The sequence below is a fragment of the Pseudomonas sp. FW305-70 genome (assembly GCF_058783925.1).
This window is the reverse complement of sequence record NZ_JBYSYZ010000003.1, coordinates 56403-170927: the sequence shown is the minus strand read 5'-3', so window position 1 is coordinate 170927 and position 114525 is coordinate 56403. Positions and strand designations below refer to the sequence as shown.

The 114525-nt window shown below is 61.4% G+C and carries 109 protein-coding genes and 1 pseudogene (2 of these 110 running past the window's edge); 50 read left to right on the top strand and 60 right to left on the bottom strand.

The window, feature by feature from the left end; translation table 11 throughout:
* On the top strand, positions 1-23 hold the 3' portion of the coding sequence (locus AC3WN7_RS03710) for an Lrp/AsnC family transcriptional regulator (protein WP_007994028.1). Its footprint begins 433 nt before the window's first position; 23 of the gene's 456 nt are visible here — the last part of the coding sequence; its start codon lies beyond the left edge, outside the window; it ends in the stop codon at positions 21-23.
* Between the two features lie 120 nt (positions 24-143).
* Here AC3WN7_RS03710 and AC3WN7_RS03705 read toward each other — a convergent pair whose 3' ends face one another.
* The 3 genes from AC3WN7_RS03705 to AC3WN7_RS03695 all read right to left on the bottom strand — a co-directional run bounded on the left by AC3WN7_RS03705 (position 144) and on the right by AC3WN7_RS03695 (position 2151).
* The gene (locus AC3WN7_RS03705; RefSeq protein ID WP_007975805.1) at positions 144-749 is read right to left on the bottom strand and encodes a 3'-5' exonuclease; all 606 of its coding nucleotides are present in this window, start codon (positions 747-749) and stop codon (positions 144-146) included.
* Between the two features lie 22 nt (positions 750-771).
* Positions 772-1251, bottom strand: a complete 480-nt coding sequence (locus AC3WN7_RS03700; protein WP_007975807.1) for an NYN domain-containing protein — start codon at positions 1249-1251, stop codon at positions 772-774.
* A 123-nt stretch (positions 1252-1374) separates the two neighbouring features.
* On the bottom strand, positions 1375-2151 hold the full coding sequence (locus tag AC3WN7_RS03695; protein ID WP_102673645.1) for a DUF2076 domain-containing protein: 777 nt from the start codon (positions 2149-2151) through the stop codon (positions 1375-1377).
* Between the two features lie 177 nt (positions 2152-2328).
* Here AC3WN7_RS03695 and AC3WN7_RS03690 point away from each other — a divergent pair, with 177 nt between their 5' ends.
* Positions 2329-3003 carry a YciC family protein gene (locus tag AC3WN7_RS03690; RefSeq protein ID WP_102673646.1) on the top strand — a complete coding sequence of 225 codons (675 nt, stop codon included), beginning with the start codon at positions 2329-2331 and terminating at the stop codon, positions 3001-3003.
* A gap of 66 nt (positions 3004-3069) precedes the next feature.
* Positions 3070-4149 (top strand): endonuclease/exonuclease/phosphatase family protein, encoded by a 1080-nt coding sequence (locus AC3WN7_RS03685; RefSeq protein WP_102673647.1) that lies wholly within the window; start codon positions 3070-3072, stop codon positions 4147-4149.
* Positions 4150-4285: 136 nt separating this feature from the next.
* Here AC3WN7_RS03685 and AC3WN7_RS03680 read toward each other — a convergent pair whose 3' ends face one another.
* The 5 genes from AC3WN7_RS03680 to AC3WN7_RS03660 form a co-directional block, all read right to left on the bottom strand.
* A complete protein-coding gene (locus AC3WN7_RS03680) occupies positions 4286-5119 on the bottom strand; it encodes an ABC transporter ATP-binding protein (RefSeq protein ID WP_007975815.1) in 834 nt (277 codons plus the stop codon).
* Complete coding sequence (locus AC3WN7_RS03675; RefSeq protein WP_102673648.1) at positions 5107-5910, bottom strand: ABC transporter permease; 804 nt, start codon at positions 5908-5910, stop codon at positions 5107-5109. Before AC3WN7_RS03675 ends, AC3WN7_RS03680 begins: the two co-directional genes overlap by 13 nt.
* Before the next feature lie 8 nt (positions 5911-5918).
* Positions 5919-6905 (bottom strand): ABC transporter substrate-binding protein, encoded by a 987-nt coding sequence (locus AC3WN7_RS03670; RefSeq protein WP_095965698.1) that lies wholly within the window; start codon positions 6903-6905, stop codon positions 5919-5921.
* A gap of 375 nt (positions 6906-7280) precedes the next feature.
* Complete coding sequence (locus AC3WN7_RS03665) at positions 7281-8651, bottom strand: aspartate aminotransferase family protein (protein WP_007975821.1); 1371 nt, start codon at positions 8649-8651, stop codon at positions 7281-7283.
* A 21-nt stretch (positions 8652-8672) separates the two neighbouring features.
* Entirely contained in the window at positions 8673-10163 is a 1491-nt protein-coding gene (locus tag AC3WN7_RS03660; RefSeq protein ID WP_102673650.1) for an aldehyde dehydrogenase, read from the bottom strand.
* A gap of 226 nt (positions 10164-10389) precedes the next feature.
* On the opposite strand from AC3WN7_RS03660, the gene AC3WN7_RS03655 reads away from it, so the two are divergent.
* A complete protein-coding gene (locus AC3WN7_RS03655) occupies positions 10390-11310 on the top strand; it encodes a LysR family transcriptional regulator (protein WP_102673651.1) in 921 nt (306 codons plus the stop codon).
* 45 nt (positions 11311-11355) lie between these two features.
* Here AC3WN7_RS03655 and hrpB read toward each other — a convergent pair whose 3' ends face one another.
* Positions 11356-13872 (bottom strand): ATP-dependent helicase HrpB, encoded by a 2517-nt coding sequence (gene hrpB / locus AC3WN7_RS03650; protein WP_102673652.1) that lies wholly within the window; start codon positions 13870-13872, stop codon positions 11356-11358.
* A gap of 100 nt (positions 13873-13972) precedes the next feature.
* Here hrpB and AC3WN7_RS03645 point away from each other — a divergent pair, with 100 nt between their 5' ends.
* On the top strand, positions 13973-14392 hold the full coding sequence (locus tag AC3WN7_RS03645; RefSeq protein ID WP_102673653.1) for a polyribonucleotide nucleotidyltransferase: 420 nt from the start codon (positions 13973-13975) through the stop codon (positions 14390-14392).
* 41 nt (positions 14393-14433) lie between these two features.
* Positions 14434-15330: a cation diffusion facilitator family transporter gene (locus tag AC3WN7_RS03640; protein ID WP_095965703.1), complete on the top strand. Its 897-nt coding sequence runs from the start codon at positions 14434-14436 to the stop codon at positions 15328-15330.
* On the opposite strand, the gene AC3WN7_RS03635 is transcribed toward AC3WN7_RS03640, so the two are convergent.
* The gene (locus AC3WN7_RS03635) at positions 15324-16400 is read right to left on the bottom strand and encodes a DUF6515 family protein (protein ID WP_095965704.1); all 1077 of its coding nucleotides are present in this window, start codon (positions 16398-16400) and stop codon (positions 15324-15326) included. The genes AC3WN7_RS03640 and AC3WN7_RS03635 overlap by 7 nt on opposite strands.
* A gap of 440 nt (positions 16401-16840) precedes the next feature.
* Here AC3WN7_RS03635 and AC3WN7_RS03630 point away from each other — a divergent pair, with 440 nt between their 5' ends.
* Positions 16841-17320 (top strand): Lrp/AsnC family transcriptional regulator, encoded by a 480-nt coding sequence (locus AC3WN7_RS03630; RefSeq protein WP_007937367.1) that lies wholly within the window; start codon positions 16841-16843, stop codon positions 17318-17320.
* Between the two features lie 206 nt (positions 17321-17526).
* Positions 17527-17736 (top strand): DUF2788 domain-containing protein, encoded by a 210-nt coding sequence (locus AC3WN7_RS03625; protein ID WP_015096955.1) that lies wholly within the window; start codon positions 17527-17529, stop codon positions 17734-17736.
* On the opposite strand, the gene AC3WN7_RS03620 is transcribed toward AC3WN7_RS03625, so the two are convergent.
* The 4 genes from AC3WN7_RS03620 to AC3WN7_RS03605 all read right to left on the bottom strand — a co-directional run bounded on the left by AC3WN7_RS03620 (position 17731) and on the right by AC3WN7_RS03605 (position 24233).
* The gene (locus AC3WN7_RS03620; protein WP_095965705.1) at positions 17731-18369 is read right to left on the bottom strand and encodes a pseudouridine synthase; all 639 of its coding nucleotides are present in this window, start codon (positions 18367-18369) and stop codon (positions 17731-17733) included. The two genes, AC3WN7_RS03625 and AC3WN7_RS03620, sit on opposite strands and share 6 nt — an antisense overlap.
* A gap of 69 nt (positions 18370-18438) precedes the next feature.
* Positions 18439-19938 carry an AMP nucleosidase gene (gene amn / locus AC3WN7_RS03615; RefSeq protein ID WP_172435715.1) on the bottom strand — a complete coding sequence of 500 codons (1500 nt, stop codon included), beginning with the start codon at positions 19936-19938 and terminating at the stop codon, positions 18439-18441.
* Positions 19939-20124: 186 nt separating this feature from the next.
* Entirely contained in the window at positions 20125-21774 is a 1650-nt protein-coding gene (locus AC3WN7_RS03610; protein WP_095965706.1) for an acyl-CoA dehydrogenase family protein, read from the bottom strand.
* 74 nt (positions 21775-21848) lie between these two features.
* Positions 21849-24233: a hybrid sensor histidine kinase/response regulator gene (locus AC3WN7_RS03605; RefSeq protein ID WP_102673654.1), complete on the bottom strand. Its 2385-nt coding sequence runs from the start codon at positions 24231-24233 to the stop codon at positions 21849-21851.
* 283 nt (positions 24234-24516) lie between these two features.
* Here AC3WN7_RS03605 and AC3WN7_RS03600 point away from each other — a divergent pair, with 283 nt between their 5' ends.
* The 4 genes from AC3WN7_RS03600 to AC3WN7_RS03585 all read left to right on the top strand — a co-directional run bounded on the left by AC3WN7_RS03600 (position 24517) and on the right by AC3WN7_RS03585 (position 28042).
* On the top strand, positions 24517-25314 hold the full coding sequence (locus AC3WN7_RS03600; protein ID WP_057713171.1) for a hydroxymethylpyrimidine/phosphomethylpyrimidine kinase: 798 nt from the start codon (positions 24517-24519) through the stop codon (positions 25312-25314).
* A 31-nt stretch (positions 25315-25345) separates the two neighbouring features.
* The gene (gene thiE / locus AC3WN7_RS03595; RefSeq protein WP_095965708.1) at positions 25346-25969 is read left to right on the top strand and encodes a thiamine phosphate synthase; all 624 of its coding nucleotides are present in this window, start codon (positions 25346-25348) and stop codon (positions 25967-25969) included.
* Positions 25970-25979: 10 nt separating this feature from the next.
* Positions 25980-27263 (top strand): glutamate-1-semialdehyde 2,1-aminomutase, encoded by a 1284-nt coding sequence (hemL, locus tag AC3WN7_RS03590; RefSeq protein ID WP_102673655.1) that lies wholly within the window; start codon positions 25980-25982, stop codon positions 27261-27263.
* A 224-nt stretch (positions 27264-27487) separates the two neighbouring features.
* Positions 27488-28042, top strand: coding sequence for a tetratricopeptide repeat protein (locus tag AC3WN7_RS03585; RefSeq protein ID WP_102673656.1), 555 nt, complete (start codon positions 27488-27490; stop codon positions 28040-28042).
* A 111-nt stretch (positions 28043-28153) separates the two neighbouring features.
* On the opposite strand, the gene AC3WN7_RS03580 is transcribed toward AC3WN7_RS03585, so the two are convergent.
* Positions 28154-28483 (bottom strand): DUF1820 family protein, encoded by a 330-nt coding sequence (locus AC3WN7_RS03580; protein ID WP_003185742.1) that lies wholly within the window; start codon positions 28481-28483, stop codon positions 28154-28156.
* 135 nt (positions 28484-28618) lie between these two features.
* Here AC3WN7_RS03580 and miaB point away from each other — a divergent pair, with 135 nt between their 5' ends.
* From miaB to lnt, 5 genes are all read left to right on the top strand, one after another.
* Entirely contained in the window at positions 28619-29947 is a 1329-nt protein-coding gene (miaB, locus tag AC3WN7_RS03575; RefSeq protein ID WP_172435716.1) for a tRNA (N6-isopentenyl adenosine(37)-C2)-methylthiotransferase MiaB, read from the top strand.
* Between the two features lie 215 nt (positions 29948-30162).
* Complete coding sequence (locus tag AC3WN7_RS03570) at positions 30163-31170, top strand: PhoH family protein (RefSeq protein WP_015096962.1); 1008 nt, start codon at positions 30163-30165, stop codon at positions 31168-31170.
* Positions 31163-31657 (top strand): rRNA maturation RNase YbeY, encoded by a 495-nt coding sequence (gene ybeY, locus AC3WN7_RS03565; RefSeq protein WP_015096963.1) that lies wholly within the window; start codon positions 31163-31165, stop codon positions 31655-31657. Before AC3WN7_RS03570 ends, ybeY begins: the two co-directional genes overlap by 8 nt.
* Before the next feature lie 5 nt (positions 31658-31662).
* Positions 31663-32502, top strand: coding sequence for a CorC family transporter (locus AC3WN7_RS03560; RefSeq protein ID WP_007975860.1), 840 nt, complete (start codon positions 31663-31665; stop codon positions 32500-32502).
* A gap of 8 nt (positions 32503-32510) precedes the next feature.
* Positions 32511-34034, top strand: coding sequence for an apolipoprotein N-acyltransferase (gene lnt, locus AC3WN7_RS03555; protein ID WP_102673657.1), 1524 nt, complete (start codon positions 32511-32513; stop codon positions 34032-34034).
* A 132-nt stretch (positions 34035-34166) separates the two neighbouring features.
* Here the strand turns inward: lnt and AC3WN7_RS03550 are convergent, their stop codons facing one another.
* Positions 34167-34946, bottom strand: coding sequence for a YdcF family protein (locus AC3WN7_RS03550; RefSeq protein WP_102673658.1), 780 nt, complete (start codon positions 34944-34946; stop codon positions 34167-34169).
* A gap of 104 nt (positions 34947-35050) precedes the next feature.
* Positions 35051-35371, bottom strand: a complete 321-nt coding sequence (locus AC3WN7_RS03545; RefSeq protein WP_102673659.1) for a hypothetical protein — start codon at positions 35369-35371, stop codon at positions 35051-35053.
* A gap of 281 nt (positions 35372-35652) precedes the next feature.
* Between AC3WN7_RS03545 and leuS the strand changes: the two genes are divergently transcribed.
* From leuS to AC3WN7_RS03520, 5 genes are all read left to right on the top strand, one after another.
* Positions 35653-38259 carry a leucine--tRNA ligase gene (leuS, locus tag AC3WN7_RS03540; RefSeq protein ID WP_102673660.1) on the top strand — a complete coding sequence of 869 codons (2607 nt, stop codon included), beginning with the start codon at positions 35653-35655 and terminating at the stop codon, positions 38257-38259.
* An 87-nt stretch (positions 38260-38346) separates the two neighbouring features.
* Positions 38347-38952, top strand: a complete 606-nt coding sequence (locus tag AC3WN7_RS03535) for an LPS-assembly lipoprotein LptE (protein ID WP_095965784.1) — start codon at positions 38347-38349, stop codon at positions 38950-38952.
* 39 nt (positions 38953-38991) lie between these two features.
* Positions 38992-40029 carry a DNA polymerase III subunit delta gene (gene holA, locus AC3WN7_RS03530; protein ID WP_095965715.1) on the top strand — a complete coding sequence of 346 codons (1038 nt, stop codon included), beginning with the start codon at positions 38992-38994 and terminating at the stop codon, positions 40027-40029.
* 210 nt (positions 40030-40239) lie between these two features.
* Entirely contained in the window at positions 40240-40404 is a 165-nt protein-coding gene (gene arfA, locus AC3WN7_RS03525; protein ID WP_095965785.1) for an alternative ribosome rescue factor ArfA, read from the top strand.
* 61 nt (positions 40405-40465) lie between these two features.
* A complete protein-coding gene (locus AC3WN7_RS03520) occupies positions 40466-41788 on the top strand; it encodes a lytic murein transglycosylase (RefSeq protein WP_102673661.1) in 1323 nt (440 codons plus the stop codon).
* A 122-nt stretch (positions 41789-41910) separates the two neighbouring features.
* Here AC3WN7_RS03520 and AC3WN7_RS03515 read toward each other — a convergent pair whose 3' ends face one another.
* The 13 genes from AC3WN7_RS03515 to AC3WN7_RS03455 form a co-directional block, all read right to left on the bottom strand.
* Positions 41911-42861, bottom strand: a complete 951-nt coding sequence (locus AC3WN7_RS03515) for a S66 peptidase family protein (RefSeq protein WP_102673662.1) — start codon at positions 42859-42861, stop codon at positions 41911-41913.
* Positions 42862-43035: 174 nt separating this feature from the next.
* Positions 43036-44034 carry a lipoyl synthase gene (gene lipA, locus AC3WN7_RS03510; RefSeq protein WP_162130289.1) on the bottom strand — a complete coding sequence of 333 codons (999 nt, stop codon included), beginning with the start codon at positions 44032-44034 and terminating at the stop codon, positions 43036-43038.
* A gap of 25 nt (positions 44035-44059) precedes the next feature.
* Complete coding sequence (lipB, locus tag AC3WN7_RS03505; protein ID WP_007975880.1) at positions 44060-44707, bottom strand: lipoyl(octanoyl) transferase LipB; 648 nt, start codon at positions 44705-44707, stop codon at positions 44060-44062.
* Positions 44707-44982 (bottom strand): DUF493 domain-containing protein, encoded by a 276-nt coding sequence (locus AC3WN7_RS03500; RefSeq protein ID WP_007975882.1) that lies wholly within the window; start codon positions 44980-44982, stop codon positions 44707-44709. The genes lipB and AC3WN7_RS03500 overlap by 1 nt, the downstream gene beginning before the upstream one ends.
* A gap of 83 nt (positions 44983-45065) precedes the next feature.
* Entirely contained in the window at positions 45066-46223 is a 1158-nt protein-coding gene (locus AC3WN7_RS03495; protein ID WP_015096974.1) for a D-alanyl-D-alanine carboxypeptidase family protein, read from the bottom strand.
* A gap of 185 nt (positions 46224-46408) precedes the next feature.
* Positions 46409-47416, bottom strand: coding sequence for a septal ring lytic transglycosylase RlpA family protein (locus AC3WN7_RS03490; RefSeq protein ID WP_095965718.1), 1008 nt, complete (start codon positions 47414-47416; stop codon positions 46409-46411).
* Positions 47416-48426, bottom strand: coding sequence for a lytic murein transglycosylase B (gene mltB / locus AC3WN7_RS03485; RefSeq protein ID WP_102673663.1), 1011 nt, complete (start codon positions 48424-48426; stop codon positions 47416-47418). The genes AC3WN7_RS03490 and mltB overlap by 1 nt, the downstream gene beginning before the upstream one ends.
* Before the next feature lie 17 nt (positions 48427-48443).
* Positions 48444-49547: a rod shape-determining protein RodA gene (gene rodA, locus AC3WN7_RS03480; protein ID WP_049810841.1), complete on the bottom strand. Its 1104-nt coding sequence runs from the start codon at positions 49545-49547 to the stop codon at positions 48444-48446.
* A 31-nt stretch (positions 49548-49578) separates the two neighbouring features.
* Positions 49579-51474, bottom strand: coding sequence for a penicillin-binding protein 2 (mrdA, locus tag AC3WN7_RS03475; protein ID WP_102673664.1), 1896 nt, complete (start codon positions 51472-51474; stop codon positions 49579-49581).
* Positions 51475-51484: 10 nt separating this feature from the next.
* Positions 51485-51952, bottom strand: a complete 468-nt coding sequence (gene rlmH, locus AC3WN7_RS03470; protein WP_007937439.1) for a 23S rRNA (pseudouridine(1915)-N(3))-methyltransferase RlmH — start codon at positions 51950-51952, stop codon at positions 51485-51487.
* 9 nt (positions 51953-51961) lie between these two features.
* Positions 51962-52456, bottom strand: coding sequence for a ribosome silencing factor (rsfS, locus tag AC3WN7_RS03465; RefSeq protein ID WP_007975896.1), 495 nt, complete (start codon positions 52454-52456; stop codon positions 51962-51964).
* Positions 52457-52529: 73 nt separating this feature from the next.
* Complete coding sequence (nadD, locus tag AC3WN7_RS03460; protein WP_095965721.1) at positions 52530-53219, bottom strand: nicotinate-nucleotide adenylyltransferase; 690 nt, start codon at positions 53217-53219, stop codon at positions 52530-52532.
* Between the two features lies 1 nt (position 53220).
* Positions 53221-54492, bottom strand: a complete 1272-nt coding sequence (locus tag AC3WN7_RS03455; protein WP_095965722.1) for a glutamate-5-semialdehyde dehydrogenase — start codon at positions 54490-54492, stop codon at positions 53221-53223.
* 177 nt (positions 54493-54669) lie between these two features.
* Here AC3WN7_RS03455 and AC3WN7_RS03450 point away from each other — a divergent pair, with 177 nt between their 5' ends.
* Both AC3WN7_RS03450 and AC3WN7_RS03445 read left to right on the top strand, forming a co-directional pair.
* Positions 54670-55380, top strand: coding sequence for a DNA-3-methyladenine glycosylase (locus AC3WN7_RS03450; protein WP_173862056.1), 711 nt, complete (start codon positions 54670-54672; stop codon positions 55378-55380).
* Positions 55381-55573: 193 nt separating this feature from the next.
* The gene (locus tag AC3WN7_RS03445; RefSeq protein WP_095965724.1) at positions 55574-56890 is read left to right on the top strand and encodes a bifunctional DedA family/phosphatase PAP2 family protein; all 1317 of its coding nucleotides are present in this window, start codon (positions 55574-55576) and stop codon (positions 56888-56890) included.
* 135 nt (positions 56891-57025) lie between these two features.
* On the opposite strand, the gene AC3WN7_RS03440 is transcribed toward AC3WN7_RS03445, so the two are convergent.
* The 4 genes from AC3WN7_RS03440 to AC3WN7_RS03425 form a co-directional block, all read right to left on the bottom strand.
* Positions 57026-57280 (bottom strand): hypothetical protein, encoded by a 255-nt coding sequence (locus AC3WN7_RS03440; protein WP_095965725.1) that lies wholly within the window; start codon positions 57278-57280, stop codon positions 57026-57028.
* Between the two features lie 111 nt (positions 57281-57391).
* A complete protein-coding gene (locus tag AC3WN7_RS03435; RefSeq protein ID WP_007998442.1) occupies positions 57392-57982 on the bottom strand; it encodes an LON peptidase substrate-binding domain-containing protein in 591 nt (196 codons plus the stop codon).
* 10 nt (positions 57983-57992) lie between these two features.
* Complete coding sequence (locus AC3WN7_RS03430) at positions 57993-58709, bottom strand: LrgB family protein (RefSeq protein WP_007975911.1); 717 nt, start codon at positions 58707-58709, stop codon at positions 57993-57995.
* Positions 58706-59068, bottom strand: a complete 363-nt coding sequence (locus AC3WN7_RS03425) for a CidA/LrgA family protein (protein ID WP_015096984.1) — start codon at positions 59066-59068, stop codon at positions 58706-58708. Before AC3WN7_RS03425 ends, AC3WN7_RS03430 begins: the two co-directional genes overlap by 4 nt.
* 193 nt (positions 59069-59261) lie before the next feature.
* Between AC3WN7_RS03425 and AC3WN7_RS03420 the strand changes: the two genes are divergently transcribed.
* The 3 genes from AC3WN7_RS03420 to AC3WN7_RS03410 all read left to right on the top strand — a co-directional run bounded on the left by AC3WN7_RS03420 (position 59262) and on the right by AC3WN7_RS03410 (position 62219).
* A complete protein-coding gene (locus AC3WN7_RS03420; protein WP_008001099.1) occupies positions 59262-59717 on the top strand; it encodes a MaoC family dehydratase in 456 nt (151 codons plus the stop codon).
* 114 nt (positions 59718-59831) lie between these two features.
* Positions 59832-61550 (top strand): C13 family peptidase, encoded by a 1719-nt coding sequence (locus AC3WN7_RS03415; RefSeq protein ID WP_102673665.1) that lies wholly within the window; start codon positions 59832-59834, stop codon positions 61548-61550.
* 27 nt (positions 61551-61577) lie between these two features.
* The gene (locus AC3WN7_RS03410) at positions 61578-62219 is read left to right on the top strand and encodes an oxidoreductase (RefSeq protein ID WP_102673666.1); all 642 of its coding nucleotides are present in this window, start codon (positions 61578-61580) and stop codon (positions 62217-62219) included.
* 48 nt (positions 62220-62267) lie between these two features.
* Here the strand turns inward: AC3WN7_RS03410 and AC3WN7_RS03405 are convergent, their stop codons facing one another.
* From AC3WN7_RS03405 to AC3WN7_RS03390, 4 genes are all read right to left on the bottom strand, one after another.
* Positions 62268-62552: a YceK/YidQ family lipoprotein gene (locus tag AC3WN7_RS03405; protein WP_102673667.1), complete on the bottom strand. Its 285-nt coding sequence runs from the start codon at positions 62550-62552 to the stop codon at positions 62268-62270.
* Complete coding sequence (gene ubiX, locus AC3WN7_RS03400) at positions 62545-63177, bottom strand: flavin prenyltransferase UbiX (protein ID WP_102673668.1); 633 nt, start codon at positions 63175-63177, stop codon at positions 62545-62547. The genes AC3WN7_RS03405 and ubiX overlap by 8 nt, the downstream gene beginning before the upstream one ends.
* The gene (mpl, locus tag AC3WN7_RS03395) at positions 63174-64523 is read right to left on the bottom strand and encodes a UDP-N-acetylmuramate:L-alanyl-gamma-D-glutamyl-meso-diaminopimelate ligase (RefSeq protein ID WP_095965729.1); all 1350 of its coding nucleotides are present in this window, start codon (positions 64521-64523) and stop codon (positions 63174-63176) included. Before mpl ends, ubiX begins: the two co-directional genes overlap by 4 nt.
* A 188-nt stretch (positions 64524-64711) precedes the next feature.
* Positions 64712-66625, bottom strand: coding sequence for a sigma-54-dependent Fis family transcriptional regulator (locus AC3WN7_RS03390; RefSeq protein WP_102673669.1), 1914 nt, complete (start codon positions 66623-66625; stop codon positions 64712-64714).
* Between the two features lie 323 nt (positions 66626-66948).
* On the opposite strand from AC3WN7_RS03390, the gene exaC reads away from it, so the two are divergent.
* The 9 genes from exaC (at position 66949) to AC3WN7_RS03345 (ending at position 76431) form a co-directional block, all read left to right on the top strand.
* Entirely contained in the window at positions 66949-68469 is a 1521-nt protein-coding gene (gene exaC / locus AC3WN7_RS03385) for an acetaldehyde dehydrogenase ExaC (RefSeq protein WP_095965731.1), read from the top strand.
* Between the two features lie 272 nt (positions 68470-68741).
* The gene (eat, locus tag AC3WN7_RS03380) at positions 68742-70115 is read left to right on the top strand and encodes an ethanolamine permease (protein ID WP_015096992.1); all 1374 of its coding nucleotides are present in this window, start codon (positions 68742-68744) and stop codon (positions 70113-70115) included.
* A 189-nt stretch (positions 70116-70304) separates the two neighbouring features.
* Positions 70305-71699 carry an ethanolamine ammonia-lyase subunit EutB gene (locus tag AC3WN7_RS03375; RefSeq protein WP_102673670.1) on the top strand — a complete coding sequence of 465 codons (1395 nt, stop codon included), beginning with the start codon at positions 70305-70307 and terminating at the stop codon, positions 71697-71699.
* Positions 71696-72532 carry an ethanolamine ammonia-lyase subunit EutC gene (eutC, locus tag AC3WN7_RS03370; protein WP_409077330.1) on the top strand — a complete coding sequence of 279 codons (837 nt, stop codon included), beginning with the start codon at positions 71696-71698 and terminating at the stop codon, positions 72530-72532. Before AC3WN7_RS03375 ends, eutC begins: the two co-directional genes overlap by 4 nt.
* A 114-nt stretch (positions 72533-72646) precedes the next feature.
* A complete protein-coding gene (locus AC3WN7_RS03365; protein WP_015096995.1) occupies positions 72647-73108 on the top strand; it encodes a GNAT family N-acetyltransferase in 462 nt (153 codons plus the stop codon).
* A 232-nt stretch (positions 73109-73340) separates the two neighbouring features.
* Positions 73341-73997: a DedA family protein gene (locus AC3WN7_RS03360; RefSeq protein ID WP_095965734.1), complete on the top strand. Its 657-nt coding sequence runs from the start codon at positions 73341-73343 to the stop codon at positions 73995-73997.
* 4 nt (positions 73998-74001) lie between these two features.
* Positions 74002-74814 (top strand): M90 family metallopeptidase, encoded by an 813-nt coding sequence (locus AC3WN7_RS03355; RefSeq protein WP_095965735.1) that lies wholly within the window; start codon positions 74002-74004, stop codon positions 74812-74814.
* 113 nt (positions 74815-74927) lie between these two features.
* A complete protein-coding gene (ppa, locus tag AC3WN7_RS03350; RefSeq protein WP_007894323.1) occupies positions 74928-75455 on the top strand; it encodes an inorganic diphosphatase in 528 nt (175 codons plus the stop codon).
* A 229-nt stretch (positions 75456-75684) separates the two neighbouring features.
* Positions 75685-76431, top strand: a complete 747-nt coding sequence (locus tag AC3WN7_RS03345; protein WP_102673672.1) for a LexA family transcriptional regulator — start codon at positions 75685-75687, stop codon at positions 76429-76431.
* Between the two features lie 305 nt (positions 76432-76736).
* Here AC3WN7_RS03345 and AC3WN7_RS03340 read toward each other — a convergent pair whose 3' ends face one another.
* The 7 genes from AC3WN7_RS03340 to AC3WN7_RS03310 form a co-directional block, all read right to left on the bottom strand.
* On the bottom strand, positions 76737-77750 hold the full coding sequence (locus AC3WN7_RS03340) for a PDDEXK nuclease domain-containing protein (RefSeq protein WP_095965738.1): 1014 nt from the start codon (positions 77748-77750) through the stop codon (positions 76737-76739).
* A gap of 299 nt (positions 77751-78049) precedes the next feature.
* The gene (locus AC3WN7_RS03335) at positions 78050-78862 is read right to left on the bottom strand and encodes a YfaP family protein (RefSeq protein ID WP_102673673.1); all 813 of its coding nucleotides are present in this window, start codon (positions 78860-78862) and stop codon (positions 78050-78052) included.
* Positions 78863-78865: 3 nt separating this feature from the next.
* Positions 78866-80485, bottom strand: coding sequence for a DUF2300 domain-containing protein (locus tag AC3WN7_RS03330; RefSeq protein WP_102673674.1), 1620 nt, complete (start codon positions 80483-80485; stop codon positions 78866-78868).
* A gap of 1 nt (position 80486) precedes the next feature.
* A complete protein-coding gene (locus AC3WN7_RS03325; protein ID WP_102673675.1) occupies positions 80487-85046 on the bottom strand; it encodes an alpha-2-macroglobulin family protein in 4560 nt (1519 codons plus the stop codon).
* Positions 85043-85681 (bottom strand): DUF1175 domain-containing protein, encoded by a 639-nt coding sequence (locus AC3WN7_RS03320; protein ID WP_104451308.1) that lies wholly within the window; start codon positions 85679-85681, stop codon positions 85043-85045. The genes AC3WN7_RS03325 and AC3WN7_RS03320 overlap by 4 nt, the downstream gene beginning before the upstream one ends.
* The gene (locus AC3WN7_RS03315) at positions 85678-87390 is read right to left on the bottom strand and encodes a DUF2138 domain-containing protein (protein WP_102673676.1); all 1713 of its coding nucleotides are present in this window, start codon (positions 87388-87390) and stop codon (positions 85678-85680) included. Before AC3WN7_RS03315 ends, AC3WN7_RS03320 begins: the two co-directional genes overlap by 4 nt.
* 38 nt (positions 87391-87428) lie before the next feature.
* Positions 87429-88220, bottom strand: a complete 792-nt coding sequence (locus AC3WN7_RS03310; RefSeq protein ID WP_102673677.1) for a YfaP family protein — start codon at positions 88218-88220, stop codon at positions 87429-87431.
* 277 nt (positions 88221-88497) lie between these two features.
* On the opposite strand from AC3WN7_RS03310, the gene AC3WN7_RS03305 reads away from it, so the two are divergent.
* The 5 genes from AC3WN7_RS03305 to AC3WN7_RS03285 all read left to right on the top strand — a co-directional run bounded on the left by AC3WN7_RS03305 (position 88498) and on the right by AC3WN7_RS03285 (position 94926).
* On the top strand, positions 88498-89643 hold the full coding sequence (locus AC3WN7_RS03305; protein WP_102673678.1) for a Fic family protein: 1146 nt from the start codon (positions 88498-88500) through the stop codon (positions 89641-89643).
* 166 nt (positions 89644-89809) lie between these two features.
* A complete protein-coding gene (locus tag AC3WN7_RS03300) occupies positions 89810-90052 on the top strand; it encodes an exodeoxyribonuclease VII small subunit (RefSeq protein ID WP_007970180.1) in 243 nt (80 codons plus the stop codon).
* A complete protein-coding gene (ispA, locus tag AC3WN7_RS03295; protein ID WP_095965746.1) occupies positions 90049-90936 on the top strand; it encodes a (2E,6E)-farnesyl diphosphate synthase in 888 nt (295 codons plus the stop codon). The genes AC3WN7_RS03300 and ispA overlap by 4 nt, the downstream gene beginning before the upstream one ends.
* 91 nt (positions 90937-91027) lie before the next feature.
* Positions 91028-92926 carry a 1-deoxy-D-xylulose-5-phosphate synthase gene (gene dxs / locus AC3WN7_RS03290; RefSeq protein ID WP_095965747.1) on the top strand — a complete coding sequence of 633 codons (1899 nt, stop codon included), beginning with the start codon at positions 91028-91030 and terminating at the stop codon, positions 92924-92926.
* A 140-nt stretch (positions 92927-93066) separates the two neighbouring features.
* The gene (locus AC3WN7_RS03285; RefSeq protein ID WP_102673679.1) at positions 93067-94926 is read left to right on the top strand and encodes a TonB-dependent receptor domain-containing protein; all 1860 of its coding nucleotides are present in this window, start codon (positions 93067-93069) and stop codon (positions 94924-94926) included.
* A 136-nt stretch (positions 94927-95062) separates the two neighbouring features.
* Here AC3WN7_RS03285 and AC3WN7_RS03280 read toward each other — a convergent pair whose 3' ends face one another.
* From AC3WN7_RS03280 to nrdR, 12 genes and pseudogenes are all read right to left on the bottom strand, one after another.
* Entirely contained in the window at positions 95063-95863 is an 801-nt protein-coding gene (locus tag AC3WN7_RS03280) for a cobalamin-binding protein (RefSeq protein WP_095965749.1), read from the bottom strand.
* A complete protein-coding gene (locus AC3WN7_RS03275; protein WP_095965750.1) occupies positions 95863-96282 on the bottom strand; it encodes an MFS transporter in 420 nt (139 codons plus the stop codon). Before AC3WN7_RS03275 ends, AC3WN7_RS03280 begins: the two co-directional genes overlap by 1 nt.
* Positions 96279-96896: a GTP cyclohydrolase II gene (ribA, locus tag AC3WN7_RS03270; protein WP_007970170.1), complete on the bottom strand. Its 618-nt coding sequence runs from the start codon at positions 96894-96896 to the stop codon at positions 96279-96281. The genes AC3WN7_RS03275 and ribA overlap by 4 nt, the downstream gene beginning before the upstream one ends.
* A gap of 142 nt (positions 96897-97038) precedes the next feature.
* Positions 97039-97471 (bottom strand): annotated as a pseudogene (locus tag AC3WN7_RS03265) (hypothetical protein).
* A gap of 35 nt (positions 97472-97506) precedes the next feature.
* Complete coding sequence (locus AC3WN7_RS03260; protein ID WP_007970166.1) at positions 97507-98010, bottom strand: phosphatidylglycerophosphatase A family protein; 504 nt, start codon at positions 98008-98010, stop codon at positions 97507-97509.
* Positions 98007-98972, bottom strand: coding sequence for a thiamine-phosphate kinase (gene thiL, locus AC3WN7_RS03255; protein WP_102673680.1), 966 nt, complete (start codon positions 98970-98972; stop codon positions 98007-98009). Before thiL ends, AC3WN7_RS03260 begins: the two co-directional genes overlap by 4 nt.
* Before the next feature lie 28 nt (positions 98973-99000).
* Positions 99001-99501, bottom strand: coding sequence for a transcription antitermination factor NusB (gene nusB, locus AC3WN7_RS03250; RefSeq protein WP_007970164.1), 501 nt, complete (start codon positions 99499-99501; stop codon positions 99001-99003).
* Complete coding sequence (gene ribH, locus AC3WN7_RS03245; protein WP_003228649.1) at positions 99498-99974, bottom strand: 6,7-dimethyl-8-ribityllumazine synthase; 477 nt, start codon at positions 99972-99974, stop codon at positions 99498-99500. The genes nusB and ribH overlap by 4 nt, the downstream gene beginning before the upstream one ends.
* Positions 99975-100065: 91 nt before the next feature.
* A complete protein-coding gene (ribBA, locus tag AC3WN7_RS03240; RefSeq protein WP_007970163.1) occupies positions 100066-101157 on the bottom strand; it encodes a bifunctional 3,4-dihydroxy-2-butanone-4-phosphate synthase/GTP cyclohydrolase II in 1092 nt (363 codons plus the stop codon).
* Positions 101158-101173: 16 nt separating this feature from the next.
* The gene (locus AC3WN7_RS03235; protein ID WP_008018158.1) at positions 101174-101839 is read right to left on the bottom strand and encodes a riboflavin synthase; all 666 of its coding nucleotides are present in this window, start codon (positions 101837-101839) and stop codon (positions 101174-101176) included.
* 47 nt (positions 101840-101886) lie between these two features.
* Positions 101887-103020, bottom strand: a complete 1134-nt coding sequence (gene ribD / locus AC3WN7_RS03230) for a bifunctional diaminohydroxyphosphoribosylaminopyrimidine deaminase/5-amino-6-(5-phosphoribosylamino)uracil reductase RibD (protein WP_102673681.1) — start codon at positions 103018-103020, stop codon at positions 101887-101889.
* Positions 103017-103481 carry a transcriptional regulator NrdR gene (nrdR, locus tag AC3WN7_RS03225; protein ID WP_003228656.1) on the bottom strand — a complete coding sequence of 155 codons (465 nt, stop codon included), beginning with the start codon at positions 103479-103481 and terminating at the stop codon, positions 103017-103019. Before nrdR ends, ribD begins: the two co-directional genes overlap by 4 nt.
* 127 nt (positions 103482-103608) lie before the next feature.
* Here nrdR and AC3WN7_RS03220 point away from each other — a divergent pair, with 127 nt between their 5' ends.
* From AC3WN7_RS03220 to trxA, 3 genes are all read left to right on the top strand, one after another.
* Positions 103609-104073, top strand: coding sequence for a YbaY family lipoprotein (locus AC3WN7_RS03220; protein ID WP_015097013.1), 465 nt, complete (start codon positions 103609-103611; stop codon positions 104071-104073).
* Positions 104070-104723 carry a class I SAM-dependent methyltransferase gene (locus AC3WN7_RS03215; protein WP_102673683.1) on the top strand — a complete coding sequence of 218 codons (654 nt, stop codon included), beginning with the start codon at positions 104070-104072 and terminating at the stop codon, positions 104721-104723. The genes AC3WN7_RS03220 and AC3WN7_RS03215 overlap by 4 nt, the downstream gene beginning before the upstream one ends.
* 197 nt (positions 104724-104920) lie before the next feature.
* Positions 104921-105793, top strand: a complete 873-nt coding sequence (trxA, locus tag AC3WN7_RS03210) for a thioredoxin (RefSeq protein ID WP_095965755.1) — start codon at positions 104921-104923, stop codon at positions 105791-105793.
* Positions 105794-105896: 103 nt separating this feature from the next.
* Here trxA and AC3WN7_RS03205 read toward each other — a convergent pair whose 3' ends face one another.
* Positions 105897-106235 (bottom strand): hypothetical protein, encoded by a 339-nt coding sequence (locus AC3WN7_RS03205; RefSeq protein WP_095965756.1) that lies wholly within the window; start codon positions 106233-106235, stop codon positions 105897-105899.
* Positions 106236-106370: 135 nt separating this feature from the next.
* Between AC3WN7_RS03205 and AC3WN7_RS03200 the strand changes: the two genes are divergently transcribed.
* The 5 genes from AC3WN7_RS03200 (at position 106371) to AC3WN7_RS03180 (ending at position 110541) form a co-directional block, all read left to right on the top strand.
* On the top strand, positions 106371-106949 hold the full coding sequence (locus AC3WN7_RS03200) for a DUF2796 domain-containing protein (protein WP_102673684.1): 579 nt from the start codon (positions 106371-106373) through the stop codon (positions 106947-106949).
* A gap of 148 nt (positions 106950-107097) precedes the next feature.
* Entirely contained in the window at positions 107098-107808 is a 711-nt protein-coding gene (locus tag AC3WN7_RS03195; RefSeq protein ID WP_095965758.1) for an ABC transporter ATP-binding protein, read from the top strand.
* Position 107809: 1 nt separating this feature from the next.
* Positions 107810-109075, top strand: coding sequence for an ABC transporter permease (locus AC3WN7_RS03190; protein WP_102673685.1), 1266 nt, complete (start codon positions 107810-107812; stop codon positions 109073-109075).
* 11 nt (positions 109076-109086) lie between these two features.
* Entirely contained in the window at positions 109087-109605 is a 519-nt protein-coding gene (locus AC3WN7_RS03185) for a DUF3299 domain-containing protein (protein WP_102673686.1), read from the top strand.
* A gap of 237 nt (positions 109606-109842) precedes the next feature.
* Positions 109843-110541 (top strand): OmpW/AlkL family protein, encoded by a 699-nt coding sequence (locus AC3WN7_RS03180; protein ID WP_095965761.1) that lies wholly within the window; start codon positions 109843-109845, stop codon positions 110539-110541.
* Positions 110542-110724: 183 nt separating this feature from the next.
* Here AC3WN7_RS03180 and AC3WN7_RS03175 read toward each other — a convergent pair whose 3' ends face one another.
* Positions 110725-111654, bottom strand: coding sequence for an NAD-dependent epimerase/dehydratase family protein (locus tag AC3WN7_RS03175; RefSeq protein ID WP_095965762.1), 930 nt, complete (start codon positions 111652-111654; stop codon positions 110725-110727).
* A complete protein-coding gene (locus AC3WN7_RS03170; protein ID WP_015097021.1) occupies positions 111647-112531 on the bottom strand; it encodes a sugar nucleotide-binding protein in 885 nt (294 codons plus the stop codon). Before AC3WN7_RS03170 ends, AC3WN7_RS03175 begins: the two co-directional genes overlap by 8 nt.
* 310 nt (positions 112532-112841) lie before the next feature.
* Here AC3WN7_RS03170 and AC3WN7_RS03165 point away from each other — a divergent pair, with 310 nt between their 5' ends.
* Positions 112842-114525, top strand: the 5' end (the start) of a protein-coding gene (locus AC3WN7_RS03165) for a DNA glycosylase AlkZ-like family protein (protein WP_102673687.1). The gene runs 2633 nt beyond the window's last position; 1684 of the gene's 4317 nt are visible here — the first part of the coding sequence; the start codon lies at positions 112842-112844; its stop codon lies off the right edge, out of view.

Here is a 114525-nt window from a genome sequence, read left to right as displayed (position 1 = left end):
TCGAAGGGAATGGCAAGCTTTGATCGAACGCGGAACCTGTAGGAGCGAGCCTGCTCGCGATGGTCGCCAACGATAACGCGGGAAACCTGACACCCCGTCGCGAGCAGGCTCGCTCCTACAGGGGAATTGTGGTGAGTTCGGGATCAGCGATAGCGCTTGAGATGTTCACCCACCTTCGCCGCCGGCACCTTCTGCAACTTGCACAGCAAGTCATGGGACAGCTCGCGCAGGCCATGCTTCTGGAGCAATTCTTCCTCCAGGTGCGCCGTCAGGTTGGCCGCCATCTCGGCATCGGCCATGGCCCGGTGGGCCTTGCCGGTGTGGGGCAGATTGGCAAAGGTGGTGAGGGTGCCGAGTTTGTGGTTCGGCGCGGCGGGCATCAGGCGGCGGGCCAACAGCAGCGAGCAGGCAAAGTTCTGCAAGCGGGTGCGCTTGATTCGCCCCAGTTCGAAGTCCCAGAACTTCTGGTCGAACGCGGCGTTGTGCGCGAGCAAGGGTGTGGTGCCGACGAACTCATTCACTTCGTTCATCACCTGCTCCGCCGACGGCGCGGTGCGCAGCATGGCGTTGCTGATGCCAGTGAGCTGCTCGATGAAAGCCGGGACGCGCACGCCGGCATTCATCAGGCTTTGGTAACGCTCGACGATGCGCCCCTGTTCAAGGATCACCACGGCAATTTCCGTGGCCCGGCAGCTGCTGCTCGGGGAGATCCCGGTGGTTTCAAAGTCGATGACTGCGATGCGTTCCAAACCTGGTTCAACTCCGTAAAAATCAATTCTTGAGCAGCAACGCGCCTTCGATCGGCACGTAGCGGCTGGCGGCGCGGATCAGCGAGTTGGCCGTCAGCCCCGGCACGCCGTAGGCCACGGCTTGCACGCCATGCTTGCTGATGATGCGTTCGAGCAGCATGTCGAAATCGCCATCGCCAGAGGCCAGGACAATTTCATCGACATGATCGGCGGCATCCATGATGTCGAGCGTGATGCCCACGTCCCAGTCACCCTTGGCCGAACCATCGCTGCGCTGGATGAACGGCTTGAGTTTCACGGTGAAACCGAGGTTACGCAGGATCTGCTGGAACTGCTGCTGTTTGCTGTCGCCACGGTCGATGGCGTAGGCATAGGCTTCGACGATCTCGCCCTGCTGGCTGATGTCAGCCCACAGCGCGGCATAGTTGAAGTGGCAACCATAAGCCTGACGCACGGTGTAGTAGAGGTTCTGGACATCGGCGAACACTGCGATTTTTTTCACCGGCTTTCCTCAAGGCTGAATCAGGCACCAGGCCCGAAAGGTCGCCCAGTATGCCAGCCCAGAGGATGGTTCCGCGAATAATCGGCTATGTGGCGAGGGAGCAAGCTCCCTCGCTACTGGGTGTCAGACGAAGGAATCGTCGTCGCCGCCAAAGATCGAGTCATCGCTGTAGTCAGCGTCGCTGAAGCCGCCCTGATCGTTACTGTAGGAGTCGTTACCGGCCATGCGCTGGTCATCGCCCCAGCCATTGGTGCCCTGGTCGTCGACCTGGGCCGGCTCTTCCTTGATGACTTCGACGACTTCCGGTTGCTGATTGTGATGGAACAGGCTGCTAATGCCTTGTGCCAGCATCACGCCACCCGCCACGCCAGCGGCGGTTTTCAGCGCACCACCGAGGAAACTGCTGCCGGCCGCTGCCGGTGCTTGCTGCTGCGGGGCATAGCCCTGTTGTGGAAAGTTCTGTTGCGGGGCACCGAAGTTCTGCTGTGGCGCTTGCGAACCGAACGACGAGCGTCCTGGTTCACGCCAGCCACCGCTCGATGGCGCCGAGCTCTGGGTCGGTGCCGGTTGTGGATCACGGGAAGCGCCGCCAAAGATACTCGACAAAAAGCCACCGCTGCTCGACGCTGGAGCCGGGGTCGCCTGGGCCTTGGCCTGTTGCAGTTCGGCCTGCAATTGCTGGACTTGCCGGGTCAGTTGCTGGTTCTGCTCATCGAGGCTCTTGATTGCTGCCTCTTGCACCAGAATCGCCTGGGTCATGAAATATCCTGCCGCAGGCTGGCGCGTCAGGTGTTCCTTGATCCGCGCCTCGGCCTGAGCGTCGCGCGGGGCTGAGTCCGTTTCGGCCTGCTGCAGCCGGGAAAACAGTCCATCGATCAGGGTTTGTTCTTCGCTGTTCATGGCGACCTCGTAGATTGCCGGGAAAATCGTTGCCTTTATCCAATGAGGATAAGGTGCCCGACCTTAATGGAGGCTGAAACAAACTGTTTCAATGACCTTTACTGAACGTTTACGTTTGCGTCTCCCGGCACTTGATCGGTTAAAGTGGACCACTGCTTTCAACCTGCGATACCAACGATGAATCCGTTAGATGTGCTGCGTGACTCTCTGTATTTCTTCAAGCGCAATCTGGGCCAGATCGTGCAGCTGTGCCTGCCGCTGGTCATTTTTGAGGCGCTGCTGCAACAAGTGGTCGACCACTCCACGGAGCCGGACAGTTTCCCCGGCATCAGCGTGATTGTCGGCTTGCTGGTGTACCCGCTGTACACCGCCGCGCTGATTCTGTTTCTCGATGCCCGCAGCCGGGGCGAATCACCGCGCAACCGCGACCTGCTGGCGATGGCGGCGAGCCTGTGGCCGCGTTTCGCCCTGCTGACGGCGCTCAACACCGTGCTGATACTGCTGGGCCTGTCGCTGTATTTCCTGCCGGGTATCTATCTGATGGTGACCCTGGCGTTTGGCGAATACCTGCTGGTGTTGCGCGGCATGGCGCCGCTGGCGGCCATGAAGGAAAGCCTGCGCATGACCCAAGGTCACTTCCTGCGCATCCTGCTGTGCATTCTGTGTGTGATGGGGCCGCTGTGGCTGCTCAAGGGGGCGACCCTGGCGGTGTACCCCGAACCGCAGAACCCGGTGATCTCGCTGCTGATCGACAGCGCCCACAGTTTCCTGCAGCTGTTTACCAGTGTGGTGCTGTTCCGTTTGTTCATGCTGATCAACCCGTTGCCTGAGAGCAATGACAGCTCGCTCTGACCTTGGGCGCGCCCATCGCTCTCGGGTATGCTCGGGAACAATTTTGCAACGCCAATAAGCCGAGCCATGACCCGTCTACTGCGCCACACCCTGCTGGGCCTGCTGATCGTGATCGGCCTGGTCGCCGTGATGACCTACAGCCTGACCTGGCGCCCCGACGCCAATGAAGAGTTGCCCGTCAGTTGCAGTGCCCAGGCCCCCACCCTGGTCCCCGGGCAGGCACTGAAAGTGATGACCTGGAACGTTCAGTACCTGGCCGGCAAGCGTTACGTGTTCTGGAATGACCTGGCCGCTGGTACCGACGAACGCCCCACAACGGAAGACATGGCCTTCAGCCTCGACGAAGTGGCGCGGGTGATTCGCGACGAACAACCGGATGTCGTGCTGTTGCAGGAGCTGGACGACGGCGCCAAGACCAGCGATTACCAGCACCAGTTCAAACTGCTGCAGGAACGGCTCGCCGATTTGTACCCCTGCACCGTCAGCGCCTTCGACTGGAAGGCCGACTTCGTACCGGACCCGCATATCTTCGGCAGCGTCGGCCGGCAACTGGCAACCCTGAGCCGTTACCGGATCGAACATGCCCAACGCCTGCAACTGCCCGTCGTCTCGGGCAATCCGCTCAGCCGCCAATTCAAACCCAGAAACGCCTTGCTGGTGAGCTACTTGCCGTTGAGTGACGGTGGGCAGATGGCGGTGCTCAATACCCATCTGGAGCGTGCGACCCAAGCCGACAACACCTTGCAAAACCAGGTGAAAGCCGTGGCCCGGACCCTCGATAAACTCGAAAGCCGTGGCACGTCGTGGTTGATCGGTGGGGATTTCAACCTGTTGCCGCTGGGTCAGTATCGACGCCTGTCCGATGCGCAACGCGCGCCCTACTCCGCCGACAGCCCGTTGCACCTGCTGTGGGACAAGTACCCGATGATCCCGACCAACAACGAAGCCAGCGGGATCGACCGCGAGCGCTGGCTGACCCACTACCCGAACGACCCCGGGCTGAATGGCCCGGACCGGACTGTCGACTACCTGTTCTACAGTCCGCGGATCAAACGGGTGGAGGCGACGGTGCGGCAGGACGATACGTTGCGTATCTCCGATCACTTGCCGGTGATTGCGCGGTTCCTGTTGCCGGTTGCGCCGTAGCGCCTCACTCAAGTCAGATGCAAATCCTGTGGGAGCGGGCTTGCTCGCGAAGAGACCAGTACATCCGACATCAATGTTGTCTGATACACCGCTTTCGCGAGCAAGCCCGCTCCCACAGGGTCTGTGCAAACCTGGCTTAATGCACCTCTTCCAGATCATCATGCAGCAGCCCGAAGATCTCGCGCTTCATCTCGATGAATGAGCGCTCCATGACCATGTCCAGGTTGCGCGGACGTTCGATCGGCACATCGAGGATCTGCTTGATCCGCCCCGGCCTGGCGCCCATGACGTAGACCCGGTCGCCGAGCAGAATCGCCTCGTCGATGTCGTGGGTCACGAACAACACGGTCTTCTTGCTGTTGCCCCACACCCGCAGCAACAACTGCTGCATTTGCAGGCGCGTCTGGCTGTCGAGGGCGCCGAAGGGTTCGTCCATCAGCAGGATCTGCGGGTCGTTGGCCAGCGCGCGGGCGATGGCGACGCGCTGCATCATCCCGCCGGACAACTGCTTGGCGTAGTTGTCGGCAAAGCCGCTCAGGCCCACTTCATTGACGTAGTAGTCGACAATATCCTTGCGCTGCGCCGCCGGCATGCCGCGCCGCTTGAGGCCGAACTCGACGTTCTGCCGCACGGTCAGCCACGGGAACAGCGTGTAGCTCTGGAACACCATGCCGCGATCCGCGCCGGGGCCTTCCACCTGTTGGCCGCCGACGTAGATCTCCCCCGACGTCGGTTCCGCCAGGCCGGCGGTGAGGTACAGCAGACTCGATTTACCGCAACCCGACGGCCCCACCAGTACGGCAAATTGCTGGTCCGGCACCTCGAACGACACTTCTTCCAACGCGGTAAAGGTCCCGCCATCCGGCTTCTTGTAACGCAGGCTGACCTTGTCCACCTGCAGCCGGGGCGCGTTCACCGGGGCAGCCTGAGGGGCGACAAAACGATGAGTGGCGGCGGTTACTGAGCCCATGCGGTAATCCTCAGACGAAGGAAACGGAACAGTTGATCGGTGACCAGACCCAGCAGGCCGATGATCGCGATGGCGAGGAAAATCACATCTACCTGAAAGCCGCGCATGGCCTTGAGGCTCAGGTAACCCAGGCCACTGGAAGCGGCGACCAGTTCGGCCACCACCAGGTAAGTCCAGGCCCAGCCCATGGTCACCCGCAGGGTGTCGAGCACGCCTGGCAAGGAAGCCGGGGCGATCACATGCAGCACCGCGTCACGACGGTTCGAACCGAGGGTATAGGAGGCGTTGATCAGATCCTTGGAGATGCCTTTGGACACGTCCGCGATCATCACCAGTTGCTGGAAGAACACGCCGAAAATGATCACCGAGACCCGCTGCTCCAGACCGATGCCGATCCACAGGATGAACAGCGGTACGAACGACGTCACCGGCAGGTAGCGAATGAAGTTGACCATCGGCTCCAGGAACGCCTGGACGATGCGGAAGCTGCCCATCAACAGCCCCAGCGGCACGGCCACCAGGGATGACACGATGAAACCGACCATCACCACTTCGACGCTGGCCCACACATGCTGGCCGAGGGTGCCGTCGCGACCCAGGCGCACAGCGGCCTCGATCACCGCGCCCGGCGTCGGCAGGAACATGCCCGGCACCACATCGCCGTAGGACAACCCGGCCCACAGGCCGACCAACAGCACCCAGGCCAGACCACTCGCGCTCCAGATCACCGAGACCGGCAACCCGGTCTTGGGTGTGATGCAGCGGCTCAGCCACGAATTGCGCTTGAACATGCAGCCTCCTAGAGCGGGGTGACGAAGCGGTTGTCGATCAGGTCGTCATTGCTGACGTTGTAGGGCTTGCCTTGCAGCTCGCTGGCGGTCTCGTTGGCCAGCTTGATCAGCGGCGCGCTGTCACCCGGTTTGCCCGGCGCACCCAGCAGTTTTTCGCTCATGGCCTGATCGTAGAAGCGCACGCCCTGGGCGGCCGCTTCCATTTCCTTCGGATCGGCCAGATAGCCGCCGACACCCTTGGCCATGATTTTGTAGGCTTCCTGCGGATGATCCTTGGTGTACTGCACGGCTTTGTACAAACCGGCCACCAGTGCCTTGACGTCTTCCGGCTGTTTTTCGATGACGGTGCAGTTCAGTGCCACCACGTCGACGATCACCCCCGGTGTGCTGCTGCTGTCGATCAGCACCTTGCCTTGTTTCTTGTCGCGCACCATCGACAGGTGCGGCTCCCATGTCACGGCAGCGGGTACGCGACCGGCGATGAACGCGGTGGCGGCATCGTCAGCCGTCATGTTCTGCACGGTGATGTCGCTCATTTTCATGCCGTTCTTTTTCAGCAGATACGACAACCAGAACTGCGAGGTCGAACCTTCGTTCACCGCCACGGCCTGGCCCTTGAGCTCCTGCAAACTCTTGACGTCCTTGCCGACCAGCACGCCGTCGCCACCATGGCTGTCGTCCAGTGCGGCCACGGCCTTGAAGCAGAATTGCGGACGGTATTTGAGCACCTCGTCGATGGTCGACGCCGAGCCGGACAACTCGCCAGACGCTTGTGCGGCCATGTACATCGCCGCCTCTTCGACCACCGGCAATTCGACGGTCAAACCGTTTTCCTTGAAGTAGCCCAGGTCCCGGGCCAGGTACAGGGTGCCGTAGCCGACCCAGGTGGTGTGGCCGATGGACAGGGTGCCGGCCTGGGCGCTGGTGGCGACCGTCGCGGCGATGGCGGTGACCGCCAGTGGATGGACAACACGGGTAAGCAAGGACTTGATCATGGAGCACTCCCAAAGCTGTTGATTTAGTTTTGTCATGGGCAGTACGGCGAGCCCTGAATCGGCTGCAACCTGTGGTCTCTGAGGGACCCTTCGGCGGGCAGCATTCGGCGGGCTGGCGAGATCGATGTTGGCCCAAGGGCAGGATTAGGAAAATGAGGAAATTTGTGGATGCGAGTGATGAAAAAACTGGTTAGCGCGCACTGTGAAAGGGCGCTGTGGGCGGGGATGCCCGAGGTGGGTGCAAGGTGCTGGAATTATGTTGAATGGGCCATAGCATTCGCGAGCAAGCCCGCTCCCACAGGGGATCCGTGTCAGACACAAATCCAATGTGGGAGCGGGCTTGCTCGCGAAGAGGTCCGAGAGAACGCTACACGATCAGAGCCGGCCGTATTCCTGCGCCGTACGATCCACCGCTTTCAAGGTCTTGGCGATCAGTTCGTCAATCTCTTCACGGCTGGCAATCAACGCCGGCGCCATGATCATCCGGCCTAAAGTCGAGCGAATGATCACCCCCTCCTCAAAGCCAATCGTGCGGCAGCGCCAGGCGATGTCGTTCTCATTGGCGAAGCGCTTGCGCGTGGATTTGTCTTCGGCCAGTTGCAGCGCCGCGACCATGCCGGTGCCCTGAATATCGCCCACCAACGGGTGCTTGCCAAACACTTCGCGCAGGCACTGTTGCAGGTACGGGCCGATATCGTCCTTGACCCGCGTCACCACGCCTTCATCGCGCAGGGCCTTGAGGTTGGCAATCGCCACCGCCGCCGCCACCGGGTGTCCGGAATAGGTCAGGCCGTGGGCAAACACGCCGCCCTGCTCCACCAGCACCGAAGCCATTTTCTTCGACAGGATCAGGCCGCCCATGGGGATGTAACCCGAGGTCAGACCCTTGGCGATGGACAGGGTGTCCGGCTCGAAACCGAAGTACTCGTGGGCGAACCATTCGCCGGTACGACCGAAGCCGCCGATAACCTCATCGGCGCACAGCAGCACATCGTACTTGCGGCAGATGCGCTGGATTTCCGGCCAGTAGCTTTCCGGCGGGAAGATCATCCCGCCGGCGCCCTGGAAGGGTTCGGCGATGAAGCCTGCGACCTTGTCCGCACCCAGTTCGAGAATTTTCGCTTCCAGTTGCTGTGCCGCACGCAGACCGAATTCGGCTGGCGTCAGGTTGCCCTCGTGAGCGAAGAAGTACGGCTCGTCGATGTGCTCGATGTCCGGAATCATGCCGCCCATTTCGTGCATGAATTTCATGCCGCCCAGCGCCGTCGCGGCCAGGGTCGAACCGTGGTAACCGTTCCAGCGGCCGATCATGATCTTCTTCTCGGGTTTGCCGAGCACCTGCCAGTAACGCCGCACCGTGCGGATCAACACCTCGTTGGCCTCGGAGCCGGAGTTGGTGTAGATCGCGTGGCTGTAGTGACCCGGCAGCAGGCTGAACAGCAGCTCGGACAGCTCGATCACCTGCGGGTGGGTGGTGTGGAAAAACATGTTGTAGTACGGCAGCTGTTCCAGTTGCTGGCTCGCCGCGGCCGCCAGGTCCTTGCGCCCGTAACCGAGGTTGGTGCACCACAGCCCGGACATGCCGTCGAGGTAACGGCGGCCATCGTTGTCCCACAGGTGCAGGCGCTCGCCACGGACCATCACCCTTGGCCCCTCGTCGTTGAGGGCTTTCTGATCGACGAACGCATGGATGTGGTGCGCAGCGTCGGCGGCCTGGTAGTCGCGGGTTTCACGTGGTGTGGTCATCGCCTGTTCTCCGTTTTGTTATCAGCGCAATTGAAACCAGGTGGTCTTCAACTGGGTGTATTTATCGAATGAATGCAGGGACAGGTCACGGCCGAAACCGGACTGCTTGCCGCCGCCAAAAGGAACGGTCACGTCCAGTGCATCGACGCTGTTGACCGACACCGTGCCCGCTCGCAATTGTCGCGCCACGCGGTGGGCGCGGTTGAGGTCGTCGGTCCACAGCGAAGCCGCCAGACCGTAGACGCTGTCGTTGGCCAAGTGCAACGCATGGGCCTCGTCATCAAACGCCGTGACCGCCAGAACCGGGCCGAATACTTCGTCGCGAAACAGCGGCATGTCCGGTGTCACGCCGGTAAAGATCGTCGGCTGGATGAAGTTGTCGGAGCCGTTGAAGATCGACTGCCGACCACCACAAACCCTGGTCGCACCTTGCTGCTCGGCCTGCTGGATGAACTTCATGATGCGCGCGGTCTGACGGCTGTCGACGATGGCACCGGCAGCGCTCGACGGATCCAGCGGATCGCCCGGCAACCAGCGTTCGGCCTGGGCCTTGAGACGTTCGACGAACACGTCATGAATCGAGCGCTGCACCAGCAATCGCGAGTTGGCCGAACAGACTTCGCCCTGATTGAAGAAGATGCCGAACGCGGCTTTCTCGGCGGCCAGGTCCAGGTCCTGACAATCGGCGAACACCAGGTTGGCGCTCTTGCCGCCGCACTCCAGCCACACCTGTTTCAGGTTCGATTGTGCCGAGTACTGCATGAAATATTTGCCGACCTCAGTGGAGCCGGTGAACACCAGGCAATCGACGTCCGGGTGCAGGCCAAGGGCCTTGCCGGTTTGCTCGCCCAGGCCCGGCAGTACGTTCAACACACCCGCAGGCACACCGGCTTCAAGCGCCAGCTCCGCCAGACGCAAGGCCGAAAACGGCGACTGCTCGGCCGGCTTGAGAATCACCGAGTTACCTGCGGCCAGGGCTGGGGCGAGTTTCCACGCGGCCATGTCCAGCGGAAAATTCCACGGCACCACGGCAGCCACTACGCCGAGGGCTTCGCGGGTGATGGTCGCCAGCACGTTCTGCGCACTCGGTGCGACCTGATCGTAGAGTTTGTCGAGGCTCTCGGCGTACCAGCGCAACACCCCGGCAGCACCCGGCACATCGATGTTGTAGGCGTCCGTGACGGGCTTACCCATGTTCAGCGAATCGAGCAGCGCCAGTTCTTCACGGTTTTCGAGGATCAAGTCGGCCAGGCGCAATAGCACTTGTTTACGTTCGGTCGGCGAACGTGCCGACCAGGTGCCGGCTTCAAACACTTGCCGTGCATTGCGCACCGCCGCATTCACATCTTGCTCGCCACAGGCCGCGACATTGGCCAGGCATTGCCCGGTGGCGGGGTTGATCGCGGCGAAAGTCTGCCCCGATTGCGCCGCTCGGCGCTGGCCATCGATCACGGCCTGGTCGGGAAACCGCAGGGAAGCGGCTTTGCGTTGCCAATACTCAAGCTCGAACACGATCGGATGCTCCAGAGGACATTCTTGTGTATTGGATAGTCGCTCAGGCCCGAGCGGTGGAAAACCAGTAAAAATGTGTTCGCAGGCCAAGAAAAAACTACGTAGCCAATCTCCCTTCTGGCGCAGCATGTGGTTATTGTTCAACCACAACAAATCGCTACCCGAGCGGATAGGGGTGGCGCGCAAATTGCCTGGATGCCTGAGTCGTTCTCCCCCGAGGTTTGCTGTGGCTGCCTACAATCTGCGTCAACTGAAATACTTCATCACCACCGTCGAGTGCGGCAGCGTCGCCGAGGCCTCGCGCAAGCTGTACATCGCCCAGCCGTCGATCTCCACGGCCATCAAAGGGCTGGAAGACAGCTTCGGTGTGCAACTGCTGATTCGCCATCACGCCCAGGGCGTGTCACTGACGCCCAGCGGTGCTCGCTTCTACCGCAAGGCCCAGGAACTGCTGCGCATGGCCAAGGAGTTCGAGCAGAACGCCCTGGCCGACAACGATGTGGTGTCCGGGCAGATCGATATCGGCTGCTTCGAAACCGTCGCGCCGCTGTACCTGCCGCAATTGATTGCCGGGTTTTCGGCGCTGTACCCCGGAGTGGAAATCCGCATCCGCGACGGCGAGCAGCAAGAATTGGTGCAGGGCCTGACCTCCGGCGCCTTCGACCTGGCGATCCTCTATGAGCACGATCTCGACGGCACCATCGCAACTGAACCCTTGATGCCGGCGCAACGGCCTTACGCGCTGCTGCCGGCCGATCACCGTTTTGCCCAGCAGGCACAAGTCTCACTGCGGGACCTGTACCTGGAGCCGATGATTCTTTTGGACGTGCAGCCGAGCCGGACCTATTTCGTCAGCCTGTTCGAAGAGTTGGGCCTGACCCCGCGCATTGCCTTCAGCTCGCCATCGATCGAGATGGTGCGCGGCATGGTCGGACAAGGCTTTGGTTTCTCGATCCTGGTGACCAAGCCGCATTCGGAGTGCACCTACGACGGGCAGAAAGTGGTGTGCGTGGACATCGCCGAAGACGTCACCGGCTCCGGGCTGGTGGCGGCCTGGCTCAAGCGCGGGCAACTGACCAAACCGGCGCAGTTGTTTGCCGACTATTGCCGCGAGCAACTGACCGCCAAGTCCGAACGCTCAGACTGATCCCCTGTGGCGAGCCCCCTCGCCACAGAGTTCGCATCCAAATGACTATTTACGCGGCTTGATCCGCGCAGTCGCTTCGGCCACCAACGGATCATCCGGCCAGTAATGCTTCGGGTACCGCCCCTTCAAATCCTTCTTCACTTCGGCGTAAGTGCTGCGCCAGAAGTTCGCCAGGTCCTGCGTGACCTGCACCGGCCGCCGCGCCGGGGACAACAGATGCAGCTTGACCACTTGCCGCCCTCCGGCGATACGCGGGGTTTCGGCCAGGCCGAACAACTCCTGCAGACGCACCGCCAGAATCGGCGGCTGTTCGCTGTAGTCCAGGCGAATCGACGAGCCCGACGGCACGCTCAAATGATGCGGCGCCAACTCGTCCAGCCGCTGCGGCAGCGGCCACGGCAGCAGGTTGTGGACGATGCTCGACAGGTCCAGATTGGCGAAGTGACTGAGCCGCGACACCTTGCCCAGATACGGCATCAGCCAGTGTTCCAGGCCTTTGAGCAACGCGGCATCGCTGACATCCGGCCACTCGCTCTCGCCCTTGCCGGCGAGGTCCAGTTGCCGCAACAACGCCACTCGTGCCTGCCACTGACGCAGCTCCGGCGTCCATGGCAACAGTTCCAGGCCTTTGCGCCGCACCAGATTCACCAGCGCCTGGCTGCGGGCGCTTTCGTCGAGACCAGTGAGCGGTTCACGGCTGAGGATCAATTCACCAACCTTGCGCTGACGCTCGGCACGCAGCACACCTTCGCGCTCATCCCAATCCAGTTGATCGACGCAACGCACCTGCTCGGCCAGCACTGAGTCGAACAGTGCCGGATCGAAATCCGTCGCCAGGTAAATCCGCTCTTCTCGCTGCCCCTGGCGACTGCCCAGATCGGCGATCACCAGCCACGGCTGCTTCATCAGGCTGTCGGCCTCGGCGAACAGCGCGGCACGACCGTTGGCCAGGCGATATTCCGCACCACCGGCGCGCCGTTGTTGGGCGACGCGGTCGGGATAGGCCAGCGCCAGCAACGCACCGAGCCAGCGCGGGTGATCCGGATCGCTGACCGGCTCCGAGGCTTTGCCGCGCAAGTAACCACGATACTGCCGCGCCAGTTGCCGTGCGCGTTGCACGCCACCCTGCGCGCCACGTGCGGCGCGTTCTTCGCCAGACAGCAATACCAGTCGGCTGTGCAAGTCCGCCCCGGCGCCACGCAAAATATCGCGTTCGCCGAGCAGTGCGGCGACATCGCAAGCCATCTCCGCCAGACCCAGCGCCTGGCCGCGCAACAGCAAATGCGCGATACGCGGATGGGCCGGCAGTTCGGCCATGGCCTGGCCGTGACGGGTCAGCGCTTCGCCGGCCAGTGCGCCCAGGCGTTCGAGCAGATCCTGAGCCTGTGCATAAGCGGCGGCCGGTGGCACGTCAAGCCACACCAGTTGCCCGGGTGTCACACCCCAGCGCCCCAATTGCAGGGCCAGCCCGGCAAGGTCCGCCGAGAGGATTTCCGCACTGCCATAAGCCGCCAGTTGCTCGTGCTGGTCCTGGGACCACAGGCGATAACAAACACCGGGTTCCAGACGCCCGGCCCGGCCCGCGCGCTGGGTCGCACTGGCCTTGGAAATGCGCTGGGTGTCGAGACGGGTCATGCCGCTGCCCGGGTCGAAACGCGGCACCCGCGCCAACCCGGCATCGATCACCACGCGCACGCCGTCGATGGTCAAACTGGTTTCGGCGATGTTGGTGGCCAGCACCACTTTGCGCTTGCCCGGCGGCGCCGGATCGATCGCCGCCCGTTGCGCCGTCAGGTCCAGTTCACCGTGCAACGGACACAGCAGAACCTGTGGGTTGTCACCCAAGGCATCGGCCAATTGCTGATGCACGCGGCGGATTTCCGCTTGCCCCGGCAGGAACACCAGCACGCTGCCGGTCTCGTCGTTCAAGGCTTCGAGGAGGGTCTGCACCAGGCGCGGCTCGATGAATTCACCGGCCTGGAACGGCCGGCCCCAGCGCATCGCCACCGGGTACATGCGCCCTTCGCTGCGCAGGATCGGCGCGTCGTCGAGCAACCCGGCCAGGCGTTCGCCTTCAAGCGTGGCGGACATCAAGAGAATTTTCAGCGGCTGATCGTCACGGAACAGTTCGCGACCATTGAGGCTCAGGGCCAAGGCCAGGTCAGCGTCGAGGCTGCGCTCGTGAAACTCGTCGAAAATCAGCAGGCCCACGCCTTCCAGCGCCGGGTCATCCTGCAGGCGTCGGGTGAGGATGCCTTCGGTGACCACTTCGATTCGGGTATTGGGGCCGACTTTGCTGTCGAGGCGAATGCGATAGCCCACGGTTTCGCCGACCTTTTCCCCCAGCTCACTGGCCAGCCGTTCCGCCGCTGCGCGCGCGGCCAACCGGCGGGGTTCGAGCATCAGGATGGTCTGCCCGGCCAGCCACGGTTCGTTGAGCAAGGCCAAGGGTACGCGGGTGGTTTTACCGGCGCCGGGCGGAGCTTCGAGCACGGCTTCGTGGCGTGTAGCGAGGGCTTCACGCAGGGCGGGTAAAACTTCATCGATCGGCAAAGAAATCATGCTGGCTCCCAAACAGAGGCGCGAGTATAACGGCGAACTGTTTGTCGTAGTCTGGGCTCTAACCAGTAACGTTCTTGGCGTTCTACTCAGGAGATTTCATATGCGTGCTCCCTTTCGCCTGATTGGCGGTGTTCTGGTCGCAACCTTGCTGACTCAAGTGACCGCCTGCGGGTCGATTTTCTACCCCGACCGCCGTGGCCAGATCGAAGGCAAGATCGACCCGGCCATCGCCGCGCTCGATGCCGTGGGCCTGCTGTTCTACATCATCCCCGGCCTGATCGCGTTTGCCGTGGACTTCGCCACCGGCGCGATTTACTTCGAGCCGGGCAAGACCGCCCAGGTCGATCCGCAAAAGCTCAAGGACGCCATCGGCCCGGACGGCCAGGTCGATAACCGCAAGTTGCAGACTATTCTGGAAAGCGAGCTGGGTCGCAGCTTCCCGCTGGACGATCCACGCCTGATCCAGAGCAAAGGCAGCACCCAGCAACTGGCGATGTTCGGCCTGCAACCGGCCGCGTAATCCCTCCACGCGAAAGGACTCTTCAAGGAACGATGGCCACTATGACCTCCAGCTCCGAACACGCCCGCCTGCTGCGGCTGGCGACCCGTGCCTCGGTGGCGGTGGCATGCATGTTGATCATCGCCAAAGCCATCGCCTGGTGGCTGAGCGGCTCGGTGAGCATGCTCGCCGGGCTCACCGACTCGACACTCGACGGCGTCACCTCATTGCTCAACCTGCTGGCGGTGCATTACGCCCTGCGCCCCGCCGACAATGATCATCGCTACGGGCACGGCAAGGCCGAGTCGTTGGCGGGCATGGCCCAGGCGTTGTTCATTGGCGGCAGTGCGGTACTGATTGCGTTGCAGGCCTATGATCGGCTCAAACATCCCGAACCGGTCGGCGCACCGTGGATCAGTATCGGCGTGATTGTGTTCTCCCTCGTACTGACCCTGGCGTTGTTGATGTTTCAACATCGGGTGGTCAAGGCCACCGGCTCCAACGCGGTACGCGCCGACTCCCTGCACTACCGCTCGGACCTGCTGCTCAACGGCAGCATTCTGATCGCGCTGGTGCTGGCCGGGTATGGCCTGCATCAGGTCGACCCCTGGTTCGGTCTGGGAATCGCCGCCTACATTCTGTGGAGCGCTGTGCAGATCGCCCGGGAGAGCTTTGCGGTGTTGATGGATGAAGAACTGCCGCCGGAGGTCAGCCAGCACATGCTGGAATTGGCGTGCAGCGTGCCCGGCGTGCTGGGTGCCCATGACCTGCGCACGCGGATCTCCGGCAACCAGTGGTTTGTGCAGTTGCATCTGGAGCTGCCGGGGGAACTGACGCTGTCAGTGGCCCACGGCATCAGCGATCAGGCTGCCGCGGCCATTCACGACGCCTACCCGCGCGCCGAAGTGCTGGTGCACGCCGACCCGCAGGAAGTGGTGAAATCCGCTCGGGTTCAGTAGTTGACCTGATAACCACGACTGCTCAGGCAATTGCCCTGGGCCTGTCGGTAAGCTTGCACCACCGACGGGTCTGGCTGGTAGGTGGCGGTGCGTGGATCGAAACCACTCTGCTGCACCGCGTACTGATAACACTCGTAGCCATCGCGACTGACCTGCTCCGGCGACTGGCCGTTGGCCGGGTACGCCTCCACGTCATAACCATTGCTGGCGGCCGGTGGTGGCGACTGCAGTTGGCCAACCGGCGGCTCGACCACGACGTAATCCCGGGTGCTCTCCTGATAGGCGTAATACGAACCGGCCGCGAGGAACAGCAGCGCCCCGCCGATCCATATCTGCTCGGCGTAATCAGGAAGGTAGCTGACGCGAATCCCCCGAGGCGGCGCTACCACCTCATAACGCGGGCCCAGCGGGCGATACCAGTAGCCACCGGAATAGTAGTAATCCATGCCACGGTAAGGCACGCGCAAGTTACGCTCGGGGAAGCGGTCGATCACCTGTCCGGGGCGATACCTGGGGCCTGGCCCCCAGCCGTTACCGCGTCCACTCGGGCGTCCGTCCCAGTGATTGTCATGGGTCGGCGCACCGATATAGCCCTTCCAGCGCTGATTGTAATCGTTGCGATGCGGCTGATCCTGGTAGTGCTGATCCTGATAGTCACCGCGCCGCGGCGGCTGGGTCTGGCGCACGGTGTCGGGGCGGGGCTGGATCGGCATGTCAGTGGCCGGCAACTGCGGGGGCGGCGGCGGTGAGCGAACCGGGCTGTTGAAATCCGGCGCTGGACGGGGCTGCCTCTGGCTATTGTTCTGATGTTGATTCTGGCCGTTGTGCTCGTACTGGCGGTTGTCGTTGTTCTGCGCACGCGGCGGGTTCTGCGGCGGGCCGTTCTGCGGGCGTGGCTGGTTGTTGCCACCACGGCCCTGACTCCCCCCCTGGTTACCACCCTGATGCCCATCCTGGCCGTGCTGCCCGCCATCATGGCCACGGTTTTGCTGCTCATCGGCCAGCGTTTGCGCAGTGACACTGACACACAGCAAACCAACACCGGCCAAACGCCAGATGCGCGATTTCATGCTTATCCTCATTGCGGGTCAGGGCCTGTACGTAAGACTGGGAAAGCAGTGACCGGTTCTGCGACAGGTTATCAGTCGCGCAACTTATTTATTGAGGCCAGGAGGGTCAAATTCCACACGCAAGAAAAAGGGGAGACCCGTCGGCCTCCCCCTGGAGAACTTCGTCCTGGCTCAACGCTTGTGGCGCCGGCTCACCTCACGCCGTCTTCTGGACAGTGTGTAGCTCGGGGGCCGGCACATCCCCGGTGGGGGTGGCGACCGCGGCGGGCCTGATTGGGCGAGCCGCACTGGACTGTTTGTCCGAGCAGTGATTCTGGTGATAAGAATAGGCCGTGAGCGCCGACAGAGGATTGCGAAGATTGCTCAATTAAACATCACTTGCGCAATTTTTAACCCCGGATACATAATCTGCCGCAATAGTTACGACAAAGGACTGATTGATGAGCAAGCTCGATCGTTACGACCTGAGTATTTTGGCGGAATTGCAGCGCGACGCACGCATCTCCAACCAGGAGTTGGCCGAGCGCATCGGTCTGTCGCCTTCGCCGTGCTCGCGGCGGGTCAAGCAACTGGAAGACGACGGCTACATTTCCCGTCAGGTCGCCCTGCTCGACCGCAAAATGCTCGGCCTGAGCCTGACGGCCTACGTGCTGATCGGTATGGACCGTCATACGCCGGAACGTTTCGAGAACTTCGAAGCGGCCATTCGCACCTTGCCCCAAGTGCTCGAATGCAGCCTGGTGACCGGGATGGATGCCGACTATCAACTCAAGGTCGTGGTGCCGGACATGGATCACTACCAGAAACTGCTGCTCGGGCACCTGACCCGGATTGAAGGCGTGACCAGCGTGCGTTCGAGTTTTGTGCTGAACCAGGTTTTGAACAGCACCGAACTGCCTCTGACTCATCTGCGTAGCTGATGACGTCTTCGCGAGCAAGCCCGCTCCCACAATCGACCGCATTCTCATGGTAGAACTCGGTTAAATGTGGGAGCGGGCTTGCTCGCGAAGAGGCCGGCACAGGCGACGAATGACTGCGACACACCGACGCAGGTCAACTCACCGCCATTCTCCCTTGGCGTATACTCCCCGCGCCCTTTTAGCCTCGCTCGCGCTGGAGATGTTCGATGGATCCTGCAGTTTTTGAAGAGTGGATGATGACCGGTCTGGTCACGATCCTGATCATTTTCATGGGTTTCATCGTCTGGGATCTGGCGAAGAAGTCCAAGGCCGGGCGCTTTGGCTCGTTCATCCTGTTCTTCGTGCTGGGCCTGGGCGTGGCCGCGTTCATCATCAAGAGCGTGGTGATCGGCCTGATCGAATCCGGCACCTTATAAGCGCGCCGGTACTTCTTTCCACTGTCCCTGATCGAGCCCTTCGATCGTCCAGTCACCGATCCTGACCCGCACCAGGCGCAAGGTCGGCAAACCGACCGCAGCGGTCATGCGCCGCACCTGCCGGTTGCGCCCTTCGCGAATCACCAACTCCAGCCAGCTGGTCGGCACGCTTTTGCGAAAGCGCACCGGCGGATTGCGCGGCCATAGCTCGGGCTCGTCCAGTTGCCGCGCCTCGGCGGGCAAGGTCATGCCGTCATTCAATTCGACGCCGTCACGCAGGCGCTGCAATTGCTCGGCGCTCGGTTCGCCCTCGACCTGCACCCAATAGGTCTTGGCCAGTTTGTGCTTCGGGTCGGCGATTCGCGCCTGAAGCTGGCCGTCGTTGGTCAGCAACAACAAGCCTTCGCTGTCGCGATCCAACCGTCCCGCCGGATAGATTCCCGGTACATCGATGTAGTCCTTGAGCGTCGCGCGCCCTTCGCCGTCACTGAATTGCGTCAGCACATCGAAGGGTTTGTTGAACAGGATCAGCTTCGGCTCGGCCGGTGGTGCCTTGGCGACACGGCGCGGGGCTGCAGGCGACGGTTTCGTGCCTGGGCGGCGGGAAACGGGACGTTGAGGAGGACGAGACATGAGAAAGGAAACATCTAACGGTCAGGGCTGACAATGCTAGTGCCCCGACCGCTAAATGACCATCGCGAATCAGCGGAACGGCGGTTCGTCGAAGCTGCGCAGTTTGCGCGAGTGCAGTGAATTGAGTTCGGTGCGCAACAGATCCACCGCCTCGATACCGATCTTCAAGTGCTGGCTGACCGCGCGCTCATAGAAGGCGTTGGCCGAGCCCGGCAACTTGATTTCGCTGTGCAGCGGTTTGTCCGAGACGCAGAGCAGCGTGCCGTACGGCACCCGCAAACGATAACCCTGGGCGGCGATGGTGCCACTTTCCATGTCCACCGCCACGGCGCGGGACAGGTTGATCAGCGGCCGTTCCTGCGCCCAGCGCAGCTCCCAGTTACGGTCGTCGTAGGTCAGCACAGTGCCGGTGCGCAGGCGTTTTTTCAGTTCGTCGCCCTTCTCGCCGGTGATGTTGGCCGCCGCCTGCTGAAGCGCGAGTTGCACTTCGGCCAGGGCCGGAATCGGAATGTTTGGCGGCACGACCCGGTCGAGAATGCCGTCGCGGCGCATGTAGGCGTGGGCCAGCACGTAGTCGCCAATCGTCTGCGACTGACGCAGGCCACCGCAGTGGCCGATCATCAGCCAGCAATGCGGACGCAGAACGGCGAGGTGGTCGGTGATGTTCTTGGCGTTGGACGGGCCGACACCGATGTTGACCAGGGTCACGCCGTGGCCGTCACTGGCGATCAGGTGATAGGCCGGCATCTGGTAACGGTGCCAGACCACGCCGGCGGCAATCGCCGAGGCTTCGCCGTGATCCATGCTTTTTTCGATGATCACGTTACCCGGCAGCACCATGCGCACGAAGCGCGGGTCCTGGCGCAATTGTTCCAGGCCGTGGACGATGAACTGGTCGACATAGCGGTGGTAGTTGGTCAGCAGAATCCACGGTTGCACATGGCGCCAGTCGCTGCCGGTGTAATGCACCAGTCGGCGCAGGGAGAAATCCACCCGCGCGGCATCGAACAGCGCCAGGGGCAGCGGATCGGTGTTTTCCCAGTCGTACAAACCGTCGGCAATGCCGTCGGTCGCGGCCGACAGGTCGGTACTCGGGAACACCCGCGCCAGCACGGCGGCGGTGACGCCGGAACCTCCCAGTTCATCGCCCTGCTCGACCACATACGGATACGGGATGTTCTGCTGGCTGACACCGACTTCCACCGTCACGGTGAAGTCGTGCATCAACGGAACCAGTTGTTCCAGCAGGTACTTACGGAAAGCCGACGGATGGGTGACGGTGACACTGTAGGTGCCCGGCAGCTGGACCTTGGCATAGGCACGCGTGGTCTGCGGGACTTCGCCCTGGCAGTGGTAGGTCAGGCGCAGCTCGGGATACCGGAACAACGCCCGCTGCTCGGCATCAGGCTCGACGCGGTCCTTGAGGTAACGCTTGAGCGCCTGACTCAGCGCGGTGGTTGCACGATTGTGCAAGAGTGCAAGCCGATCCACGGCTTGCTCGGCGGTTTGAACGACAATAAAAGCTTCGGTCACGATCAGCATCCTGTGTTCTGACTTGCAGACCTTCATCTTGCCTGCATCGTCGCTTCACGGGAACAGTGATTGCTACACAAACCCCGGGGCGCGCCGCAGATCAAATGTGGGAGCGGGCTTGCTCGCGAAAGCGGTCTGTCAGTCACATCAAGGTTGAATGTGAAACCGCATTCGCGAGCAAGCCCGCTCCCACATTGGCCAGTGGTGACCTTGCACCTGGGATCAGAAACCCTGCGGGGTCGATCGGGCGACAATGGCTTCCACGTCCAGGCCGCGTGGCAACGCGCCGTACACCCGGCCGCCACCGTCCAGGCGACTGGCGATGAAGGCATCACTGACCACCGAATTCCCGGCTTCCAGCAGCAACTTGGCCTGCAACCCCAAGGCGATGTCTTCAGTCAGTTGCCGGGCGCGGTACTGAATGTCGCTGGTGTCCTTGAAGGCCGCCTGCAATTGCTGGATGTGCGCGGCAAGGCGCTTGTCGCCATGGCCGTCGCCCAACTCGCTGAACAGTGCATCGAGCACGCCCGGTTCTTTTGACAGGGCACGCAGCACGTCCAGGCACTGCACGTTGCCGGAACCTTCCCACGTCGAATTCACCGGCGCCTCGCGGTAAAGCCGCGGCAGAATGCTGTCTTCGACATAACCCGCGCCGCCCATGCATTCGGCGGCTTCATTGATCATCGCCGGCGCCCGCTTGCAGATCCAGTACTTGCCCACCGCCGTTACCAACCGGGCGAACCTGGCTTCCTGCGAATCATCCAGATGATCCAGCGCCCGGCCCATGCGCAGGCTCAAGGCCAGGGCGGCTTCGCTTTCCAGCGCCAGATCCGCCAGCACGTTCTGCATCAATGGCTGCTCGCTGAGCAGTTTGCCGCCGACCGAACGATGAGCGCAATGATGGCTGGCCTGGGTCAGTGCCTGACGCATCAGCGAACTGGAACCGACCATGCAATCGAAGCGGGTCATGGCGACCATCTCGATGATCGTCGGAACGCCACGCCCCTCTTCACCGATCATCCACGCCAGTGCGCCGCGGAACTCCACTTCGCTGGACGCGTTGGAGCAATTGCCGAGCTTGTTCTTCAGGCGCTGGATGTAGAACTGATTGCGTGTGTCGTCCGGGCGATGGCGCGGCAGCAGGAAACAGGTCAGGCCCTTGTCGGTCTGTGCCAGTGTCAGGAAGGCGTCGCACATCGGCGCCGAGCAAAACCACTTGTGCCCCACCAACTCATAGGCCTGGCCCGGACCGCTGGCTCCGACCGGATACGCCTTGGTGGTGTTGGCCCGCACATCGGTGCCGCCCTGCTTCTCGGTCATGGCCATGCCGATGGTGACCCCGGCCTTGTGGGCCATGCCGACGTTACGCGGGTCGTATTCGGTGGCGAGGATTTTCGGCAACCACTTTTGCGCCAGGTCCGGCTGCAGGCGCATGGCCGGAACGCTGGCGAAGGTCATGGTCAACGGACAGCCACTGCCGGCTTCGGCCTGGCTGTGCAGATACGACATGCTAGCGCGGGCCACATGAGCGCCGTCCTGCGGGTGCGCCCAGGGCAACGAGGTCAGGCCGTGCTCGACTGCCGTGCGCATCAGTTGGTGATAGGCCGGATGAAATTCCACCAGATCGATGCGATGACCAAAGCGGTCATGACTGTTGAACACCGGCTTGTTCTGATTGGCAAGGAACCCGGCTTCCATCAACGGACCACCGGCCAGCGCCCCGTAAGCGTCGATCCGCGATTCGGCCCAACCGGCCCCGAACCGCCGCGACCATTCTTGCAACGGCAAGTCGATGCGGTAGAGGTTGGCGCCGTCCAGGGACGGTGGCTGGTTGGTGACTTCGTGGGTTTCGGCAAACTGATGCAGGTTCATGACTGGGCTCCTTTGGTCGGCCAAGGGACTTCAGTTAAGCACCGCCCCTCAACCGAACAAAGTGTCATATCCGCCTAACTATCGGCGCTTTCGCCCTGTTGCGAGCAGAGCACCCGGCGGTAGAGTGCGGCCTGCAAGTCTTCGAATTTCACCGGCTTGCTCAAGTAATCAATCAACGCACCGGTCGGGCAGCGTTCACGGTCACCCCCCAGGGCGATCATGAACAACGGCAGCTCGGCATGGCCCGGCAGCGCGCGGATCCGGCAGCACAGCGACTCACCGTCCTGACGCGGCAGTTGGCAATCGACCAGCACCGCGTCAAACACTTCGCGCTGCAGGAGGTCGAGCGCGACATCGGCTCCGTCGGCCGTACGCACGCGGAACCCCAGCTTGAGCAACATGCCGCGCATCACCAACTGGCTGATGCTGTTGTCATCCACCAACAACACGGCACAATCCTGAGGCAAGCGCAGGCGCGGAAAATCCCGGGACATCAGCGGCGCCAGCGGGCGTTCGACCACCGGCAACCCGACTTCCACATCCAGCTGAAACCGACTGCCGCGTCCTGGCTCGGAACGATGCGTCAGGCGTCCGCCAAGCAATTCGACCAACTGTCGGCAAATCGCCAGACCAACACCCAGGCCGCCGTATTCACGGGTCATAGAGCCATCGACCTGGAAGAACCGTTGATACATCGTGGCCTCTCCCAGATCGGTGAAGCCAATGCCCGTGTCGATCACCGCAAAGGTCAACGCCAGCCGGTCGGGCCCAGTGGCATTGCCGGTCACCCGCAAGGCCAGGCCGCCGACCCGGGTGAACTTGATGGCGTTGTCCAGCAGACACTCCAGGCATTGCGCAATCTTGGCGTTGTCGCCGTGCACGCGATCTGGCACACCGGATGCGACATCGACCTTGAAGTCCAGCGACTTGCTCGAAGCGTTGCCCTCGAACTGCGTGCGCAGCGCCTCGACCATGCCGCGCAAGCTGAAAGTGTCGGTCGAGGCCTGGAGCTTGCCGGCCTGCAGTTCGGTGAGGGTCAGGATACCGTTGACCATGCGCATCATGTCCCGCGCCGACCCCGAAGCCGTCTGCTGATACTGCTCAAGCTCCGGGTCCATTTCGACCGTCTGCATCAATTCCAGTGAACCGATCACACCGTTCATGGGCGTGCGAAGTTCATGGGTCAGGGTGGCCAGGAATTCGTCCTTGAGCTTGTTACTGCGAGCCAGTTGCTGGTTGAGGATTTCAAGCTTCTGGCTGGCGTCGAACAGGGTTTGCGCCTGCTGCTCGCGCATGTCGTTAATGCGGTCGGCCAGTGCCAGGGACAACAACGCCACTTCGATGGCCGAGCCGATCTGGCTGGAATACATGGTCAGGAACACATTCGGCAGGTATCCAAGCACCATCAACGTATTGACGATGCCGCCGAGCAAAAACGCCGACCAGGCAATAATGAAATACCGCGCGACGCGCAGGCCCCGCAACCAGGCAAAGATCCCGGCGGCAAAAATCACCACCGTGAACGTCAGCGCCAGGGCCGTGGCCAGGCGCAAGGCCAGGGCGTAGCTGGTCATCAATGACAGGCCAACCACCAGCGCACTGAAGGCGACCAGCGCCAGCAACAAGCGATCGAGCCAGCGACTGTGGATAGCCATTTGCAGGAAACTGCGGGCGAACTGACTGCCGAACAGGCCCGCGCAGCCGATGAAAAACGGCGTCGCGGCGTTGGCCCACCAAGGGTTGTCCGGCCAGAAATACTGCACCGCCGCGCCATTGACCGACAGCTGATACAAGCCGAACGAAGCGATATAGAAGATGTAGTAGAGGTAACTGGTGTCGCGCACGCTGAGGTAGATGAACAGGTTGTAGACCAGCATCCCCAGCAACACGCCGTAGATCAGCCCCAGTACGTAGAGGCGCACAGGCTGCTCTTCGAGGTAGGCGGTGCTCGACCACAAGGTTACCGGTGCCTGGATCGAGCCTTCGCTTTGCAATCGCAGGAATAGGGTTTCGGCCTGCTCAGGTTTGAACGTCAGGTCGAACAGATAGTTGTTCTGACGAATCTCGCGGCTGGCGAAGGGCAAGGCATCGCCGGTCTGCCTGACCAACTGATAGTTGCCGGCCGCATCGGGCAAATAGAGATCGAGATGATCGAGGGGTGGATAGGCCAGTTCCAGCAGCCAGGTCCGTTGCGCCGCCGGATCGGTCGGACGGTAATGCAGGTCGATTTTCAGCCAGAACACCGAACGCGAGTACCCGGCGTTGAGCGTGTCTTTGTTGTGCGCCTTGAAGTTGCCGGCCGCCGCTTGCGCGCGGATATCCGCGATGGTCGCCTGACCACCTGCGTCCTCATAGACCTGCAGGGTTCGGCCCAAGGGGAGGCTCTGAGTGAACTCATCGAACTCGACGGCGTTTGCCAGGAGGGGCAAACACAACAGCAACATCAGCAAATAGCGCATTGAAGCCCCAGCGTGGCCTGTCCGGTTCTGTCAGGAAGCCCCCCCATTCCTTTTGAGCAGACGTAAAACCGGTATCACCTGTTATTGGTTTGGATCCACTCTAGCATAGCCGTTGATGGCCATTAAATACCATTGAAATATTTCCTACAAAGGCTCTAGAACGGGCGTTCCAGAGGAACTACCAGGACATAATCAGAGGCAGGCAAATCACTGCCACAATGGAACAGGCAGACTGGATGTCACCACACCCGAAAATCAACGTTTGGTGGTAAGCTCGCGCACCATGAATATCTACAGCTCTCGCCCCGTTGTCCTCTGTCTCTCCGGCCACGACCCAAGTGGTGGCGCCGGCTTGCAGGCAGATATCGAAGCCCTGCTCGCTCAGGGATGCCATGCGGCTCCGGCCGTCACCGCCCTGACCGTGCAAGACACCGTCAATGTCACTGACTTCCGCGTCCTCGACCGTGAGTGGGTACTGGCCCAGGCCAATGCCGTGCTCAACGATTCCGAAGTCGCGGCGGTCAAACTGGGCATGCTCGGTTCCCTGGAAATGGTCGACACCGTGGTCGAACTGCTTTCGGCGCACCCGCATTTGCCAGTGGTCTGCGACCCGGTGCTGCGCGCCGGCGGCGGCGGACGCCTGGGCAAGGACGAAGTCGGCTACGCCATGCGCGAACGCCTGCTGCCCTTGTCGATCATTGCCACTCCCAACCTTCCCGAAGCCCGGATCCTCGCCGAACTGCCCGAAGGCACCGCGGACGAGTGCGCTGAAAAACTCTTGCCGTTCGTCAAACACCTGCTGATCACCGGCGGCCATGGCGACGAAACCGAAATCCACAATCGCCTGTACAGCCGCGACGGCCTGCGCGAAACCTTTACCTGCCAGCGACTGCCCGGCAGCTATCACGGTTCCGGTTGCACCCTGGCCAGCGCACTGGCCGGTCGTCTGGCCCAGGGTGAAAACCTCGCCAGCGCCGTGCAGACCGCGCTTAACTACACATGGCGCACCCTGCGTGACGCCGAGCAGCTGGGCAAAGGCCAGTTTGTGCCGCGTCGCCTGCCGCTGGATTTCTGTTCGTAACTTCCTTTTGTAATGCGGTGAGGCTTGTCCGATGAAATTACGTGGCCTGTACGCCATTACCGACAGCCATTTGCTGGACGGTAAGTTGCTCAAGTACGTGGAGGCGGCGCTGGAAGGCGGCGTCACCTTGCTGCAGTACCGCGACAAAAGCAGCGACGAGGCCCGCCGCCTGCGTGAGGCCGAAGCCTTGCGCGAGCTTTGCGAACGCTACAAGACCCAGCTGATCATCAACGATGATGCCGAACTGGCCGCGCGCCTCAATGTAGGCGTGCACCTGGGTCAGACCGATGGCCCGCTGACTCCGGCCCGTGCACTGCTCGGGCGTCAGGCGATCATCGGTTCAACCTGCCACGCGCAGCTCGAACTGGCCGAACAGGCGGCCAAAGAAGGTGCCAGCTATGTCGCCTTCGGCCGCTTCTTCAACTCCAACACCAAGCCCGGCGCACCGACCTGCAGCCTCGAACTGCTCGACCAGGCGCGCAAGCAACTGCACCTGCCAATCTGCGCGATCGGCGGCATCACCCTGGACAACGCCGCCCCGCTGGTGGCCCATGGGGTCGATCTGCTGGCCGTGGTGCATGGCCTGTTCGGCGCCGAGAGCACGGCTGAAGTCACCCGCCGTGCCCGCGCCTTTAACGAATTACTTAAAATCTGAGAACCCGATCATGTCTCGTTCCGAAACGCTGTTTGCCAATGCCCAGAAACACATTCCCGGTGGCGTGAACTCGCCGGTTCGCGCGTTCAAGAGCGTCGGCGGCACGCCGTTGTTCTTCAAGCACGCCGAAGGCGCCTACGTCACCGACGAAGACGACAAGCGCTATGTGGATTACGTCGGCTCCTGGGGCCCGATGATCCTCGGCCACAGCCATCCGGATGTGCTGGACGCGGTGCGCAAGCAGCTGGAGCACGGCCTGTCCTACGGCGCGCCGACCGAGATGGAAACGCAGATGGCCGACCTGGTCTGCTCCCTCGTGCCGTCGATGGAAATGGTGCGCATGGTCAGCTCCGGCACCGAAGCGACCATGAGCGCCATTCGTCTGGCCCGAGGCTTCACCGGCCGCGACAGCATCATCAAGTTCGAAGGCTGCTACCACGGTCACTCCGACAGCCTGCTGGTCAAGGCCGGCTCGGGCGCACTGACCCAGGGCGTACCGAGTTCGGCCGGCGTACCGGCAGCGTTCGCCAAACACACCCTGACCCTGCCGTTCAACGACATCGACGCCGTTGCAGCCATGCTCGCCGAAGTCGGCCAGGATGTGGCTTGCATCATCGTCGAGCCAGTGGCCGGCAACATGAACTGCGTGCCGCCGGCACCGGGTTTCCTCGAAGGCCTGCGGACCCTGTGCGACAAGCACGGCGTGGTGCTGATTTTCGACGAAGTGATGACCGGTTTCCGCGTCGCCCTCGGCGGAGCCCAGGCGTACTACGGCGTGACGCCGGACCTGACCACCTTCGGCAAGATCATTGGTGGCGGCATGCCGGTCGGCTGCTTCGGCGGCAAGCGTGAAATCATGCAGCGCATCGCCCCGCTGGGTCCGGTCTACCAGGCCGGTACGCTGTCCGGTAACCCGCTGGCGATGGCCGCCGGCCTGACCACCCTGCGCCTGATCAGCCGTCCGGGCTTCCACGCCGAGCTGACCGACTACACCACTCGCCTGCTCGACGGCCTGCAACAGCGCGCCGATGCGGCGGGCATTCCGTTCGTGACCACACAAGCCGGCGGCATGTTCGGCCTGTACTTCAGTGGCGCCGACGACATCGTCACTTTCGATGACGTGATGGCCAGTGACGCAGCCCTGTTCGGCCGCTTCTTCCACCTGATGCTCGAAGGTGGCGTGTACCTGGCACCGAGTGCCTTCGAAGCCGGTTTCACTTCGATCGCCCACGGCGAAGCCGAACTGAAACTGACCCTGGACGCCGCCGAGCGTGCCTTCGCTGCCTTGAAATAACGCCGTAGCGCTGACGTTGGCCATTGCCAGCGTCAGCTTTCACCTACACGCCCGCCTCCATTCCTACACTGCCAGCAAAAATCCTCCGCAAAACGGGAGATATATTTCCCGCGCAGCAGAAAAACGAGTAAAGACTTTGTAAGGTTGGCCCTGCTTATTTCATAATGCGCGCTTATTGGATCCCTCGATGGGTCCGCGCGCCCTTCAGAGGTAAGTCGATTCCCATGAACCGCACCGGCCGCACCCTTGCACTGGGCTGCCTGTTGCTTCTTCAGCCCCTGCTCGCGCACGCACAAGCAGGCGGCAACTCGTTGTTGATCCCAGCGATGGGTCGCTGCATCCTCAATACCCAGCCGCAAGACCTGGAACAGGCGATCGCCGCCTGCCAGAAAGCGTCGGATGAAGGGGATGCGCAAGCGCAATACGAGTTGGGTGAATTCTACTACGAAGGCAAAAACGCACCGCGCGACCTCAATCAAGCCCTGAGCTATTTCGAAAAGGCTTCGCTGCAAGGCCATGCCCAGGCGCAATTCAAGCTCGGTACCATGTTCTTCCACGGCGAAGGCGTACCGGCCAATAACGTTCAGGCGTATATCCTGCTGAAGATGGCGGCGGTCAACGGCGCCGAAGACGCACTGGACACCGCCGACGAAGTCACCGAAAAAATGCCCCGCGAAGAGCTCGAACTCGCCACCCAGGTGCTCGGGCAAATTTTCCGTAAATATCTTATGGAGCTGCAGAGTGCCGATGGGCGTACGCCTTTCGCGCCTCTACCTTAAATTCTGCGGCGCTTTTTCCGGCCTCTTCGCGAGCAAGCCCGCTCCCACATTGGAATGCTATTCCCTGTGGGAGCGGGCTTGCTCGCGAATGAGGCAACCCGGTTTTGCGCCTTACTTCTCAGGCATCGGCATCGGAAACGGCATGACATTGCCGACCGCACCGCGGGCTTCGCTGATTTTCGGGGTCCCCAGACGCTCGACTTCGTCGATACGCACGATCGAATGCATCGGCACAAAACTACGCACCACGCCTTCGAACTGAGCCTTGAGCTTTTCTTCGCTCGGATCGACGACCACTTGCGTGCGCTCGCCAAAGACGAACTCTTCCACTTCCAGAAAGCCCCACAGATCACTTTGATAGATCTGCTTGGCGTACATTTCGAACACCTGGCCCTGGTTGAGGAAAATCACCTTGTAGATTGGAGCTTCACGTTTGGTCATGGTGGGCGGGTAACACATCAAGGGATAAAAAAGAGGGCGCGAACTATAGCATAGCCGCCGGACGCACAGCGGTAGGAACCTTGGAACATGTTCCCTATAATGCGCGGTTCTTTGAATCACGTGATGACTCTTTCCATGGCCAAGAAGCTTTACATCGAAACCCACGGTTGCCAGATGAACGAGTACGACAGCTCGCGCATGGTCGATCTGCTGGGTGAACATCAGGCCCTGGAAGTCACCGCGCGCGCTGAAGACGCCGACGTCATCCTGCTCAACACCTGCTCGATCCGCGAACGTGCGCAGGACCGCGTCTACTCCCAACTCGGGCGCTGGCGCGAACTGAAGCTGGCCAACCCGGACATGGTGATCGCCGTCGGCGGTTGCGTGGCCAGCCAGGAAGGTGCGGCCATCCGCGATCGCGCGCCGTACGTCGACGTGGTGTTCGGCCCGCAAACCCTGCACCGCCTGCCGGAAATGATCGACGCCGCACGCATCAGCAAGCTGCCGCAAGTCGACGTCTCGTTCCCGGAAATCGAAAAGTTCGACCATTTGCCCGAGCCGCGCATCGACGGCCCGAGCGCTTACGTGTCGGTGATGGAAGGCTGCAGCAAGTACTGCACGTTCTGCGTGGTGCCCTACACCCGCGGCGAAGAAGTCAGCCGGCCGTTCGACGACGTGATTGCCGAGATCATTCACCTGGCCGAAAACGGCGTGCGCGAAGTGACACTGCTGGGACAGAACGTCAACGGTTATCGCGGCCTCACCCATGACGGGCGCCTGGCGGATCTGGCCGAGCTGATCCGCGTGGTTGCCGCCGTCGATGGCATCGACCGCATCCGCTACACCACGTCGCATCCGCTGGAGTTCTCCGACAGCCTGATCCAGGCCCACGCCGATGTGCCGGAACTGGTCAAGCACCTGCACTTGCCAGTGCAGTCGGGCTCGGACCGCATCCTCGCCGCGATGAAGCGCAACCACACCGCGCTGGAATACAAATCCAAACTGCGCAAGCTGCGCGCCGCCGTGCCGGGCATCTGTATCAGCTCGGATTTCATCGTCGGCTTCCCGGGTGAGACCGAGAAAGACTTCGAGCAAACCATGAAGCTGATTGCCGACGTCGGTTTCGACTTTTCCTACTCGTTCGTCTATAGCCAACGCCCGGGCACACCGGCCGCCGACCTGGCCGATGACACGCCGGAAGAACTGAAAAAAGAGCGTCTGAACGCCCTGCAGCATCGCCTGAACCAGCAAGGTTTCGAGATCAGCCGACAAATGGTCGGTTCGATCCAGCGAATCCTGGTGACCGATTACTCGAAAAAAGACCCGGGCGAGCTCCAAGGCCGGACCGAGAATAACCGTATCGTCAACTTTCGCTGCGACAATCCGACCCTGATCGGCCAGTTCGCAGACGTGCGCATCGATGCCGCGCAGCCGCACTCGCTGCGGGGTTCGCTGATCCGATAACACCGAATATCCCTGTGGGAGCGGGCTTGCTCGCGAAGGCGGTCTGTCAGCACCCTTAAAGTCGACTGACACTCCGTCTTCGCGAGCAAGCCCGCTCCCACAGGTACAGCGCCAGAGACGGGAATGGGGTTGCCTCATTTAAGAGCTTTCGCACCCGCGCCACTGGCGTTATCCTTGATTTCATCTCAATTGCCCCAGGGCGGCTAAATACGACCTTGAACGCACCCATAGAACCACATCGTTTCATCCTCGAGCCTTTTGAAGCTCGCCGCTTCGCCAATCTGTGCGGGCAATTCGACGAGCACTTGCGCTTGATCGAACAACGCCTGACCATCGAGATCCGCAATCGCGGCAACCAATTCGAGCTGATCGGCGAGCCCAAACACACCACCTCCGCGGAAAACCTCCTGCGCCGCCTATACCGGGAAACCAAGGGTACCGAGCTGTCGCCAGACATGGTGCACCTGTTCCTGCAGGAATCTGCCGTGGAACAACTGGACAACCACTCCCCCGCCGAACCGTCCGTGGCGCTGCGCACCAAAAAAGGCATGATTCGCCCCCGCGGCTTGAATCAGCTGCGCTATGTGAAGGAAATCCTCGGTAACGACATCAACTTCGGCATCGGCCCGGCCGGTACCGGCAAGACCTATCTGGCCGTCGCCTGCGCAGTGGATGCACTGGAGCGCGAGCAGATTCGCCGCATCCTGCTGGTGCGCCCGGCGGTCGAAGCGGGTGAAAAACTCGGTTTCCTGCCCGGCGATCTGTCGCAGAAAATCGACCCGTACCTGCGCCCGCTCTATGACGCACTCTACGAAATGCTCGGCTTCGAATACGTCGCCAAGCTGATCGAGCGCCAGGTGATCGAAGTCGCGCCACTGGCTTACATGCGCGGCCGCACGCTGAACAACAGCTTCATCATTCTTGACGAAAGCCAGAATACCACGGTCGAGCAAATGAAGATGTTCCTGACCCGGATCGGCTTCGGCTCCACGGCCGTCATCACCGGGGACATCACCCAGGTCGACCTGCCACGCGGCACCAAGTCCGGCCTGCACCATGTGATTGAAGTGCTCAAGGAAGTGCCGGGGATCAGCTTCACCCATTTCCAGCCCAAGGACGTCGTGCGCCATCCGCTGGTACAGCGCATCGTTGAAGCCTACGAGCGCTTCGAAACCCGTGCGGCCGATGATGCAGCCGCCAAGGATAGCCGCCGCGATGCTTGAGCTTGACCTGCAAATCGCTACCCAAGCCCCTGCCCCCAGCGAAGCCGAGTTCCGCCAGTGGTGCGAACTGGCTTTGCGTCAGCGCAGCGCCGACTCGGAAATGACCATTCGCCTGGTCGACGAAGCCGAAGGACGCGAGCTGAACCACACCTGGCGGCAAAAGGATTACGCAACTAACGTCTTGTCATTCCCGGCCGATGTGCCGGATGAGTTCCTCGACATTCCGCTGCTGGGCGATCTGGTGATCTGCGTGGCGGTGGTCGAGCGTGAAGCCGCCGAACAAGGCAAGCAACTCAAGGCCCATTGGGCACACCTGGTGATTCACGGCTGCTTGCATCTGCTTGGTTACGACCATATTGATGACGACGAAGCCGAGGAGATGGAAGCACTGGAACGAACGTTGCTTGCAGAACTGGGCTTTCCCGATCCGTACGCGGACGACGAAACCGATTTATCCCCCACAGAAACAACAAAGGATTCAGAGTAATCGCTATGAGCGAAGATCGATCGAGCAACGGGCAGAAGTCATGGCTGGGGAAGCTCACCCAGGCTTTTGCCCACGAGCCGAAAAACCGCCAGGAGCTTTTGGAGCTGCTGCGCGATGCACACCAGAACAAACTGTTGGACAGCGAAGCGCTGGCCATCGTCGAAGGCGCCATCCAGGTGGCTGACTTGCAGGTGCGGGACATCATGGTCCCGCGCTCGCAAATGGTCAGCATCAAGGCGAACCAGACACCCCGCGAGTTCCTGCCCGCCGTGGTCGACTCGGCTCACTCGCGCTACCCGGTCATCGGCGAAAGCCACGATGACGTGATGGGCGTGCTGCTGGCCAAGGACCTGCTGCCCTTGATCCTCAAGGAGAACGGCGACAGCTTCAACATCAAGGATCTGCTGCGTCCGGCCACCTTCGTGCCGGAATCCAAGCGCCTTAACGTGCTGCTGCGCGAATTTCGCGCCAACCACAACCACATGGCCATCGTCATCGACGAGTACGGTGGCGTGGCAGGCCTGGTCACCATCGAAGACGTGCTGGAACAAATCGTCGGCGACATCGAAGACGAACACGATGTCGAAGAAGACAGCTATATCAAGCCGCTGCCGAGCGGTGATTTCCTGATCAAGGCCCTGACACCGATCGAGAACTTCAACGAATTTTTCGACAGCGAGTTCTCCGATGATGAATTCGACACCGTTGGCGGTCTGGTGATGAGTGCGTTCGGGCATCTGCCAAAACGTAACGAAATCACTGAAATCGGCCCATACCGCTTCCGCATCCTGAACGCCGACAGCCGTCGGATTCACTTGCTTCGCCTGACGCCCATTGCTCGCTAAGGATTGAAATGCGCTGGACAACCCGCCCCGGCTGGCCCGGTAACCTGCTGGCCGTGGCGGCCGGTGCAATCACCACCCTGGCCCTGGCGCCGTTCGATATCTGGCCACTGGCACTGCTCGCCGTCGGCCTGTTCTATGCCGGCCTGCGCGAACTGAGCCCACGTCAAGCCTTGGGTCGCGGCTGGTGTTTCGGTTTCGGCCTGTTCGGTGCCGGCACCAGCTGGATCTACTACAGCATTCATCACTTCGGCGGCGCTTCGGTATTGCTGGCCGGCTTCCTGATGCTGCTTTTCACGGCGGCGATTGCCTGGTTCTTTGCCCTGCCCGCCTGGATTTGGGCGCGCTGGCTGCGCCGCAATGAGGCGCCGCTGGCCGACGCCCTGGCCTTCGCTGCGCTGTGGGTCGCCCAGGAAGCCTTCCGCGGCTGGTTCCTGACCGGTTTCCCGTGGCTGTATTCCGGCTACAGCCAACTCGATGGCCCGCTGGCCGGGCTCGCGCCCCTTGGTGGGATGTGGCTGATTTCCTTCACCCTGGCCTTGACGGCAGCGCTGATCTACAACGGCTTGCGCCTGGTTCGCACGGGGCGCAAAGGCTTCATTGCTGCCGGTGTATTGCTGCTGGTCGGTCCATGGCTGCTCGGCATGGCGCTCAAACACCACGCCTGGACCAGCCCTTCGGGCCCGCCACTGAGCGTCGCCGCCATTCAGGGCAACATCGAACAAAGCATGAAGTGGGATCCTGCGCAGCTCAACGCGCAGTTGGCGCTGTACCGCGACATGAGCTTCAGCTCCAAACGCGTCGATCTGCTCATCTGGCCGGAAACAGCGATCCCGGTGCTCAAGGAGTCCGCCGAGGGCTACCTGAACATGATGGGCGACTTCGCGGCCGAACGTAAATCGGCGTTGATTACCGGCGTCCCGGTCCGCATGGAGGTACGCCACGAGAAGCGTTTCTTCAATGGCATCACCGTGACTGGTGAAGGCGACGGCACTTACCTGAAGCAGAAACTGGTGCCCTTTGGTGAATATGTTCCCTTGCAAGACATCCTGCGCGGGCTGATCGCCTTCTTCGACCTGCCAATGTCGGACTTCGCTCGCGGCCCGTCTGACCAGCCGCTACTGCAAGCCAAGGGCTATCAGATCGCGCCGTTCATCTGCTATGAAGTGGTTTATCCGGAGTTCGCCGCCAGCCTTGCCGCCCGCAGCGACCTGTTGCTGACCATCAGCAACGACACCTGGTTCGGCACCTCCATTGGCCCGCTGCAACACCTGCAGATGGCACAGATGCGCGCGCTGGAAGCCGGCCGCTGGATGATCCGCGCCACCAACAACGGCGTGTCCGGCCTGATCAACCCGTTCGGTCAGATTACCGATCAGATCCCGCAGTTCGAACGCGGCATCCTGTATGGCGAAGTGGTGCCGATGCACAACCTGACTCCGTACCTGGAATGGCGTTCATGGCCGCTGATCATTGTCTGTGTGCTGTTGTTTGGCTGGGCACTGATTGCCAGCCGGATGGCCAAGACCCTTTAAAAGCTTCGCGAGCAAGCCCGCTCCCACATTTGATCGGCGTCGTACACAAATACTGTGACCGACTTAGATCCAGTGTGGGAGCGGGCTTGCTCCGGGCGGCGATCCGACGAAGGCGGCATCACAGGCACCGGATCAATCAGTGCCGACATCACCTCGATAGAACAGCGAATAACCGACCTGCCCCACCGCCTCGTTCATCAACTGCCCGTTCTGCCAGATCGCCTTGAACTCCGGCATCCAGCCACCCAGCGGCCGCGCGTTATCGCCGCCCAGAAACCCTACCGGCGCCGGCACCACCTCAAAACCGGCCTTGCGAAAACTCCAAGCCGCCCGTGGCATATGCCAGGCCTGAGTCACGAGCACCACACGCTTGATGCCTTGGGGAAGCAACACCTCGGCGCTGAACTGCGCATTTTCCCAGGTCGTGCGGCTGCGCCCTTCCTGCCAGCGCACGCTCAAGCCAAAATCGTCACGCAAGGCGTCAGCCATCATCTGCGCCTCGCTGGGCGGTGTGCCGTAATGCAGACCGCCGCTGGTCAGTACCGGCAATCCGGAAGCCTTGGCCAGCCGCGCGGCAAAGCGCTGGCGCTCCAGACCGACGCCCGTGGGCTGGTCGGCACCCCAGGCCACGTCACCGCGCTCGCGCCCCGAGCCAAGGACCACGATCGCATCCGCACGTTGCCCCAGGACTGCCCACTCACTGCGGGCAAGCGGCGGCTCCCGCTCGAGCAGGCCGGCACCCCACTGCACAACCACCGGCAGGCTCATCAGCCAGAAACCACCCAGGCCCAGAGCAAAGCACACACCGGCAAGCCTCGGCCTTGAGCGGCGCAACCACCAGGCAAGCAAAAGCAGCAGCAACAGAATGCCGGGTGGCAATAGAAGTTGTTTTACGAAATAACGGAACGGCATCGAGCATCTCCTGGAGATGCCCGAAGCCTAAGTGGGTTGGCGCAATGCGACAATCAATATGGAAGGACTATGCTTCAAAAACTCATGGAGCATGGCACCGTGTCCTATTTGAACTGCAAAGACCGGACCTTTACCGCGTCTCTGCCGGGAACCTTGTCCTTGAGCCAGATGATCTTGGCTGAACGTGGTGCGTCGAGTTGCTTTACCGCTTCTGACAAGCATCCGTGCGACTCACGTTCGCTGCGATCCAGATACGCCTTGACCAGTGCAAACTCTGCGGGGCTCAGGCCGCGCAGTTCCAGCTCCAGAGGGCGTTCGTCGCGCAACCGGCCAGCGGTCCTTGCCGCTTCCAGGGCCAAGGCCAAACGATCGATCAGCCTTTCGTATAGCTCCGGTTTTGTAGCTTTTTGCTGTGACTCAACCATCCCTCACCTCATTGGAAGATATGACCTACTCCCCAGTTAGAGCTTAGCTTCCATGAACAAACCGGCTGAACGCCGCGACCAACGGCCCTCGCAGCGGTTTTCGCAGGACGTGTGGCAGCAATCAGGGTTTCCCTCGGTAGAGCGCGGTCATGTATGCTACGGCGCTTCCTGTAACTCCACTTCCAGCTCGGCTGGCCAGCGAAAACGCCAATGAGGCGGCTTCAACGTCCAGCGTTGCATTGAAGAGGATTAGGCCACCCCTATTCAGTTCAAAAGTAGCCATGCACGAACAATATCAGCCCCGTGAAATCGAAGCCGCCGCCCAGTCGTTCTGGGACGAGCAAAAGTCCTTTGAAGTCAGTGAACAGCCAGGCAAGGAGACCTACTACTGCCTGTCGATGTTCCCTTACCCCAGCGGCAAGCTACACATGGGGCATGTGCGCAACTACACCATCGGCGACGTGATCTCCCGCTACCAGCGCATGCAGGGCAAGAACGTTCTGCAACCGATGGGTTGGGACGCCTTCGGCATGCCGGCGGAAAACGCCGCGATGAAGAACAACGTAGCGCCCGCCAAGTGGACCTACGAAAACATCGCCTACATGAAAAGCCAGCTGCGCAGCCTGGGCCTGGCGGTGGACTGGTCGCGCGAAGTGACCACCTGCAAGCCCGATTACTACCGCTGGGAACAATGGCTGTTCACCCGCCTGTTCGAAAAAGGTGTGATCTACAAGAAAAGCGGCACCGTTAACTGGGACCCGGTCGACCAGACCGTCCTGGCCAACGAACAGGTGATCGACGGTCGCGGCTGGCGTTCCGGTGCACTGATCGAGAAGCGCGAAATTCCGATGTACTACTTCAAGATCACTGCCTACGCGGATGAACTGCTGGAAAGCCTCGACGAACTGACTGGCTGGCCTGAGCAGGTCAAGACCATGCAGCGCAACTGGATCGGCAAATCCCGCGGCATGGAAGTGCAGTTCCCGTACAACGTCGACTCCATCGGCGAAACCGGTGCACTGAAAGTCTTCACCACCCGTCCGGACACTTTAATGGGAGCGACTTACGTCGCCGTGGCCGCCGAACACCACCTGGCCACCCTCGCGGCACAGAACAATCCCGAGCTGCAAGCGTTCATCGCTGAATGCAAAGGCGGCAGCGTGGCTGAAGCCGACGTCGCCACCCAGGAGAAAAAAGGCCTGCCGACCGGCCTGTTCGTCGAGCATCCGCTGACCGGCGAAAAGCTGCCGGTATGGGTCGCCAACTATGTGCTGATGCATTACGGTGATGGCGCGGTAATGGCGGTTCCGGCCCACGACGAGCGCGATTTCGAATTCGCCCACAAATACAACCTGCCGGTCAAATCGGTCGTGCGCACCAGTTCCGGTGACACCAACCCCGCGCCATGGCAAGACGCCTACGGCGAGCACGGCACGCTGATCAATTCCGGCGAGTTCGACGGCCTCGACTTCGCGGGCGCCTTCGACGCCATCGAAGTCGCGCTGATCAAGAAAGAACTGGGCGCCTCGCGTACCCAGTTCCGCCTGCGCGACTGGGGCATCAGCCGTCAGCGCTACTGGGGCTGCCCGATCCCGATCATCCACTGCACCACCTGCGGTGACGTGCCGGTACCTGAAGATCAACTGCCGGTCGTGCTGCCGGAAGACGTGGTGCCGGATGGCGCCGGTTCGCCACTGGCGCGCATGCCCGAGTTCTACGAGTGCAGCTGCCCTAAATGCGGCGCGCCGGCCAAGCGCGAAACCGACACCATGGACACTTTCGTCGAGTCCTCGTGGTACTACGCCCGCTATGCCTCGCCACACTTCGAAGGCGGCCTGGTGGAAAAATCGGCGGCCGACCACTGGCTGCCGGTTGACCAGTACATCGGCGGTATCGAACACGCGATTCTTCACCTGCTGTACGCGCGCTTCTTCCACAAGCTGATGCGCGACGAAGGCCTGGTGAGCTCCAACGAGCCGTTCAAGAACCTGCTGACCCAGGGCATGGTGATCGCCGAGACTTACTATCGCCGCGAAGCCAATGGCGCCTACACCTGGTTCAACCCGGCGGACGTCGAGCTCGAGCGTGACAGCAAGGCCAAGGTCATCAGCGCCAAGTTGAAAGCTGACGGCCTGCCGGTGGAAATCGGCGGCACCGAGAAGATGGCCAAGTCGAAGAACAACGGCGTCGACCCACAGTCGATGATTGACCAGTTCGGCGCAGACACCTGCCGCCTGTTCATGATGTTCGCCTCGCCACCTGACATGAGCGCGGAATGGTCCGACTCCGGCGTAGAGGGCTCGCACCGATTCCTCAAGCGCGTCTGGCGTCTGGCTCAAGCACACGTCACTCAGGGCCTGCCGGGCAAACTGGACGTCGCCAGCCTGAATGACGAGCAGAAAGCCGTTCGTCGCTCGATCCACCTGGCCATCAAGCAGGCCAGCCAGGACGTCGGCCAGAACCACAAATTCAACACCGCCATCGCCCAGGTGATGACGCTGATGAACGTGCTGGAGAAAGCCGCACAAGGCACTGAACAGGATCGCGCGCTGGTTCAGGAAGGCCTGGAAACCGTGACCCTGCTGCTCGCCCCGATCACACCGCACATCAGCCACGAGCTGTGGCATCAACTGGGCCACGCTGATCCTGTGATCGACGCAGGTTGGCCGGTGCAGGACGACAGCGCACTGGTGCAGGACAGCCTGACGCTCGTCATCCAGGTCAACGGCAAGCTGCGTGGTCAGATCGAAATGCCGGCCAGTGCCAGCCGTGAAGAAGTCGAAGCCGCCGCCCGTGCCAACGAGAACGTCCTGCGCTTCGTCGACGGTCTGACCATTCGTAAAGTGATCGTAGTGCCCGGGAAACTGGTCAATATCGTCGCCAGCTAATTGGATCAGGCGCCAGGTGAGCCTGGCGCCGAGTAAAACCTTTCGGGCCGCTTGATCGGCCCACATGGTTTCAAGGGGAGCAACAAGATGATCAAACGCAATCTGCTGGTGATGGGCCTCGCGGTTCTGCTGAGCGCCTGCGGTTTCCAGCTGCGCGGTACCGGCACCAACGAACTGGCGATCAAGGAACTCGACCTGAGCGCCCGTAACGCTTATGGCGAAACCGTGACCCAGTTGCGTCGAGTACTGGAAGGCAGCGGCGTCAAGGTCTATACCGGCGCACCGTACAAACTGGTGCTGACCAATGAGCAGGAAAGCCAGCGCATCCTCAGCTACGCAGGCGCCAGCAGTACGGGCGAGTACCAGCTCACCACCGTGCTGAACTACGACATCCGTGGTCGCGGTGATCTGCCATTGTTGAGCGACAAGCTTGAAGTGCAGAAAGTCTTTATGCACGACGGCAGCAACCTGGTGGGGTCCGACCAGGAAGCCGCAACAGCCCGTGCGGAAGGCCGCCGGGAGATGGTTCAGCGCATGATGCTGCGTCTGGAACAACTGACCCCGGGCCAACTGGACCAGTTGCAGCAGACTGCCGAAGCCAAGGCCAAGGCTGACGCCGCGGCACTGGAAGCGGCACAAAAGGCTGAAGCGCAAACCCCGCGCCAGTCGCCTGTCGAACTGCCGCAGCAGTAAGACTTACGGGGCGCTCAGGCGCCCCGTTCGCCCTTTCTTATGAAGCTCGCCCCCGCCCAACTCGCCAAACACCTGCAAGGCGCCCTTGCGCCCGTCTACATCATCAGCGGCGATGACCCACTGCTGTGCCAGGAAGCGGCCGACGCCATCCGCACGGCTGCCCGTCAGCAGGGATTCGATGAACGCCAGGTGTTTGCCGCCGACGCCAATTTCGACTGGGGGACCTTGCTGCAAGCCGGTGCCAGCATGTCGTTGTTCGCCGAAAAGCGCCTGCTGGAGCTGCGCCTGCCTTCCGGCAAGCCTGGCGACAAAGGCGCCGCAGCACTTATCGAGTATTGCTCGCGCCCGGCCGACGACACCGTGCTGCTGATCAGCTTGCCGAAACTCGATGGCAGTGCACAGAAAACCAAGTGGGGCAAAGCGCTGGTCGAAGGACAGCAGACCCAGTTCGTGCAGATCTGGCCAGTCGATGTCGCCCAGTTGCCCAGCTGGATCCGCCAACGCCTGTCCCAGGCCGGGCTGTCCGCCAGCCAGGACGCGGTTGAGCTGATCGCAGCACGGGTCGAGGGCAACCTGCTGGCCGCCGCCCAGGAAATCGAAAAGCTCAAACTGATGGCCGAAGGGGGTCAGATCACCGTTGAAACGGTGCAGGCGGCGGTGGCCGACAGTGCGCGCTTCGACGTCTTTGGCCTGACCGATGCGGTGCTCAATGGTGAAGCGGCCCATGCGTTGCGCATGCTCGAAGGCTTGCGCGGCGAAGGCGTCGAGCCGCCGGTGATTCTCTGGGCCCTGGCCCGGGAGCTGCGACTGCTGGCCAATATTTCCCTGCAATACAGCCAGGGGACGCCGCTGGACAAGGCCTTCAGCCAGGCCAAACCGCCGGTCTGGGACAAACGTAAACCGTTGATGAGCAAAGCCCTGCAACGCTACTCGGCACAACGCTGGGCGCAACTGCTGCTGGAAGCGCAACGCATCGACGCGCAGATCAAGGGCCAGGCGGCGGGTTCGCCGTGGATGAGCTTGAGCCGGTTGACGTTGTTGATGGCCGGGCAGCGCTTAGCCCTACCCGCTGAATAACACCGCCCCCTGTAGGAGCGAGCTTGCTCGCGAAGCACCTGAGGGCAACGCGCTAAATCAGAAACTCTGGTGTTATCGTTAACGACCATCGCGAGCAAGCTCGCTCCTACAGAGAGCGGCGCTTTTTCTGATACTCACCGGGACTGGACATCCCCCCAACTTCGGCCGATGATTTGCCGCGCAAAATCCATTCACTTGCGAGAAATCATCATGAGCAAAAAGCCATCAACGCATGGCCCCAACAAGGCCAAATCCATCATTGCCCAGCCATTGTTCCGCAGCCGCCAGGAACGTCCCGCCAAGGGCAAAGGCAGTTATCGCCGCGAAGCCTTCCAGCCTGACAACTGGGAGGCTTCTTACTTTCTGGCTGCGTAAAGCAGAACCCCCCTTCAACATGTTAAGGTCTGTACCTGATTCGTACTCCCTGGACCCGTGCATGCCCTTTTGTCTTCCCCGTCGTTGGCACCTTCGCCAACTGATCGCTGCCTCCAGCCTTGTTTTGCTTGTCGCCTGCGCGGAAAAACCGACCGCAGCCGACGCTCAGCCGCTTCAGACGCTTCCTGTCGCCACCGCCCCGGCGGTTGTTCCGCCTGTGGTTCCGACGGGTGAGAACCTCGACATCCAGCCAACCCAGACCTTCGCCGAATGGCAGGCGGGTTTTCGCAAGGATGCCCTGGCCGCGGGTATCCGCGCCGATCTGTTTGATCGCGCTTTCGCCGATGTCAGCTTCGACCCCAGTGTAATTCGTGCCGACCGCAGCCAACCGGAATTCGCAAAGCCGGTGTGGGAATACCTGGATGGCGCCCTGTCGCCGCTGCGGGTACGTAAAGGCCAATCGCTGGTCAACCAGTACGCCGACATCCTGCAAAGCATCGAGCAGCGTTATGGCGTTGATCGTCAGGCGCTGGTGGCTGTGTGGGGCATGGAAAGCAACTTTGGCCAGTTCCAGGGCAGCAAGTCGGTGATCAACTCACTGGCGACCCTGGCCTATGAAGGCCGTCGCCCAGGTTTCGCCCACGCGCAATTGATTGCCGCCCTGCAAATCCTGCAACAAGGCGATATCGAGCCCGAGAAGATGCTGGGATCCTGGGCCGGCGCCATGGGCCAGACCCAGTTCATCCCGACCACCTACAACACCCATGCCGTGGACTTCGATGGTGACGGGCGGCGCGATATCTGGAGCAGTTCGGCCGATGCCCTGGCGTCTACTGCGCACTACCTGCAGAGTTCTGGCTGGCAGAGAGGCCAGCCATGGGGCTTTGAAGTCCAGCTGCCGAGCGGGTTCAACTACCTGCTGGCCGACGGCACGATTCGCAAGAGCGTCGCCGAATGGCGGCAACTTGGCATTACCCTGCCCAACGGTGGCCAGGTCCCGGCCGGCTCCGAGCAATTGTCCGCAGCCCTGCTGCTGCCGGCCGGTTACCGTGGCCCGGCGTTCCTGGTGCTCGATAACTTCCGGGCGATCCTCAAGTACAACAACTCGTCGTCCTACGCCCTGGGCGTGAGCCTGTTGTCCGAACGCTTCAATGGTGCGGGCTTGATCAGTGGCACGTGGCCAAAGGATGACCTGCCACTGAGCCGCACCGAGCGGATCGAGCTGCAAAACCTGCTGAGCGCGCAAAACTACGACGCTGGCACCGCCGACGGGATCATTGGCGCCAACACCCGCAAGGCGATTCGCAGCGCCCAGCAGTCGTTTGGCTGGCCAGCGGATGGCTACCCGACGCACAAGTTGCTGGAAGGGTTGCGCAACCGATAGTTTGTCGTATGGCTGGAACCGCTTTCGCGAGCAAGCCCGCTCCCACATTGATTTTGTGGCGCTCACAGATCAAATGTGGGAGCGGGCTTGCTCGCGAAGACTGAGTACCAGGCAACGAACATCTAACGTTTGGTCACCACATCCTGCTCCAGCATCAACTCCTTGTTCCCGGCATCCAAGCGCACCAACGCCCCCATGGGCAGCGTCAGATTCGGGTCGCAATGCCCGCTTCGCCACCCGGACAACACCGGAATTTTCAATGGCGCGAAGGTCTGCTTGAGCAACCTGTCCAGCGCGGCCACCTCCACTCCCGCCACATCCCCGACCAACACACCGCGCAGCTTGTGCAACGTACCCGCCAGCCGCAGATGGGTCAGCAACCGGTCGATGCGATACAGCGGCTCGTTGATGTCCTCGATCAACAGAATGACGCCCTCGGCATCAATCTCGTAGGGCGTGCCCATGGTCGCGGCGATCATGGCCAGATTGCCTCCGAGCAAGCGCCCATGAGCCACGCCCGGCTCGATCGTGGTCAGCGGGCAGGCCACCGGATGCGCCAGCACCGAGCCCGCCCTCACCTGCCCGCGCAGCATGTTGAAAAAGGAAGACTCCGTTGGTATTTGCTTGCCACCCAGCAGGTCGGCATTGAGCAATGGACCATGAAATGTCACGAAACCGGCATAACGACTGATCGCCAAATGCACGGCTGTGATGTCGCTGTAACCGATGAATGGCTTGGCATTGTCGCGCAGCAATTGGAAATCGATGCGATCAAGCAGCCGGGGCGTGCCGTAACCTCCGCGCAGGCAGATGATGGCATCGACTTCACGATCCGCGAACGCAGCGTGCAGGTCATTGAGCCGCACGTCGTCGCTGCCGGCCAGGTAGCCGTCTTTCTCGTAGACCCCGGGAAACACTTTCAGTGAGTAACCTCGGGCACACATCCATTGCACCGCCTTGTCGGTGTCCAGCGTCGCGGGACCGGCGGGTGCGATAACGCCGATCATGCCTTCCGACGGCAGTGCCGGGACGGGAGCATGGGGGCAAAGGGTGTGGGTCGGTCGAGCGGTCATTCGTGAATCTCCCTGTGTGAACACGTCAGCACACAGTAGTCAGGAACGGGGACAAACTGAAGAGGGCCAATCGCCCCGCAGGTTGCAGGAAAAAGCGGCCAGTGCCGTAGGCCGGGCAAAAAAACGCCCGCAAGGCTGAACACCGTGCGGGCGTTTTTCATTTGCGTGCGCAGATCAGGACGACATCAGCTCGGCCTTGACCAGCTTGGCCTGCTCGTCGGCGTGATACGAGGAGCGCACCAACGGACCCGAGGCAACGTTCTTGAAGCCCATCTTGTAGCCTTCCTCGGCGAACCAGGCGAAGGTGTCCGGGTGCACGAAGCGTTGCACCGGCAAGTGGCTGCGGGACGGTTGCAGGTACTGGCCCAGGGTCAGCATGTCGATGTCGTGCTCGCGCATGCGCTTCATGACTTCGATGACTTCTTCGTCGGTCTCGCCCAGGCCCAGCATCAGCCCGGACTTGGTCGGAATGTGCGGCATCATCTGCTTGAAGCGTTGCAGCAGGGTCAGCGACCACTGGTAGTCCGAACCCGGGCGCGCAGCCTTGTACAGGCGCGGCACGGTTTCCAGGTTGTGGTTGAACACATCCGGCGGCTCGGCGGCAGTGATTTCCAGGGCGATGTCCATGCGGCCACGGTAGTCCGGAACCAGGGTTTCGAGCTGCACGTTCGGCGACAGCTTGCGGATTTCGCGGATGCAGTCGGCAAAATGCTGGGCACCACCGTCGCGCAGGTCGTCGCGGTCCACCGAGGTGATCACCACGTACTTCAGGCGCAGGTCGGCAATGGCGATGGCCAGGCTTTCCGGTTCGTTGACGTCCAGTGGCTTCGGACGGCCGTGGCCGACGTCGCAGAACGGGCAACGACGGGTGCAGATGTCACCCATGATCATGAAGGTCGCGGTGCCGCCCGAGAAGCACTCACCCAGGTTCGGGCAGGAAGCCTCTTCGCACACGCTGTGCAGCTTGTGCTTGCGCAGCAGGGCCTTGATGCGGTCGACTTCCGGCGAAACCGGGATGCGCACACGAATCCAGTCCGGCTTCTTCGGCAGTTCGGTGGTCGGAATGATCTTCACCGGGATGCGTGCAACCTTTTCGGCGCCGCGCAGCTTGACGCCGGCTTCAACCTTGGGACGCGGGGCCGGGCGCTCGGTGACATCGAGCGTCGGGATCATGGTTTGCACTGCATCAGTAGTCATATCAGTCGATTCCGCCCGTGAGGGTCGTCTGCTCAGCATAGTCGAGGTGTTTGACGAGCTGCGCGCGCAGCCGGGCACTTACCTCGGCAAATTCAATCGATCCTGCGTGATCGCTCAGCTGGGTCATCGCCAGCCCGGCGTAGCCGCAGGGATTAATCCGTCGAAACGGTTCCAGGTTCATGTCCACGTTCAAGGCCAGGCCATGAAAGGAACAGCCGTGGCGGATCCGCAGACCCAGGGAGGCGATTTTCGCCCCGTCGACGTAGACACCCGGTGCATCGGGCTTGGCCGCGGCGGTGACACCGTAACTGGCCAGCAGCTCGATCAGGCATTGCTCCATCCGGCTGACCAGATCGCGCACGCCAAACCCGAGCCTGCGTACGTCCAGCAGCAGATAAGCCACCAACTGGCCGGGGCCGTGGTAGGTCACCTGCCCCCCACGATCGACCTGCACCACCGGAATGTCACCGGGAAGCAGCAGGTGTTCGGCCTTGCCGGCCTGGCCCTGGGTGAACACCGCCGGGTGCTCCACCAGCCAGACCTCGTCGGCAACATCGGTGCCGCGTTCGTTGGTAAAGCGTTGCATGGCATGCCAGACCGGCTCGTAAGCCATCTGGCCGAGCTCGCGAAAGCCCAGCGTGCCGGACATCACAACACCATGTGCACGAAACCGGTAGCCCGCAGTTCGCTGTTGATGTTGTACAGCTGGTCCTGGTCGGTCGCGACGATGTGCAACTGAATGGTAGTGTATTTGCCGTTGCTGCTCTGGCGCTCGTCAATACGCTCGTCGTTGATCTTGGCGTGCTTGCTGACGATGTCGATGATTCTGTCCTTGTTGCCCACGCCGGTGTCGCTGATCACCTTGACTGGATAATCAGTGGCAGGGAATTCGATCTTTGGCGCCTTTACTTCGGTATCGGTCATGGCGTAACGGCCTCGTAAGCGTAAGCCGTGGCGACGGCAAAGCCCCGCGCCGGATCAGCACGGGGTTTTGCAGAAGCACACTATCAGTTGAACAAGCCGTAGAAGAATAGACGGATGCTATCCCACATGCGACGGAAGATACCACCCTCTTCGACGCCATCCAGAGCGATCAGGTCGGCGCTGTGCACCACCTTGTCTTCCAGTTTGACTTCGACTTTACCGATCACGTCGCCCTTGGCGATTGGCGCAATCAGTTGCGGGTTCATGGTCATGCTGGCGGCGAGCTTTTTCAGCTGGCCTTTTGGCAGGGTCATGGTCAGGTCTTCAGCCAGACCGGCCTTGACCTGGTTGGTGGCGCCTTTCCAGACCGGAGCCTGGGCCAGTTCGGTGCCCTTCTGATAGAAGGTCTGGGTTTCGAAGAAACGGAAACCGTAGGTCAGCAGCTTCTGGGTTTCGGCGGCACGGGCCACTTCGCTGTTGGTGCCGAACACCACGGCGATCAGACGCATGCCGTCACGTACGGCCGAAGACACCATGCAGTAGCCGGCTTCATCGGTGTGACCGGTCTTCAGGCCGTCGACAGTCTTGTCGCGCCACAGCAGCAGGTTACGGTTGGGTTGCTTGATGCCGTTCCAGAAGAACTCTTTCTGCGAGTAGATCGCGTAGTGAGCCGGGTCTTCGTGAATGATCGCGCGGGCCAGAACAGCCATGTCGTGAGCCGACGAATAGTGCTCAGGATTCGGCAGACCGGTCGGGTTCATGAAGTGGCTGTTGGTCATGCCCAGGTCAGCCACGGTCTTGTTCATCATGTCGGCGAAGGCGTCTTCGCTGCCGGCGATGTGCTCGGAGAGCGCGACGCTGGCGTCGTTGCCCGACTGGATGATGATGCCGTGCAGCAGGTCGCTGACAGTGACTTGCGAACCCACCTTGATGAACATCCGCGAACCACCGGTGCGCCAGGCGTTTTCGCTGACGGTCACCGGGTCGTTTTCACCGATCTGGCCACGACGGATTTCCAGGGTCGCAATGTACGCGGTCATCAGCTTGGTCAAGCTGGCCGGTGGCAGACGCTGGTCACCATTGTTCTCGACCAGCACGTTGCCGCTGCTGGCATCCATGAGCACGTAGGCCTTGGCAGCCAATTGTGGTGGCGAAGGCATCATCTCGGCCGCAAAAGCGGCGGGTGAGAGAAGCAGCGGGACTAACAGGAACAGGCGTTTGGCAAAGGTGGTGATGTTCATCCGTCTCTCGAAATCGCTAATGGAAACTGCCCGAGGGCAAAACTAATCAGATGACTTTCTAACGAGTCATCGCGTGTTCAGTTGCTCACTCTGTAACCCTTGCCGGGCTTTTGTTCTTCAACGAGCCAACAACCTGATTCACCCCCCAATCGCTGGTGAATCGTCAATCAAGTTCTACGTGTTGCTTACTCCGTGACCACACTTGGCGAACCAAGGTTGGCCAGGCGCACGCTGTTCTGTACCTGGGCAATTTCACCCGGCGAACCGATCGGTCCCATGCGCACCCGATGCAGGGTCTGCTGATTGCGCACGATCGAGCTGATGAACACCGGAGCGCTCACCATCCCGCTGAGCTTCGACCTCAGCAGTTCTGCAGCGTCCGGGTTGGCGAACGCGCCCACCTGCAGATACTGGCCAGAGGCTGGTGCAGAAGCGTTTTTTTTTGCATCGAGCTGAACCGGCACTACCGCAGCGGCGTGTTGCTGCGGCGGCGGAGTCCATTGCTCGACGGTGCCGGCCGAAGCCGTGATCACCGGGGCGCTATTCTGCGCGACTTTCGGTTCGTTGAGCATTAATGGTGCCGGACGGCCCTTGGCAGCCCACCATTGCTGTGGATCGATGCCCTCGACCTTGACCCGTGCGGTGCCGGTTTCAGCGTAGCCGAGCTTCTTGGCGGCCGCGTACGACAAGTCGATGATCCGGTCGGAGTAGAACGGCCCACGGTCGTTGACCCGCAGGATCACGGTCTTGTTGTTGTCCAGGTTGGTCACCCGAACGTAACTTGGCAGCGGCAAAGTCTTGTGAGCGGCACTCATGCCGTACAGGTCATAGACTTCGCCATTGGCGGTGTTCTGGCCATGGAATTTGGTGCCGTACCAAGACGCCGTACCCGACTGCACGTAGGTCCTGGACTCTTGCAGCGGAAAGTAGGTTTTGCCCAGTACCGAGTACGGGGCGGCCTTGTACGGACCGGTGTGCAGGGTCGGCGTGGCGTCCGGGATACGCGACACATCGACGTCCCACCATGGCGCGCCATCCTTGTGGGCACGGTTGATGTCCAGCCCCGGCGTCGCGCGTACGGCGGTGGTGGACTTCGGGGCCGGCGCGCGGCTGGTCGAACAACTGGCGACCAGCACTGCCAGCGCGGCGCATGCCATCAGCTTCAGGGGTTTATTGATAGGCAATGCCCGCATTACTTGACGCCCCGTGCTTGGACCAGCTGTTCAGACAGTTGATGTACGGCCATGGCGTACATCACGCTGCGGTTATAACGCGTGATCACGTAAAAATTCTTCAGGCCCATCCAGTACTCGGGGCCATTGTCGCCTTCCAGGCGGAAAGCAGTAACCGGCATATCATCGCGCAGCGCATCATGACTTGACCACCCCAGGGCTCGCAACTCCCCGACGGTTTTCGTCGGTTCGATGCCTGCGGTCAAACCTTCGTCAACCTGATCGCCACGGACATCGGCGCGGCTGACCACCGGTTCGCCAGCGACCCAGCCATGACGCTTGAAGTAACTGGCGACACTGCCAATGGCATCGTCCGGGTTGGTCCAGATATTGATATGGCCATCACCGTCGAAATCCACCGCATACGCGCGAAAACTACTCGGCATGAATTGCGGCAACCCCATTGCGCCAGCGTATGAGCCTTTGAGCGTCAACGGATCGACCTGCTCTTCGCGGGCCAGCAGCAGGAACTCACGCAATTCCTTGCGGAAAAACTCGGCACGGGGAGGATAGTCGAAACCCAGTGTCGACAAGGCATCGATCACCCGGAAATTTCCGGTATTACGGCCGAAAAAGGTTTCAACGCCGATGATCGAGACAATCACCTGGGCCGGCACGCCGTACTCCTGCTCGGCACGCGCAAGCACCGCTTCGTGCTGACGCCAGAAGTCCACCCCGCGGGCTATGCGCGCATCAGTGATGAACATCGGGCGATACTCGCTCCACTGCTTGACCCGTTCGGCAGGTTTCGAGATGGCGTCCAGAATCGACTGCTTGCGCTCGGCTTCGCGGAACACGCCCATCAATTGTTCACCGGCGAAACCGTAGTCGCGGGTCATTTCACCGACGAATTCGGCCACCTGGGGTGAGCCTTCGTAGTCGCCGGCCAACGCTTCCTGCCCGCTGCCAAGGATGCTTACCAGGCTGACCCATGGCGCATATCGAGTCGCCCAGCCACGCATTACTTGCATTGAAAATTTCACCTTATTCAAACCTGCGCGATCCACTTGCGATGGGTATGGATCGACATCAAAACCCCAAACGCTGACAGCAGCGTCACCAGCGAAGTTCCTCCGTAGCTAATGAACGGCAACGGCACCCCCACCACCGGCAACAGGCCACTGACCATACCGATGTTGACGAAAACATAAACAAAAAACGTCATGGTCAGGCTGCCCGCGAGCAACTTGCCGAACAATGTCTGCGCCTGGGCAGTAATCACCAGACCGCGGCCAATCAACAGCAGGTAGATCAGCAGCAACGCACAGATCCCCACCAGGCCGAACTCTTCACCCAGTACGGCAATGATGAAATCGGTATGGCTTTCCGGCAGGAAGTCCAGGTGCGACTGGGTGCCCAGCAACCACCCCTTGCCGAACACACCACCGGAGCCGATGGCGGCCTTGGACTGGATGATGTTCCAGCCCGTACCGAGCGGATCGCTCTCCGGGTCGAGGAATGTCAGGATTCGCTGCTTCTGGTAGTCGTGCATGATGAAGAACCACATGGCAATCGCCACGGGAACGGCGGCAGCCAGCACGGTGAGGATCCAGCGCCAGCGCAAGCCACCCATGAACAGCACGAAAGCGCCGCCGGCCAGGATCAGCAGCGAGGTGCCAAGGTCCGGTTGCCGCACGATCAGAATGAACGGCACGCCGATCAGCATCAGACTGACGCCCACGTGCTTGAGCTGGGGCGGCAAGGTGCGCTTGGACAAATACCAGGCAATGGTCGCCGGCATCAGGATCTTCATGAACTCCGAGGGCTGGAAGCGGATCACCCCGGGAATGTTGATCCAGCGGGTAGCGCCCATGGCGTTGTGGCCCATGATGTCCACCACCAGCAACAACATCACCCCGACCACGTAGCCCAACGGCACCCAGCGCGCCATGAAGCGCGGCTCGAACTGGGCGATGACGATCATCGACACCAGGCCGATGCCGAACGAAGTGGCCTGCTTGCCCAGCAGATCCCAGCTCTTGCCGCTGGCCGAATACAGCACGAACAGGCTGCCGGCGGCGAGGGTCAGCAGCAGGATCAGCAGCGGGCCGTCGATGTGCAGGCGTTGCAGCAGCGTCGCACGGCGACGCATCACATCCTCACTGGAGAGCATGCGATCGAAGTTATTCATCACGGGCTGTAGCCTCTGCACTGATAGGGCTGGCGTATTCGGGCTTCAACCGACCGTCCTGGTCCAAGAGCCAGGCATCCATGACTTGACGCACCACTGGCGCAGCGACACCGGAACCGGACTCGCCGTTCTCGACCATCACCGACACCACGATTTTCGGATCGTCGGCCGGCGCGAAGCCAACGAACAAGGCGTGGTCGCGATGGCGCTCCTGAACCTTGGAACGGTCATACTTCTCACCCTGTTTGATCGCGACCACCTGGGCCGTACCCGACTTGCCGGCGATTCGGTATTGCGCGCCGATCGAGGCTTTGCGCGCCGTACCACGGGCACCATGCATAACCTGCTGCATGCCGTGGTTGACCTTGGTCCAGTCCGACGGGTCGCGCAGGATGATGTCCGGCATCGGATTCTCATCCACCGGTTTCACACCCTCGATGGTCTTGGCCAGGTGCGGACGATTCCAGATGCCTTTGTTGGCCACCAGTGCGGTGGCCTGGGCCAACTGCAACGGAGTCGACTGCATATAGCCCTGGCCGATCCCCAGAATCAGCGTCTCGCCCGGGAACCATGCCTGGCGACGGGTCGCACGCTTCCATTCGCGGGACGGCATCAACCCCGGCGACTCTTCGAACATGTCCAGGGAGACTTTCTGGCCAATGCCGAACTTGGTCATGTACGCCGACAACCGGTCGATCCCCAGCTTGTGCGCCAGATCATAGAAGTAGGTGTCGTTGGAACGCATGATCGCTGTGTCGAGGTCGACAAAGCCGTCGCCGGTACGGTTCCAGTTACGGTATTTGTGATCGTAGTTGGGCAGCATGTAGTAACCGGGGTCGAACACTCGGGTCGACGCCGTCACCACGCCGGCATCCAGACCGGCAATCGCCACCGCGGGCTTGATGGTCGAGCCCGGCGGGTACAGACCGCGCAGCACGCGGTTGAACAGCGGCCGATCGATGGAATCGCGCAGCTCGGAATAGGCCTTGAAACTGATGCCGGTGACGAACAGGTTCGGGTCGAAACTCGGTTGGCTGACCATCGCCAGCACTTCGCCGGTTTTCGGGTCCAGCGCGACCACCGCGCCACGGCGACCACCGAGCGCAGCCTCGGCGGCCTCCTGCAATTTGATGTCCAGGCTCAGGACGATGTCCTTGCCGGGAATCGGATCGGTACGCTTGAGCACGCGCAGTACGCGGCCCCGGGCGTTGGTCTCGACTTCCTCGTAACCCACCTGGCCGTGCAGTTCGGGCTCGTAGAAGCGCTCAATGCCGGTTTTGCCGATGTGGTGGGTGCCGCTGTAGTTGACCGGGTCCAGCGACTTGAGCTCTTTCTCGTTGATCCGCCCCATGTAGCCCACCGAGTGCGCAAAGTGCGCGCCCTGCGGGTAGTGACGAACCAGTTGCGCGACCACTTCCACGCCCGGCAGGCGGAACTGGTTCACGGCAATCCGGGCGATCTGCTCTTCGGTCAGCTCAAACAGGATCGGCACCGGCTCGAACGGCCGGCGCCCCTGACGCATGCGCTTCTCGAAGATCACCCGATCCTCGGGGGTCAGTTCCAGCACTTCGACGATCACGTCGAGCACCTGCTGCCAGTCGCCGGACCGCTCGCGGGTCATGCTCAGGCTGAAGCTGGGCCGGTTATCGGCGATCACCACGCCATTGCGGTCGAAAATCAAGCCACGGGTCGGCGGAATCGGCTGCACATGGACGCGGTTGTTTTCCGACAGGGTCGAGTGGTAGTCGTACTGGATCACCTGCAGGAAATACAGGCGCGCAATCAGCACGCCGATCAGCGCCACCACTGCAATGGCCCCGAACACGACGCGGCCACGCACCAGACGGGCGTCTTTTTCGTGGTCCTTGATGCGGATCGGCTGGGACATGAGGGCAGAACTACTTGTGGTAAGGGTGACCGGACAGCACGGTCCAGGCACGGTACAACTGTTCGCCGATCAGAATCCGCACCAACGGGTGCGGCAGGGTCAGCGGCGACAACGACCAGCGCTGGTCGGCCCGGGCACAGACTTCCGGCGCCAGCCCTTCGGGGCCGCCGACCATGAAGTTGACGGTGCGCGAGTCCAGCCGCCAGCGATCGAGTTCGACCGCCAGTTGCTCGGTGCTCCAGGGCTTGCCATGGACTTCGAGGGTAACAACGCGCTCGTTCGGCCCGACCTTGGCCAGCATGGCTTCGCCTTCCTGACGGATGAAGCGGGCCACGTCGGCATTCTTGCCACGGGTATTGAGCGGTATTTCCACCAGTTCCAGCGCCAGTTCGGACGGAAGACGCTTGGCATATTCATGCCAGCCTTCTTCCACCCACTTGGGCATGCGTGAACCGACGGCGATCAGTCGCAGTCGCACAGCGGTCCCTTATTCCTGGTCTTTGTTGAGCTTGTTGAAGTGCTCGTGACCAACTTCAGGGCTGTGGTGCTTGCCATCGGCCGCACGGCTCTGCTCGGCACCTTTCCAGAGGCGCTCCAGGTCGTAGAACTGACGGGCGTTGGAAGTCATCATGTGAACGATCACGTCGTCCATGTCCAACAACACCCAGTCGCTGTCGCCCTTGCCTTCTTCACCCAGCGGCTTGATGCCCAGGGCTTTGACGGCCTCGCGGACCTTGTCCAGCATCGCGCCGATCTGGCGGTTGGAGGTACCGGTGGCGATGATCATGTAGTCAGTGATGCTCTGCTTGTCGCGAACATCGATCACCAGCACGTCCTGGGCCTTGACGTCTTCCAGGGCGGCTACGGCGATCTTGACCAGTTCGTCGCCCTTAGGCGGCTCGGCGGCGAGGACCTTTTCCGGCAGCGGGGCGCTCTTGAATGTGCCTTTGCGTTTTACTTTGCTTTCGTTGTTGCTCGTCATATAAAACTCGTTTTGCTCGTTTGTTCGGGCGCTTCAATACACGTTGTTGCCACGTGCCTTGAGGCACTCCTATTCAGTTCGACGCACGGTAGAGCCCGTGCGCATCGATGTAGGCCAGGACCGCGTCGGGCACCAGGAAACGTACCGACTTACCGCTGGCCAGCAGTTGACGGATCTGGGTGGCGGATACCGCGAGCGGTGTCTGCCAGACGAATGCAATCTGTCCGCTCGGCCCTTTGAGGGCCAGCGGGTCGCTCACCGAGCGCGCTGCCAGCAGGTTGCGCAAGGCATCCGGCGGTTCGCTGTCGGCATCCGGGCGTTGCAACACCAGGATATGGCAATGCTGGAGCAACTCTTCCCAGCGATGCCAAGTGGGCAGGCCGCAAAAAGCGTCCCAGCCCAAAAGCAGAAAAACCTGGTCGGATACGGCCAGTTCGGCGCGCATCAGTTCCAGGGTATCAATGGTGTAGGACGGTTTGTCCCGCTGCAATTCGCGGGCGTCCACCACCAACGGCGCCACACCGGCCACCGCGCACTCAACCATCGCCAGACGGTCTTTTGCCGACACCTGCGGCTTGTCCCGATGGGGCGGCCTGGCACTGGGTGTCAGACGCAGCTCATCAAGCGCCAGGGTTTCGGCGACTTCCAGTGCACCGCGCAAATGGCCGATGTGCACCGGGTCGAACGTTCCGCCCAGCACGCCAATGCGGCGAGGGGCTGGCTCGCTGACGATGACCGGGGCTGACGGGTCGAAGTCGCCCAAGTCAGACCGGCTCCTGTCCGCGCAGCTGCCCGTCGCCGACCACGATGTACTTCTCGCAGGTCAGTCCTTCGAGGCCCACCGGGCCACGGGCGTGCAGCTTATCAGTAGAAATGCCGATCTCGGCACCCAATCCGTATTCGAAGCCATCGGCGAAGCATGTCGGGGTGTTGATCATCACCGACGACGAGTCGACTTCAGCCACGAAACGCCGGGTGTCGCCCTGGTGTTCGCTGACAATCGAATCGGTGTGGTGAGAGCCGTAACGGTTGATGTGCTCGATGGCCTGTTCCAGACCGTCGACCACGCGGATCGACAGAATCGGCGCCAGGTACTCGGTGCTCCAGTCTTCCTCGGTGGCCGGCACGGCATCGATGATCGCCCGGGTACGCTCGCAACCGCGCAGCTCGACGCCTTTTTCGCGGAACTGGGCGGCCATCGCGGGCAGGAAATCCTTGGCGACGGTTTGATCCACCAGCAGCGTTTCCATGGCACCGCAGATGCCATAACGATACGTCTTGGCGTTGAACGCGATGCGCTGGGCCTTGGCCAGGTCGGCGTGCTCACTCACGTAAACGTGGCAAATGCCGTCCAGGTGCTTGATCACCGGCACGCGGGCATCACGACTGACGCGCTCGATCAGGCCTCGGCCGCCACGGGGCACGATGACATCGACGTATTCAGGCATGGCGATCAACGCGCCGACGGCAGCTCGGTCCGTGGTTTCAACCACTTGCACCACGGCGGCGGGCAGACCGGCTTCGGCCAGGCCGCGCTGGATGCAGGCGGCGATGGCCCGATTGGAATGAATGGCCTCTGAACCGCCACGCAGGATGGTCGCGTTGCCGGACTTCAGGCACAGACTGGCGGCATCGATGGTCACGTTCGGCCGCGACTCGTAGATGATTCCGATCACGCCCAGTGGCACGCGCATCTTGCCGACCTGAATACCCGACGGACGGAAACTCATGTCGCGGATCGCGCCGACCGGGTCCGGCAGGGCCGCCACCTGGCGCAGGCCGACGATCATGCCGTCAATACGCGCCGGTGTCAGCGCCAGACGTTCAAGGAGGGCCGGCTCCAGACCATTGGCGCGACCGGCGGCCAGATCCAGCTCATTGGCCGCCGTCAGTTCGGTGCGGGCAGCGTCCAGCGCATTGGCAGCGGCCTGCAGGGCGCGGTTTTTCTGCGCGGTGCTGGCGCGGCCGATCACGCGGGAAGCTTCGCGGGCAGCGCAACCCAGGCGGGTCATGTAATCAAGAACGGACTCAGTCATGGTCTGGCGTGGTCTTTGATAAGGTCTTGGTAAAGAGTAAAGCGGCAGATTATAGCTGTCGCGTCCCGGGACTAACAGCGGTGACGGGCGGATGGTCGAAATGGAGGGGTATTTGCCGACGTTCAGCCGGGATTAAGCTGCAAATTGTTATCATCACGACTCATTCAGCCCTGACAAATGCCGGTCATCATGTCCAACCTGACTGTTCGAGCGTCCGCCGTGAGCCTGCCCACGGGCCTCCCGGACGCGTTTTTCGACCGTGACGCGCAAACTCTGGCCCGGGACTTACTGGGCAAAATCATTCGCCATCGAGTGGGCGACCTGTGGCTCAGCGCCCGGATCATCGAGACCGAAGCCTATTACTGCGCGGAAAAAGGCAGCCACGCGTCCCTCGGCTACACAGAAAAGCGTAAGGCTTTGTTTCTGGATGGCGGCCACATCTATATGTATTACGCCCGGGGCGGAGACTCCCTTAATTTCAGCGCCCAGGGGCCCGGTAACGCCGTGCTGATCAAGTCTGCCTATCCGTGGGTGGATGAACTGAGCGGGCCGGCCAGCCTGGCACAGATGCTGTTGAACAATCCCGACGCCCAGGGTCACCCTCGCCCGTCACAAAAGCTCTGCGCCGGGCAAACCCTGCTCTGCAAGGCGCTGGGTCTGAAAGTTCCGGTGTGGGACGCCAAACGCTTCGACCATGAAGTGCTGCTGGTGGAGCATGTCGGCCAGACGCCCGCCCACATCATCCAGACCACACGTCTGGGTATCCCTCACGGACGCGATGAACACCTGATGTACCGCTTCGTCGACGGAACCTACGCGGCTTACTGCACGCGGAACCCGCTGCGTCGAGGGCAAGTCGAAGGTCGCGATTATTTTGTGCTGTCCTGAAATTGACTCAGACTTGATGCAAACGGAACCTCCTGTGGGAGCGGGCTTGCCCGCGAAGGCGGAGTGTCAGGCAACGTCAATATCGACCGAAAGGTCCCATTCGCGGGCAAGCCCGCTCCCACAGGGGTCAGTGGCGCATTCAACGTTGCACTCATCCCCTGGAAGCAATTGAACATTTGATGGAGTGGTTTTTATGGGCCCATGGCTCGATAGCGTGACCGGATGGTTGGCGCTCAACCCGCAATGGCTGGCAGCAGCGGTATTCATCGTAGCCTTTGTGGAATGCCTGGCGATTGCCGGGCTGATCGTTCCCGGCACGGTGCTGCTGTTCGCCGTGGCGGTACTGGCAGGCAGTGGCGCGCTGACGCTCAGTGAGACGCTCTTGCTGGGTTTCGTCGCCGGGGTGCTGGGTGACGTCGTTTCGTATTTTCTGGGGCGGCACTTCCATCAGAACATCCGGCGCCTGCCGGGCTTGCGCCATCATCCGGAATGGATCGCCGGGGCCGAGTCATATTTCCAGCGCTACGGCATCGCCAGCCTGCTGGTTGGGCGCTTTATCGGCCCCCTGCGGCCAATGCTGCCGATGGTGGCCGGAATGTGCGACATGCCTTTCCCGCGTTTCTTCGCCGTCAGCCTGTTGGCCGGCGCAGGCTGGTCGGTGGCTTATCTGATGCCTGGCTGGGCCACGGGCGCGGCAATCCGCTTGCCGTTGCCCGAAGGCTTCTGGCTCCAGGCCGGGGTTGTTGCCGGCAGCATTGCTCTGATGGTCGGCTTGAGCGCGACCAGCAGCCTGCGCCGACATCGCCGCGCGACGCTGTTCATTACAGGGATGAGTCTTCTGATTCTGGCGGGGCTGTTTATCGGATATTCGCACCTGTCCGCACTCGATCAAGGCGTGATGACACTGGTGCAGGAACATCGTAAACCGTTGCTGGATGAAGTGGCGGTGGTCTTCACGCTGATCGGCGAATTCCGCAACATGTTGCTGTTCAGTGCGCTGCTGACCGGTTTGCTGCTGCTGATGCGGCAATGGCGGCACGCGATTTTCGCGGGCAGCACACTGCTCTTCACGGCCCTGGCCAATACCGCGACCAAATACTTTTTCGCCCGCCTGCGCCCCGAAGTGTTGAGCGATCCGCTCACCAGCTACAGCATGCCCAGCGGCCATGCTTCAGGGTCTTTCGCGCTGTTCCTCACCCTCGCCGTTCTGGCCGGCCGCGGGCAACCGCCCCGGATGCGCCTGACCTGGTTATTGGTGGGATGCCTGCCCGCACTGGCGATTTCGCTTTCGCGTGTCTACCTCGGTGCGCATTGGCCGACGGATGTATTGGCCGGCGCAATGCTGGCGGCGTGTGTCTGCGGGGCCAGCCTGTGGCTGATCCAGCGCAAGGAACCGCTCAACGCCTTGCCGCCCAAGGTCTGGTGGCTGGTACTCCCAGCCTTGGTGGCATTGTTCGGGTTCTTCGTGTTGCGGCATTTGCCGCATACGATGTTGAGATATGCTTATTAAGCGTGCTACTTACGCTGCACACCAACTTACCCCCCCAAAAAAACAACCCCGATCGTAATGATCGGGATTGTTTTTACAAGCGATTATTTGGCTTTTAACCTTTGAAGCGACCCACCAACCTGAAACAACACATGTTTAACTCAAAGGCGGAAGCCCATTCATAAAGTCCTCACCGCGCTTCTCAAGGTATTTATCCAAGCGCCCATAATATTGTCGGAATATGGTATCAAGCTCCTTTCCCACCTTATCCCTGACGTCAACATATCTGGCATCCGGATTGACCTCAAGCAACTCATCGGCCATTTGACTCCAGACAAGGAACCGAATCAAATAAGATTCTTTCTCCTGCGAGTGATGAATCAACGCCACATCAACAACATCATTATTCATAATTTAAACTCTCCTTGTTATTATCAACCCCAAACCTGGGGCACACGGAGAACTTAAATAAAACAACTCTCCACTACAAGACCTCAAACTTTTAAAATCAGAACAAAATAATTAAGCAAACAACTCACCTTGTAATTCATCCAACAATGCCTGAATCGCATCCAGTCGCTGCTGTGGATCGTCGAGTTGCAGCAGGTCGATCTTGTCCAGCTCAGCGAAAGGCAGCAGGTACGCCAACTGATTAGCCAGCGATTGCTGCCCGGTCGCCTCCGTGCCCATGTTCAAGGCCTCGACCATCGGGTGTTCAGCCAGGGCCTTGAGCAACGCCACCAGATCGGCATCCTCGTCCTGCAGCGGTTGCTCCGGCTCGTCTTCCAGCCACTCGACCTCGGCAACGGTCAACTGATCCCGCTGCACTTCGGTGCGCAAAACGTGAAAGCGCCGCCCGCCCTGCACCCGAATCCCCAGCAGGCCGTTGTCCTGCTGTTTGAAATCAGTGATCAGCGCTTCACAACCCACCAGCGCGTAGCCGGCCGGGGCGATTCCGACTTCTTCGCCGTCGAGGATGCACACCACGCCGAACCCGCCACCCTGCTTCATGCAGCGGCCGATCATGTCCAGATAGCGCGCCTCGAAGATCTGCAAGTCGAGGATGCAACCTGGGAACAGCACTGTGTTCAACGGAAAAAGCGGCAGACTCATAGACATTTCCTTACACGACCATCGACACCGCCAGCGGCAGGAAAACCGCCGTGGCCACACCCATCAGGCTCATCGCCAGCGCCGCGAAGGCGCCGCACTCTTCACTTTCCTGCAACGCCACCGACGTGCCGACCGCGTGGGCCGTCATGCCCAGTGCCATGCCCCTGGCTTCCGGGCTGTGCACACCGAGGCGAGTCAACAGGGCCGGGCCGAAAATCGCCCCGATCACACCGGTAATCAGGACGAACACCGCTGCCAGCGCCGCGACCCCACCGATCTGTTCAGCCACCAGCATCGCAATCGGCGACGTCACCGACTTCGGCGCCATGGTCATCAGGATCATGTGCTCGGCACCGAACCACCAGCCCAGCAACACGCCCATCCCCGTGGCCACCACCCCGCCTATCACCAGCGTAGTAAATATCGGCCAGAACAACTGCCGAATCCGTCGCAGGTTCAGATAAAGCGGCACCGCCAGCGCGACAGTGGCCGGACCGAGCAGGATGCTCAAGATCTCGGTGCTCTTGCGGTACTCGGCGTAAGTCAGGCCGCAACCCACCAGCACACCGATCACCAGCAACATGGAGACCAGCACCGGCTGCAAAAAGATCCAGCGGGTTTTCTCGAATGCCGCAAGGACGAGTTGATAGGCACCGAGGGTGATACCGATGCCGAATAACGGATGGTGAATCACCGAGGCCCAGGCGCCGTGCCAGTCGAAAATCATTGGTTGTCCTCGGAGTGCGCGTGACGCTTGACCATGCGCTGCATCAGCACCCCGGCGAAGGCCATCGAAAGCAACAGCGACAACACCAGCGCACCGACGATGGCCCAGAAGTCCGCCGCGATATCAGCGGCATACACCATCACGCCCACGGCCGGCGGCACCAGCAACAGCGGCAGGTAGCGCAGCAGGCTGCCGGCCGCCAGGTTCAGTGGCTCGCCGACCTGTCCGCGGCAGATGAGGTACACCAGCAACAGCAGCAACCCCACAATCGGCCCCGGCAGCACAGGCAGAAACAAATGATTGATCGCCGTGCCGAGCAATTGGAACAGCACCAGCCACGTCAGGCCCCGTAACAGCATCAAAGATCTCCCGCAAAATCCGTCACCCGCATTGGCTTGGCATTATAAGCATGCTCGCGCTATGGACCGGCATTCGCCAAAAGCATGGCCAGTTGACCGCAGCGTTCAGCCATGTTGATCTAAAGTGGTAAGCCGGGAGGTCAAATCCCCCCAACTCAAAACTATAAAACCGATGAACCCAAGGAGAGTCTCAATGCCCTATGTTCCAGTTGCAGAGCTCAAAGATTATGTCGGCAAGGAACTTGGACGTTCCGAATGGCTCACCATCGATCAGGACCGCATCAACCTGTTCGCCGAAGCCACAGGGGATTTCCAGTTCATCCACGTCGACCCGGTCAAGGCCGCGCAAACGCCATTTGGCAGCACTATCGCTCACGGCTTTCTGTCGTTGTCGCTGATTCCGAAATTGATGGAAGACATCCTCGTCATGCCCGAAGGCTTGAAGATGGTGGTCAACTACGGCCTCGACAGCGTGCGCTTCATCCAGCCGGTCAAGGTCAATTCGCGGGTACGGCTGAAGGTCGACCTGACCGAAGTCATCGAGAAGAAACCCGGCCAATGGCTGCTCAAGGCCACCACCACCCTGGAAATCGAAGGTTCGGACAAACCGGCGTATATCGCCGAACCCCTGTCCCTGTGCTTCGTGTAAACCTTCCGGGATGCGAAGCAGCGCCTGCTGTTTCGCGCCCTCTTGCGGTACCTCGCCCTATATAAGGACCCATGGCTGCGGCATACTCCTTCGCCTAATTGCCCGGAATCCGCTATGCGCCCACTTGCACTCCTTGCCTTGACCCTGATGCTCACCGCTTGCGGCGACGGCGAATCGCCTTTGCCCCCCGACGCACGCCTGCCGGACGGCGGACGCTATCGCGGTGACCTGGTCAATGGCTTGCTGCAAGGCAAGGGTCGCATCGACTACCCGAACGGCAGCTGGTACGCAGGAGAATTCGACAAAGGCCAGTGGCAGGGCCAGGGCGAATGGCATGGCAGCAATGGCGAAGTCTATCGCGGGCAGTTCAATCAGGGACTGTTCGACGGTCAGGGAGCACTGACCACCAACGCCAACAGCTACAGCGGCGGCTTCAAGGCGGGTCGCCGCGACGGCGAAGGCACGCTCAAAGAAAACGGCATGAGCTACCGCGGTGAGTTCAAGGCCGATCAGTACGCCGGCCTGGGTCGCCTGGAACTCGAAGACGGCAGCTCCTATCAGGGCCAGTTCGCCCACGGCAAACCCAATGGCGAAGGCCAGCGCGGTGACGGTAACGGCAATCAGTTCACCGGGCACTTTGTCGACGGCCAACTGGAAGGCAACGGCACGTTCAACAGCGCCGATGGCGACATCTATGTCGGCAGTTTCAAGAACAATCAACTGCACGGCAAAGGCCGCTACGAAAACGCCGACGGCGATGTGTGGCTGGGCCAGTTCAAGGAAGGTTCGCTGAACGGCAAGGGCGAGTTGATCGGCACTGACGGCAGCCACTACATCGGCCACTTCAACGACTGGCGCTTTTCCGGCCAGGGCCGACTGAACCTCGCCGACGGCAGCTTTTACACCGGCCAGTTCGACAACGACAGCTATCAGGGGCGGGGCACGCTGGTGCTGACCGATGGCACTGTGCTCAGCGGCACCTGGATCAATGGCCAGCGCGTGCGCGACGCCGAGGGCAAACTGTTGCCCGACACACTCGAACTCGGTCTGCTGGCACAGGGGCGCCTGCTCGACGCAGCGCTGGCCAACATTCCACCCTCGACCCCGGCGGTGGAGCTGTATTCGTTGACCCTGGGCGGTGATGGCAAGCAAAGCGTGTTTCTGCGCGAGTCCGACTACGTCGCCAATATGCTCTCCACCCGTTTCGGCGCCTTCGGCCAGATCCGCCTGGTGAACCATCGTGACCACCTCGCCGACCGCCCGATGGCTACCCGCGAGAACTTGCGTCGCGCCGCCCTGGCGCTGGCCGAACGCAGCGGTCCGGAAGACCTGATTTTTATCTACCTGACCAGCCATGGCACCAGCGAACACGAACTGGTACTGGACCAGCCGCGCATGGAACTGGCCGATCTGCCAGCCGACGAATTGGCCGCTGTTCTCGCCCCGCTGAAAAACCGCGACAAGGTCATCGTGATTTCGTCCTGCTACTCCGGCGGTTTCATCCCCGCGCTCAAGGATGAACGGACCCTGCTCATGACAGCCTCGCGGGCCGACCGAGTCTCCTTCGGCTGCTCGGAGGAAGCCAACTTCACCTACTTCGGCGATGCCCTGTTCGTCCAGGCCCTGAACCAGACCGATGATCTGGAACAAGCCTTCAAACGGGCCAAGGCCACTGTCGCCGAACGTGAGCTGGCGGACGGCTTCGAAGCCTCCGAACCTCAGATCTGGGCACCGAAAACCGTCCTCTCGCACTGGCAACTATTGCGCAAACAACAGGCACGAAAAGCGCTGCAAAGTGCATCCATGCAAAGCAAGGATGCAAACAGCAACTAAGCTGAACAGTATCAAGGGAGAAACACTATGTACTTGACGCCTCAGCATGTGCTGCTCGCCGGAGCCACCGGTTTGACGGGTGAACATCTGCTCGATCGCTTGCTCAGCGAGCCAACGATCACCCGGGTATTGGCCCCCTCACGCCGGCCACTGGCCGAACACCCGCACCTGGAAAACCCGGTCGGCGACCCGACGGCATTCCTGCCACAACTGAACGGGCGGGTCGATATAGCCTATTGCTGCCTGGGTACCACGATCAAGCAGGCAGGCTCGGAGCAGGCGTTTCGCGCAGTGGACCTGGACATGGTGGTGGCATTCGCCAAACGCGCACGGGAGATGGGCGCACGGCACCTGATCGTAATCAGTGCGCTGGGAGCCGATCGCAGGTCCTCGATTTTCTACAACCGGGTCAAAGGCGAGATGGAGTACGCATTGCGCGCGCAGGACTGGCCGCAGCTGACTATTTGCCGCCCTTCGCTGTTGCTGGGTGATCGCGTTGAGCCGCGCCTGGCCGAGAAAGTCGCCGGCCCCTTGTCACGCCTGATCCCCGGCAAATACCACGGCATCGAAGCCTGCCAACTGGCCCGCGCCATGTGGCGTCTTGCACTCGAAGAGCAGGACGGCGTGCGGATTGTCGAGTCGGATGAGTTGCGCAAACTCGGAAAATAATCCGCGGACCTGTGGCGAGGGGGCAAGCCCCCTCGCCACAACGCGCCCTTACAACCCACCCGTTGCCTGAAAATTCACCCCGATCACCGTCAGCAACGACAGCGGCAACAGCAGTGTGTCGAGCAACGCACTGGCCGGCAGATCAACGCCCGGATAGCTCGGCGCTTGCGCGCCGAAACGGTCCATCGCGCAACAACCGCCATTCATCGCATACAAATCCAGCCGCGTCCCGGCGTACACCACCGGCGCCCCCGGCTTGGCTGCATCGAGTGTACGCACCGTGGCGCACCCGGCCAATTGCAGCGCCAGCACCATCACCAGCAGCTTATTCATCGCTGGTCAGATGATGCTCGCCCCAACGCGGCAGCATGTCCTGTGGAATATTCAGCAAGTTAAGGATCCGTGCCACGACGAAATCGATCAGGTCGTCGATGGTTTGCGGCTGATGATAAAAGCCCGGTGATGCCGGCAGGATTGTCACGCCCATGTTCGACAACTTGAGCATGTGCTCCAGGTGAATGCTCGAATACGGCGCCTCGCGAGGCACAAGAATCAGCTGGCGACGCTCTTTGAGCGTCACATCGGCGGCACGCTCGATCAGGTTGTTACAGGCGCCGGTAGCGATCGCCGACAAGGTGCCAGTGGAACACGGCACCACCACCATCGCCGCTGGCGCACCGGAACCCGAGGCCACCGGCGACATCCAGTCTTCCCTGCCGTACACCCGAATCTGCCCGGCAACGGCCCCCGTGTATTCGGTGAGGAATGCCTGCATCATCTGCGGTTTGGACGGCAGCGTGACGTCGGTTTCGGTCGCCATCACCAACTGCGCCGCCCTGGAAATCAGGAAGTGCACTTCACGATCTTCCCGCACCAGGCAGTCGAGCAGGCGTAAACCGTACTGGGCGCCTGAAGCGCCGGTCATCGCCAGGGTGATGCGGTCCGGGCCGTTGTTCATTTGAGTGCCTCGGCCAACTTGCCATGAAGGCCGCCGAAGCCGCCGTTGCTCATGATGACCACGTGAGTGCCGGGTTGGGCCTGGCTCTTCACACGATCGATGATGCCCTCAAGGGAATCGCTGACAATCGACGGCACAGTGCACAGCGCCGCAGTGCCCGCCAGGTCCCAGCCGAGGTTGGCGGGTGCGTACCAGATCACCTGATCGGCATCGACCACGCTTTCCGGCAGTCCGTCACGGTGCGCACCAAGCTTCATGGAGTTGGAACGTGGCTCGATGATCGCGATCAACGGTGCATCGGCGATGCGCTTGCGCAGGCCGTCCAGCGTGGTGGCGATGGCGGTCGGGTGGTGAGCGAAGTCGTCATAGATGGTGATGCCACGGACTTCCGCGACTTTCTCCATCCGGCGTTTAACGCTTTTGAAGGCGCTCAACGCAGCAATGCCCATGGACGGCACCACACCGACATGGCGTGCGGCGGCAAGGGTTGCCAGGGCGTTGGCGACGTTGTGCTGGCCAGTCATGTCCCACTCGACCACTCCCTGGGCAACACCGTCGAACATCACTTCGAACTTCGAGCCATCTTCACTGAGCAATTTGACCTGCCACTGACCGCCGGCACCGGTAGTCTGCACCGGGGTCCAGCAACCCATTTCAATGACTCGCTGCAACGCCGGTTCAGTGGTCGGATGAATCACCAGGCCTTCGCTCGGGATGGTCCGCACCAGGTGATGGAACTGGCGCTCGATGGCTGGCAGGTCCGGGAAGATGTCCGCGTGATCGAACTCAAGGTTGTTCAGGATTGCCGTGCGCGGGCGGTAATGTACGAACTTGGAGCGCTTGTCGAAGAACGCACTGTCGTATTCGTCGGCTTCGATGACGAAGAAGGGTGTATCACCCAGGCGTGCCGACACCGAGAAGTTTTGCGGTACGCCGCCGATCAGGAAGCCCGGGGCCATGCCTGCATGCTCCAGCACCCAGGCCAGCATGCTGCTGGTGGTGGTCTTGCCGTGCGTACCGGCAACGGCCAGCACCCAACGACCTTGCAGCACGTGATCGGCCAGCCATTGCGGGCCGGAAACGTACGGCAGGCCTTTGTTCAGCACGTACTCCACCGCCGGGTTACCCCGGGACATGGCGTTGCCGATCACCACCAGATCGGGGGCCGGATCGAGTTGCGCCGGGTCATAGCCTTGAGTCAACTCGATGCCCTGGGCTTGCAGCTGAGTACTCATCGGCGGATAGACGTTGGCATCGGAGCCGGTCACGTGATGGCCCAGCTCTTTGGCCAGAACCGCCATCGAGCCCATGAAAGTCCCGCAGATACCCAGAATATGAATGTGCATTAGTCGACCTCTTAAAACATGGCCGCAGGTTAGCGTAGGGTAGGGAAAATCGCACCTGATGTTTCAGATCTGAAGACGCCTTCGCGAGCAAGCCCGCTCCCACATTTTGCTCGGAGGTGTTCACACAGTTGTGTTCACTATAGAACCAGGGTGGGAGCGGGCTTGCTCGCGAATGGCCGCGACACGGTTTACCGGGCGATACCGTGCTTACGCAGCTTGCGATACAGGGTATTGCGACTGACCCCAAGCTGCTCCGCCGTATGCGTCATATGCCAGCGCGTCTGCTCCAGCGTCGTGAGCAACGCCAGCCGCTCGGCATCTTCCAGCGGATGCTCCGACACCTCTTCAATCGTCGACACCACCGGCCGTGCCTGTCGAATCATCGCCGGCAAATCTTCCAGGCCGATCCGTCCGCCCTCACACAGAGCTGCCAGCGTACGCAGCACATTTCGTAACTGGCGCACGTTGCCTGGCCAGGCAAATCCCAACAAGGCCTCGCGTGCCGGCCCGTCAATCGACACCGCTTCTCCGTGCGCCTCTTCGGCCAGTAAAAAATCGAGCAACTGCGATTTGTCACTGCGATCACGCAAAGCCGGCAGCGCGACTTCCAGCCCGTTGAGGCGGTAATACAAATCCTCGCGGAAGCTGCCGTCCTGCACGCGATCCAGCAAATTACGGTGGGTGGCGCTGATGATCCGCACGTTTACCGCTTCCGGCTCGCCACCGATCGGCACCACCTGCCGGTCCTCCAGCACCCTGAGCAATCGCGTCTGCAGGGCCAGTGGCATGTCACCGATTTCATCAAGGAACAAGGTCCCGCCGTCGGCCTGTTGCAACTTGCCACGCATGCCTTCCTTGCGCGCACCGGTGAAGCTGCCGCCACGGTAACCGAACAGCTCGCTTTCGATCAGGCTCTCGGGAATGGCCGCGCAATTGAGGGCGACGAAGGCTTTCTCCGCCCGCTGGCTAGCGTGGTGCAGCGCTTTGGCAAAGGCCTCCTTGCCGGACCCGGTTTCGCCGTTGATCAGCAATGGCACGTCGCGCTCGTACACGCGCAAGGCCTTGCGAAAGTCGGCCTGCAAGGTCGCATCATCCAGGCAAATGCCCGACAGGCGCGGTGCCGGTGCAGCCTTGGGAGCAGGCTCCATCGGAATCGGCAGCGACCGCCGCGCCTCGCCGCGCAATACCGCGAACAACTTGCGACCATCACGGGTACGCAATGGCCAACTGGCTGCGGCATTGATACTCGCCCGCCCCAGCAACTCATCGAGCGAGCAATCGAAAAACGCTTCCACCGGTTTACCCAGCAAGCCGCCGCGAATATGCCCCAGCAGGTTCAGCGCACTCTGATTGACCGCGCAGATGCGCCCTTCTCCGTCGAACGCCAGCAGACCTTCGCTGAACAAACCGACGGACTCAGCCTGCAAGTGAAAACGCAGAAGCCATTGGTTGTCGAAGCAGCGCAGGAAGTAACAGCTCTCGATCATCTTCGCCGACAGATTGACCAACGCCATGGTGTGGAACTGACTTTGCCGCGACACATCGCGGCGCGCCGACGACACGTCGAGCACGGCCAGCAATTCGCCATGGGGATCGAAGACCGGGCTCGCCGAGCAGGTCAGGCCGGTGTGGCGGCCGCGAAAGTGTTCGTCCTGATGGATGGTCAGCGACTGACGCTCCACCAGGCAGGTGCCGATACCGTTTGTACCTTCGCAGGCCTCGCTCCAGTCGGCGCCGAGCCAGAGCCCGGCACGCTCGAAAATCTGTCGTTCGGCAGGCGCGGTGACGCAATTGAGGATCACGCCGCGGGCGTCGGTCAGCAGCACTGCATGGCCGGCACCGGAGAGTTGCTGGTGCAGGCTGGTCATTTCATTGCCAGCGATGTGCAGCACTTGCTGCAAGCGTTCGCGACTTTCAAGGACACGACCGTGTTCCAGCACCGTCGGTGCGATGCTCAAGGCCGGGTCGAGGTGATAGTCCTCAAGGCAGCGCAGCCAGGAGCGGGCGATGGACGGATCACTGCCAGGGCCATGCAGGTGGGCCTTGCCCTGAGTAACGGTCAGAACCTGCTGGGCATGGCGACTCAAATGGTTGTCGTGCATTTCTTATTATTCTCCCCCCGAAAGGTGTACACGCTCCCTGTAGGAGCTGCCGCGTCAGTCCTTGTGATTGCCCGAGCATCCTCCAGCCGGGCCAGCATTGCAATGCTGGCAAGACCGCCCGGTCACAGGCCGTGTCAGAATCGGTACAAAGTGTCACGCCAGCTGTACCGAAAGCGTCACAGCCGCACTCCATCCGTCCGACAAAAAACGCGCAAGGCCTTGATTTGCCTGAGCTGCAACGCACTGGCCCGCCCCTTGCTCTACGCTTATAGCAAGCGCACATGCGCGACTCCCTATAAGCACAAAAGCAAGGAGAGACCACCATGCGTTACGCTCACCCCGGTACTGAAGGCGCTATCGTTTCGTTCAAAGCCAAATACGGTAACTACATCGGCGGCGAGTTCGTCGCGCCTGTCAAAGGTCAGTACTTCACCAATACCTCGCCAGTGAATGGCCAACCGATTGCCGAATTCCCCCGCTCCACGGCCGAAGACATCGACAAGGCCCTGGATGCTGCCCACGCCGCCGCCGATGCCTGGGGCGCCACGTCCGCCCAGGCGCGCTCGCTGGTGCTGCTGAAAATCGCCGACCGCATCGAACAGAACCTGGAACTGCTGGCAATCACCGAATCCTGGGACAACGGCAAAGCCGTACGTGAAACCCTCAACGCCGACATCCCGTTGGCCGCCGACCATTTCCGCTACTTCGCCGGCTGCATCCGCGCCCAGGAAGGCAGCGCTGCCGAAATCGACGGCAACACCGTGGCCTATCACATCCATGAACCCCTCGGCGTGGTCGGCCAGATCATCCCGTGGAACTTCCCGATCCTGATGGCCGCCTGGAAACTCGCTCCGGCCCTGGCTGCCGGTAACTGCGTGGTGCTCAAACCCGCCGAGCAAACCCCGCTGGGCATCACCGTGCTGGTCGAACTGATCGGCGACCTGCTGCCACCGGGCGTGCTGAACATCGTACAAGGCTTCGGCAAAGAAGCCGGCGAAGCCCTGGCCACCAGCAAACGCATCGCCAAGATCGCCTTCACCGGCTCGACCCCGGTCGGCTCGCACATCATGAAATGCGCCGCCGAAAACATCATTCCGTCCACCGTGGAGCTGGGTGGCAAATCGCCGAACATCTTCTTCGAAGACATCATGAAGGCCGAACCGTCCTTCATCGAGAAAGCCGCCGAAGGCCTGGTGTTGGCGTTCTTCAACCAGGGCGAAGTCTGCACCTGCCCGTCCCGCGCCCTGGTGCAGGAGTCGATCTACGACGAATTCATGCAAGTGGTGATGAAGAAGGTCCTGCAAATCAAGCGCGGCGACCCGCTGGACACCGACACCATGGTCGGCGCCCAGGCGTCCGAGCAGCAATTCGACAAGATCCTTTCGTACCTGGAAATCGCCAAGGGCGAAGGTGCCGAGTTGCTGACCGGCGGAAAGGTGGAAAAACTCGAGGGCAACCTGGCGAGCGGGTATTACATCCAGCCGACGCTGCTCAAGGGCACTAACAAAATGCGTGTGTTCCAGGAAGAAATCTTCGGCCCGGTGGTGAGCATCACCACCTTCAAGGACGAAGCCGAAGCCCTGGCCATCGCCAACGACACCGAGTTCGGCCTCGGCGCCGGCCTCTGGACCCGCGACATCAACCGCGCCTACCGCATGGGCCGCGCCATCAAGGCCGGTCGTGTGTGGACCAACTGCTACCACCTGTACCCGGCGCACGCCGCGTTCGGCGGGTACAAGAAGTCCGGCGTCGGCCGTGAAACCCACAAGATGATGCTTGATCACTATCAGCAGACCAAAAACCTGCTGGTGAGCTACGACATCAATCCGTTGGGCTTTTTCTAAAAAATCGGGGCGCTACAGGTGTTTTTGTGGCGCCCTTTCCACCGCTTTCGCGAGCAAGCCCGCTCCCACAGGGGGTTTGTGTAAACCCGCATCAGGTAACCGACACAAGTCCAATGTGGGAGCGGGCTTGCTCGCGAAGGCGTCCGTGAAGACCCAACACACAAAGCCTGGCCGCTCTGGCACGGGCCTTGCGTACCCGTATTTCAGCGTTTCACCCAACCCGTCACACCCGAAAGTCCAAAAGATCGAACAATAAAAAATAGAGAGGACTTATGACTACTTCTTCCACACAGCTCAAACCCACACTCGGCACCCTGCATCTATGGGGCATTGCCGTCGGCCTGGTGATTTCCGGCGAGTACTTCGGCTGGAGTTACGGCTGGGGCACCGCAGGCACCCTGGGCTTTCTCGTCACCGCATTGATGGTGGCGACGATGTACACCTGCTTCATTTTCAGCTTCACCGAACTGACGACGGCGATTCCCCACGCTGGCGGGCCATTTGCCTATAGTCGTCGGGCCTTTGGTGAAAAAGGCGGGTTGATCGCCGGCATCGCTACCCTGATCGAGTTCGTCTTTGCCCCACCGGCCATCGCCATGGCCATCGGCGCCTACCTCAACGTGCAATACCCGGAACTGGACCCGAAGATCGCCGCCGTTGGCGCCTATTTCGTGTTCATGGGCCTGAATATCCTCGGCGTCAGCATCGCGGCCACATTCGAACTTGTGGTCACCGTGCTGGCCGTCGCTGAATTGCTGGTGTTCATGGGCGTGGTCGCCCCGGGCTTCAGTTTCAGCAATTTCGTACTGAACGGCTGGTCGGGTGCCAATGAGTTCACGATGGGCTCGATTCCTGGCATCTTCGCCGCCATTCCCTTCGCGATCTGGTTCTTTCTCGCTATCGAAGGCGCAGCCATGGCCGCCGAGGAAGCCAAGGATCCGAAGCGCACCATCCCCAGGGCCTACGTCAGCGGCATTCTGACCCTGGTGTTCTTGGCCATTGGTGTGATGGTGATGGCGGGCGGCGTCGGCGACTGGCGCCAACTGTCGAACATCAACGATCCGCTGCCCCAGGCAATGAAGGCCGTGGTTGGCAATAATTCGACCTGGATGCACATGTTGGTGTGGATCGGTCTGTTCGGCCTGGTGGCGAGTTTCCATGGGATCATTCTTGGCTATTCACGCCAGTTCTTCGCCCTGGCTCGCGCTGGCTACTTGCCCAAAGGCCTGGCCAAACTCTCGCGTTTCCAGACGCCGCACCGGGCCATCCTGGCCGGTGGCGTGATCGGCATTGCGGCCATCTACAGCGATGGCCTGGTCAATCTGCAAGGCATGACCCTGACGGCGGCGATGATCACCATGTCGGTATTCGGCGCCATCGTGATGTACATCATCAGTATGCTGAGCCTGTTCAGACTGCGTAAAACCGAGCCGAACCTGGAACGCACCTTCCGTGCGCCAGGCTATCCGATCGTACCGGGGATCGCGCTGTTCCTGGCAGTGGTGTGCCTGGTAGCGATGGCGTGGTTCAACACCTTGATCGGCCTGATCTTCCTCGGGTTCATGATCGCCGGTTACCTGTACTTCCAGTTGACCGCCCGGCAGCGCTCCGAAGCACCGGCGGACGCTATGCTCGAAGGTATCTAGATGCACCGGTGCCGGGCCCGCTGCCCGGCGCCTGCATGATTGAAGTGCACGCAGTTCCCATGTGGGAGCGGGCTTGCTCGCGAAGGCGTCGTGTCAGTCGGCATCTAGTTTGAATGACACCCCGCATTCGCGAGCAAGCCCGCTCCCACAGAAGAGCAGATTGCAGTCATTATTGGAGGACTCCGCCCCATGGCCACATTCGCCCATACCGTCGGCGCCCAGACTTACCGCTTCGACAGCCTCAAGGAAGTGATGGCCAAGGCCAGCCCGACCCGCTCCGGAGATTTTCTGGCCGGCGTCGCCGCGCTCAACGATGGCGAGCGGGTGGCCGCACAGATGGCTTTGGCCGACACTCCGCTAAGCCACTTTCTGCAGGAAGCACTGATCCCCTACGAATCCGATGAAGTCACCCGACTGATCATCGACACCCATGACAAACAGGCCTTCGCGATCGTCAGCCACCTCACCGTCGGTGGTTTCCGCGACTGGCTGCTCAGTGACGCCGCCGATGAACAGGTCCTGCGCGCCCTGGCACCCGGCCTGACGCCGGAAATGGCCGCCGCCGTATCAAAGATCATGCGTGTGCAGGATCTGGTGCTGGTGGCGCAAAAAATCCGCGTGGTCACGCAGTTTCGCGGCACTCTGGGTCTGCGCGGGCGCCTGTCCACGCGGCTGCAACCCAACCACCCCACCGACGAACCGGCCGGCATCGCCGCGAGCATTCTCGACGGCCTGCTGCACGGCAATGGCGACGCGATGATCGGCATCAACCCGGCCACCGACAGTATCGCCTCGATTTGCGCGATGCTGGAGATGCTTGACGCAATCATCCAGCGCTACGAAATCCCGACCCAGGCTTGTGTGCTGACCCACGTCACCACGTCGATCGAAGCGGTCAATCGCGGCGTCCCATTGGACCTGGTGTTCCAGTCGATCGCCGGCACCGAAGCGGCCAATGCCAGTTTTGGCATCAACCTGAGTGTGTTGAAAGAAGGCTATGACGCCGGATTGAGTCTGAATCGCGGCACCCTGGGCCAGAACCTGATGTACTTCGAAACCGGCCAGGGCAGCGCTCTGTCGGCCAACGCTCACCATGGCGTCGATCAACAAACCTGCGAAACCCGCGCCTATGCTGTCGCGCGTCACTTCAACCCGTTTCTGGTCAACACCGTTGTCGGCTTTATCGGCCCGGAATACCTGTACAACGGCAAACAGATCATCCGCGCCGGCCTGGAGGACCACTTCTGCGGCAAATTGCTTGGTGTGCCCATGGGGTGCGACATCTGCTACACCAACCATGCCGAAGCTGACCAGGACGATATGGACACCCTGCTGACCTTGCTGGGTGTCGCCGGGATCAACTTCATCATGGGTATCCCGGGCTCCGACGACATCATGCTCAACTACCAGACCACCTCGTTCCACGATGCGCTCTACGCCAGGCAGACCCTGGGGTTGAAGCCCGCGCCGGAGTTCGAGCAATGGCTGGCGAAAATGGGCATCTTCACTCAATCGGACGGCAGGATTCTCTTCGGTGACAGCCTGCCGCCGGCCTTTCGGCAGGCCTTGGCGCAATTGGGATGAGTAATGACATGGATAAACTACCCTTCGATCCCCACAACCCATGGCTGGAACTGCGACGCCTGACACCGGCGCGAATTGCCCTGGGCCGAACCGGCACCAGCATTCCCACCCGTGCGCAACTGGACTTCCAGTACGCCCACGCCCAGGCGAGGGATGCGGTGCACTTGCCGTTCGATCACGCGGCACTCAACTCACAACTGGCCGAACGCGGACACGAAAGCCTTTTGCTGCACAGCGCAGCGATCGATCGCAACAGTTACCTGCAACGCCCGGACCTGGGACGAAAGCTGAGTGACGCGTCGGCAAAGACCCTGCGTGATTACGCTGCGGCGCATCCTGGCGGGATCGATCTGGTGATTGTGATCGCCGACGGCCTGTCGGCACTGGCCGTTCATCGCCACGCCCTGCCCTTTCTGGCACGCCTCGAAGAACAGATTGCAGCCGAAGGCTGGACTCTTGCGCCAGTGATATTGGTCGAACAGGGGCGCGTGGCGGTCGCTGACGAAATCGGTGAGTTGCTGGGTGCGAAAATGACCGTCATCCTCATCGGCGAACGCCCTGGCCTCAGCTCTCCGGACAGCCTGGGATTATATTTCACCTACAATCCCAAGGTCGGCCTTACCGATGCCTACCGTAATTGCATCTCCAACGTGCGGCTCGAAGGCCTGAGTTATGGCATGGCGGCACACCGTTTGCTGTATTTGATGCGCGAAGCCTGCCGACGGCAGTTGTCAGGGGTCAATCTGAAGGATGAAGCACAGGTTCAGACCCTGGAGTCGGACGCGGGAGCCGACATGAAAGATAATTTCCTGCTTGGGCCGCCGAATGCCTGAACCGCTTCCGCATTGCACATTCGTACCAGTTTAAGGCAGGATCGTGGCACGGCCGCCAAGGGTTTCCCATCGCCGTCAGAGACGTAAGACAGCCACTTGAAGACGAGACCTACCATGCGGATTATTCAAGCGACCCTCGAACACCTGGACCTGCTGACCCCGTTGTTCGTCAAATATCGCGAGTTTTATGGCTCCCTGCCGTATCCGGACTCGTCCCGGGCGTTCCTCGAAAAACGCCTGCGTCGCAAGGAGTCAGTGATCTACCTGGCGCTGTCCGATGACGACAGCAACAAGCTGATGGGTTTCTGTCAGCTGTACCCGAGCTTCTCCTCGCTGTCACTCAAACGCGTGTGGATCCTCAACGATATTTATGTCGCCGAGGACGCCCGCCGCCAGTTGGTGGCCGACAACCTGATCCGTACCGCGAAAAAAATGGCCAAGGAAACCAATGCCGTACGCATGCGCGTTTCCACCAGCAGCAACAACGAAATCGCGCAGAAAACCTACGAGTCCATCGGATTCAAGGTAGACACCGAATTCAAGAACTATGTGCTGCCGATCAGCGACGAACTCTGAATCACCTGCACCCTGCTCGCGATGGCATCGCGAGCAGGCTCCCCCCCCCGTTCGTTATCAAACATCAGCCCTGTCATGACATTCCCCGGTACAATCTCGACGCGATTTTCACCAGTCGCCTCGTATAATTCCGATATTCCCGGCTTGTAAGAAAAACTACCCCTATCCGTAGTCTTACGCGAAGTCATCCGCACAGGCCTGTAGACTCGGGCCAATACCACAGGTGCTATCCATGGATTTCAACCCGATCGACATTGTCCTGCATCTCGACGTCTACCTCGACATGCTGGTAGCCAACTACGGGGCATGGATCTACGCCATTCTGTTCATGGTGATCTTTTGTGAAACCGGCCTGGTGGTCATGCCCTTCCTGCCGGGCGACTCCCTGCTGTTCATCGCCGGCGCCGTGGCGGCCGGTGGCGGCATGGACCCGGTACTGCTCGGCGGTCTGCTGATGCTGGCGGCGATTCTGGGCGACAGCACCAACTACATCATCGGACGAACGGCGGGTGAAAAACTGTTCAGCAATCCAAACTCGAAGATCTTCCGCCGCGACTACCTGCAACAAACCCACGACTTCTACGACAAGCATGGCGGCAAAACCGTGACCCTGGCGCGCTTCCTGCCCATCATCCGGACCTTTGCCCCCTTCGTCGCCGGTGTGGGGAAAATGCCCTATCCGCGCTTCTTCGCCTTCAGCGTGCTGGGCACCATCCTGTGGGTCGGTGGCCTGGTGACCCTCGGTTATTTCTTCGGCAACGTACCGTTCATCAAGAAGAATCTGTCGCTGCTGATTGTGGGCATCATCCTGTTGTCGCTGGTGCCGATGATCATCGGCATGGTGCGTAGCCGCCTTGCCGGCTCGAGCTCCAAAGCCGAATCGCGCTGACACGATGTGGTCCCTGAGCGCCTGGCGTCGCAGACGCACCCTGGCCAGGCACCCGATTGCCGATGACATGTGGCAACGGGTGCGTCATCACCTGAGCTTTCTCGATGGCATCAGTGCCGCCGAAGACCAATGGCTGCGCGAAGCCTGCGTGCTGTTCCTCGAAGACAAGCACCTGAGCGCCCTGCCCGGCGTTGAACTGCATCAGGAGCAACGCTTGCTGCTCGCTGCCCAGGCGCAACTGCCGCTGCTTCACCTCGGCGACCTGAACTGGTATCAGGGCTTCCACGAAATCATTCTCTACCCCGATGACTTCCTCAGCCCCCAGCGCCATCGCGACGCCAGCGGCGTCGAGCATGAATGGGACGGTGAGCACAGCGGTGAAGCCTGGCAGCAAGGCCCGATCATCCTCGCTTGGCCCGGCGTTTTGGCCAGCGGAGGCTGGGAAGGCTACAACCTGGTGATCCACGAACTGGCGCACAAACTCGACATGCTCAATGGTGACGCCAACGGCCTGCCGCCATTGCATCCCGACATGCGGGTCAGCGACTGGGCCAAGGTCATGCAAGAGGCCTACGACGACCTCGACCGGCAACTGGAACGCAATCCCGACGCTGAAACCGCCATCGACCCGTACGCCGCCGAAAACCCTGCCGAGTTCTTCGCCGTCACCAGCGAATACTTCTTCAGCGCCCCGGATTTGCTGCACGAGGCTTATCCACGGGTGTACCAGCAGCTGAAGCTGTTCTATCGCCAGGACCCGCTGGCGAGGTTGAAGCAACTTCAGGCGCATGACCCTGTCTATCAGGCACACCAGTGAGCGCCATACGACTTCTGGTACATGGCGTCGACACAGGAATATGCCTATAATCGCCGCCACTTTTTGGTCAATCCGGCCAAGTGTTTCTGGTCAACTAACGGGGGCAACGCCCAATGAGCTACAGCAAGATTCCGGCTGGCAAAGACCTGCCGAACGACATCTACGTCGCGATCGAGATCCCGGCCAACCACGCGCCGATCAAGTACGAAATCGACAAAGACAGCGATTGCCTGTTCGTTGACCGTTTCATGGCCACCCCAATGTTCTACCCGGCCAACTACGGTTACATCCCGAACACCCTGGCTGACGACGGTGATCCCCTCGACGTGCTGGTCGTGACCCCTTACCCGGTTGCTCCTGGTTCGGTGATCCGCGCTCGCCCGGTCGGCATCCTGAACATGACCGACGACGGTGGCGGCGATGCCAAAGTCATCGCTGTTCCGCACGACAAGCTGTCCCAGCTGTACGTCGACGTCAAGGAATATACCGACCTGCCAGCACTGCTGATCCAGCAGATCGAGCACTTCTTCGCGAACTACAAAGATCTCGAAAAAGGCAAATGGGTGAAGATCGAAGGCTGGGCCGGTGCAGACGCCGCCCGCGACGCGATCACCAAGTCGGTTGCAGCCTATAAAGGCTAAGAGCAGTCGCGAGCTTCCAGCGGTAGGCTGCAAGAAAAACCCCGGGTGATCCGGGGTTTTTTGTGGGCGCTTGATAAGCGAATTAAACAGAACGTTTAGTCTTGTTCGGCATAGGTTTTTATCTGTTTAAAATTCCTCAAGAACGTCTTACATCCGGTCGTAAATTACCCACGAAATTTGAACGAGGCGTTTATTCAAACCCTTGTTAGCCGCCAGTAGACTCGCGTTCATGAAAAAGAACACTAGCGGCCCACGCTTTAAAGCGCTCCTCGAAGCAGCGAACATCACGACCACCGGTTTTGCCGACTTTCTGGGTACGGCTCCGCAAAATGTACATAACTGGTACACCCGCGGCGTGCCTGCCCATTGCATGGAAGAAGTCGCCCGAAAACTCTCCGTCAGCAGCGACTGGCTGAAAACCGGTGAAGGCTCGAAAGACGCCCGGCATCTGCGCCTGATCGAGGAGTCCGGCAACACCTACGACGCCCAAACCATCCGCGGCGTCTACACGGTCATAGAGCCTGTCGACGTCGAACTGCCTTTCTACAAAGAAGTTGTCATCACCCCCGGGTCCAACAAAACCCACGTCATAGAAGACCCCGAGACATCCATCCGCCTGCCCCGCAGCCATCTCGATGCACTGGAAATCAACCACGCCGACGCCATCTGCGCCTTCATGAGCGGCAACAGCATGGGGGAAAAAATTGAAGACGGTTCAACCCTGGCGATTGACCGAGGCCTGACCCAGATTGTCGATGGCGAGATTTACGCCATCGAACATGACGGCATGCTGCGTATCAAGTACCTGCACCGACTACCGGGCAACTCCCTGCGATTGCGCAGCCACAACCGCGCCGAGTACCCGGATGAAATCTTCCGGGCGGCACAAATCGAGGAACAGAACATCCGGGTACTGGGTTGGGTGTTCTGGTGGTCGACCCTGAACAAACGGCGGCCGGCGGTGCCCTTTCTTTAAACGCGCCACAACGCCCATCGGCCATCCACCCAGGTGGCCGAACAGCTCTGCACGGCACTTCCCGCTGGGAATTTGCGCCAAACCTGCGTATGCTGCGCACCACATTTGCGCATCGACCCGCCCTGCGGCTCAGATGCGCTGACCTGACAGATGACTTTCTCACCAGGTCCCACAGCCGGACGCAAGATCCGGGTGTACGTTTTGAAGGCTGGCGCGGTTTACCAAAAATGATCCAAGCCAGTCCCCGAGAAGCCGGCCACAAGCCGGCTTTTTAATGCCTGAAAGAAGGCGATTCACAATAAAAATCACTCAGCCCCTTCAGTATTCTGCGCATAAAACTCCTGCAGCTTGGCTTGCAACAGTTTCTTGTCTGGCAATTGAGTGCGGTACTCCGCAATCAAGGCTGGCGACAGTGAGCGGTTCAAGGCGTACTCGACGATTTCGTCCTCTTTGCTCGCGCACAGCAATACGCCGAGCGCCGGGTTTTCGTGTGGTTTGCGGACATTGCGGTCCAACGCTTCAAGATAAAAATCCATTTTCCCCAGGTATTCCGGCTCAAAGCGCCCGACCTTGAGTTCGATCGCCACCAGGCAGTTCAGCCCGCGGTGGAAAAACAATAGATCCAGCGCAAAGTCCCGCCCGCCTACCTGCAACGGATATTGCGAACCCACAAAGCAGAAGTCCCTGCCCAGTTCGATCAGAAAGTCCCTGAGCTTGTGCAGCAGGCCTCCATGCAAGTCTGTCTCTGCATGACCACGCTCCAGAGCCAGAAACTCGACCACGTAGGCATCCTTGAACACGTCCAGGGCCTGGGGATGAATTTGTCGCAGCGGTGCTGAGACTTTTGCCGGGCTGACCACTGAACGTTCAAACAGAGCGGCCTTGAACTGCCGCTCCAGTTCGCGGCTCGACCACTTTTCCTGGATTGCCATGCGCAGGTAAAACTCGCGCTCCTCCGGGTGTTTGCTCTGGTTGAGGATGATCAGATTTTGAGTCCATGGTAATTGTCTCAGCAGTGCTGAGACTTTTACGTCATGCCTGTACGCCTCGAAAAATTGACGCATACGAAACAAGTTAGGCCGGGTAAAGCCTCGCAATCCCGGCTGGGTACGAGCGAGATGAGCGGCCAGTTGAGCCACCACCCCATCACCCCACTCCGCCGCTTCAATCTTGCGGCTGATGTAGGCCCCAACCTGCCAGTGCAGCTCTATCAGCTCGGTGTTGACGGCCTGCATGGCGCGATGTCGCGCGGCCACAATCAGTTGGGTAATTTCACTGAAAGCAGAATCGAGAGAGGTATTGCCAGGAAGATCATTCACGTCAGGGCATTTCCATGTCAGCGGGAGGGCCCTCTCAATTACTCCTGATACCGACGCAGTAACATTCACAATGTATTTCTGCATGAAACAACGCTAACAAGCATCCGTCCCGCCCAGAGAACACTTGCCAAGCCAAAATGGCCGATGCTAGATCCACCCGGTCCAAAGACCGCTACCCTTAACCCGGAAGAGGCTCTGCCGGGCGGACTTCGCTTTCAAGCTCAACGATGAAGCCCTGTATGGCGCCAAGGATCACGGGCGCAATCGTGTGCAAACCCTGCGCAAGTTGTACCTCAACCTCACGGATAGCTGAACGATTTCACCAACGTCAATTCCCCGACCGCCCGCATCGGCACCAGGAAGGTTTCCATCTTCTCGCTCGGCGTGCCTTCCTCGGTAATCACCGTCACCTGCGCGGTGGTCAGCGCTTGTACCGCGTCTTCCTGCCCCTCCTCATCACTGCTGTAGCCGCCACCGAAGTAGTTCACATACACCAGGTACTGGCCCTTGATCGGTGCAGGCATGGCGAAGATTTCCGGGCCGTAGCCGGTAGTGACGTCGACGTCGAGCGCTGCGCCGTTGGGGGCGATGCGGTCGCCGTACCAGATGTGCGCGCCGTCGGGGGTGATGAGGTGCAGGTCGAGGTCGGTGTTGTCGCTGTCCCATGCCAGTAGTACACGTAACTTGGCCGGGGTCGCACCGCCGCTGCTGTTGAGGAATTGCGTGCGGTGGCGTTGCTGGCCATCGGGGTTGCGAACTTCGACGCTGTTGCTGCCGTTGGGGAATGAGAACGGGCGATCGAAGCGGCCGGCCGGGTCGATTTTCAGCGGCATGCTCACCCCGTTGACGATCAGCCGGCCGGGCTCTGTGGATTTCGCTGTGGCTTTGATCTGGCCGCTGATGCGTGCGGTGTTGGCCTGCCCTGCCGGGGTGTTGACCGACGAGGCCGGGTAGTTGACGACCTGCCGGAAGCTTTCCCCCTCGCCCTCGGGCGCGCCGGTGCGCCAGCCGCCTGCGGGGGTGTCGAGTTTGACGCTGTCCGCCGCCATCACTGATGGCAACGCCAGCAGCGAGCAGAGACACAGCAAGACCTGTGGATGACGGAGTTTCATGGTCTATTCCAGCAAGAGGTGGCGGGCGAGCCCTTCGATGTAGGTTTCATCCTGGCCGTTGGGGTGTGCCTCGAAGGCCAGGTGCAGGTATTCGTGGGTCAGGTCGAGGCGGTCTTGCAGCGTCAGCACGCCACGCACGTAGATACGCTGGCGTTCGCGGTCGACATAGGGGCGTCCGAAGGCCAGGCGGCATACGGCGAAGGTGCTGACTTCGTTGTAGCCGACCTCGCCTACCAACCGCGCACGCCAGCCGCGCCGTTGTTTCTGCAGCCAGTCTTGCGCGGCAGGCAACGCTTCGCAGGACGCGATCGGGTTGTCCCAGCGACTGAGACTGGCGCGTGGGTAGGCGTGCAGCAGGATGGCGTCGTAGCGCTGGCCGGCACGGGCCTGTTCGACGGCTTGCTGCCAGGACAGTTTGTCCGGGCCGGGTTGATCGGAATGATAGGTGACGGTGCTGCCGGCCAGGATCAGGTCGCGGGTCCACGCGGCGATGTCGCGTGACTCGGACGATGCCGGACGCGGCGCGACCCGCTGACGGCTGCTGCTGTCGTCGATGCTCAGGCAATCACCGCTGCGCGTGGCGTTTTGCAGCAGGTACGTGCGGATGGCCACCGCAAGGGCTTTGGCGGCCTCGACCGGCTCGGCAGTGGCTTCGCGCTGGAGCACACGGGCGACGTACTCTTCGCGATCCAGCCGGGCGACGAGCTTGTCATTCAGCAGAAAGAGTTCGCCGTCACTGTGGATATCCAGCGAATTGCCGTTGGCGAATTCGACGCGGTAGTCACCCTGTAACGCTCCGGAAGTCACCGCGGAGCCTCCTGACAAGACACGCCGAAGTGGATAGCGGGAGAACAGATCAACTTCTACACACTGCGCTGCATCCGCAGGCCAGGAGACAGGTATCACCGTAGACAACGCCCGGGAGTTATCGCGCAATACCCGCTGACTGGTGCCCCGCCCCCCGGCCCAGACCGGTGTGCCATCCGCCGTCCAGCCGGCAAACCCACCCTGGCGTGACGTGGCATCCTGATCCGCCAACCAGCTCCAGGTCTTCACCCGCAGGCGGCTTCCAAGTTCGCCGACGACATTGCCATCGGCGGCATTGAGCACCACATCGAGCAACACACGTCGAGCTTGATCCTGCGCCGGCAGCACGGCCAACACCTTCAACAGTTGCGCCACCGAAACCCGGGTAGCCGGTTGCAACGAAGGTAAATCCAGCAACCATTGCGGCGCCTTCCGTGCCTGCCAATAGGCTCGCCAGTCGGCCTCGCGGATGCCCAGTCGCGCGGGTTCGAAATACAGACCGCATGACTTCACCAACGCCTGATCGCGCTCGATCCTGCCGCCCGCCGTGCAGCAATAGACTTCTTCCTTCGACTGGCCGCGACATTCGTAAGCCGGCTCACGCGCACCGGTATCCACCAGCCAGGCGTAGACGAACAACTTCCACACACTGCCCAGTGGCGTCTGCAAGGCCTGCGGCAGTGGTTCGCGAGCGATTACCTGAGTTCGGCTCAACGACAGTAAATCGCCCTTGAAGGCCAGGCGCAGCGGTTCCTCCTGCGCTGTCGCCAGCACAGGGATCAAACACAGCAGCCACCCCAGCAGCAACCTGTGCACGTCAGTGAACCGTGACCTGGCCAAGGGCTGCCTTTTGTTCCCTCGCCTGATGCTGCGGCGCATACACCTGAGTGAATCGCACCGGCGGCAAGTTGAACTGCCCCTTCTGCGAGAAACGCACCAGATGCCGCAGGCGCAATTCGCCACTCAAGGCATCGACCGGAACGGCATAAGCCATTTGCCCCGGCTCGAAACGCGCCTTCTCCAGCGATGTCGGTTCGGTGCCAGCCTTGCCCATGAGCTTGATGCCCCAGGTCGTGCGCTCGACATCGGCGCCCGGTGGCAGCGGCACTTCCAGCAGACCGTAGCGCAGCGGTCTGGCGGCTTTGCTGGTGAGGATCACCTCGTCGAGATAGAGGCTATCGCTGGACAGGGGCGCGTTGCCGACCGCTTCGAGTTTGAAGGTAAAAGCTTCATCCCCCGGCACCAGCCGCGACAGGCGACGGGTGATGGTCACGGCCATCGGATCGACCGTCGGCTGCTGGCTCCGGTAGCTCAATGCAGCGCGCAGCGGACGCTCCTGCACCCCGCTCAGCGTCAATACCGCCGGCACTGGCGCAGGCCCCTGCCACGTCCAATACATCTCACCAGAAACCCCGTACTGTTTCTTCCAGCCTTCACCCGGGGCCAATGCAATGGTGGGCGATGCCTGCTCGATGCTGCGCTGCAGCCAGGTGAGCGCCAATGCCCGCTCCAGAGTCGATTGCTGCGGCAACAGACGTTGCAGCAACGCCTGGGCGTGAGCCTGATCGAAGGGTTGCAGCGACAGCTTCAGCGCTTCGGCAAACGGCTGGGAACTGACCGCCAGACGTTGCTGCGCGTCGGCCAGTTGCCGGCTGAACGCATCCGGCAGAACAACCTTCGCCTGCCTGGCCAGCGAGGCCGTCAGCACTCGCGCGGCAGCCAGTCCCAAGGCTGAATCCGGGTCGCTCATGACGAGGCTGTCTTCGCCGTCTTCCATCAGGTTCGCGGCAGTGCCCTCGCCCGCTTTCACCAGATCGTCCATCAGGCCACTGAGCAAGGTGCTGACCGGTAACTGCATCTGCCTGGCGAACGACAGGATCAGCGCCCGCTGCAGCAGCGGCGTGTTGTTCGCCTGTTTGGCGTAGACCTCCAGCACCCGCTGCCAGTGTTCCGGCGGCAGGCTCAAGTCCAGCACCCGGCTGGCGTGCCAGTCGGCGTAATAGGCGTAGGCGGTGAGGAACGCGTCCGGCTCGCCGTCCATGCCCCACCAGGTGAAGCTCGCCGAAGGACCGGCCATTTGTACCAGGCGCAGGCGACTGTTTTGCATGATCAGGCGCAAGCGATCGCGGATCTGCGGATTCGCCGCCAGCGTCGGGTAGGCGATGCTCAATGGCAGCAGGCGACTGGCGGTCTGCTCGACGCCACCGTAGGGGTAGCTCAACAGGTCGTCGAGGGCCGAACGGAACAACGCTTGCGGACTGTCATCCAGGCGCAGGCGAATATCGGTCGCGTCTGCCGGCAATGTCAGCGGTGTATCGCCGCTGCTCACATCGAGACTCTGCGATTGCGTCACCCGCCAGCCTTCACCGGTCGCGCTCAGGTGCACCGTCAACGCGTCAGCGGTTTTGCCGTCCTGCACCAGCTCGGCGCTCCACTCGCCATTGGCCAGTTCGAACGCCGGCAACGGGACGTAGTTGATGCCGCTGTTGAGGGTCACAGGTACGCGCTGTTCGTTGCCGGCGTAACGGGTCACCAGTTCGGCCTTGAGCGGTTTCTCGGCCTGACTGAAGGCGAACACTCCGAGGTCCGGTTTGTCGCCGGTACGGAATCGACTCGGCCCGCTCCACTTCAGGTACAGCGGTTTTTCCGAGCGAACGAATTGCTTCTTCTGTCCGACCTGACCGTCATCGGCGATGGCCCTGGCGGTGATACGCCAGCGGGTCAGGGAGTCAGGCATCTTGAAGGTGAAACGGGTCTTTCCGTTGGCGTCGGTCAACAACTCCGGCTGCCAGGCTGCTGTGTCGACGTCCTCGCGACGCGGCCGCTCCAGCACCTTCACGCCGCGCTCACTGCGATTGGCTTTGCCCGGTGCACCGGGGCTGCCCGGCAAGGCGACGTCATAACTGATGAACGACAAACTGGCGCTGGTGCGCACGTTGTTGCGCCGCGGGTGATAGAAGAACTGGTCGATGCTCGGCGCGACTTCCGGTTGCAGCGCGTAGACCATTTCATCGACCACGCTGACCGTCAGGTGCGCCGGGATCGGCTTACCGGCAAATTGAGTCGTCAGGTCCACCGAGACGGTTTCGCCCGGCTGGTAGGTGTCTTTATCGGTGGCGATGACCACGTCGATCTGAGGCGTTACTACCTTGATGCCGGCGTTCTGGAAACTGTACTGGCCGCCCTTGGTGTACAGCACCGAGAAGGTCAGGTTCGGCGCGAAGCCGTCCTTCACCGGGATGCGCGCGCGGTATTGGGTATCGCTGAGTTTTTCCGTCTTCAGCCAGTCACCGCCTTTGGACAGCAGCGCGGTCGCCTCGACCTTGTCCCGCTCCAGCGACAACAAGGCATCGTTGACCGGTTCCGGAAAAGTGATCAGCGCCAGCGCTTCATCGCCCGTGATGTACTCGGGCTTGTCGAGGACGATTTCCACGGTGCCGGGCACGGCTTTGACACCTTCACCGGTGACCGAATGCCCGGTGGCGCCGACCACGCGACCGTGGTCATCCTTGAGCGTCAGGTTGTAGGTGCCCGGTCGGTCAAAGGCCAGGGTGAAACCTTTGTCGGTTGCCGCGAGTTTACCTTCGCCGGTGCTCTGGTCTTCCAGACGTACCCAGCCGTAGCTGCCCGGTGTAACGGCCTGGGCCTGCTCACCTTCGCGGGTGTAGCTGAACGCAACCTTGTCGCCCACCGCGCTGAAGCGTCGGGGCGCGCTCAAGCGGAAGTTCGCCGCACCACGGTCGATAAGGATTTCCTTAGTGGTCTTGACCCGATACGCCGCGCCGTCGCTGGCGAACACGGTCAGCATGTAGCGACTCGGTTTGTCGGCGGCGGGCAGGTCGAGCGTTGCGTTGCCCTTGCCGTCAGTGGTCAGTTCGGTACTGGTCAGCTCCACCGGAAATTGCCCGAGGTATTGCAGCTCGTTGTCGACCATCGACAGCTGTTGGGCGCGCAGGCTCAGGCTCAATTTCGCATTGGCCACCGGTTTGCCGTCCGGGTACAGCAGCACCAGATTGCCCTTGACCGGCTCGCCGGTGCGGTAATCCTGCTTGGCCAGATTGAGCGAAATCTCGAAGTGCGGCTTGATGTATTCAGCGACGCGGAAGGCGCTGCTGTAGGTCTGGTCCTTGTAGGTGAAACGCAGTTCATAACCACCGGCCACGGCATTGTCCGGCAACTGGAAGCGGCCTTGGGTGCCGGCCCTGGAATCGAGCTTCAAATCGAGGGATTGCAGCGCCGTGCCGGTGGCATCGAGCACGCTCACATTGAGGTCGGCAGCGCTTGGCTGCACCGAGTCCCGCGCGTTCTTGAATTCACGCCCGACGATTTTCAGCGACACCCAATCCCCCGGCCGATACAGCGGTCGATCGGTGAAGGCATAGAGTTTTGTGTCGTAGATTTCACTGTCGTAGTAGAAGTTCTCGGAGACGAACACCCCGCCCTCTTCGTCTTCACCGATCACGAACGAACGCTCGGGGCTGACGTGTTTCAAGCGCAGCAAGCCGTCGCTATCCGTGGCACCGCTGCTCATCACACCCAGGCCGTCGGTCCACAGCACATTGACCTTCGGCACCGAGCTGCCTTCATGTTTGCGCGCGGCCCACACCAGCAATTCGTCACCGGCAATCTTGCTCACCGCCACGGTGTTGGAGACGAACACCATGGTGGTCGCGCGGTACTTGCCGATCAGCGCTTCCACCAGATAAAGACCCGGTTTGAGAGTGCCCAGCGGGATATACACATTGCCCGGCGCGACACTGACAAACTCGCTGGAAGACCCGGCCAGGTTCACCCCCGCCGGTGGCTGGATCGGCTTGGCCTGCCACAACGGGTAACGGAACTGGCTGACCACCGGCAAGCCCGGTATCAACGCGAATTGCGGCTGTGCATCGTAGGGCGTTGGCGCGGCCATCGCATTGCCCATCTTCAGTTCCGGCACTTCCTCGGTGACTTGTTTACGCGACTCGTAGGAAAACGCCCGCTGCATCACCCGGCGGGATTTGCGATACCAGTTGTCCCACAGGTACGCGAGGGTGTTGGACAGGCCTTCCCCCTTGAACTGGCCATCGCTGACCACCCGATGCAGATTCTTCTGGCGCTTGAGGAAGTCCAGCGGCTTGTCGATGCGATACACCCGAATGTCCGCGCCGCCATAAGGCTCCATGCGAAACCGGCGATAGTCGCGGCCCGGCGCTTCGAGGCGCACCATCGCCGGTTCATCGCTGGCGAAACTGCTGTCCGCCAGCAGGAAAAAGCTCTCGCCAGCCACCGGCGCATAGCCGCTGGCCGGAACCGAGTCATCGGCGTTAACCACCGAGAGTGGCAGCGCCCACACCAACATCAGAGACAGAAAACGCAGCATGCGGGCACCGGTCATTGGGAGAGAAAATTCAGTCGATAGACGCCGATGAAGTTGGGGTTGGCTGCGTCGGGTATCCATCGGGTGTCCTTCCATGTCATGAGTTGCTGCAGGCTTGCCGAACGCATGCCGTTGTCGGTGGGTGTGGTGGTGCCGGTGTGATAGGCGATGTAGCGGCCCATCCAGATCATCAGGTGCTGGTCGTCGCCCTGATCGAAAAACATCAGGTCGCCGGGGCGTGCCTGTGACACATCGCGGCTGACCAGATGGCTGTTGAACTGGATCAATTTGATCGCGTTGACGTACGGCCCGACCTTGCCACCACCCTGCTGCCACTGCTGGGCGAGACCGCGCTGGGCGTCGCTCAATTGCAGCTCCGGTGGCAGGTAGCGATTGGACAGGCCATTGCTGCGCAGCCATTTGTCGTCATGGACTTTCAGCGCTTCATTGGCGGCGAAGCGCACCAGCCCGGCGCAATCCTGCTGATACCAGCGAGGGCTCGGGCCCTGGCTCAGTTGCTCCTGGGCGATGCGCACGAACCAGGCGCGGAACACCTGGGATTGCTGCGGGTCGAGCGATGGTGCTTCGACAGCGCGGGCACCTGCGCTCAGCAACAACGCCAGCAGGCCGAGACTGCGGATCAATGCCGTCACAGGGCTTTCCACTCCAGCGGCAGCCACTGCCAGTGGCCGTCTGGCTCGCTGCCTTCGGGCAAGGTCAGGGCGTATTTGCCGTAGCCACCGAGCGTGCGCAGTTTCGGCATCAGGAAGGTTTGTGCGGCGTTATAGAACACCGGTTCCATGTCCTGGGGCAGGCTGTCGAGGGTTTCCTGCTGCATCAGTTGCGCCATGGAATCAGGGCCGAAATAGACGGGCATCAGCAAGTCCTTGGGCACCACGTCGGCCATCGGCGGGAAGCGTTTGTCGAGGGTGCCGAGGGCCTTGTCCACCAGCTTGTCGTCGAGGGAAAACAGCAACGTCGAACCATGGCGCGCCAGGCTGACTTTCATGAACGCCTTGCCGGTGATGGCACCGGGATCTTGAGCTTCCCTGGCCGAATAGGGACCGAAACTGGAGCTGACCTGGCGTTGCCACTGATGGCTCTGGCCTTCCTGTTTTTCCAGCACCGGGAAGGCACCGTCTTCGACGTTGCTCTCGTGCGCACCGACCATCGAGCCGAACAGTTTGCCCAGATCCCCATCGAGCTTGCCGCCGTCGTCATCGTTGAGGCTGGCCACCAGTAAGGGCGTGTACAACCGCGAATCGGCATACCAGCAAAGCCCCGCCGCGCCGGCCATGTGTTCGGTCAGTGCCTGGGCCACCTTCTCCTCTGCACCGAGCTTCACCAGCAACGGCTTCTGTTGTTCGGCAGCCAGCGGCAACGCCACGCAAGCGCTTGCGCCCATGGGCATGGCTTGCCAGATCGGTTTGAAATCGAAGTCCGACTGATTTTCCAGTTCATCCATGGCCAGGAAGCTGTGCCAGCCCGTGTCGTCCATGTCAAAGCGCAGGCCGGCAAAGTTCGGAATGAAACGCTGGTAACCCATGGCCAGCACGCTGGCATTCACCGACAGGCGTTGTTTCACCTGCGGCGCACGAGGCGGCAGGCCGAAGGCTTCGGGAAACAGCTTTTCGCCATTGAGCAGCGCGGCAATAGCCGTGGTCGATACGCTGCCCGGTTCCTCCATTTCACCGTTTTGCGGATCGTAGAGTTTCGCCGGATTGGACAGCACCACCAGTTTGTCGCCATGGGACGCGAACAACAGCGCCTTGCTGGCGTTGTAATTGAGTTGATAGAGCGGCACGTCTTCGCTGCCGACCTTCACGTCAGCAACCTTGCTCAGCTGCGAGTCGTCCAGCGCGACTTTGGCCATCGGTTCCAGCACCTTGGCCAGGCCGCCGCGATCCATCACCAGCAGGAAATCCTTGAGCCGCCCGTCCGCCCCGCGCCACAACGCGACGTCGGCAGGCTGATCGAACAGTTGCTCGATCAGGGTGTCCTGCAATTTCAGGTCATGTTCGTAGATGATCCGCCGCAAACTGCCGATCAGGCCGAGGCGATCGGCGTGGGTTTCGTAGTAGAAGACGAAATCTTCGGTCAGGGTTTCCTTGAGGAAGGGCACCGCGAGCAGGTCTTTGGGCAATTGGCTCAAAGAGTGGGTCTCCAGCAAACCATCCGGCCGGCCCATACCCAGTTTGTCACTGGCCAACGCAGGCGCCGGCGCCTTGGGTTTGTGCATGAGCCATCCCAACCCACCGGCCACGCCAGCGACCAGGCATATGCCGATCAGCAGCGTCGGCCAATGCAGGGAAGGTTTGGCCGCGGGTGCGCCAGAGGCCGGAGTAACAGTGCTATCACTCATGTTCACAAAACCCGATGTTCATCCGTGGAGCGGGATGCTTAATAGTTGAAAGTCTTGACCAGCAACAGGTCGCCGATTGCGCGCAGGGGCACGATGAAGGTCTCGCGCTTTTCATCGACGGTGTTTTCGTTGAGCACCAGGTTGATCTGCGAGGTAATCACCTCGTTCTGGTTGCCGGTCTCATCGAAGTTATAGCCGCCGCTGCCGAAGTTGCCCCAATAGTTCACGTAAACCAGATAGGTGCCGTGCAGCGGCGCGGTCATGGTGAACATCTCCGGGCCGGGTCCATCGACGCCGTCAGGGTCGAGGCCGCCGCCATTGGTCAGCGCCGAGTGCGCCCAGAAAGCGTGCTGGCCGTCGGGGGTGATGATGTGCAAATCGAGTTCGGCCTTCGGGTCGTCCCAGCCCAGCACCACACGAATCCGCGCGGGAGTGCGCAGGTTGTTGGCTTCATAGAATTGAACGCGCTTGAGCGACTGGCCTTCAGCGCTACGCACTTCGACGCTGTTGGAACCGGCGCCGAACGCATAGGGCCGGGCGAAACGGCCCTGGTTGTCGGTGTACAGATTCAAGGGATTGCCGTTGACCGCCAGCGTGTGCGGCCCACGCTGAGTACCGAGGGCCTTGAGTTGACCTTCGATCATCGTGCGATTGCGCTGCACGCCTCGGTCGATGGGCGGCGTGGGATAAGCGACTTGCGGGTTTTCCGTGCGATCCAGCAAACCGTTGTAGCGCCAGCCGCCCACCGGTTCCGACAACCCGGCATTCGGCGCGGCCAGAATCGAGGGCGCGATAGACAGCCCGATCAGCAGCAAAAGAAATGAGCGCATGCGACGCCTCCTGCCATGCATGACGAAACCTTGCGCCTGATCCTGGGCGCGTTACAGATGGGCATACTGCGTTTCGTCTGAAAGACCCGTGACTGCCAGGTCGTATAGGGCTCGAAGGTTAGCCATTCGGGTGTTTTTTAACAATCGGACGGCTTCGAAATTGCGGCGGGAATCACGATAACGGGTGGACGGTGAGCCGAATACGCGCCATATTCGGCTCATTATATGAGCCGAATAATCGATCCAATCGGCTCACCCCACTTAGAGCATCAAGTGCATGACACCTCAATGGATATGGCAGCAGCCTGATTGGCCAGAGTTCATCTGGAATGCCGAACGCTTGGCGCCCTTGTTACGCGAGTGCGTTCAAGCACAAGGTCGGTTAATGGGCATGGCCAGCTCCGTGGGCAGTTCGCTGAGCGCGCAAAGTGAGCTGGATGCGTTATTGCAAAACATCGTCACCTCATCGGCCATTGAAGGTGAACAACTGAACGTCGGCTCCGTTCGTTCGTCGCTGGCTCGACGCCTGGGTCTGGATCTGGTTGATGGCGATAGAGTCAGCCAACGCAGTGAAGGTCTTGCGCAATTGATGCTTGATGCTACTCAGCATTTTGCCGAGCCGCTGACGCTGGATCGCTTGCTGCACTGGCATGGATGGTTGTTTCCGGAGCAGGACGGCAACCTCGCCACCCGGGCGATACGTGTCGGTGCATTGCGCGGCGATGAACCGATGCAGGTTGTCTCTGGCCGTCTCGACAAGCCGACCGTACACTTCGAAGCGCCGCCTCGACCGGGCCTTGAGCGTCAACTCGAAATCTTCCTCGACTGGTTTGAGAGCGGCCGAAGCCAGGCCGGACTCGACCCATTGCTGCGTGCTGGCATCGCACACTTCTGGTTTGTCACACTCCACCCTTTTGACGACGGCAATGGTCGCCTCACGCGCACCATCACGGACCTGGCATTGGCACAGGGCGAGGCTCAGGCGATTCGTTTTTACGCCATGTCGGCAAGCATTCTTGAGGACCGCTCCGGTTACTACCGGGTATTGGAAACGAGTCAAAAAGCTACGACCGATGTCACGGAGTGGCTGGAGTGGTTCCTGCAAACGCTTCTGCTCAGCCTGCAACAAGCCATGACACGGATCGACAGTGTGCTAGGCAAGGCGCGATTCTGGCAGGCGCACCAAACATCCGGGTTGTCGGCCGAACAAACCAGGGTACTGAATCGCTTGCTCGATGGCGGCGAAAGAGGCTTCGAGCACGGCATCAGTGCGGCTCAATACCAGGCGGTCGCCAAAGTATCCAAAGCGACCGCAACCCGTCATTTGGCCGAACTGCTGGATAAGGGCTGTCTGCAACGCCTGCCCGGTGGCGGGCGCAGCACCCGCTACCGAATCCACTATCCTGATAACCCGGTACTGTAGGAGCTGCCGGAGGCTGCGATCTTTTGATCTTGCTTCCAACAAAACAAAGTCAAAAGATCGCAGCCTTCGGCAGCGCCTACGGGGGCGTACATCGTCTGTGAGTTTGCCCATAAACCCCCTATCTGCTAGTGTCGCGCCGGTTTAACGTCAACCGGAAATCGCCGCCATGGCCCGCAAAAAAGCTGCACTGGATTTCGAACAGTCCCTCGCCGACCTGCAAACGCTGGTGGAGCGTCTGGAGAATGGCGAATTGTCGCTGGAGGACTCGCTGGCCGCTTTCGAGCAAGGCATCGGTCTGACCCGCGATTGCCAGGCGGCGCTGGCCCAGGCCGAGCAAAAGGTTCAGGTACTGCTCGAGCGTGATGGCGAGTTGGCCGAGGAACCCTTCGACGCGGATCAGCCAGAATGATTGCAGCCTACTCGGCCACCAGCCAGGCCCGCGTCAATGCGGCGCTGGAAACCCTGTTCACGGCACCAGGCCCCGAGTTGGCGCGGCTGTACGAAGCCATGCGCTACAGCGTGATGAATGGCGGCAAACGCGTGCGTCCCCTGCTGGCCTACGCCGCGTGTGAAGCATTGGGCGGCAAGCCTGAGCAAGCCAACGGTGCCGCCTGTGCGGTGGAGCTGATCCACGCCTATTCACTGGTACATGACGATTTGCCGGCCATGGACGATGACGATCTGCGTCGCGGCCAACCCACCACCCACAAGAAATTCGATGAAGCCTGCGCGATCCTCGCCGGTGACGGCTTGCAGAGCCTGGCTTTCAGCGCCCTGCTAGACCCGCGCCTGAGCACGTCGGATGCCGAAATCCGCCTGCAAATGGTCAGCGCCCTGGCACTGGCGGCGGGCCCGGCAGGCATGGTCGGCGGTCAGGCCATCGACCTCGGTTCGGTCGGCCTGAAGCTTGACCAGAAAGCCCTGGAATACATGCACCGGCACAAGACCGGTGCGCTGATCGAAGCCAGCGTCAAACTCGGCGCCCTGGCCAGCGGTCGTGCCGAGAAAGACGAACTCAAGTCCCTGCAGACTTATGCTCAAGCCATCGGCCTGGCATTTCAGGTCCAGGACGACATTCTCGACGTCGAAAGCGATACCGCCACCCTCGGCAAACGCCAGGGCGCGGACATTGCCCGGGACAAGCCGACCTACCCGGCCCTGCTCGGCCTCGACGCCGCCAAGGCCTATGCCCTGGAGTTGCGCGACCAGGCCCTGCATGCCCTGCGACCGTTTGACGCGGCGGCCGAGCCGTTGCGGGATCTGGCCCGGTATATCGTCGATCGCCGCAGTTGAAGGCGAATCCACCAAAAAAGACCAACGCGTGGGCAGGGGGCGAAGCATCAGGTAAACTGCCGCATCTTTTATACCTATAACGATTCGCCTGATGCCCACGACGTTTCATGAGATTCCCCGCAAGCGCCCGACCACGCCCCTGCTCGACCGCGCGAACACGCCGGACGGCCTGCGCCGGTTAGGCGAAGCCGAGCTGGAAACCCTGGCCGATGAGTTGCGCCTGGAATTGCTCTACACGGTCGGCCAGACCGGTGGGCATTTCGGTGCAGGCCTGGGCGTGATCGAGCTGACCATCGCGCTGCATTACGTCTTCGACACCCCGGACGACCGGCTGGTGTGGGACGTGGGTCATCAGGCTTATCCACACAAGATCCTCACCGGTCGTCGCGAGCGCATGGGCACCCTGCGCCAGAAGGACGGTGTCGCTGCCTTCCCGCGCCGTTCCGAGAGCGAGTACGACACCTTTGGCGTCGGCCACTCCAGCACCTCGATCAGTGCCGCGCTGGGCATGGCGATTGCCGCCCGCCTGCAAAACAGCGAGCGCAAGGCGATCGCGGTGATCGGCGACGGCGCGTTGACCGCGGGCATGGCGTTCGAGGCGCTGAACCATGCGCCGGAAGTGGACGCCAACATGCTGGTGATCCTCAACGACAACGACATGTCGATCTCGCGCAACGTCGGTGGCTTGTCGAACTACCTGGCGAAAATCCTTTCCAGCCGCACCTACGCGAGCATGCGCGAAGGCAGCAAGAAAGTGCTGTCGCGCCTGCCCGGTGCCTGGGAAATCGCTCGCCGCACCGAAGAATACGCCAAAGGCATGCTGGTTCCCGGCACGCTGTTCGAAGAGCTGGGCTGGAACTACATCGGCCCCATCGATGGCCACGACCTGCCGACCCTGATCGCCACCCTGCGCAACATGCGCGACCTGAAAGGTCCGCAGTTCCTGCACGTCGTCACCAAGAAAGGCAAAGGCTTCGCCCCGGCGGAAGTCGACCCGATCGGTTACCACGCCATCACCAAACTCGAACCGCTGGACGCCCCCGCCGCCGCGCCGAAAAAGGCCAGCGGGCCGAAATATTCCGGTGTATTCGGCGAATGGTTGTGCGACATGGCGGCTGCCGATCCGCGCCTGGTCGGGATTACCCCGGCGATGAAGGAGGGCTCGGACCTGGTCGCGTTCAGCGAACGTTTCCCGCTGCGCTACTTCGACGTGGCCATTGCCGAGCAACACGCTGTGACCCTCGCCGCCGGTATGGCCTGCGAAGGCGCCAAACCCGTAGTGGCCATCTATTCGACCTTCCTGCAGCGCGGCTACGACCAGCTTGTCCACGATGTGGCGGTGCAGAATCTCGACGTGCTGTTCGCCATCGACCGTGCAGGTCTGGTGGGCGAAGACGGTCCGACCCACGCCGGCAGCTTCGATTTGTCGTTCCTGCGCTGCATCCCCGGCATGCTGGTGATGACCCCGAGCGATGAAAACGAGCTGCGCAAGATGCTCACCACCGGTCACCTGTACGAAGGCCCGGCGGCTGTGCGTTATCCACGCGGTAATGGCCCGAACGCGACCATCGAGAAAGACCTCGAGCCGATCGAGATCGGCAAGGGCATAGTTCGCCGCCAGGGCAGCAAAGTCGCCTTGCTGGTGTTCGGCGTGCAACTGGCCGAAGCCCTGAAAGTCGCCGAGACGCTGGACGCGACCGTGGTCGACATGCGCTTCGTCAAGCCGCTGGATGAAGCGCTGGTTCGCGAAATCGCCGGCAGCCACGAGCTGCTGGTGACCGTCGAGGAAAACGCAATCATGGGCGGCGCCGGTGGCGCGGTCAGCGAATTCCTCGCCCGCGAAAACATCCTCAAGTCGATGCTGCACCTGGGCTTGCCGGACATCTACGTCGAGCACGCCAAGCCTGCGCAAATGCTGGCCGAGTGCGGGCTGGATGAAGCCGGGATCGAGGCATCGATCCGCGAGCGCCTGCAACTGCTCAACATCTAAACGCAAAACCCTGTGGGAGCGGGCTTGCCCGCGAAGAGGCCGGTATATCCAACATCAATGTTGGCTGTACCGACGCCTTCGCGAGCAAGCCCGCTCCCACATTTGATTTGTGTGCACCACGAAACACCATCGGACCACCCATGAAGTTCTCCCGCCTCGCCCTGCCCCTGTTTCTTCTGCCAACCGCAAACGCCCTCGCCGACACCTTCGAACGCGATCAAGCGCTGAAGCTGCCCGACGTGCTGATCAGCGCCAACCGCCAGGTCGAAGCACGCAACGACAGCAGCGCCGCCAACACCGTGTTCACCCGCGACGACATCGATCGCCTGCAACCCGATAGCGTCACCGACCTGCTGCGCCGTGTACCGGGCGTGCAAATCGTGCAGGCCGGCGGGCGCGGCAGTGTGCCGGGTGTCTACATTCGCGGCACGCAATCAGCCCAGAGCCTGGTGCTGGTGGACGGTCAGCGCATCGGTAGCTCGACCTCCGGCGACAGCAACCTGCAGCACATCAATATCGATCAGGTCGAGCGCGTAGAAGTGCTGCGCGGCTCCCGTTCGGTGATTTATGGCAGCGATGCGATTGGCGGGGTAATCCAGATCTTCACCCGCCGTGGTGGCGAGCAGGGCCTGCAACCGCGCCTGCAGACGGCGTTTGGCAGCAACCAGACCTGGGAGCGCAGCCTTGGCCTGTCCGGTGGCGATGAGCGCACCCGTTTCAATCTCGGCGCCAGCCTCGACGAAAGCGCCGGGATCAATCGCACCCACGAGTCATACCCCAGCGACGGCGACCATGACGAGTACCGAAACCAGTCGTTTAGCATGAGCTTTAGCCACGCACTCAGCGATGACATCGAGATCGGCGCCAACGCGCTGGATAATCGTGGCAAAAGCGAATTCGACAACCCGTTCGGGGCAGTCCAACAGCAGCCATACAACGAATTCGATGTGAGCAGTGTCAGCAGTTACATCGACGCGCGTATCAATGAAGCATGGAAAACCCGTGTTGAACTCGGTCACAGCGAAAACCGCGAGAAGACCCTCGACAAACTCAGTGACGAACGCAGCGTGTTCAACACCTACCGGGATTCGGTGAACTGGCAGAACGACCTGACGCTCAACGAGCGCAACAGTCTGCTGCTGGGAGGTGACTGGTATGAAGACCGGATCAACAGCAGCACCGCGTTCGATGAAGACAGTCGCTGGAATCGTGCGGCGTACATTCAGCATCGCTATCGGGCCGAGCGTTTCTCCACGGAGCTGGGTTTGCGTCACGACGACAACCAGCAGTTCGGCAGCCAGAACACCTGGAGCGGCACCTTCACCCTGCCGCTGAACCCGGACAACGAAGTGCTGTTCACCTACAGCGAAGGCTTCCGCGCACCGACGTTCAACGACCTGTACTACCCCGACTTCAGCAACCCGGACCTCAAGCCTGAAACCTCGAAAAGCTATGAGCTGCAATGGCGCAGCCAATTGACCGAGAGCAGTCGACTGGAAACGTCGCTGTATCGTACCGACCTTGAAGACGCGATCATCTTCGGCAGCAACTCGAGCCCCGAGAACGTTGCCTCGGCGCGGATCAACGGCTTCGAAGCAACGCTGAAGCAGGAACTGTTCGACTGGCAGAGCAATCTCGGCGTGGCGATCATCGATCCGCGCGACCGTGACACGGGCCACACCCTGGCCCGTCGCGCGCGGCGTACCTTGAGTTGGGATCTGGACCGACAGTTCGATCGCCTGGGCCTCGGCGCCAGTTGGCAAGCGGTCAGCAGCAGCTATGACGACCTGAACAATCAACAGCCCCTCGGCGGCTATGCCTTGCTGGGGCTGCGCAGCAGTTGGGAGCTCAATCGTGAAGTCAGGCTGGAGCTGAAGGTCGACAACCTGCTGGACAAGGGCTACAGCCGGGCGTTGTACAGCTACCAGGGCAGCCAGTACGGGTATCGCGAGGAAGGTCGGGCGTGGATGTTTGGCGTGACGTGGACGCCTGGAATCTGATCCGGAATCTGTACTGTCTGGACCGGCCTCTTCGCGAGCAGGCTCGCTCCCACAGGTTTTCGGGTTGGATTACAGATTTGTGATTAAAGCAGAACCCTGTGGGAGCGGGCTTGCTCGCGAAGCAGGCACCTCGCTCTCAGCGGCCAGGCGCAATCAACTGGCAAAGCTTTGCAGTTGCCTCAACCATCTGCCCACTCGGTCGCTCCAGGCCTTTGTCCGTCACCAGGCGCAATTGCCCCTGTGCTACCGCCGCCACCTGCGGCCAGGCTTTCCACGCGTCGAGCTGCGCCTGATCGCTGGCCAGAATCACCTCGGGATTACGCTGCAACACGGCTTCCACGCTGATCTGCGGTGCCGGCAGCTTCAGGTCGGCGAACACGTTTTTTGCTCCGCAGACCTCCAGCGCGTCGCTGATGATCTGCTCGCCACCAACGGTGTACAAGGGCCGATCCCATATCTGATAGAACACCCGCAACGGCTGATCCCGTCGATAACGTTGACGCAGTGCATCCAACCGCTGGCGCAAATCGCTGGCCAATGAAACGCCGCGTTCAGGCCGATCGAGCCGAGCGGCAATGGCCTCGATTTGCGCGGTGAGTTGGTCCAGGCTGTGGGGTTCGGCGACGTAGGTGGGAATGTTCAGGTGCTTGAGCTGGTCGCGCTGGGCCGGGCCGATACTACCGGGCCATAGCAGCAACAGGTCGGGCTTCAGGCTGAGCAACCGCTCCATGTCCAACTGGCCATAGCGGCCAACGGAGGGCAGGTTCTTGAGTTCAGCCGGTCGCTCACCGGCGTCCAGCACACCGACCAGGAGGTCGGCAGAACCCAGTTCAACAACGATTTCAGAGAGTGACGGTGCAAGGCTGACGACCCGCTCGACCGCGATGGCCGATCGGCTGGCGGCCAGCAGCAAAACCGCCAGCCAGAGCGCGCGCATCAACCGAGCTGACGCGGAATACGGTAGAGGTAGAACAGCACGGCGGTCGACAGCGCCAACAGCATCAGCGGCACCGCTTCGAGTCCGACGAACACCGCCAGGGCACCGATCCACGCTGGCAGGCCGGCGGCAAGGAACGCTGTACGGCGTTTCGCCGCCAGGTTGATCCACGCGCCAGGTTCTTCAGGGGTATCGAGGGCTTTCTGGGTGGCGATCAGCGCGTGCTTGTAGGCGCCGAAAAACTTCAGGCTGACAAACATCGAAGCGACACCGGCGATGAACAACGGCATCGTCAGCACCGGCAGAATGGCTTCGCTCTGGCCGAACATCGCGTTGATCACGAACAGCGGCAACAGGGCCAGTGCCAGGTATTGCCACCAGTTGACGGACAGTCGCCGCCGAACCTGACCCCGGGTCACGCCCGGTCTACCTCGCCCTGATGTTCATTGCCCATCATGTGGTCGAGCTTGCTGGCCTTGGTCGCCAGGTAGAGTCGGTTATGCGGGTTGTGGCCAGTGTGCAACGGCACGCGCTCGGCGACCGCGATCCCCATGTCGGTCAAGGCCTTGACCTTGCGCGGGTTGTTGGTCATCAGGCGCAATGACTTCACGCCCAGGTGCTCCAGCATCGGCAGGCACATGGCATAGTCACGCTGGTCGGCAGCAAAGCCCAGACGCTCGTTGGCTTCGACGGTATCGGCGCCACCGTCCTGCAACTCATAGGCGCGGATCTTGTTCAGCAGGCCAATGCCACGACCTTCCTGGCGCAAGTACAGCAACACGCCACGACCTTCGCGGGCGATGGCCTGTAAAGCGGCCTCCAGTTGCGAGCCGCAGTCGCAACGCTGGCTGAACAGTGCATCGCCAGTCAGGCATTCGGAGTGCAACCGGCCGAGTACAGGGGCACCGTCGTCGAACTCACCCAGGCTCAGCACAACGTGCTCGCGGCCAGTGCCTTCATCGAGAAAGCCGTGCATGGTGAATTGCGCAAAAGGCGTTGGCAGCTTGGAAGCGGCGACAAAAACGACAGGCACCGGTGTGCTCCTGATCTAAAAGTTCTGAAGATTCGCAGAGCCGGCATTGTAACAGCAGGTTCCGAGCGACGCTTAGGCTGAATTATCGGCGATAACCATCAAAAAGTTTGATATGCGTCCCACAGGGCTCTGTGTCAGCCCTTCAGTTCGAATCAAACGGATAAGGCTGTTTCCAGCGCTCGAAGATCGGTTTGAGCTCACCGCTTTTTACCAACGTCTCCATACGGTGATCGAACAGGGTCATCAAGCTACGCGCCTTTGGGGTCTTGGCAAAGCAAAGGTACAACGGCAACTCGGCGATATGGGTACTGCGCAACCGGGAGGGATCTTTGGCCACGCTCGGCCAGGCCCAGCGAACGCAGGTAGGGCTCGGTGCGGATGTGCACTTTGACACCTGCCGGCTCGAACACTTGTCGCAGCACGTCCCAGCCCAGGCCATGACCGTCGGCGGCGGTGTAGTCTTCCCAGTCTTCGCTGGCCAGATGAATCACCGACGGCGGCGTAGCCCCCTCTCCTCCCGCTTGGGCGAAAGAGCAAAACATCGCGAGCACCACCATCAATCCCCGTAGAACCATCCCTGCTCCCCCGATTATCGCCTGGCATCCCTTGATCAGGCGAAAAACCACACCAGTCCCTGCATCGCCAACCAGGCGAACACCCCGGCCAGGACATCATCGAGCATGATGCCAACGCCGCCATGCACATGCCGGTCGATCCAGCGAATCGGCCATGGCTTGAGGATATCGAAGAAGCGGAACATCAAGAAGCCTGCCAGCAACCACTGCCAACCTTCCGGCACCAGCCACAGGGTGATCCACATCCCGACCATTTCGTCCCAGACGATGCCTTCATGGTCGTGTACCCGCAAATCGTCGGCCACTTTGCCGCACAGCCAGAAGCCGAACAGCATGGTGATGCCGAGCATCAGCCAGTAACCCCAGTCGGGCAACATCTGCCACAACGGAATAAAGGGGAGCGCAACTAACGAACCCCAAGTGCCGGGCGCCTTTGGCAAGGTGCCCGAGCCGAAGCCGAACGCCAGGAAATGCCATGGATTACGCCAGACCGACGGCGGTACGAATTCCGCCGGGACCTGCTTGGGATGATCTGTCACGGTGACTCCCGAAAATGTTGATAACCCCGGGTTTGCGGGGTGATGTCCTGGCCATCGGCGTCCAGCAGCGTCACGCCCTGCCCCGTCACCACCCGTCCAATCACATGGATCGGCCAGCCGTCGGCCAGCAATGGCGGCAACTCGACGGACGGTAGGGTGAACGCCAGCACGTAATCGTCGCCACCGCTCAGGGCCGCCACCTGGGCGTCCGATCGGCCGAGAAAGTCGACCAGGCTCTGCGACAGCGGTAAACGCTCCCGCTCGACTTCGATACCGACTTTCGAGGCCAGCGCGATATGCCCGCAATCAGCGAGCAGGCCGTCGGAGATGTCCATCGCCGAAGTGGCCTTGCCCCGCAGCGCCTGCCCCAGGCCAAGCTGCGGTTGCGGCGACCAGTAGTGGGCCAGCAACGGCTCGGCAACGCTCGCGTCGGCCGTGCGTTGGCCGAGCACCAATGGCAAGGCACCGGCAGCTTTGCCCAGATCGCCGCCAACACACAGCAGATCGCCCGGCTGCGCACCGCTGCGGGTCAGCGCCTGGCCACTCGGCACGCGACCGAATACGGTCATGGTCAGGCTGAGCGGCCCACGGGTGGTGTCACCGCCCACCAGTGCCACGCCGCAGCTTTGCGCCATGGTGTTCAACCCACGGGCATAGGCTTGCAGCCAATCGGCGGTCACCATCGGCAAGGTCAGGGCAAGGGTAAAGGCGATTGGTGTGGCGCCCATCGCGGCCAGGTCGCTGACGGCCACGGCCAGCGAGCGCTGACCGAGCAGAAAGGGATCGCAGGGATCGGCGAAATGCACGCCGGCCACCAGCGTATCGGTAGAAATCGCCAACTGCTCCCCGGGAGGAACAGCCAGCAAGGCGCAGTCATCGCCGATCCCGAGGGCAACGCCTTCGCCGCCCTGCGCACAAGGCGCGGCGGCGAAGAAATTGCGGATCAGCTCAAACTCGCCCATGGCTTCGTGTCAACATTCCAAGCGCCAATCAGCGCTTGAACGCCTTCACTTCAGCTTCACGCAGACGCGGGGCCAGCTTGTCGAGCACACCGTTGACGAACTTGTGGCCGTCGGTGGAACCGAAGACCTTGGCCAGTTCGATACCTTCGTTGATCACAACGCGGTACGGCACGTCGACGCGCTTGAGCAGTTCCCAGGTGGACAGGCGCAGAACCGCCAGTTCAACCGGGTCCAGCTCTTCGATGGTCAGATCGAGGCAAGGCTTGAGTGCGGTGTCGATTTCGGTCTTGAACTGCGGAACCCCGTGCAGGATTTCGCGGAAGTACGCGCCGTCGACATCGCTGAAATCGTTATCGACCCGGAACTGCGCTTCGATCTCGTTCAGCGACTGCTTGGCCATGTGCCACTGGTACAGCGCCTGAGTCGCGAGCTGACGGGCTTCGCGGCGCTTGGCGCTTTTCGATGGCTTGCCGGCATCCGCAGGCTTTGGATCGCGCGGGTTGAAACGATCGCTATCGTCGCTAATCACTTGGCCTCCAACTGCGCCAGCAGGCTGACCATTTCCAGAGCGGACAGGGCAGCTTCAGCACCTTTGTTGCCGGCCTTGGTGCCGGAACGCTCGATGGCTTGCTCGATGGAGTCAACGGTCAGCACGCCGAATGCAACCGGTACGCCGAACTCCATGGACACCTGGGCCAGGCCCTTGGTGCATTCGCCAGCCACGTATTCGAAATGCGGAGTGCCGCCACGAATGACTGCGCCCAGGGCGATGATTGCCGCGAACTCGCCCTTTTGAGCGACTTTCTGTGCAACCAGCGGAATTTCGAAGGCGCCAGGTGCGCGGATGATGGTGATGTCGCTTTCGCTCACGCCGTGGCGAACCAGGGCATCAACGGCACCGCTGACCAGGCTTTCAACGACGAAGCTGTTGAAACGGCCCACTACCAGAGCGTAGCGGCCTTTAGGGGCGATGAAGGTACCTTCGATGGTCTTCAGGGTCATTCGTTAGATCTCTTAAAGAGCCGGGACGCGTCTCGTACGCGTCCCTCAGTGATATTTGAACCGCGAATTCAAGGCCGGGAACAACCGGTCATTATTCGGAGGGCACGTATTCTACAACTTCCAGATCGAAACCGGATATCGCATTAAATTTCATGGGTGCCGACATCAGGCGCATTTTGCGTACGCCCAGGTCACGCAGGATCTGCGAACCGGCACCGACAGTGCTGTAGGTGGTCGGTTTTTTCACCGCGGCGTGATCGGCGGTTTCGCGGATATGCGCCAGCAATACGTCACCATCGAGCGGGTGACCGAGCAACAGCACCACGCCGCTGCCGGCCTCGGCAACCGCTGACATGGCGGCGCGCAGGCTCCAGCGGCCTGGTTGCTTGACCATCAGCAGGTCACGCAGCGGGTCCATGTTGTGCACGCGAACCAGGGTCGGTTCTTCGGCACACACGTTGCCCAGGGTCAGCGCCATGTGCACGTCGCCTTCCACCGAATCACGATAGGTCACCAGGTTGAATTGGCCCAGTTCGCTGTCCAGCGGCTGCTCGGCAATCCGCTGAACGGTACGTTCGTGGATCATCCGGTAGTGAATCAGGTCGGCGATGGTGCCGATCTTGATGTCGTGTTCGGCAGCAAAAGCTTCCAGTTCGGCACGACGGGACATGGTGCCATCGTCGTTCATCACTTCGCAGATCACGCCACTCGGCTCGAAACCGGCCATGCGCGCCAGGTCGCAGGCCGCTTCGGTGTGGCCGGCACGGGCCAGGGTGCCGCCGGCCTGGGCCATCAGCGGGAAGATGTGGCCCGGGCTGACGATGTCTTCAGCCTTGGCATCACGGGCGGCAGCCGCTTGCACGGTACGCGCGCGGTCGGCGGCGGAGATGCCGGTGGTCACGCCGGTGGCGGCTTCGATGGAGACGGTGAACTTGGTGCCGAAACCGGAACCGTTGCGCGGTGCCATCAACGGCAGTTTGAGCAGTTCGCAGCGCTCGCGGCTCATCGGCATGCAAATCAGGCCACGGGCGTGCTTGGCCATGAAGTTGATGTGCTCGGGCTTGCAGCACTCGGCGGCCATGATCAGGTCGCCTTCGTTCTCGCGGTCTTCGTCATCCATGAGGATGACCATCTTGCCTTGGCGGATGTCTTCAACCAGTTCTTCGATGCTATTGAGCGCCACAAGGCACCCCCTTGGGTCAGGATTTGAGGTAGCCGTTGGCGGCCAGAAAGCTTTCGGTAATGGTGCTGCCGGCAGTCGGCTCTGCGGCCTTGTCGCCCAAAAGCAGGCGTTCCAGGTAACGGGCCAGCAAGTCGACTTCCAGGTTCACCCGGCGACCAGGCTGATACGACGCCATGATGGTTTCACTCAGGGTGTGCGGAATGATGGTCAGCAGGAACTCGGCGCCATCGACCGCGTTCACGGTCAGGCTGGTGCCGTCGACGGTGATCGAGCCTTTATGGGCGATGTACTTGGCCAGGTCCTTGGGTGCGCGAATGCGGAATTCCACGGCGCGCGCGTTTTCGGTACGGGCAACCACTTCACCCACGCCATCGACGTGACCGCTGACCAGATGCCCGCCAAGGCGAGTGGTCGGGGTCAGGGCTTTTTCCAGATTGACCGGGCTGCCGCTTTTCAGGTCGTTCATGGCGGTGCAGTCGAGGGTTTCGCGACTGACGTCCGCCGCAAAACCATTGCCCGGTAATTCAACGGCCGTCAGGCACACGCCGTTGACCGCGATGCTGTCGCCCAGCTTGACGTCGCTCAGGTCGAGCTTGCCGGTTTCGACGTGAACCCGCACATCACCGCCCTTTGGGGTCAATGCACGAATACTGCCGATGGATTCGATGATGCCGGTAAACATGAGGTTCTCCTCGAGAACAAAGCCAGCGCTATAGCGATGGCCGGAAATTATACGCTCGCTGCTGGCACTGGGATGGCGATGACTCGCCAGTCATCGCCAACTGCACGAATTTCGGTGATTTTGAGTGCCGGCGCATCCTTCATTTGCGCGAGCGGCCAGTCCAGCAGCGGCCGCGCCGAAGAACCCATGAACTTGCCGGCGATGAATATCTGGAATTCGTCCACCAACCCAAGCTGAGCGAAAGCACCCGCCAGCCGTGGACCGGCCTCGACCAGCACCTCGTTGACGCCACGGTTGGCGAGTTCGACCAGCAGCTGACGCAGGTCGACCTGGCCATCGTAGCCGGGCACGATCAGGCATTCCGGGCCGTTGGCGTACTGCTCTTCCACCGCCACGCAGGTGGCGACCAGCGCCGGGCCGGCCTTGAAGAACGGCGCATCCAGCGGTACGCGCAGGCGGCCATCGACCAGCACACGCAGCGGCGGCCGGCTCATGGCCAGTGCGGTTTGTTCGGCGTCCAGTCCGAGCTCATCGGCACGCACGGTCAACCGCGCGTTGTCCGCCAGCACCGTGTCGGCGCCGGTCAGCACCACGCTGGCCTGGGCGCGCAGGCGTTGCACCGCCGAGCGTGCTGCCGGACCGGTAATCCACTGGCTTTCGCCGCTTTCCATCGCCGTGCGACCGTCGAGGCTCATGGCCAGCTTGACCCGCACGAACGGCAAGCCGTGCTCCATGCGCTTGAGGAAACCTTGGTTGAGCTTTCGCGCTTCACCCTCCAGCACACCACTTTCGGTGGCGATACCGGCCTGAGCCAGGCGTTGCAAACCGCGACCGGCGACTTCCGGGTTCGGGTCCTGCATCGCCGCGACCACGCGGGCCACACCGGCATTCACCAGCGCATCGGCACAGGGCGGCGTGCGGCCGTGGTGGCTGCAAGGCTCAAGCGTCACATAAGCGGTCGCGCCACGCGCCTGCTCACCGGCCGCGCGCAAGGCGTGGACCTCGGCGTGAGGCTCGCCGGCGCGCTCGTGCCAGCCTTCGCCGACAATCTGCCCACCCTGCACGATCACGCAACCTACACGTGGGTTGGGGTGCGTTGTGTAATGCCCCTTGCGCGCCAGCTCCAGGGCACGGGCCATGAAATGGGCGTCGAGGATGGCAAGTTCTGCGGGCGTGGTCATTCTTTCACCGGTTCACGGGCCAGGCGATCGATCTCTTCGCGGAACTCGTTGAGGTCCTGGAAGCGACGATAGACCGAAGCAAAGCGGATGTAGGCGACTTCGTCGAGCTTCTGCAGCTCGGCCATCACCAGTTCGCCGACCACGAGGGATTTGACCTCGCGCTCGCCGGTGGCACGCAGTTTGTGTTTGATGTGCACCAGCGACGATTCGAGGCGCTCGACGCTCACCGGGCGCTTTTCCAGCGCGCGCTGCATGCCGGCGCGGAGTTTTTCTTCGTCGAACGGCTGGCGGCTGCCGTCGGTTTTTATCAGGCGCGGCAACACCAGTTCAGCCGTCTCGAACGTCGTGAAACGCTCGCCGCAGGCCAGGCATTCACGCCGGCGGCGCACCTGTTCGCCCTCGGCGACCAGACGCGAGTCGATGACCTTGGTGTCGTTGGCACCGCAGAAGGGACAGTGCATGGTGGCAGGCAACAAAAAAAGGGAGGGCCATGGTAGCGCATCCCGGTGGCAAGACAAGCCATAGGGTTTGCGGTATACAGACGGGATGATCACTTGATCCATGGAATTCAGCTTTATGGAGCCACCAATGTCGTTACGTCCGCTCATTTTGCTCAGTGTTTTCAGCCTCCTGGTGGCTTGCAGCAGCGATGCACCCAAGCCCCAGCCGCCAACACCTGGCCCGGCGCCGCAGCAAGCGCAGAAGAAAGCCCGGGAGGCTGCAGACCTCGGCCCCCTGCCTGCCTATCAGCGTGAGCTGAGCGGCACCCTGCAGGGCGTGCCGGCCGGTGCTGAAGTCGAGCTGGCATTGCTGGTAATCGACGAAAAAGACCGCCCGCAACAATTGCTCGCCAGTTCCAGCCTGATCGGCAACAACCAGGTATTGCCGTTTCACCTGCGCTTCAATCCGGAGTCCTTCCCAACCGGCGCCCGTGTGGAACTGCGAGGCCGCGCCAGCCAGTCCGGCCAGTTGATCCTGCACTTGCCATCGCAACTGATTACCCAGCCGACCACCCAGGCCCTGGGCCAATTGCAATTCGTCAAAGCCCCATGAGTGCACCGCTCGACCTGCAACGGGCCCTGGCTGAATTGCTCGGCGATGCACAACTGGTGGCCTGCCCGTTGCCGGAAACCGATTTGAAGCTGTGGCTGATCGACGGCGACAACATGGACCGCGCCTTCAGCCCCGAAGAAACCCGGCGCATCCTGCATGAGCCCCCGTACTGGAGTTTCTGCTGGGCCAGCGGCCTGGCCGTGGCCCGCTATCTGGCCGCAAACCCGCACTGGGTCGAAGGCAAGCGGGTGCTGGATTTCGGCGCTGGCTCCGGGGTGGCGGGGATTGCCGCCGCCAGGGCCGGCGCACTGGAAGTGCTGGCCTGCGACCTCGATCCACTGGCGATTGCCGCGTGTCGGGCGAATGCCGAGCTCAATGACGTGCAGCTCAACTACTCGACGGACTTTTTCGCCGAGGCTGATCGCTTCGATCTGATTCTGGTGGCGGATGTGCTGTACGACCGGGCGAACCTGCCGCTGCTCGACCAGTTCCTCAGTCGCGGCCGAGAGGCGCTGGTGGCGGATTCCCGGGTACGGGATTTTCGCCATCCGTTGTACCGGCGCATCGAGATGCTCGAAGCCATGACGCTGCCGGATCTGGCCGAGCCCCACGAGTTTCGGCATGTGAGCCTCTACCATGCACAGCGCTAGTTAAAAGCTTCGCGGGCAAGCCCGCTCCCACAATGGTTGGTGTGAACCACACATCTTGTGGCGACTTCAATCCCTGTGGGAGCGGGCTTGCCCGCGAAGGCGCCCTGTCAGGCAACACACCTCTCACGGTCAACCGCTTCCGGCCGCCCCCCACCAAGCCGTATAGTTGCCCCATTCACGCTTCCAAGAGATTGCCCATGAGTCAGGAAACGCCGTACATCTTCGACGCCACGACTGCCGATTTCGACCAGTCGGTGATCGAGAACTCTTTCCACAAGCCGGTGCTGGTGGATTTCTGGGCCGAATGGTGCGCGCCCTGCAAAGTGCTGATGCCAATGTTGCAGAGCATTGCCGAGAGCTATCAGGGTGAGTTGCTGCTGGCCAAGGTCAACTGCGACCTCGAGCAAGACATCGTCGCCCGCTTCGGCATCCGCAGCCTGCCGACCGTGGTGCTGTTCAAGGACGGCCAGCCTGTCGACGGCTTTGCCGGTGCCCAGCCTGAATCCGCCGTGCGCGCCCTGCTCGAACCCCATGTGCAGATGCCGCCACCGGCCGCCGCCGATCCGTTCGAACAGGCCCAGGCGTTGTTCGACGACAGCCGCTTTGCCGATGCCGAAGCATTGCTCAAGGTGATCCTGGGTGAAGACAATACCAACGCCAAGGCGCTGATCCTGTACGCCCGCTGCCTGACCGAGCGCGGTGAACTGGGCGAGGCACAAACCGTGCTGGATGCGGTCAAGAGCGACGAGCACAAGGCCGCGCTGGCCGGCGCCAAGGCGCAGATCAAGTTTCTCGGTTTGGCCAAGGACCTGCCGGACGCCGCCGACCTGAAGGCACGGCTGGCAAAAGACCCGCTGGACGATGAAGCGGTCTATCAACTGGCGATCCAGCAACTGGCCCGTCAGCAGTACGACGCTGCGCTGGATGCTTTGCTGAAGTTGTTCATCCGCAACCGCAGCTACAGCGAAGGTTTGCCGCACAAGACCTTGCTGCAAGTGTTCGAGTTGCTGGGCAATGATCACCCGCTGGTGAGCACGTACCGTCGTAAATTGTTTGCCGCGCTGTATTGAATTGCCCTTGTAGGAGCGAGCTTGCTCGCGATGGGCGTCAACGATAATGAGGGCTACCGGTATGACCGCGGTGCCCTGAGGCTCTTCGCGAGCAAGCTCGCTCCTACAACCAGCGGTACAACGGTGTATCGCCGCCGCTTTCCACTTTCACATCCGCACAATGGCGCAAGCGCACCAGCAGGCGCTTGCCCGCCGCCGCACTGCCGGTCAGGCCTTCCAATTGATCGAGCAAGTCCGGTCCACTCAACTGTCCGGCCTGACGCAGCAAATCCCGGGCGATCTGCCACAGCGCATCATCCTGATTCAGCGGTTTCGCCACCGGGGCGCTGACCGGGTTTTTTTCTACCTGCAACTGCGCCCCTAGTCGCGCCCAGTCCGCATCGTCCATCTCCAGGGTCAGATCCACCGGCCAGTCGCCGATGCTTCCGCGAATTCGCAACATAAGTCTGCTCCCGCACTTTTCTTCCCTGCATGCTCCCATGGGACTTGTGCAACGCCAAGCAGGCAGTCAAACTCTCCACACTTACGTTATAAGATTACATAACATTTTCTTCATTTTACTTTTCGGAGACTCGCCATGCGTTGTCTGCTCCTCGCTCTGCCGTTTGCCATGCTGCCGCTGGCTGTCGCCCATGCCGCCGATGAACACGATCACGAGCATGGCAGCCTGGGCGCCCACGAACATGGCGTTGGGCGCCTGAACGCGGCGCTGGACGGCAAGACCCTGGCGCTGGAACTGCAAAGCCCGGCCATGAACCTGGTGGGGTTCGAACACGTCGCCACCAGCGATGCCGACAAAGCCAAAGTCGCCGCGGCCCGCGCTCTGCTTGAACAACCGCTGGCCCTGTTCAACCTGCCGAAAGCCGCCGGTTGCGTGGTGGAAAACCAGGAACTGGAAAGCCCGTTGTTCGGTGACACGCCCGATGCCGACGATGACCATGATGAAGACGCCAAGGACGAGCATCATCACGACCACAGCGAAATCCACGCTCATTATCAGTTCACCTGCGCCACACCGGACGCATTGAAGACCCTGGACCTGGCGAACATGTTCAACTCATTCCCGGCCACTCGGACGATTCAGGTACAACTGATCGGCCCGAGCGGGCAGCAAGGCGTTGATGTGACGGCCAAGGCTGCCGCCCTCAAATTCTGAATCCACCTCGTTCCCCTTTGTAGGAGCGAGCTCGCTCGCGATGGACGTCAACGATAACGCTGGAAACCTGACTCACCTCAGTGCTCTCAGGTTTTTCGCGAGCAAGCTCGCTCCTACAGGGTTCACCATCAACCTGAACCGGTTTCACATGACCCAAGCACTCATCGAACTGTCCGACCTGGGCTTCAGCTGGCCCGGTCACCCGCCACTGCTGGACATCCCGGCGTTTCGCCTGGAGCGCGGTGAAACCCTGTTTCTCAAAGGTCCCAGCGGTAGCGGCAAGACCACCCTGCTCGGCCTGCTCGGCGGCGTGCAAAAACCCGATCGCGGCAGCATCCGCCTGCTCGGCCAGGAACTGACGCAACTGTCGGCCGGCGCCCGCGACCACTTCCGCGTCGATCACACCGGCTACATCTTCCAGCAGTTCAACCTGCTGCCGTTTCTGTCGGTGCGTGAAAACGTCGAACTGCCCTGCCACTTCTCGACACTGCGTGCCGAACGGGCGAAACAGCGTCATGGCAGCGTCGACAAAGCGGCCGCGACGCTGCTCGCCCACTTGGGTCTGAAGGATGCGAACATCCTCGGTCGCCGCGCCGATTCGTTGTCCATCGGCCAGCAGCAACGGGTCGCCGCCGCCCGTGCACTGATCGGTCAACCGGAACTGGTGATCGCCGACGAGCCGACCTCGGCCCTCGATTACGACGCCCGTGAGAACTTCATTCGCCTGCTGTTCGCCGAGTGCCGCGAAGCCGGCTCGAGCCTGTTGTTCGTCAGCCACGACCAGAGCCTGGCGCCGCTGTTCGATCACAACCTGTCGCTGGCCGAACTCAATCGCGCCGCCACCCCGTCCGAGGTCTGAGATGTATCTGTTTCGTCTAGCCATGGCCAGCCTGGCTAACCGCCGCTTCACCGCGATCCTCACGGCGTTCGCCATCGCCTTGTCGGTGTGCCTGCTGCTGGCGGTGGAGCGCGTGCGCACTGAAGCCAAGGCCAGTTTCGCCAGCACCATCAGCGGTACCGACCTGATCGTCGGCGCCCGCTCAGGTTCGGTGAACCTGTTGCTGTACTCGGTATTCCGCATCGGTAACGCCACCAACAACATCCGCTGGGACAGCTTCGAGCACTTCGCCAGCAACCCGAAAGTGAAATGGGCGATCCCGATGTCTCTCGGTGATTCCCATCGCGGCTATCGGGTGATGGGCACCACCGAAGCCTACTTCGAGCATTACCAGTATGGCCGCCAGCAACACCTGGAGCTGGCCGATGGCCGGGCGTTTGCGAGCGACCCGTTCGAAGTGGTGCTCGGTGCCGAAGTGGCCGAGGCACTGCACTACAAACTCGGTGACAAACTGGTGCTGGCCCACGGCGTGGCGGCGATCAGTCTGGTCAAGCACGACGACAAGCCGTTCACCGTGGTCGGCATTCTCAAACGCACCGGCACGCCGGTGGACCGCACGCTGCACATCAGCCTTGGCGGTATGGAAGCGATTCACATCGACTGGCATAACGGCGTGCCGGCCCGGGGCGAGGGCCGAATCACGGCCGATCAGGCACGTAACATGGACCTCACGCCGCAAGCGATCACCGCGTTCATGCTCGGTCTGAACAACAAGATTTCGACCTTTGCCCTGCAACGGGAAATCAATGAATTCCGTGGTGAGCCAATGCTGGCGATCCTGCCGGGCGTGGCGCTGCAAGAGCTGTGGAGCCTGATGGGCACGGCGGAAAAAGCCTTGTTCGTGGTCTCGCTGTTTGTGGTGCTGACCGGGTTGATCGGCATGCTCACGGCCATTCTCACCAGCCTCAACGAACGCCGTCGGGAAATGGCGATCCTGCGTTCGGTGGGTGCGCGACCCTGGCACATCGCGACGCTGCTGGTGCTCGAAGCTTTCGCCCTGGCGCTGTCGGGCGTGATCGCTGGCGTGGCGTTGCTGTATGTGTGCATTGCGGCGGCCCAGGGTTATGTGCAGGCCAACTATGGTCTGTATCTGCCGCTGTCCTGGCCGAGCGAGTATGAATGGATGCTGCTCGGTGGCATCCTGATCGCCGCGTTGCTGATGGGCAGCGTGCCGGCCTGGCGCGCCTATCGCCAATCCCTGGCCGATGGCCTGTCGATCCGTTTATGAGGACGCTGAAAATGCCCCGCGCTGTACTTGCGCTGTTGATGCTGGTCGCCCTGCCCCTGTGGGCAGCCCAGCCGCGAGACCTGACCTGGTCGGAGATGATTCCGCCGGATGCGCCGAAAGAAGTGCCGAACATGACGCCGCTGCACGATCTGTCGCAGATGAGCACCGCACTGTCAGCCGAGTCGGCGCCCGCCGCCAAACAAGACTTGCCCAACGCACCGGTGGTCAAGACCCTCGATGGCCAGAATATTCGCCTGCCGGGTTACATCGTGCCGCTGGAAGTGAGCGAGGAAGGACGCACCACGGAGTTTCTGCTGGTGCCGTATTTCGGCGCCTGCATTCACGTACCGCCACCGCCGTCGAACCAGATCGTGCACATCAAGAGCGAAGTCGGCGTGAAGCTGGACGAGTTGTATCAGCCGTACTGGATCGAGGGCGCATTGCAGGTCAAGGCGTCCACCAGCGAACTGGCGGATGCCGGGTATCAGATGGAGGCGGACAAGATTTATCTGTATGAATTGCCGGAGTGAATCCGGTCGTTTTGTGTTGTTAGAAATGCCGTCTTCGCGAGCAAGTCGGATCGCCGCACCGCCGCTCCCACATTGGAATACGTTCCCCCTGTGGGAGCGGGCTTGCTCGCGAAGAGGCCATCAAAAACACCACAAAAACCACCCCCTTCCCACTTTCATTGAGCTGCATCAAAAGACCGAATCGTTAGGCGCCTTACCATTGGACATCGAACATTTTTAACGTCCTCTGGAGCCCCCATGAACAAGTCCTTGCTCAGCGCTTCGCTGGTTGCCCTCGCGCTCGCAGCCCCGCTCGCCAATGCTTTCGAAGCCGGTGACATCATCCTTCGTGCCGGCGCCATCACCGTCGACCCGGAAGCCGACAGCTCCAGCGTCAAGGTTGATCAAGGCCCGCTGGCGGGTGCCGACCTGGGTGGCAAGGCGACCCTGAGCAGCGACACGCAACTGGGCTTGAACTTCGCCTACATGCTCACCAACCACCTGGGTATCGAGCTGCTGGCGGCAACCCCCTTCGAACATGATGTGAAAATCAAGGGCACCGCGCTGGCCCCTGCCAACGGCAAGCTCGGTAGCATCAAACAGCTGCCGCCAACCTTGAGCCTGGTGTATTACCCGCTGGATCCCAAGTCGGCGTTCCAACCGTACATCGGCGGTGGCATCAACTACACCTATATCTACGACGAACATGTCGGCAGCCGAGCCCAGTCCGCCGGTTTCAGCAATTTCAAGGCGGATAACTCATGGGGTCTGGCCTGGCAGGTCGGTGCTGACTACATGCTGACCGACAACGTGATGATTAACGCCCAGGTGCGCTACATCGACATCGATACCACCGCCACTGTGGAAAACAACGCCATTGCACCGGGCACCCGGGCCAAGGTCGATGTGGATGTGGATCCGTTCGTCTACATGGTCGGTCTGGGCTACAAGTTCTAAGTAACGTTCACGTGGTGGTGGATGAGGCCGTGGCGAGCAAACTCAATACTGATGACGACCGTGACGGAGTCGATCTGGAGCAAGCTCCCTCGCCATAGAAGTTGCACACGCTGTAAGTAAATTCCGGCCGTGAAAAAGGCGCCTGTCAAAAGGCGCCTTTTTCATGTCTGCGAGGAAAGCGATCTATCGCCCCAGCAACCGCGCCAGCCCCACACGCATCGGTGTCTGCTCCTTGGTAGTGAAGCGCTCCAGCAGACGCTGGTTGTTCGCCCGGGAATGACGGATGTCACCGGAGCGCGCCGGGCCGTAGCTTACCGGCGGCAGCTGGCCGACCACGGCTTCAAGCGCTTCGAGCATTTGCTTGAGGGTCGTCGCCTGGTTCCAGCCAACGTTGACCGCACCGACCTCGGCCCGGGGCTTCTCGATGGCCTGCACCAGCAAGTCGACCAGGTCTTCGACGTAGACAAAATCCCGGGTCTGCTCACCATCGCCGAACACGGTGATCGGCAAGCCCTTCAGTGCGCGTTCGCTGAAAATGCTGATCACCCCGGAGTACGGCGAGGACGGATCCTGACGCGGGCCGAAGATGTTGAAGAAGCGGAAAATCACCGGCTCCAGTGCATGCTGGCGACGGTAGAAGTCGAAGTACTGCTCGCTGGCCAGTTTGTCCACCGCATACGGCGTCAACGGCGCCTTTGGCGTGTCTTCGTCGATCGACTCGCCCTCGCCATTGTTGCCATACACCGCCGCGCTGGAGGCGAACAGCACGCGCTTGACCCCGGCCTGGCGCATGGCTTCGCAGACGTTCAGCGTGCCGATGAAGTTGCTCTGGTGCGTGCGCACCGGATCGTCCACCGAGGCCTGCACCGACGCCACGGCGGCCAGGTGCGCCACGGCGCTGCAACCAGCCATCGCCTGGGCGACCACAGCCGCATCGGCCACGTCGCCGACGATCAGTTCGACCTTGGGATTATCCAGTGGCAGATTGCTGCGCTTGCCAGTGGACAGGTCATCGAGAATCCGCACCGCATGGCCCTTGGCGAGCAGGGCGTCAGTCAGGTGCGAACCAATGAAACCGGCACCACCGGTGATCAAAACGGGGCCGTCAGCCATGGCGATAGAACCTGTCCAGTAGACCGGGAAGCGCCGCACGCCAGGCGCGTGGTTTGATCCCGAAGGTGTGCAGAATTTTTTTGCAGGCCAATACCGCGTGTTGCGGCTCTTCCGCAGCATCCGGACGCGCGGCGTGGGCCTGGGCGGTCGGCGCTTCGATGGCCAGCGGATGCAGGCTGCGGGCTTCGGCCAGAATCGCCTGCCCCAGCGCCAGCGGTGTCGTCGCCTCATGCCCGGCGTAGTGGTAGGTGCCCCACAGTGGCGCTGCGCAATCGAGTTGCTTGAGCACTGAAATGATCACGCGGGCGGCATCGTCGACCGGCGTCGGATTGCCGCGCCGGTCGTCGGCCATCAGCAGTTCCTCGGGTTGTTCGGCACGGGCGAGGAAGCGGCCAAGGGCGCCATCCGGGCTGTCGTCCAGCAGCCAGCCGAAACGCAGCAGCACGTGTTGCGGGCAGGTGGCGCGAACGCTTTGCTCGATCCGCCACAACGCCTGCCCCCGCAAGCCCAAGGGCACGGGTTCGTCTTTTTCGCTGTAGGCCGTTGCGCGGGAACCGTCGAACACGCGGTAGCTGGAAGGTTGCAGCAGAACGATGTTGTGGTGCTGGCACAGTTCCGCCAGACGCTCGATCGCGCGCTCCTGGCCGGCCAGACGCTGTTCGCTGACCGCTTCGGCCTGAAACCAGTCGAAGTAGTAGGCAAGGTTGATCAATGCATCGGGACGGGTGTCGTCGAGCAGTTGTGTCAGGCTCGCGGCATCCCAGCCGTCTTGCGGCGGGCGGGGGGCGAGGAAACCGATGTCTTCCTCCGCACCGAGGCGAATCAGCGCCTGCCCAAGGGCATTTCCGCCGCCCAGTAACATAAGGCGCATTCGCATAGAGTCAGCAGGCCCAGTCTGATTGGAACGATGGCTATATCGACATAGCCCCAAGGCGATGTCGTTGGTAATTGCCGGAATCGTTGCATTTTGCGGGTTTAGTGCGCAACCGTCATCCGTAAAGTGTAGATGTCCGGGATTTGCGGCGCTGCTACTGGCCCCTTCGCGGGCAAGCCCGCTCCCACACTGGATGTGGGTACACCGCCGATCCCCTGTGGGAGCGGGCTTGCCCGCGAAGAGGCCCTGAAGGCCAATAGAGATCCCCAAGTGGTACTTGCATCTTGCGCCCCCCACCCGCATAACTTGCTGCATGAACCTGCCCATCCCCGCAGACAGTGCCCTGAGCGGCTTCCACCCCGCCGTCAGTGCCTGGTTCAGCCACACGTTCGCAGCGGTCACCGCCGCCCAGGCCCGGGCGTGGCCATTGATCCGCCAGCGCCGCTCGACCCTGGTCGCCGCGCCCACCGGCTCCGGCAAGACCCTCACCGCGTTTCTCGCGGTCATCGACGACCTGGTGCACCGCGGCCTGGAAAGCCCCGAAGGCTTGCCCGATGCAACCCTGGTGGTCTACGTCTCGCCGCTCAAGGCGCTGTCCAACGACATCCGGATCAACCTGCAAACCCCGTTGGCCGGCATTACCGAGCAACTGCGTGTGATGGGCCTGCCCGAACTGCAGATCAGCACCGCCGTGCGCACCGGCGATACACCGCAAAAAGACCGCTCGGCGATGCGCAAGACGGCGCCGCACATTCTGGTGACCACACCGGAATCCCTGTACGTGCTGCTCGGTTCCGACTCCGGTCGGCAGATGCTCGGTACGACACAAACGGTGATCATCGACGAAATCCATGCCATGGCCGCCAGCAAGCGCGGCAGCCATCTGGCCCTGAGCCTTGAACGCCTGCAGGCACTCTGCCCCGAACCGCTGCTGCGCATCGGCCTGTCGGCCACGCAAAAGCCCATCGAAGCGGTGTCGCGCTTCCTAGTCGGTCGCGACCGTCCGTGCGAGATCGTCGACATCGGCCACGCCCGCCCCCGTGACCTGGACATCGAAGTGCCGCCCGTGCCGCTGTCGGCCGTGATGGCCAACGATGTCTGGGAGTTGGTCTACGACCGCCTCGCCGCTCTCGCCCGGGAACACCGGACCACGCTGATTTTCGTCAACACCCGGCGTTTGGCCGAACGCCTTAGCCGTCACCTGAGCGAACGCCTGGGCAAGGACGCGGTAGCGGCCCACCACGGCAGCCTGGCCAAGGAATTTCGTCTGGACGCCGAGCAGCGGCTCAAGCGCGGCGAACTGCAGGTGCTGATCGCCACGGCGTCGCTGGAACTGGGGATCGACATCGGCGACGTCGACCTGGTGTGCCAGATCGCCTCACCGCGTTCGATTGCCGGGTTTCTGCAACGGGTCGGCCGTTCCGGGCACCAGGTCGGCGGCACGCCCAAGGGCCGCTTGTTCGCCACCACCCGCGACGACCTGATCGAATGCGCCGCGCTGCTCGACTGCGTGCGCCGGGGCGAACTCGATACCTTGTTGATACCGCAGGCGCCGCTGGACGTGCTGGCGCAGCAGATCATCGCCGAAGTCAGTTGCCAGGAATGGCCCGAGCAAGCGCTGCTGGAGATGCTGCGCCGCGCCTCGCCCTACGCCGGACTCGACGAAAAACACTACCAGGCGCTGCTGCACATGCTCGCCGAGGGCTACAACGGGCGTCAGGGCCTGCGCAGCGCCTACCTGCACCGCGACGCCGTGAGCCGCACTCTGCGCAGTCGCCGTGGCGCAAAACTGACCGCAGTGACCAGTGGCGGGACCATTCCGGACAACGCCGACTACGCCGTGCTGCTGGAGTCTCAAGGGTTGAACATCGGCACCATCAACGAAGACTTCGCGGTGGAAAGCATCGCCGGGGATATCTTCCAGTTGGGCAATACCTCCTATCGAATCCTGCGGGTGGAAACCGGTAAGGTGCGGGTCGAGGATGCCCAGGGTCAGC

Coding starts and splice junctions, on each gene's coding strand:
- AC3WN7_RS03695 (WP_102673645.1), bottom strand. CDS start 2,151: ATGAACAGCGAAGAACAAACCCTGATCGATGGACTGTTTTCCCGGCTG.
- AC3WN7_RS03690 (WP_102673646.1), top strand. CDS start 2,329: ATGAATCCGTTAGATGTGCTGCGTGACTCTCTGTATTTCTTCAAGCGC.
- AC3WN7_RS03685 (WP_102673647.1), top strand. CDS start 3,070: ATGACCCGTCTACTGCGCCACACCCTGCTGGGCCTGCTGATCGTGATC.
- AC3WN7_RS03680 (WP_007975815.1), bottom strand. CDS start 5,119: ATGGGCTCAGTAACCGCCGCCACTCATCGTTTTGTCGCCCCTCAGGCT.
- AC3WN7_RS03675 (WP_102673648.1), bottom strand. CDS start 5,910: ATGTTCAAGCGCAATTCGTGGCTGAGCCGCTGCATCACACCCAAGACC.
- AC3WN7_RS03670 (WP_095965698.1), bottom strand. CDS start 6,905: ATGATCAAGTCCTTGCTTACCCGTGTTGTCCATCCACTGGCGGTCACC.
- AC3WN7_RS03665 (WP_007975821.1), bottom strand. CDS start 8,651: ATGACCACACCACGTGAAACCCGCGACTACCAGGCCGCCGACGCTGCG.
- hrpB (WP_102673652.1), bottom strand. CDS start 13,872: ATGATTTCTTTGCCGATCGATGAAGTTTTACCCGCCCTGCGTGAAGCC.
- AC3WN7_RS03645 (WP_102673653.1), top strand. CDS start 13,973: ATGCGTGCTCCCTTTCGCCTGATTGGCGGTGTTCTGGTCGCAACCTTG.
- AC3WN7_RS03640 (WP_095965703.1), top strand. CDS start 14,434: ATGACCTCCAGCTCCGAACACGCCCGCCTGCTGCGGCTGGCGACCCGT.
- AC3WN7_RS03635 (WP_095965704.1), bottom strand. CDS start 16,400: ATGAAATCGCGCATCTGGCGTTTGGCCGGTGTTGGTTTGCTGTGTGTC.
- AC3WN7_RS03630 (WP_007937367.1), top strand. CDS start 16,841: ATGAGCAAGCTCGATCGTTACGACCTGAGTATTTTGGCGGAATTGCAG.
- AC3WN7_RS03625 (WP_015096955.1), top strand. CDS start 17,527: ATGGATCCTGCAGTTTTTGAAGAGTGGATGATGACCGGTCTGGTCACG.
- AC3WN7_RS03620 (WP_095965705.1), bottom strand. CDS start 18,369: ATGTCTCGTCCTCCTCAACGTCCCGTTTCCCGCCGCCCAGGCACGAAA.
- amn (WP_172435715.1), bottom strand. CDS start 19,938: ATGAAGGTCTGCAAGTCAGAACACAGGATGCTGATCGTGACCGAAGCT.
- AC3WN7_RS03610 (WP_095965706.1), bottom strand. CDS start 21,774: ATGAACCTGCATCAGTTTGCCGAAACCCACGAAGTCACCAACCAGCCA.
- AC3WN7_RS03605 (WP_102673654.1), bottom strand. CDS start 24,233: ATGCGCTATTTGCTGATGTTGCTGTTGTGTTTGCCCCTCCTGGCAAAC.
- AC3WN7_RS03600 (WP_057713171.1), top strand. CDS start 24,517: ATGAATATCTACAGCTCTCGCCCCGTTGTCCTCTGTCTCTCCGGCCAC.
- thiE (WP_095965708.1), top strand. CDS start 25,346: ATGAAATTACGTGGCCTGTACGCCATTACCGACAGCCATTTGCTGGAC.
- hemL (WP_102673655.1), top strand. CDS start 25,980: ATGTCTCGTTCCGAAACGCTGTTTGCCAATGCCCAGAAACACATTCCC.
- AC3WN7_RS03585 (WP_102673656.1), top strand. CDS start 27,488: ATGAACCGCACCGGCCGCACCCTTGCACTGGGCTGCCTGTTGCTTCTT.
- AC3WN7_RS03580 (WP_003185742.1), bottom strand. CDS start 28,483: ATGACCAAACGTGAAGCTCCAATCTACAAGGTGATTTTCCTCAACCAG.
- miaB (WP_172435716.1), top strand. CDS start 28,619: ATGGCCAAGAAGCTTTACATCGAAACCCACGGTTGCCAGATGAACGAG.
- ybeY (WP_015096963.1), top strand. CDS start 31,163: ATGCTTGAGCTTGACCTGCAAATCGCTACCCAAGCCCCTGCCCCCAGC.
- AC3WN7_RS03560 (WP_007975860.1), top strand. CDS start 31,663: ATGAGCGAAGATCGATCGAGCAACGGGCAGAAGTCATGGCTGGGGAAG.
- lnt (WP_102673657.1), top strand. CDS start 32,511: ATGCGCTGGACAACCCGCCCCGGCTGGCCCGGTAACCTGCTGGCCGTG.
- AC3WN7_RS03550 (WP_102673658.1), bottom strand. CDS start 34,946: ATGCCGTTCCGTTATTTCGTAAAACAACTTCTATTGCCACCCGGCATT.
- AC3WN7_RS03545 (WP_102673659.1), bottom strand. CDS start 35,371: ATGGTTGAGTCACAGCAAAAAGCTACAAAACCGGAGCTATACGAAAGG.
- leuS (WP_102673660.1), top strand. CDS start 35,653: ATGCACGAACAATATCAGCCCCGTGAAATCGAAGCCGCCGCCCAGTCG.
- AC3WN7_RS03535 (WP_095965784.1), top strand. CDS start 38,347: ATGATCAAACGCAATCTGCTGGTGATGGGCCTCGCGGTTCTGCTGAGC.
- holA (WP_095965715.1), top strand. CDS start 38,992: ATGAAGCTCGCCCCCGCCCAACTCGCCAAACACCTGCAAGGCGCCCTT.
- arfA (WP_095965785.1), top strand. CDS start 40,240: ATGAGCAAAAAGCCATCAACGCATGGCCCCAACAAGGCCAAATCCATC.
- AC3WN7_RS03520 (WP_102673661.1), top strand. CDS start 40,466: ATGCCCTTTTGTCTTCCCCGTCGTTGGCACCTTCGCCAACTGATCGCT.
- AC3WN7_RS03515 (WP_102673662.1), bottom strand. CDS start 42,861: ATGACCGCTCGACCGACCCACACCCTTTGCCCCCATGCTCCCGTCCCG.
- lipA (WP_162130289.1), bottom strand. CDS start 44,034: ATGATCCCGACGCTCGATGTCACCGAGCGCCCGGCCCCGCGTCCCAAG.
- lipB (WP_007975880.1), bottom strand. CDS start 44,707: ATGTCCGGCACGCTGGGCTTTCGCGAGCTCGGCCAGATGGCTTACGAG.
- AC3WN7_RS03500 (WP_007975882.1), bottom strand. CDS start 44,982: ATGACCGATACCGAAGTAAAGGCGCCAAAGATCGAATTCCCTGCCACT.
- AC3WN7_RS03495 (WP_015096974.1), bottom strand. CDS start 46,223: ATGAACATCACCACCTTTGCCAAACGCCTGTTCCTGTTAGTCCCGCTG.
- AC3WN7_RS03490 (WP_095965718.1), bottom strand. CDS start 47,416: ATGCGGGCATTGCCTATCAATAAACCCCTGAAGCTGATGGCATGCGCC.
- mltB (WP_102673663.1), bottom strand. CDS start 48,426: ATGCAAGTAATGCGTGGCTGGGCGACTCGATATGCGCCATGGGTCAGC.
- rodA (WP_049810841.1), bottom strand. CDS start 49,547: ATGCGTCGCCGTGCGACGCTGCTGCAACGCCTGCACATCGACGGCCCG.
- mrdA (WP_102673664.1), bottom strand. CDS start 51,474: ATGTCCCAGCCGATCCGCATCAAGGACCACGAAAAAGACGCCCGTCTG.
- rsfS (WP_007975896.1), bottom strand. CDS start 52,456: ATGACGAGCAACAACGAAAGCAAAGTAAAACGCAAAGGCACATTCAAG.
- AC3WN7_RS03455 (WP_095965722.1), bottom strand. CDS start 54,492: ATGACTGAGTCCGTTCTTGATTACATGACCCGCCTGGGTTGCGCTGCC.
- AC3WN7_RS03450 (WP_173862056.1), top strand. CDS start 54,670: ATGCCGGTCATCATGTCCAACCTGACTGTTCGAGCGTCCGCCGTGAGC.
- AC3WN7_RS03445 (WP_095965724.1), top strand. CDS start 55,574: ATGGGCCCATGGCTCGATAGCGTGACCGGATGGTTGGCGCTCAACCCG.
- AC3WN7_RS03440 (WP_095965725.1), bottom strand. CDS start 57,280: ATGAATAATGATGTTGTTGATGTGGCGTTGATTCATCACTCGCAGGAG.
- AC3WN7_RS03435 (WP_007998442.1), bottom strand. CDS start 57,982: ATGAGTCTGCCGCTTTTTCCGTTGAACACAGTGCTGTTCCCAGGTTGC.
- AC3WN7_RS03430 (WP_007975911.1), bottom strand. CDS start 58,709: ATGATTTTCGACTGGCACGGCGCCTGGGCCTCGGTGATTCACCATCCG.
- AC3WN7_RS03425 (WP_015096984.1), bottom strand. CDS start 59,068: ATGCTGTTACGGGGCCTGACGTGGCTGGTGCTGTTCCAATTGCTCGGC.
- AC3WN7_RS03420 (WP_008001099.1), top strand. CDS start 59,262: ATGCCCTATGTTCCAGTTGCAGAGCTCAAAGATTATGTCGGCAAGGAA.
- AC3WN7_RS03415 (WP_102673665.1), top strand. CDS start 59,832: ATGCGCCCACTTGCACTCCTTGCCTTGACCCTGATGCTCACCGCTTGC.
- AC3WN7_RS03410 (WP_102673666.1), top strand. CDS start 61,578: ATGTACTTGACGCCTCAGCATGTGCTGCTCGCCGGAGCCACCGGTTTG.
- AC3WN7_RS03405 (WP_102673667.1), bottom strand. CDS start 62,552: ATGAATAAGCTGCTGGTGATGGTGCTGGCGCTGCAATTGGCCGGGTGC.
- ubiX (WP_102673668.1), bottom strand. CDS start 63,177: ATGAACAACGGCCCGGACCGCATCACCCTGGCGATGACCGGCGCTTCA.
- mpl (WP_095965729.1), bottom strand. CDS start 64,523: ATGCACATTCATATTCTGGGTATCTGCGGGACTTTCATGGGCTCGATG.
- AC3WN7_RS03390 (WP_102673669.1), bottom strand. CDS start 66,625: ATGCACGACAACCATTTGAGTCGCCATGCCCAGCAGGTTCTGACCGTT.
- exaC (WP_095965731.1), top strand. CDS start 66,949: ATGCGTTACGCTCACCCCGGTACTGAAGGCGCTATCGTTTCGTTCAAA.
- eat (WP_015096992.1), top strand. CDS start 68,742: ATGACTACTTCTTCCACACAGCTCAAACCCACACTCGGCACCCTGCAT.
- AC3WN7_RS03375 (WP_102673670.1), top strand. CDS start 70,305: ATGGCCACATTCGCCCATACCGTCGGCGCCCAGACTTACCGCTTCGAC.
- eutC (WP_409077330.1), top strand. CDS start 71,696: ATGAGTAATGACATGGATAAACTACCCTTCGATCCCCACAACCCATGG.
- AC3WN7_RS03365 (WP_015096995.1), top strand. CDS start 72,647: ATGCGGATTATTCAAGCGACCCTCGAACACCTGGACCTGCTGACCCCG.
- AC3WN7_RS03360 (WP_095965734.1), top strand. CDS start 73,341: ATGGATTTCAACCCGATCGACATTGTCCTGCATCTCGACGTCTACCTC.
- AC3WN7_RS03355 (WP_095965735.1), top strand. CDS start 74,002: ATGTGGTCCCTGAGCGCCTGGCGTCGCAGACGCACCCTGGCCAGGCAC.
- ppa (WP_007894323.1), top strand. CDS start 74,928: ATGAGCTACAGCAAGATTCCGGCTGGCAAAGACCTGCCGAACGACATC.
- AC3WN7_RS03345 (WP_102673672.1), top strand. CDS start 75,685: ATGAAAAAGAACACTAGCGGCCCACGCTTTAAAGCGCTCCTCGAAGCA.
- AC3WN7_RS03335 (WP_102673673.1), bottom strand. CDS start 78,862: ATGAAACTCCGTCATCCACAGGTCTTGCTGTGTCTCTGCTCGCTGCTG.
- AC3WN7_RS03325 (WP_102673675.1), bottom strand. CDS start 85,046: ATGACCGGTGCCCGCATGCTGCGTTTTCTGTCTCTGATGTTGGTGTGG.
- AC3WN7_RS03315 (WP_102673676.1), bottom strand. CDS start 87,390: ATGAGTGATAGCACTGTTACTCCGGCCTCTGGCGCACCCGCGGCCAAA.
- AC3WN7_RS03310 (WP_102673677.1), bottom strand. CDS start 88,220: ATGCGCTCATTTCTTTTGCTGCTGATCGGGCTGTCTATCGCGCCCTCG.
- AC3WN7_RS03305 (WP_102673678.1), top strand. CDS start 88,498: ATGACACCTCAATGGATATGGCAGCAGCCTGATTGGCCAGAGTTCATC.
- AC3WN7_RS03300 (WP_007970180.1), top strand. CDS start 89,810: ATGGCCCGCAAAAAAGCTGCACTGGATTTCGAACAGTCCCTCGCCGAC.
- ispA (WP_095965746.1), top strand. CDS start 90,049: ATGATTGCAGCCTACTCGGCCACCAGCCAGGCCCGCGTCAATGCGGCG.
- dxs (WP_095965747.1), top strand. CDS start 91,028: ATGCCCACGACGTTTCATGAGATTCCCCGCAAGCGCCCGACCACGCCC.
- AC3WN7_RS03285 (WP_102673679.1), top strand. CDS start 93,067: ATGAAGTTCTCCCGCCTCGCCCTGCCCCTGTTTCTTCTGCCAACCGCA.
- AC3WN7_RS03280 (WP_095965749.1), bottom strand. CDS start 95,863: ATGCGCGCGCTCTGGCTGGCGGTTTTGCTGCTGGCCGCCAGCCGATCG.
- thiL (WP_102673680.1), bottom strand. CDS start 98,972: ATGGGCGAGTTTGAGCTGATCCGCAATTTCTTCGCCGCCGCGCCTTGT.
- ribH (WP_003228649.1), bottom strand. CDS start 99,974: ATGACCCTGAAGACCATCGAAGGTACCTTCATCGCCCCTAAAGGCCGC.
- AC3WN7_RS03235 (WP_008018158.1), bottom strand. CDS start 101,839: ATGTTTACCGGCATCATCGAATCCATCGGCAGTATTCGTGCATTGACC.
- ribD (WP_102673681.1), bottom strand. CDS start 103,020: ATGACCACGCCCGCAGAACTTGCCATCCTCGACGCCCATTTCATGGCC.
- nrdR (WP_003228656.1), bottom strand. CDS start 103,481: ATGCACTGTCCCTTCTGCGGTGCCAACGACACCAAGGTCATCGACTCG.
- AC3WN7_RS03220 (WP_015097013.1), top strand. CDS start 103,609: ATGTCGTTACGTCCGCTCATTTTGCTCAGTGTTTTCAGCCTCCTGGTG.
- AC3WN7_RS03215 (WP_102673683.1), top strand. CDS start 104,070: ATGAGTGCACCGCTCGACCTGCAACGGGCCCTGGCTGAATTGCTCGGC.
- trxA (WP_095965755.1), top strand. CDS start 104,921: ATGAGTCAGGAAACGCCGTACATCTTCGACGCCACGACTGCCGATTTC.
- AC3WN7_RS03205 (WP_095965756.1), bottom strand. CDS start 106,235: ATGTTGCGAATTCGCGGAAGCATCGGCGACTGGCCGGTGGATCTGACC.
- AC3WN7_RS03200 (WP_102673684.1), top strand. CDS start 106,371: ATGCGTTGTCTGCTCCTCGCTCTGCCGTTTGCCATGCTGCCGCTGGCT.
- AC3WN7_RS03195 (WP_095965758.1), top strand. CDS start 107,098: ATGACCCAAGCACTCATCGAACTGTCCGACCTGGGCTTCAGCTGGCCC.
- AC3WN7_RS03190 (WP_102673685.1), top strand. CDS start 107,810: ATGTATCTGTTTCGTCTAGCCATGGCCAGCCTGGCTAACCGCCGCTTC.
- AC3WN7_RS03185 (WP_102673686.1), top strand. CDS start 109,087: ATGCCCCGCGCTGTACTTGCGCTGTTGATGCTGGTCGCCCTGCCCCTG.
- AC3WN7_RS03180 (WP_095965761.1), top strand. CDS start 109,843: ATGAACAAGTCCTTGCTCAGCGCTTCGCTGGTTGCCCTCGCGCTCGCA.
- AC3WN7_RS03175 (WP_095965762.1), bottom strand. CDS start 111,654: ATGGCTGACGGCCCCGTTTTGATCACCGGTGGTGCCGGTTTCATTGGT.
- AC3WN7_RS03170 (WP_015097021.1), bottom strand. CDS start 112,531: ATGCGAATGCGCCTTATGTTACTGGGCGGCGGAAATGCCCTTGGGCAG.